This is a genomic window from Geopseudomonas aromaticivorans (genome assembly GCF_019097855.1).
Classification (GTDB): Bacteria; Pseudomonadota; Gammaproteobacteria; order Pseudomonadales; family Pseudomonadaceae; genus Geopseudomonas; species Geopseudomonas aromaticivorans.
On sequence record NZ_JAHRGL010000001.1, the window covers coordinates 341,125 to 444,968 of the forward strand.

Consider the following 103,844-nt stretch of genomic DNA (forward strand, 5'->3'; position numbering starts at 1 on the left):
GCGCCAGGCGGCGCTGGCGCTGGGTTATCTCAGCAACGAGGACTTCGACGCCTGGGTGCGCCCGGAGCAGATGCTCGCGCCCGGCGCGCAAGGCTGAGTGTCAACGCCCGCGCCGGCGCTGCAGCAGGGTCGGCGCCAGCGCCACCAGCGACGAGCCGGCCGCCACCAGCAGGGCACCGGCATAGGCCAGGACGTTGAGATCCTCGGCCGCGATCAGCGCCGGCCACAGCGCGGCGGCCAGGGCCACCGAGCCCAGGGTCACCAACGGCGTCAGCGCCAGGGCGGCGCTGACCCGCGAGGCCTCCCAGTGCGCCAGCGCCTCGGCGAAGGCACCATAGGCCACCAGAGTGTTCAGACAGCAGGCCAGCAGCAGCCAGGCCTGCAGCGCGCTCAGCTCGAACAGCTGCGCCGGCCGCGCCCAGGGCGTCAGCAACGCAGCACAGGCCAGGTAGATAGCCATCATGATCTGCGCCGAACTCCACAGGGTGAGCAGCTGCTTCTGCGCCAGACCGTAGAACACCCAGGCCAGCGCCGAAGCGAGGATGGTCAGCACGCCGAGGGTATAGCTGCCGAGGCTGCCGAACAGTTCGTCCAGCCGCTGGTTGAAGAACAGGCCAAAGCCCAGCAGCAGCACCAGCAGGCCGACGCACTGACCAAGGCCGAAGGACTCGCGAAACACCAGCAGGCTGGCGAGCAGCAGCAGGATGGGCGCGACCTGGATGATCAACTGGGTAGTGGCGGCGCTGAGCCGTTCGAGGCCGAACATGTAGAGCACGTAGTTGGCCGCCAGCCCACCGATCGCCAGCAGCAGCAACCCGCGCCCGCCGCGCCCCAGCGGGCGCAAGGCCGGCAGGCGCCGACTGGCTGCCAGCCAGGCGAACAGCAGCAGTCCCGAACTGAACAGGCGGTACCAGGTGACCGTCACCGGATCCATGCTCTGCAGCACCAGTTTCAGCTGGATCGGCAACACGCCCCAGAGCAGCGTGGTCACCAGGGAAAGCGACAGGCCATACAGCCAGCGGCCGGAAGAGATGTGCATGGAAAGTCCATCGATTGAATGGGGAAGCCCGCGGAGCAGGCGCCATGGAACAGCAGACCCAGGGGACATGTTGCCGCGGAGCGAGCTGCTCACTTCGGCCATGGCGCAGCGCTGGTTGCCGCTGGTCGCGCGCCCCGTCCCTGTCGACAGGGCGGACTAGACTTCGGATGTCTATCCTTTTCTCGGGGGAGAACGGTCCATGTACGGAAAACGTCAGTACGATCCGGCACCCGCTACCTACTACCGTACCGATCGCATCAGCACGGTCAATGGCCAGTACTTCTTCGCCACCCGCGAAGGCACGCTGGAAGGGCCGTTCTTCACCCGCTTCGATGCCCAGCAGGGGGCCAGTCGCTATAGCCGGCTGCACTCCAGCAAGGTAGCGCCGTCGCCGCGACGCTTCTGAATAAGCAGCTTCATCACTTGCGTGCGAAGGCCGCCTCCAACGCCTCGTTGAGGGTGCGCAGCACCTTGACCCGGGCGAAACGCTTGTCGTTGGCCTCGATCAGCGTCCAGGGCGCGATCTCGGTACTGGTACGGTCGACCATGTCGTTCACCGCATCGACGTATTGCGTCCACTTGTCGCGGTTGCGCCAGTCGTCCTCGGTGATCTTGAAGCGCTTGAACGCGGTCTTCTCGCGCTCCTGGAAGCGCTCCAGCTGGGTCTGCTGGTCGATGGCCATCCAGAACTTCACCAGCACCACGCCGGCGTCGGTGAGCTGCTCCTCGAAGTCGTTGATCTCGCTGTAGGCACGCAGCCAGTCGGCCTGCGAGCAGTAGCCCTCGACCCGCTCCACCAGCACCCGGCCGTACCAGGAGCGGTCGAACATGGTGAAGCGCCCGCGTGCCGGGATGTGCCGCCAGAAGCGCCACAGGTAGGGCTGGGCCTGTTCCTCCTCGGTCGGCGCCGCTACCGGCACGATATGGTACTGGCGCGGGTCCAGCGCCCCGGTCACCCGGCGGATCGCCCCGCCCTTGCCCGCCGCGTCGTTGCCCTCGAATACGGCCAGTAACGCATGGCGGCGCATGCGCTTGTCGCGCAGCAGCCGGGCCAGACGCGCCTGCTCGGCCACCAGCTGCTGCTGGTAGCTGTCCTTGTCCAGGGTCTGGGTCATGTCCAGGCTGTCGACCAGCCCGCGATTGTCGATGCTGGCCGCCACCGGCGCGGCATGGGGCTGGCGCCTGGGGCGCTCCTCGAGGCGCAGCGCCGCCTGCAGGCCCTCGAGCAGGATGCGCCCGACGGTGAGGCAGCGATAGCGCTCGTCGCCGCCCTCGACCACGTACCAGGGCGCGTAGTCGCGGCTGGTCCGCCGCAGCACCCGCTCGCCGTAGCGCACGAAGTCGTCGTAGGTCTTCGACTGTTGCCAGTCCAGCGGGCTGATCCGCCAACTGTGCAGCGGGTCGTCCTGCAGGGTCTTGAGTCGGGCCTTCATCTGCCGCTTCGACAGGTGCAGCCAGAACTTGAAGATCAGCGCGCCCTCGTCGCAGAGCATGCGCTCGAAGCGCACGGTAGTGCCGATGGCCTGGTCGAGCTGGGCATCGTCGATGCGCTGGTGCACCCGCCCCTGCAGCATCTGGCTGTACCAGTTGCCGAAGAACACGCCGGTACGCCCCTTGGGCGGCAGGCGCCGCCAGTAGCGCCAGAACGGCGGCCGCGCCAGCTCCTCGTCGGTCTGCTGGTCGAAGGTCTCGACCTGGATCAGGCGCGGGTCCATCCACTCGTTGAGCAGCTTGACCGTCTCGCCCTTGCCGGCCCCCTCGATGCCGTTGAGCAGGATGATGACCGGAAAGCGCGCCTGCTGGCGCAGCTCGAACTGCGCCTCGAGCAGCGCCTCGCGCAACGCGGGCACGGCGGCGTCGTAGGTTTCCTTGTCGATCTGGTGGCCGATTTCGGCGGATTCGAACATGCGGGCTCTCCCTGGCGATAGCTGCAGCCTAGCCGATCGCCGGGGGTGGCACGCAAGGGTTTTGCCTGCCGGCAGCGGTCGATCGGCTAGAATGGCCGCCCCTTTACCCTTTGCCGCCCCCGTACCGATGACCGAACAAGCGCACGCCCAGATCGACTGGGACGAACAGGGCCAGCCGCTGTCCCGCACCTTTGGCGACGTGTACTTCTCGCGCACCTCGGGCGTCGAGGAATGCCGCTACGTGTTCCTCGCCCACAACCACCTGGCCGAGCGCTTCGCCGCCCTGCCCGCCGACGGGCGCCTGGTGATCGGCGAGACCGGCTTCGGCACCGGGCTCAACTTCCTCTGCGCCTGGCAGCTGTTCGAGCAAACGGCGCCGGACACCGCCCACCTGCACTTCGTCAGCGCGGAGAAGTATCCGCTGACCCGCCGCGACCTCGAGCGCGCCCTGGCCCTGTGGCCGGAACTCGCGCCGCAGGCCGGGCAGCTGCTGGCGCACTACGTGGCGGTGCACGAGGGCTTCCAGCGCTTCGTCTTCGCCGGCGGGCGAGTGGTCCTCACCCTGCTGGTGGGGGACGTGCTCGACACCCTGCCGCAGCTGGATGCCCGCATCGAGGCCTGGTTCCTCGACGGCTTTTCGCCGGCGAAGAACCCGCAGATGTGGACGCCCGAACTGTTCGCCCAGCTCGCCCGCCTGTCGGCGCCCGGCGCGACCCTCGCCACCTTCGCCAGTACCGGCTTTGTCCGCCGCGGACTGATCGAGGCGGGCTTCGCCATGGCCCGGGTCAAAGGCTTCGAGCACAAGTGGGAGATGCTGGCCGGCGCCTTTCTCGGCGCGCCGCCGGCCGGCGGCAAACCCTGGTACGCCCGCCCGCCGCGGCCCAGCGGCCCGCGCGCAGCGCTGGTGATCGGCGGCGGCCTGGCCGGCTGCGCCACGGCCAGCAGCCTGGCCGAGCGCGGCTGGCAGGTCACCCTGATCGAGCGCCACGCCGAGCTGGCCATGGAAGCCTCGGGCAATCCGCAGGGCGTGCTCTACCTCAAGCTGTCGGCCCACCGCACCGCCTTGTCGAAGCTGGTGGTGAGCGGTTTCGGCCACACCCGGCGCCAGCTCGAACGCCTGCAGGCCGGTAGCGACTGGAGCGCCTGTGGCGTGCTGCAACTGGCCTTCGATGCCAAGGAAGCCGAGCGCCAGGCGCGCCTGGCCGGTGCCTTCCCCGCCGACCTGCTGCGTGCTGTGGACGCCAGCGAAGCCTCGCAACTGGCCGGTCTGCCACTCGAGCACGGAGGCCTGTGGTACGCCGAAGCCGGCTGGGTGCACCCGCCGGCGCTGTGCCGACAACTGGCCAGCCACCCGAACATCCGCGTGCTGCGCAGCGCCGAAGCGCTCGACCTGCAACGCGTCGACGGCCAGTGGCAGGCCTGCCAGGGCAACCGCCTGCTGGCCGCCGCCCCGGTCGCCGTGCTGTGCACCGCCAGCGAGGTGCGCCAGTTCGCCGTCACCGCGCACCTCAAGCTCAAGCGCATCCGCGGCCAGATCACCCGCCTGCCCGCCACCGCCGCCAGCCGCCGCGTGCAGACCGTGCTGTGCGCCGAGGGCTACGTCGCCCCGCCACGCGGCAATGAGCACACCCTGGGCGCCAGCTTCAACTTCCAGCGTGAAGACCTCGACCTGTGCCCGGACGAGCATGCCGACAACCTCGGCATGCTCCGGCAGATCTCGCCCGCGCTGGGCGAAGCCTTGGACATCGAGCACCTCGACCCGACGCAGCTGCAAGGCCGCGCCGCCTTTCGCAGCACCAGCCCGGACTACCTGCCGCTGATCGGCCCCGTGGTGGATGCGCAAGCGTTCAACGCCGCCTACGCCGGCCTGGCCAAGGACGCCAGTCGGCGCATCGACACCCCGGCGCCGTGGCTCGAGGGGCTGTACGTCAACTGCGGGCACGGCTCGCGCGGCCTGATCACCGCGCCGCTGTCCGGCGAACTGCTGGCGGCCTGGCTGGACGACGAAGCGCTGCCGCTGCCGCGCGCCGTCGCCGAGGCCTGCCATCCCAGCCGCTTCCTGCTGCGCGAGTTGATCCGCGGGCGCTGACGGCCGCTCCGCGGCGCCCTCTGCGTAACAGCGGGCGGGATGTCGACATGACCTTGGCGTCCTTCGGGGGATTGCTTTGCCTGCAACGCCTGCAGATACTCCCACAGGTATCCAAGGAAACTTCGCCAGGAGCTCTGTCATGCGCATCGCCACTCTCGTCCTGCTCGCCACGCTCGGCAGTCAGGCTGTCGCCGCCGACACCCAACAGCTCGCCGCCGAAGGCGCTGCGCTGATTCCGCCGTTCCAGCAGCAGCTGCTGGAGACTGTCAAGGCCGCCATGCAGAGCGGCGGCCCGGTCAAGGCGGTCGAGGCCTGCCAACTGCTCGCCCCGCAGATCACCAGCCAGCACAGCAAGGCGCCCTGGACCGTCGGCCGCACCGCGCTGAAACTGCGCAATCCGGCCAATGCCCCGGATGCCTGGGAGCGCCAGGTGCTGGAGCAATTTGCCGCCCGCGCCGCCGCCGGCGAGCCGATCGCCGAACTCAAGCACGCCGAGATTGTTGATGGCGAATTCCGCCTGATGAAAGCCATTCCCACCGGCGAACCCTGCCTGGCCTGCCATGGCCAGCAGATCAAGCCGGAGCTGGCTGCGGTGATCGACCAGCGCTATCCGCAGGATCAGGCCCGCGGCTTCGCCCTCGGCGAGTTGCGCGGTGCCTTCACGTTGCGGCGCGCATTGGCCGACCAGCCATGACCGGTGCGCCCCAAGCCCCCCAGCAGGACGCCATGCTCAAGCGCCTGGCGCGCATCGAAGGCCAGGTCCGCGGCCTGCAGGCGATGATCCGCCGCGGCGAGGACTGCGAGGCGATCGCCCAGCAGTTCGCCGCGGCACGCAAGGCGCTGGATCGCGCCTACCAGGAACTGCTCGCCTGCCTGCTGGAAGAAGCCGTGCTCGATCCGCAGCAGGACAGCCGCGCCACCCTGGCGCGGGTGCGCACCATCTTCACCAAGTACACCTGAGTCGACGACGCGGCCAGGGATAGCCAGCCAGCGGCACGGATGCCAGGATCGCCACCCGTTTTGCCGAGACCCCTCATGCTGATTCCCCACGCGCTGCTCGAAGCCGAGACCCTGACCCGCCTGATCGAGGACTTCGTCACCCGCGAAGGCACCGACAATGGCGACGACACGCCGCTGACCACCCGCGTCGCGCGGGTCCGCCACGCCCTCGAGCGCGGCGAGGCGGTGATCGTCTTCGAACCGGACAGCCAGCAGTGCCAGCTGATGTTGCGCCGCGACGTGCCGGCCGAATGGCTGACTGACTGACCGCCTCCGATCTGCTCAGCCGCGCAGGCTACCCTCGTGCTCCCAGGCGCAACGCATGCGCAGCACGCCTTCGCCCGGCTGATGGAAACCCTGCTCGCTTTCCCAGCGAAACGTGTGAAAGCCGCGCAGTTCGGTATCCAGATGCACCACCGCACTCGACCAGTACAGGCGCCCGAGCAGCGTCTCGAACTGCTGCAGCCAGGTCGCCCACTCGTACTCCACCGCGCGGTAGCTGGCGCCGAAATGAATCACCTGGGTCTGGTACAGCCCTTCTCCCTCGAAACGGCAGAACGAGAACATCTGCCGGCTGAGCAGCGGCAACCCACCCAGCCCCGGCAGCTGGTCGAGCATCTGGCGGTTGTGCGCGCGGCGCTGGCGCCGGGCTGACGGCTCACCGTCCGGACAGTCGCGGATGCAGCCATAAACGATGGATTCGGGGTCCACGCGGACACTCCTGAAAGGACAGGCCCGCCTTCTATCACAGCAGGCAGCGCCGGGAAAGGAACTGCCGCAAGACTCGCACCCTCGGCAGTCGGCACCCATAAAAAAAGGGGCAGCCCGAAGGCTGCCCCTTTTTCGACGGTCGATTGACCCTATTGCTTAGTGCGCTACGGCACCGGTAGCACCCAGGCCAGTCTGCGAACGCACGAACTGCGGGAAGAAACGCTCGCGCTCTTCGCTGGCCATCTTGGACTTGTCGGTGATCGAGAAGAACCAGATACCAATGAAGGCAACGGTGACCGAGAACAGCGCCGGGTAGGAGTACGGGAAGATCGCCTGGGCGTTGCCCAGAACCTGAACCCATACGGTCGGGCTGAGGATGGTCAGCACCAGCGCGGTGAACAGACCCAGAGCACCACCGAACAGCGCGCCACGGGTGGTCAGGTTCTTCCAGTACATGGAGAGGAACAGGACCGGGAAGTTGCAGCTGGCGGCGATGGAGAAGGCCAGACCCACCATGAAGGCGATGTTCTGCTTCTCGAAGGCGATACCGAGCAGGATCGCAACCACACCCAGAGTCAGGGTAGTGATCTTGGTCACGCGCATCTCGTCCTCTTCCTTGGCCTTGCCCTTCTTGATCACGCAGGCGTACAGGTCGTGGGACACGGCCGAGGCGCCAGCCAGGGTCAGACCGGCAACCACCGCCAGGATGGTGGCGAAGGCCACGGCGGAGATGAAGCCGAGGAACAGGTTGCCGCCAACGGCGTTGGCCAGGTGGATGGCCACCATGTTGGTGCCGCCGATGATGGCGCCAGTAGCGTCCTTGTACTCAGGGTTGGTGCTGACCAGCAGGATCGCGCCGAAGCCGATGATGAAGGTCAGGATGTAGAAGTAACCGATGAAGCCAGTAGCGTAGAACACGCTCTTGCGGGCTTCCTTGGCGTCAGACACGGTGAAGAAGCGCATCAGGATGTGCGGCAGACCAGCAGTACCGAACATCAGGGCCAGACCCAGGGAGATCGCGGAGACCGGATCGGTCACCAGGCCGCCCGGGCTCATGATTGCAGCGCCCTTGGTGTGGATCTTCACAGCTTCGGAGAACAGGGTACCGAAGTCGAAGCCAACACCCTTCATCACCATCAGCGCCATGAAGCTGGCACCGGACAGCAGCAGGACTGCCTTGATGATCTGCACCCAGGTGGTAGCCAGCATGCCGCCGAACAGCACGTAGCAGACCATCAGCACGCCGACCAGGATCACCGCGACATAGTAGTCGAGACCGAACAGCAGCTGGATCAGCTTGCCGGCACCCACCATCTGGGCGATCAGGTAGAAGGCCACTACGGTCAGCGAGCCGAGAGCCGACAGGATGCGGATCTGGGTCTGGCCAAGACGGTAGGAGGCTACGTCGGAGAAGGTGAACTTGCCCAGGTTGCGCAGGCGCTCAGCCATCAGGAACAGGATCAGCGGCCAGCCGACCAGGAAGCCGATGGAGTAGATCAGACCGTCGTAACCGCTGGTGAACACCAGGGCGGAAATACCCAGGAAGGACGCCGCGGACATGTAGTCACCGGCGATCGCCAGGCCGTTCTGGAAGCCGGTGATGCTGCCGCCGGCGGTGTAGTAGTCGGCGGTGGAGGTGTTGCGCTTGGCCGCCCACTTGGTGATACCCATCGTCAGCGCGATGAAGATCACGAACATGGTGATGGCGGTCCAGTTGGTCGCCTGCTTTTGGACTTCGCCGGTCAGGGCTTCGCCTGCCAGCAACATCGGGGAGGCTGCCAGCAAGGCGGCAGCGGTCAGGAAACGAGCAATCATTATTTTTGGGCCTCGTTCAGGATTTCCTGGTTGATGCGGTCGAACTCGCCGTTGGCGCGTTGCACGTAGACACCGGTCAGCGCGATGGCCAAGAAGATCAGGCCCAGGCCAGCCGGGATACCCCAGGTGGTGACGGTATCCGGACCGAGCGGAATGCCCAGTACCTTGGGATCGAAGGCGATCAGCAGAATGAAGGCGAAGTAGGCTGCCAGCATGATGATCGAGAGCATCCAGGCAAAGCGGCCGCGCTTGGCGACCAGCTCCTGGAAGCGTGGGTTGGCATAGATCTGCCGGTACACGTTTTCATTGTTGTTCATTATTAGTCTCCACGTCTGTCGAGCCTCCCAATGGGCGGCATGTACGTTACTTTAGGGGGCGGCATGGCGAATACCAGACGACTTTAGTCGCCCCCGCATGCCCGTCCTTGACAGCCCGCGCCACTGCCGGAGTTCTGGCGAGCCAGCAGCAGCATGCCAATAGACCGACGCTATCCCCGCTATCGACGCCCGCAATTTCACTGCGGAGCATGAGCCGGCCAGAATTCCCACAAGAGAAAACCATTCTCAGCTGCGAGTACACGGAGGCGTGCCATGCTCAAGACCCTGACCTTCACTCTGATGCACTTCTGCATTGCCTTCGCCGTGACCTACGCGCTGACCGACAGCGTGACTGTCGGCGGACTGGTCGCGACCGTCGAACCGCTGTGCAATGCCGTGGGCTTCTTCTTCCACGACAAGCTGTGGAAACGCCTGGAACAGCACCCAACAGTCGGGCGCGAGCCCGCCCGGCAGCGCTGGCAACACCGGCACGCCTGAGTGCTGCCGGTGGCTATCTTCGGCCAGTCCCGTGACAGAATGAGCGCGCCTCTGGCGCGCACGGGGTCGGCTCTTTAATATCCGCGGCCTCGACCTTCAACCTGCGCCGCCATGACCTCCCAGCCCCGCTCCATTCTGACCTACTGCTGCACCCTGCTCGCCACCCTGCTCGCCCTGCTCGGGCTCTGGTATGGCCTGGGCCGCGAACAGCCCCTGCCCGACCCGCAACTGGCCAACGGCAAGCTGCAATGCGCCTCCTACAGCCCGTTCGACCATGACCAGTCGCCGTTCAACAAGCCGCTGAACATCCGCCGGGAACGCGTGGAGGCCGACGTGGCCCTGCTCGCCCAGCGCTTCAACTGCCTGCGCACCTATTCGGTGACCGGCCTCGAATACCTGCCCGACATCGCCCGCCGCCACGGCATCAAGCTGATGATCGGTGCCTGGGTCAGCCGCGCCCCCAAGGCCACGCGCAAGGAAATCGAACTGCTGGTGAAGACCGCCAACGCCCATCCGGACGTGGTGACTGCGGTGATCGTCGGCAACGAGGCGCTGCTGCGCCGGGAAATCACCGCCAAGCGCCTGAGCGCGCTGATCCGCGAAGTGAAGTCGCGGGTCAGCCAGCCGGTAACCTACGCCGACGTCTGGGAGTTCTGGCTGCGCCACCCCGAGATGGCCCCGGCGGTCGACTTCATCACCATCCACCTGCTGCCCTACTGGGAAGACGATCCGACCGGCATCGATGGCGCCCTCACCGAGGTCAAGCAGGTGCACGAGAAGTTCGAGCGCCTGTACGCCCCCAAACCGATCTTCGTCGGTGAAACCGGCTGGCCGAGCGAAGGCCGCCAGCGCGAGGACGCCCTGCCCAGCCGCGTCAACGAGGCACGCTTCATCCGCGGCGTCATCGACATGGCCGAACAGAACGGCTGGCAGTACAACCTGATCGAGGCCTTCGACCAGCCCTGGAAGCGCATCAGCGAGGGCACGGTCGGCGGCTACTGGGGCCTGTTCGACGCCTACCGCGCCGACAAGGGCGTGCTCGCCGGCCCGGTGTCCAATCTGCCGCTGTGGCGCAACTGGCTGGGGGTGAGCGCCCTGCTGCTGGCTGCCGGCCTGCTGCTCGGCGGTCTCCCGCGCGCGCGCCGCAACGCCTGGGCATTGCCGCTGCTCGCCGGCATCGCCGCCGGCAGCAGCGCCTTGTGGGCACAGCAGATGACCCTCGACAGCCGCCATGCCGGCGAATGGCTGTGGAACGGCGCCTTGCTGACGCTCAACCTGCTGGTGGCCGCCCGTGCCCTGCTGCAGCTCAATCCGCCGGCGGCGGGCTGGCGTGCACAGCTTGCTGCCTGGCTGGAGACCCGTGCCAACTGGTGGCTGCTGGCTGCCGGCCTGGCTGGCGCCTGGCTGATGCTGGCCCTGGTGTTCGACCCGCGCTATCGCAGCTTCCCCACCTTCGCCCTGCTGCTGCCGGCACTGACCTTCCTGCGCTGGCCGGCGCACGGCCCGCGCGACGAGCTCGGCCTGCTGGCGGTACTGATCGCGCTCGGCCTGCCGGTGATGCTCTGGCAGGAAACCCTATCCAACGCCCAGGCACTGGGCTGGGGCGCCGTCAGTCTGCTGCTGCTGATCGCCTTGTGGCGTTGCCGGCGCCCGGCGCTGCAACAGCGCGCGTGAACCACCAGGCCCGGCCGCCTCCGCGACCGGGCCTTAGCCCACGACTTCCCCTGCGGCTATTGCCCGTCGGCAGGCCGCCCCGATAAGCTGCCGTGGGCGCCCTCTTGCCCGCGCGGCACGCGGCAACAGCCCTCAACGACCCACCGCCAAGGACTGCCCATGACTGCCTCCCCCCAGCCAGCCCTGCTGCCAGTCCTGCTTGCCGGCGCACTGATCCTCCTGGTCGTGCACACCCTCGGGCGCTTCATCTACACGCCACTGCTGCCCTGGCTGGTGGAGGACGGCCTGCTGACCCTCAGACAGGGCTCGGAGATCGCCAGCTGGAACTATCTCGGCTATCTGCTCGGTGCGCTGCTGGCCATTCGCTGGCACCGCCTGTCGCAGATCCGCCGCTGCCTGCCCTGGGGCCTGTTGCTGCACGCAGTGACCACCCTGCTGCAGACCCAGGCCAGCGATCCCGATGCCCTAGCCGCGCTGCGCCTGCTCAACGGCCTCAGCAACGGCCTGGTGTTCGTCCAGACCCCGGCGCTGATTCTCGAGTGGCTGGCCCGGCACAATCGCGCCGGCGCCAGCGGTCTGGTCTACCTCGGCGTCGGCGCCGGTTTGCTACTCTCCAGCGCCATGGTCAGCGCCAGCGCCGGCTGGCTGCACGGCGCCGCGCGCTGGTGGCCGGCCGCCCTGCTCAGCCTGCCGCTGGCCTGGTGGGGTTGGCGGCAGCTGGCGCAACTGGACACCCCGGAGCATCCCCCCCAGGCCGGGCATATCGCGCCCTCCGGACGCCTGCTGGATCGGCGCAGCATAACGCTGTTCCTGTCCTATGCCGGCGCCGGCATGGGCTACATCCTGCCGATGACCTTCCTGCCGATGCTCGCCCGGCTGCAGCTCCCTCCCGGCAGCTTTCTGGTCGGCGGCAGCTGGTTGCTGGTGGCGCTGGCCACTCTGGGTGCGCCCTGGCTGTGGAATCGCCTGGGCGGGCGCCTCGGTGACAAGCGCGCCCTGCAGATCAACTACCTGGTGCAGTTGGCCGGCGTGCTGGCCGCCCTGCTGCTACCAGGAGCCAGCGGCATCCTGCTCTGCGCCCTGCTGGTCGGCAGCACCTTCCTCGGCACCGTGTTGCTCACCCAGCGCCTCGGCCGCAGCCTGCAACCCCATCAGGGGCCACGCATCTCCGCGGCGCTGATCGCCCTCTACAGCGTTGCCCAGCTGGCCGCGCCCTGGCTCACCAGCCAGTGGCTGGGCCACGGCGGCAGCCTGCACAGCGCCTTCTGGCTGGGAGCCGGCGCACTGTTGTGGGGATTCGCATGGATGTTCGCGGTAGCGGAGCGCCCGGCAGAAACTCCGCCGCCGCGTTAAGCCACCCCGGCAGCCCTCCCTGCCGGAGCAGGACTGCCAGTCGCCGAACCACCCCCGCCCGCCCTGAGGCGGCCTCCCGCTATCGACGCGCCGCCGGCTGCCCCGCCTGCACCGCCGGCCAGGCCGCATCGATCAGCTTGGCTACCCCGTCCCTCGGCGCCTGATAGCCGAACATGCCGGCGGACAGCTCGGCGGCCTGGAAATTGTCGTCGCTGGCTTCGAGCTCTGCGCGCGCCTTGAGGTTGGGAGTCTGGTAATGGGTGAATCGGGCGATCTGCGCAGCCACTTCCGGGCGCAGCATGTAGCGGATGAAGGCTTGCGCGCCCTGCGGATTCTGCGCCGCCTTGGGAATCGTCAGGATATCGACGAATACCAGCGCGCCTTCCTCCGGCTGCAGGAACTTCACCGGCAGCCCCTGCGCCGCGGCCGCCAGCGCGTCGCCGGCCCAGGCCATGCTCACGCAGGCCTTGCCGGCGCTAAGATCGTCGACGTAGCGCGTGCTGTCCACGTAACGGTAATGCGGGCGCAGTTCGCGCAGATAGGCCAGCGCGCGCGCGGCGTAGTTCTCGCCGACGCTGCCCAACGCACGCCCCTGATAGTTCACCAGCAGGCTGAGAACATCGTTCGGTGAGTCCAGCAGGGTGACGCCACAGGAGGACAGCTTCTGCAGCAATGCCTTGTCGAACACCAGCCCCCAGGTATTGGGCACCGGCCCACCCAGTGCGGCCTCGGCCTGGGGCACGTTGACGGCCAGACCGATACTGCCCCACAGGTAGGGCACGCCGTACACCCTGGCCGGGTCGGCCGCCGACAGGCGCCGAAGGATCAGCGGCTCCAGGGCCTCGAAGCCGGGCAGCGTCGCGGCCGCATAAGGCTGCAGCATGCCTTCACCGATCAGCTTGCCGAAATTGTCGGTCGAGGGAACGATGACATCCAGCTGCTCGCCCTTGTGTAGCAGCTCGTAGACTTCATGGTCTTCATCGTAGGTTTGGTAGTTGACCTTGATGCCGGTTTCCTTGGTGAAGGACTCCAGCACCTGCGGATCGATGTAATCGTTCCAGTTGGCAACGTTGATCGACTCGGCATGGACGGAGAAAACCGAAAGCGCCAGCAGGGGCGCGGTAATCCACTTGTTCACGATGCGTGCTTCCATTCGTTGGTGTTGACTGGCTGAAGACGGGAGCCCCCCAAGTCACCACGACACTACGCCGGACACCCCGCAACATCCAGCGCACCGGGGCGGATCAGCAAACGCCAGAAACGCGAAAGCCCCGATAAACGGGGCTTTCGCGTTTTAATATGGCGGGGAGATAGGGATTCGAACCCTAGGTGCCCTCGCGGACACAACGGATTTCGAATCCGTCCCGTTCGACCACTCCGGCATCTCCCCAAGTCGGCGCGCATCATACCAGCTAAGATCCGTTTGGCAAAACCCCTTGTGAGGATTTTTTCGCGCAGGATCAGTTGCTTGCGCGCCGCGACCCTGTTCAGCAGGTCAGCCGGGTCAGCGCCTCGCGGTATTTGTCCGCGGTCTTCTGCGCCACTTCGGCCGGCACGGCCGGGGCCGGCGGCTCCTTGTTCCAGCCGGTGGATTCCAGCCAGTCGCGCACGAACTGCTTGTCGAAGCTCGGCGGATTCTTGCCTTCCACGTAGCTGTCGGCCGGCCAGAAGCGGCTGGAGTCCGGGGTCAGCACCTCGTCCATCAGGGTCAGGGTACCGTCCTCGTCCAGGCCGAACTCGAACTTGGTATCGGCAATGATGATGCCGCGGGTGGCTGCGTATTCGACCGCCGCGCTGTACAGGGCGATGGCGGTGTCGCGCACCTTGGCCGCCAATTCGGCGCCGATGATCGCTTCGCACTGCTCGAAGGAGATGTTCTCGTCATGGTCGCCGACGGCGGCCTTGGTCGAGGGGGTGAAGATCGGCTGCGGCAGCTTGGCTGCTTCCTTCAGGCCGGCCGGCAGCGCGATGCCGCAGACGGTGCCGCTCTTCTGATACTCCTTCCAGCCGGAGCCAACGATGTAGCCACGCACGATGGCTTCCACGGCGACCGGCTTGAGGCGCTTGGCCACCACCGCACGCCCCTCCACCAGCGGCAACTCGGCAGCCGGCACCACGTCCTCGACCTTGTCGCCGGTGAAGTGGTTGGGCACCAGGTCCTTGAGCTTGTCGAACCAGAAATTGGAGATGGCGGTGAGGATCTTGCCCTTCTCCGGGATCGGCTCGGCGAGAATGACGTCGAAGGCCGACAGACGATCGGTGGCCACCATCAGCATGCGCTTGTCGTCGATTTCGTAGAGGTCGCGAACCTTGCCCGAGTAGATTTTCTTCAGGCTCAGGGTGGTGGGTGTGGTCATATCGGCATTTCCGTTTCTGGCAAACAAAACAGGCGAAACCCGAGGGTTTCGCCTATCGCTGGTAGCGGCTGGGGCTGCAGGCCCGACTCAGCCGAGGTGTTCCTGGATCATCTCCAGTACGCGGCGCGCCACGTCGGCCGGCGCGACGGTCTCGAGGTCTTTCTCGACCGACACCTGCACGCTGTCACCGACGGTGGTCAGGCGGACCTGGTAACGCTCGGCGCGGGACTCGACGTCCTCGGCATCCGCCTTGCCGCCCAGCAGACCGGCGAAGAAGCCCGGCTCTTCGCCCGGCTTGTCCGCGCCTTCGGCGAGGTTGATGTAGTAGATGCCGAGACTGCGGTTCATGTCGTCGACGCGCACATCGCCATCCTGCAGCGCACGGCCCACCGCCGACCAGGCGCGGTCGAAATCGGTGGCCAGGCTGAGCAGAGGGTTGCCACTGCCGTCGGAGCCCAGGGAGACGCGCTTGGGCGCGTCGAAGCTGCGATCCGCCAGCAGGGAAACGCTGCCACCCTGACCAACGGAGCTGCTCAGGCTGCTCTGCAGGCGTTCGATCAGCGCACCATCCAGCGCCGGCTGGACCGAGCGCGCCGGCCACGCCGGCTCGGCCGAGCTGCCGGCAGGACGGACATTGCTGAGCAGGAATATTTCACTGGTATTGCGCTGCACGCCGGGCTCGACGCGCAGGCGCACGCTGACTTCGGCATCCGACTTGTCGACGTGACGCGCCAGCGCGGCCGGCACGGTCTGCCAGGTACTGACCAGTTCGCCGGTCTCCGGACGTTCCGCACTGATGCCCAGGCCGTTCTCCTCGAAGAACTGGCGCGCCAGCGGCCAGACCTCGGCGGGGCTACGCTGGGCTACCACCCAGCGACGCTCGCCGCTGCGCTGCAGGCTGAAGTCGCTGCGCTGGGCAGTCGCCTGCAGACCCTGCGGTCGCGGCACCTCGAATTCACCCTCGGCACTGCGGGTCGCCACGCTGGCCGGCACCGGCAGCAGGGGCTCGATACGACGCGCCTGAACATCCGGCGGCAGCTGCATCGGGGCGGTTTCACGGGCAGCGAGATAGTCGCTGCCGCGGTCGCGGAAGTAGCCGTTGTCGCCCCAGATCCAGCCGCATCCGCTGCTGGTTCCAATGATCAGGGCAAGCGCGGAAAGTCCGGCCAGTTGCTTCATGCATGTTCTCCGTCGATCAGGCCAGCACACCGGCCTGGCGCATGGCCTGACGCAGCGGCTCCTGGCAGTCCTGGCTGAGCCAGGTCAGGGGCAGGCGGATGCCTTGGGGAATCAGTCCCATCTCGTGCAGGGCGAACTTCACCGGGATCGGGTTGGCCTCGCAGAACAGTTGCTTGTGCAGCGGCATCAGGCGGTCGTTGATGGCGCGCGCGGGCGCGGCCTCGCCACGCATGGCCAGGGCACACAGCTCGCTCATGTCACGCGGAGCGACGTTGGCGGTCACCGAGATGTTGCCCTGGGCGCCCATCAGCATCAGCTCGACGGCAGTGGCGTCGTCGCCGGAGTAGACCAGGAAGCCCGGGGCGACCTTGTCCAGCACTTCCTGGCCGCGCGCCAGATCGCCGGTGGCTTCCTTGACGCCGATGATGTTCGGCACCGTGGACAGACGGGCGATGGTGTCGGGCAGCATGTCGCAGGCGGTACGCCCCGGCACGTTGTAGAGGATCTGCGGAATGGCCACCGCCTCGGCGATGGCCTTGTGGTGCAGGTACAGGCCTTCCTGGGTCGGCTTGTTGTAGTACGGGGTGACCAGCAGGCAGGCGTCGGCGCCGGCCTGCTTGGCGGCGGCGGTCAGCTCGATGGCCTCGCGGGTGGAGTTGGCACCGGTGCCGGCGATCACCGGGATGCGCCCGGCGACCTGTTTGACCACATGACGGATTACCGCGACGTGTTCGTCGACGTCCAGCGTGGCGGACTCACCAGTGGTGCCCACCGCAACGATCGCGTTGGTACCTTCCTGGAGGTGAAAATCGACCAGCTGGGTCAGGCTGTCCCAATCCAGACGGCCTTCTGCATCCATGGGCGTGACCAGTGCCACCATGCTGCCCGTAATCATGCAACCACTCCTGCCGCTATATAAATAAAGGGGTAATGGTACTGGTGCCACCAGCCTTGCACAAGCTGGTGGCGGGTCGCCGGGCATTCCCCTTGTCGGCGCTTTTCGCTACCCTTCCCGGCTCTGCCGGCACGTGCTCTGCCGCCATCTCTTTGCACCAGGAATTCTGCATGTCGACCCCCCAACCCCGTGAACAGTTTCTCGTGATCAGCGCCCTGGGAGCCTCGCCCATGGAGCTCACCAGCGTGCTCTGTCGCGCCAGCCAGGAAAGCCGCTGCAACGTGGTCAGCAGCCGCCTGACCCGGCATGGCGAGTACAGCGCCCTGGTGCTGCAGGTCGCTGGCAGCTGGGACGCGCTGGCCCGCCTGGAAGCCAGCCTGGCGCCACTGGCCAAGCGCCACAAGTTCAGCATCAACGTCACCCGCAGTGCCGCTGCCGTCGAGCGCGCCAACGCCCTGCCCTACGTGGTGTATATCAGCGCCGCCTATCGGCCGGACATCATCGGCGAACTGTGCCAGTTCTTCACCGACCACCACGTCGAGCTGGAGAACCTCACCTGCGACACCTACCAGGCGCCGCAGACCGGCACCCTGCTGCTCAACGCCACCATCACCGTGACCCTGCCGCCGGGCACCCAGATCAGCTGGCTGCGCGACCAGTTCCTCGACTTTGCCGATGCCCTCAACCTCGACGCCCTGATCGAGCCGTGGCGCCCGCAGAACCCGTAAGCCCAGCCCGAACAAGGAATTCACCATGCCGGTAGCCATCGATTCGCCCGTCGCCGATTTCCAGGTCCAGGCCACCAGCGGCCAGCAGGTCGTGCTCAGCGCGCTGCGCGGCAGGCAGCTGGTGCTGTACTTCTACCCCAAGGACAGCACCCCGGGCTGCACCACCGAGGGCCAGAACTTCCGTGACCTGCACAACGAGTTCACCGCAGCCAACACCCTGGTGTTCGGCGTCTCGCGCGACAGCCTGAAGTCCCACGAGAACTTCAAGTGCAAGCAGGAATTCCCTTTCGAACTGATTGCCGACGCCGACGAGCAGCTGTGCCAGCTGTTCGAGGTGATCAAGCTGAAGAAGCTGTACGGCAAGGAATACCTGGGCATCGAGCGCAGCACTTTCCTCATCGACAAGGACGGCGTGCTGCGCCAGGAATGGCGCGGCGTCAAGGTGCCGGGTCATGTGGATGCGGTACTGGCAGCCGCTCGCGCGCTCAACGCTGACTGAACGCGCCCCGAGCGGCCGCAGCCGTCGACCGCTCCTCAGGCCTTGCGCAGCCAGTAACGGAAGCAGCCGGCCTCAACCTCTTCGCGCAGCAACTCGTGCCCGGCCAGCCGGGCGAAGGCGCGGAAGTCACGTTGCGAACCGGCATCGGTGGCGATCACCTTGAGCACCGCGCCGCTGGGCAGGCGGTTGAGCTCCAGCTTGGCCTTGAGCAGCGGCAGCGGGCAGTTCAGCCCGCTAGCATCCAACTCAGCATCGTGGGCCGGTGCCGGCCCGGCAGTATCGGTCATGTCGACTCTCCGCAAATGCCGCGCAGCATACCCAAGCCGGCGCACGACTGGCCAGCCAGCCGCCGCTGCAGCTAGAGTAGGGCTTTGCATCCGCGAGCTCGAGCGATGAAGATTCTGCGCCCCACCCTGCTGACGCTGGCCTGCCTGCTGGCGACCCCGGCTCTCGCCAGCGACCTGCCGTCGCTCGGCGATGCCAGCTCCTCGATCGTCTCCCCCGACCAGGAGCACCAGCTCGGCCGCGCCTGGCTCAACGTGCTGCGCGGCCAGGTGAAGAGCCTGTCCGACCCACTACTCGAGGACTTCATCGAGAACAGCGTGTATCGCCTGGCGGAAACCAGCCAGCTGCAGGACCGGCGCCTGGTTTTCGTCCTGCTCGACAGCCCGCAGCTCAACGCCTTCGCCGCGCCCGGCGGGGTCATCGGCGTCAATGGAGGCCTGTTCCTGCACGCCCAGACCGAGGGCGAGTACGCCTCGGTGCTGGCCCACGAACTGGCGCACCTGTCGCAGCGCCACTTCGCCCGCGGCCTCGAGGAGCAGAAACGCATGCAGGTGCCGCTGATGGCCGCCATGCTCGCCGGCGTGGTCGCCGCCGCCGCCGGTGCCGGCGATGCCGGGATCGCCGCCATCGCCTCGACTCAGGCCGCGGCCATCCAGTCGCAACGGAGCTTCTCGCGGCAGAACGAACAGGAGGCCGACCGCATCGGCATCCTCAACCTGCAGCAGGCCGGTTACGACCCGAACGCCATGCCCAGCATGTTCGAGCGCCTGATGCGGCAGTACCGCTACACCCGGATGCCGCCGGAATTCCTCCTGACCCACCCGATCAGCGAATCGCGGGTTGCCGATACACGCAACCGCGCCGAGCAACTGGCCGCCGGCGGCAATACCGACACCCTGAACTATCAATTGATGCGCGCCCGCGTGCAGTTGCTCTACGAAAGCTCGCCAGGCCTGGCGGCCAAACGCTTCCGCGCCCTGCTCGACGAAAACCCGAATCTGGATGCTGCGCGCTACGGCCTGGCCCTGGCACAGATCAAGAACGGCCAGCTCAAGGAGGCCGGCAGCAGCCTGCAGCCGCTGCTCGCCAAGGCGCCCAACGACATCGTCTACAACCTCGCCCAGGCCCAGCTGGACGTCGCCGCCAGCCGCCCCGATGCCGCCAGCCAGCGCCTGCAGCGCCTGCTCGGCCTGTACCCGGACAACTACCCGCTGCGCCAGTACCAGGCCGAAGTACTGCTCAAGCAGAATCGGCCGGCCGAGGCCGAGAAGCGCCTGGACGCCCTGCTCAAGGAGCGCCCCGGCGATGCCGAGCTGTGGTACCAGCAGGCGGAAACCCGCGGCCTGTCCGGCAACATCATCGGCGTGCACCAGGCCCGCGCCGAATACTTCGCCCTCACCGGCGACTACGACCAGGCCCTGGAGCAACTCGACTTCGCCCGCCGCCGCGCCAGCAACAACTTCCAGCTGGCCGCGCGCATCGACGCTCGCCACAGCGCCCTGGAAGAAGAACAGCGGATGATCGACAAGCTGCTGCGCTGAGCCAGGCCACAACGCAAAAGGCCCGGCAATCAGCCGGGCCTTGGTGTTTCAGGCTACCTCTCAGGCGTTGCCGCTCAGCTTGAGCCGCGCTGCCTGAGTGAAGTCGAGCATGCGCTTGAGCGGCTTGACCGCCCTGGGGATCAGCGCCGGATCGACGTGGATCTCGTTGCTGCCGGTGCGCAGGCACTGCAGGGTGCGCTCCAGGGTGTTCATCGCCATCCACGGGCAGTGCGCGCAGCTACGGCAGGCCGCACCCTGGCCGGCGGTCGGCGCCTCGATGAACGACTTGCCGGGGCACAGCTGCTGCATCTTGTAGAGGATGCCGCGGTCGGTGGCGACGATGAAGATCTGGTTCGGCAGGGTCTGCGCCGCCTTGATCAACTGGCTGGTGGAGCCCACCGCATCGGCCAGCGCGACCACCGCCTCCGGCGACTCGGGATGCACCAGCACCGCCGCGTCCGGATACAGCGCCTTGAGGTCGTGCAGCTGCCGGGCCTTGAACTCCTCGTGAACGATGCAGGCCCCTTCCCAGAGCAGCATGTCGGCACCGGTCTCGCGCTGGATGTAGCGTCCCAGGTGCTGATCCGGCGCCCAGAGGATCTTCTCGCCGTTGTCCATCAGGCTCTCGACGATCTCCAGCGCGCAGCTCGAGGTCACCACCCAGTCGGCCCGCGCCTTCACGGCCGCCGAGGTGTTGGCGTAGACCACCACGGTGCGCTCGGGGTGCTGGTCGCAGTAGGCGGAGAACTCCTCGACCGGGCAACCCAGATCCAGCGAGCAGGTCGCCTCCAGGGTCGGCATCAGGATGCGCTTTTCCGGATTGAGGATCTTCGCGGTCTCACCCATGAAGCGCACGCCGGCCACCACGATGGTCGAGGCCGGGTGCTGGCTGCCGAAGCGGGCCATCTCCAGCGAGTCGGCCACGCAACCGCCGGTTTCCTCGGCCAGCGCCTGGAGGATCGGATCGGTGTAGTAGTGGGCAACCAGCACGGCATCGCGCGCCTTGAGTTCGGCGGCGATGGCCTGGCGGTAGTCGGCAACTTCCTCAGCAGTCAGCGGGCGCGGCTGCTTGGCATCCAGATGGGCTTGAACCAGAAGACGTTCGGAAACTTGGGACATATTCGCAGGACCTGCTGACACAGCGGTGCGGAATGCAAGTATAGACTCGCGCCTCTGCCGCAGGCAGAGTCGACGAAGGCATACTGCGCATACGAAAAAAGCCGGAAACCAACCCTTGCGAGTCAACTTCCAGCTTTTCGTTCTTCCGAAGAAGAAATAGATGGTGGGGCGTGTGGGATTCGAACCTACGACCAATTGGTTAAAAGCCAACTGCTCTACCACTGAGCTAACGCCCCGACGTGAGATGTATATTACTGATTTCTAACGGAAATACAACACCCAAGGGAAATAATTTCAAAAATAGCGGGTCGGATCGACTATCCCGGCCGCACGGAAACCTTCCGCACGCAGGCGGCAGCTGTCGCAGCGTCCACAGGCGCGACCATCGGCATCGGCCTGATAGCAGGACACGGTCAAGCCATAATCCACGCCGCGCGCCAACCCAGCCTGGATGATCTGCGCCTTGGACAGGTACTGCAGCGGCGCACGAATACGGAAGCCCTCGCCCTCAACGCCGGCCTTGGTCGCCAGATTGGCCAGACGCTCGAAGGCGTCGATGAACTCCGACCGACAGTCGGGATAGCCCGAATAGTCCACGGCATTCACGCCGATGAAGATGTCGCGCGCCTCCAGTACCTCGGCCCAGCCCAGCGCCAGGGACAGGAACAGCGTATTGCGCGCCGGCACGTAGGTCACCGGAATGCCCTCGGCCGGCTCTTCCGGCACGGCGATGGTGCTGTCGGTCAGCGCCGAGCCGCCAATGCCGTTGAGATTGATGCCGACCACCTTGTGCTCGAGCGCTCCGAGCTGACGCGCCACCCGCTCGGCCGCCTGCAGCTCGGCGCGGTGGCGCTGGCCGTAGTCGAAGCTCATGGTGTAACAGGCATAGCCTTCGGCGCGCGCCATGGCCAGCACGGTGGCGGAGTCGAGGCCGCCGGAAAGCAGGATTACCGCCCTCTTCTCGCTCATCTCAGTGCCCCGGCTCGTCGTTCCACAGATACTTGTGCAGCTGCAGCTGCAGGCGCACCGGCAGGTTGTCGGCGATGATCCAGCCGGCCAGGCTGCGCGCCTCCAGCTGATGATGGCTGGGCGACATCAGCACCTCGCCAGCGCGCTGCTCCAGGCGGTATTCGATGATTTTCGACACTGCCCAGTCGTAGTCCTCGCGCGAGCAGATGACGAACTTGACCTGGTCGTTGCGGGTCAGTTGCGCCATGTTCTCGTAGCGGTTGCGACCGACCTCGGCCGAGCCCGGCGTCTTCAGGTCGACCACCCGACTGACGCGGGTGTCCACCGGAGCGATATCCAGGGCGCCGCTGGTTTCCAGCGACACCTCGTAGCCGGCATCGCACAGCGCCATGAGCAGCGGGATGCAGTTCGGCTGCGCCAGCGGCTCGCCGCCGGTCACGCAGACGTAGCGCGGCTGGTAGCTGGCGACCCGCGCGAGGATCTGCTCCAGGGTCATGATCTCGCCGCCGCTGAAGGCGTAGGCGGTATCGCAGTACTGACAACGCAGGGGACAGCCGGTCAGGCGCACGAATACGGTCGGCAGGCCGACGGTACGTGCTTCCCCCTGCAGCGAATAGAAGATTTCGGTGATGCGCAGAGTCTGGTTCATAAGCCCCGGGCGTGATGGCGAAACAGGCCAACCGCCTCCGTTGCAGGATGTGGAAAAAGTGCGGCGATTTTAACGAAAAAACCCGCGCCGGGCGCGGGTTTCCTCAGAAGCGCTCGCTGTTCAGGGCAGACGGGCGAGATCCCGCTGGGCCAACTGGGCAGCGGAGGTGCCCGGATACTGGGCGATCACCTGCTGCAGGATGCCCTTGGCCTTGGCGACATTGCCCAGACGCTGCTCGACATCGGCCAGCTTGTACAGCGAGTCGGCCACCTTCTGGTGGTCCGGGTAGCCCTGGCTGACGCGGGCGAACGACTGGCCGGCCCCCTGCAGATCGCCCTGGGCGAGCTTCACTTCACCCAGCCAGTACTGCGCGTTGCCGGCGTACTGACTGGTCGGATACTTGCGCAGAAATGCACTGAAGGCCTGGTCGGCCTTGGCAAAATCCTTCGCCTTGATCAGGTCGAAGGCGGCATCGTAGAACAGCTTTTCCTTGGCCGGATCACCCGGCGCGGCATTCGCCGCCGGAGCCTGACCGGCAGATGCCGGGTCAGCCGCCGCGGGAGCCAGAGGCGCCTGGGCCGCAGGAGTCGGAGCCTGGGCGGCACCGGACAGACGACTGTCCAGATCCTGGTAACGCTGCAGACTTTCCTGCTTGAGCTGCTTGATCTCGTACTGCTGCTCTTCCAACGTACCGCGCATGCGGGAGACCTCTTCCTGCAACTGCTGCAGCTGCAGGAAGAGTTCACCCTGTGCCGAGGCGGGCGCGGTAGCCGCGCCGCCGGCATAAGCAGCTCCCGTCGCCCCGTAGCCGGACGGCGGATAACCGTTGCTACCATCCATGACGGGCACTTGGGCCCAGGTCGTGAGCGGTACGGCCAGAGCCAGCAGGGTCAGGAGACGGGAGTGCTTGTGCATGGCGTATTACTTCTTCAGTTCGACGCGACGGTTCTGCGCCCAGCTTTCTTCGCTGCTGCCGGCAACCAGTGCACGCTCTTCACCGTAGGACACCAGCTCCAGCTGAGCCGGGGACACGCCCTGCAGCACCAGGTAGCGCTGAACGGCCTTGGCACGACGCTCGCCCAGAGCCATGTTGTACTCGCGGGTACCGCGCTCGTCAGCGTGGCCTTCCAGGACTACGCGCTGGCCGCTGGCCTGCAGGTCCTTGGCGTGAACGTCCAGAGCGCGCATGGCTTCCGGCTTCAGGTCGGAGCTGTCGTACTCGAAGAAGAAGGTGGTGATGGCGCGCAGAGCGGCTTCTTCGCCACCCAGGCTGCCGTCGACGGCACCTGAGTTGGCACCGTAGCCAGCGTTCGGGTCAACTGCGCCTTCGCCAGCGGCATCGCCACCCTTGGAGGAGCAACCTACGGCAACGGCCATAGCCAGAGTCAGCGCAGCAAACTTGCCGAATTTCAGCATTTCCATCTTTAAAAACCCCAGTGTGTATTCAAAACAACGTGTTCAAAACAAGGTATTGAAACGAGCAGTTGGCAGCCGCCGTCAGTTCAAATAGGGAGACCAGGAAGGCTCACGGATTTCGCCTTGAGCCGCAGGTATCGGGAGGCGTACACGTCCATTGACGGAGACGAGCATCAGCACTCCACGGCCCTGCTGACGGGTGGCGTAGATTAGCATGGTGCCGTTGGGCGCGACAGTGGGCGACTCGTCCAGACTGGTCTCTCCGGAGAGGATCCGCGGAGCGCCACCGCGCTGCAGATCCAGCGCCGCCACCTTGAACACGGTGAAGCCATCCTGGCGATGCACCATGACCAGGGTCCGCTCATCCGCCGACAACTTCGGGTTGGCATTGTAGTTGCCGACGAAGGTCACGCGCTCTGCACCGCCGCCGCCGACGCGGGTCTTGTAGATCTGCGGCTTGCCACCCCGATCCGAGGTGAAGTAGATGGTCTGGCCGTCCTTGCCCCAGAAGGGCTCGGTGTCGATGGACTGGTCGCTGGTCACGCGACGCACCTGGCGGCTGCCCATGTCCATCACGTAGATCTCCGGGTTGCCGTCGCGCGACAGCACGAAGGCCAGGCGGCTGCCGTCCGGCGACCAGGCCGGAGCGCCGTTGAGGCCTTCGAAGTTGGTGATCTGCTCGCGGCGCCCGGTATCGATGTTCTGCACGAAAATGCGCGGACGCTGCTGCTCGAAGGACACGTAGGCGATACGCCGACCGTCCGGCGCGAAGCTCGGCGACAGGATCGGCTCGCGCGACTGCAGCAGGGTCACCGCACGGGCACCGTCATAGTCGGAGCGCTGCAGGGTGTAGCGGGTATTGTTGGCGGCAAAGCGCTCGGCGGTGACAAACAGCAGCTTGGTGGAGAAGGCGCCCTTGATGCCGGTGAGCTTCTCGAACGACTGGTCGGCAATGAAGTGCGCCATGTCGCGCAGCTGGGCGGTGGTGCCGCCGACGCTGCCGGTCAGCATCTGCTGCTCGGTGGTGACGTTGAACAGCGCGTACTGGATCTGCACGCCGCCGCCGCTGGGCACCATGCTGCCCGTCAGCACGTACTGGGCGCCGAGGGCCTTCCAGTCGCGGTAGATGACCTCGCCGGCCTGACTGGGCAGGCTGATCATGTTCTGGCGCGGAATCGGCTCGAAGTAGCCGGAGTTGCGCAGGTCCTTGCCGATGATATCGGCCATGTCCTCGGGCAGCACGGCACCGCCCTGCGAGCCGAACGGCACCACGGCGATCGGGATGGCGCGATCGGTACCGCTGGAAATCACCAGCGGGTCGGCTGCCTTCGCCATGCCGGCGAGCAGCACCAGGCCCAGCAGGGCCATGCGCATCAGGGTGTTCACAGGCTCAAATCCTCCGGTTTGAATATCACGCGACGCTGACGATACATCTTGTCGAAGGTCGCTCGGTCCAACTGCTGCATTTCCGGGATGCGGCCGACATTGCGTACCGCCGCCACGGCCGAATTGTCGAAGGCCGGGTCGCCGCTGGCGCGGGAGACGCTGGCGTTGGTGATGGTGCCGTCGGGCAGCATCTGGATCAGCACTTCCACGCTCATGCCATTGCGCGCCGATGGCGGACGGCGCCACTGCTGACTGACCAGGTTGATGATCAGGTCATCCAGACTGCCGGCCACCTGGTCGCCGACACTGTCGGCCAGCGCCTGCTGGTGCTGCACGTCATCGGACAGCAATTCGGCCAGCGCCGCGGCCTTCTTGTCTTCCTGGGCCTTGCGTGCAGCCTGCTCGGCCGCTTTCTTCTTGGCAGCCTCCGCAGCGGCCTTTTTCTTGGCCTCCTCGGCGGCTTTCCTCTTCGCGTCTTCGGCAGCCTTTTTCTTGGCTTCCTCGGCCGACTTCTTCTTCGCCGCCTCTTCGGCCGCCTTCTGCTTGGCCGCCTCTTCAGCCTTTTTCTTGGCGTCCTCGGCTGCTTTCTTCTTGGCGATATCGGCCTGCTGCTTCTGCTCGGCAGCCTTCTTCTCGGCTTCCGCCTTGGACTTGGCCGCCTCGGCTTCCTTCTGCTTCTGCGCCTCGGCCTTGGCCGCAGCTGCTGCCTTCTGCGCTTCGGCGGCCTGCTCGGCCTTCTTCTCCTCAGCCTTCTTCTGCTCCGCCGCCTTGGCCGCCGCGACCCGCTGCTGTTCGACCTTCTTCTGCTCCATCTGTTCAGTTTCGTACTGCGGCGCAGCCGTTTTCTTCGCCTCGCCTGCGATACGCTGGTTGGTCTGCACCGTGGCCTGACTCTGCGACTTGAGCTGGTACAGGGTAGCCTGGATGATTGGCCGCGATGGTGGCAGCTCCGGCGTCATGGCAAAGCTGACGAACAGCATGGCGAAGATCAGGGCGTGCAGAGCCACCGCCCAGATGGTGGGCCAGAAATAGCTTTCCGAGGAGGAGCGCTCGTGCTGCTGCATCAGGGCGCCTCGGTAATCAGCCCGACGTTGCCGACACCGGCCTGCTGCAGGCCGCCCATGGCCGCCATGACCGCACCGTAGTCCACCGCCTTGTCGCCGCGCACGAACACCTGCACCTGCTTACCCTGGCTACGGGTCTGGTTCATGATCGCAGTGACCGCACGGACCATTTCATCGAGGGTCAGCGCCTTGTCCTGGACGGTATCGACATCGACCTCGCTACCCATGTTCCAGTAGTAGGTCTTGTCGGCCTTGATCGAGATGGTCAGCACCTGGGCGTTGTTATCCTGCGGCAATGCCTCGCTGCTCACCTTGGGCAGGTCGACCTTGACCCCCTGATTGAGCATCGGCGCCGTCACCATGAAAATCACCAGCAGCACCAGCATCACGTCGATGTAGGGCACGACGTTCATCTCGGCGACCGGCTTGCGTCTGTTGCGAATTCTGGCCATGACTTAATAGAACCTATCCAAGAGACCCTTGCCCGGCAGCTGCCCCCCTCGCCCTGCCGCGCACCGCGCAGGCAGCACGGCGACTACCGCGCAGACGGGGAGCACGGGAACGGATACGCCGGGGAGCGCATCACTCATCGCTGGTGTGGACCTTGCGATGCAGGATGGCCTGGAATTCATCGGCGAAGGTGTAGTAGCGGTTGATCAGCATCTCGCCACGGGAGGAGAAGCGGTTGTAGGCAATCACCGCCGGAATCGCGGCAAACAGGCCGATCGCGGTGGCGATCAGTGCCTCGGCGATGCCCGGGGCCACGGTGGCGAGGGTCGCCTGCTGCACCTGAGCCAGGCCACGGAAGGAGTTCATGATGCCCCACACGGTACCGAACAGGCCGACGTAGGGGCTGGTGGAACCGACCGTGGCGAGGAACGGCAGGCTCTGCTCGAGCTTCTCTTCCTCGCGGGAGATGGCCACGCGCATGGCACGGTTGACGCCGTCCATCACCGCACCCGGATCGACGCCCGGCTGCTGGCGCAGGCGGGAGAACTCCTTGAAACCGGCGCGGAAGATCTGCTCGACGCCGGAGTCGGGGTCGGGGTTGCTGCCGGCCTGGCGGTACAGCTTCGACAGGTCGATACCCGACCAGAACCGCTCCTCGAAACCGTCCAGCCCCTTCTTGGCCGCACGCAGCAGGCTGCTGCGCTGGAAGATCATGATCCAGGAAGTGACCGAGGCGGCGACCAGCAGCAGCATCACCAGTTGCACCACAAAACTGGCATTGCTGATCAGGCTCCACATCGACATATGGTCAACGGCGTTGGCTTCCACGCTTACTCTCCTGCAGGGATTGGACCCGCGCCGCTGAAGGCTGCTCGCAGCGCTTCGGGAATGGCCCGGGGTTTGAAACTGTCGGCGCGCACACAGGCCACCGTGACATGTCCTTCACAGAGCAGCGCATCATCGCCTGCCCGCCGTACCTGCTGGTGAAAACGCAGGCTGGCACGATTGAGCTCCACTACCTCGGCACTGACCAGCATTTCATCATCCAGCCGGGCCGGCGCCCGGTAGCGCGCCTCGACCGAATGCACGACGAACAGCAGGTTCTCCCCCGCCAGTTGCGACTGGACGAACCCCAGCGCACGCAACCGCTCGGTGCGAGCCCGCTCCATGAACTTGAGATAGTTGACGTAATAGACGACGCCACCGGCATCGGTGTCCTCATAGTAGACCCGACAGCGATGGGTGAACGACTGACCCGTGTTTTGCGCGCGCATACTCTAGTACCGGCTCCCCAGCTTGCCAACCATTTTTCCGTCAATCGTCGGCAGCGGATAGCCCGTTACCGACCGTCTCGCCCAGCCGCCCCGGCACGTTGAGGCCGAAGTGCAGGTAGGCATGCCGGGTCACCACCCGGCCGCGCGGCGTGCGCATGATATAGCCCTGCTGGATCAGGTAGGGCTCGAGCACGTCCTCGATGGTGTGACGCTCCTCGCTGATCGCCGCCGCCAGGCTGTCGATGCCGACCGGCCCGCCGTCGAACTTGTCGATCATGGTCAGCAGCAGCCGGCGGTCCTGGTGATCGAAGCCATGGGCGTCGATGTCCAGCATGTCCAGTGCCCGGTCGGCGATGCCGAGGCTGATCTCGCCGCGCCCGCGCACCTCGGCGAAGTCACGCACCCGGCGCAGCAGGCGGTTGGCGATGCGCGGCGTGCCGCGGGCGCGGCGGGCGATCTCGAAGGCGCCCTCGGCATCGATGGGCAGGCCGAGGATGCCGGCCGAGCGGCTGACGATGGTGGCCAGATCCGCGACGCTGTAGAACTCCAGGCGCTGGACGATGCCGAAGCGGTCGCGCAGCGGGTTGGTCAGCATGCCGGCACGGGTGGTGGCGCCGATCAGGGTGAAGGGCGGCAGGTCGAGCTTGATCGAACGCGCCGCCGGTCCCTCGCCGATCATGATGTCGAGCTGGTAGTCCTCCATCGCCGGGTACAGCACTTCCTCGACGATCGGCGACAGGCGATGGATCTCGTCGACGAACAGTACGTCGCCCGGTTCGAGATTGGTCAGCAACGCCGCCAGGTCGCCGGGGCGCTCCAGCACCGGGCCGGAGGTACTCTTGATCGACACGCCCATCTCCTGGGCGATGATGTTGGCCAAGGTGGTCTTGCCCAACCCCGGCGGGCCGAAGATCAGCGTGTGGTCGAGCGCCTCGCTGCGCCCGCGCGCGGCCTGGATGAACAGCTCCATCTGCTCGCGCACCACCGGCTGACCGATGTACTCGGCCAGCTTCAGCGGGCGGATGGCCCGGTCCTGCTGCTCCTCGCGCTCGCGCGGGCTGGCGGTGACCAGGCGGTCGGCTTCAATCATCGGGACTTATCCACGGGTTCAGGCCATGCCCTTGAGGGCACGACGGATCAATTCTTCGCTGGACAGACTGTCATCGTCCACCAGGGCGACGGCGCGACTGGCTTCCGCCGGCTTGAAGCCGAGCGCCACCAGGGCGCTGACCGCATCGGCCTCGGCGCTGGAAACACTGGCCGCGCGTACCGGCTCCACCACCAGCGGCGCACCCGGCATGGATTCCCAGACCTGAAAGCGGTCCTTGAGTTCCACCAGCAGGCGCTCGGCGGTTTTCTTGCCGACGCCCGGCACCCGGGTCAGGGCCTTGGTGTCGCCGGTCTGCACGCAGCGTACCAGCTCGTCCACCTCCAGTCCGGACATCAGCGCCAGGGCGAGCTTGGGGCCGACGCCGTTGAGGCGGATCAGCTCGCGGAACAGCTCGCGCTCGCGCTTCTCGGCAAAGCCGTAGAGCAGATGGGCATCCTCGCGCACCACCAGATGGGTGTGCAGGGTCACCGGCTCGCCCACGCCGGGCAGGCGGTACAGGGTGGTCATCGGCACCTCCAGCTCGTAGCCGACCCCGCCGACCTCGACCAGCAGGTGCGGCGGCTGCTTTTCCGCCAGGGTTCCGCGCAAACGTCCGATCACGATCCGATTTCCTTGTTACAAGCGCAGCCGTCCGCTGCGCCGACGCGCGCTGGACAGGCCATGGGGGAGCAGACTCTGCCGGTGATGGGCATGGCAGAGGGCGATGGCCAGGGCGTCGGAAGCATCGATCTGCGGCTTCTGCACCAGCTTGAGCAGATGCATGACCATCAGCTGCACCTGCTGCTTGTCCGCCGCACCGGTGCCGACGATGGCCTGTTTGACCTGGGTGGCGGTGTACTCGGCCACGCTCAGCCCCTCCTCCACCGCCGCGACTATCGCCGCGCCGCGCGCCTGACCGAGCTTGAGCGCCGAGTCGGCATTGCGCGACATGAACACCTGCTCGATGCCCAGCATCACCGGCCCGTGCAGGCGAATCACCTCGCGCACGCCGCGATAGACCTTCTGCAGCCGTTCGGGCAGCGCTCCGTCGCCGGTGCGGATGCAGCCGGAGGCGACATACTCGCAGCCGCGCCCGGTGTCGCGCACCACGCCGTAGCCGGTGATGCGCGAGCCGGGGTCGATACCGAGGATCAGAGTCATGCAGGGTCATCCAGCCGAGTCGAGCAGTGGCCAACTTCAACCGATAGCCACTGTCTATTTATCCAGCCGCGAGTATAGGCCGACCACCCCACGCCGTCATCTCCGGCAAGCCGGCCCATGACGTCCCTCCCAAAAACAAAGCCGGAAGGCACAGGCGACGGCGCTCCGTCATCCATCCCTTCCGGCTCAGGCATCCCGACCCGCCGGATATCAGCCGAGCTGTTCCATGATCTCGTCGGGAATCTCGGCGTTGTGGTAGACGTTCTGCACGTCGTCGAGGTCTTCCAGCATGTCGATCAGCTTGAGCACCTTCTGCGCGGTTTCCAGATCGGCGACCGGCGCACTGATCGACGGGATCATGGCGATCTCCGCCTCGTCGCCCTTGAAGCCGGCGGCGTTGAGCGCCTCGTTGACCGCGTGGAAGTCGGCGAAGCTGGTGAACACATCCACCGAGCCGTCGTCGTTGCTAACGATGTCGTCGGCGCCGGCTTCCAGAGCGGCCTCCATCAAGGCCTCCTCGTTGACGCCCGGAGCGAAGCTGATCTGGCCCTTGCGATCGAACATGTAGGCCACCGAACCGTCGGTACCCAGGTTGCCGCCGCATTTGCTGAAGGCATGGCGCACTTCGGCCGCGGTGCGGTTGCGGTTGTCGGTCATCGCCTCGATGATGATCGCCACGCCACTCGGCGCGTAGCCTTCGTAGCTCAGCTCGGCCATGTTGTCGGCTTCGTTGGTGCCGGCACCGCGGGCGATGGCGCGGTCGATCACGTCGCGCGACATGTTGGCGGTCAGCGCCTTGTCCACCGCCAGGCGCAGGCGCGGATTGTCAGCCGGACTCGCCCCGCCCTTGGCGGCGACGGTCAGCTCGCGAATCAGCTTGGTGAAGATCTTGCCGCGCTTGGCGTCCTGGCGTCCCTTGCGGTGCTTGATGTTGGCCCATTTGGAATGACCAGCCATGACTCTCTCCGTCGTATTTCTGGTGGATCTTGTACTTTTACCGCCCCCGAACTGAAGGAGCCTGGCGTAACCAGGCTCCTGTCGGTCGGCTTATTCGGCCTTGGGCTGTTCGCGCAGGCGAATGTGCAATTCGCGCAGCGCCTTGTTGTCGACGATGCCCGGCGCCTGGGTCATGACGCAGGCGGCGCTCTGGGTTTTCGGGAAGGCGATGACTTCGCGGATCGAGCTGGCGCCGGTCATCAGCATGACCAGACGATCCAGACCGAAGGCCAGTCCACCGTGCGGCGGCGCGCCGAACTTCAGGGCGTCGAGCAGGAAGCCGAACTTCTCCTGCTGCTCTTCTTCGCTGATGCCCAGCACGCGGAATACTGCCTGCTGCATGTCCTTGCTGTGGATACGGATGGAACCACCGCCCAGCTCGGTACCGTTGAGCACCATGTCGTAGGCACGCGACAGCGCGGCCGCCGGGTTGGCTTCCAGCTCGGCCGGGCTGCACTTGGGCGCGGTGAACGGGTGGTGCATGGCGGTCAGGCTGCCGTCGTCGTTTTCCTCGAACATCGGGAAGTCGACCACCCACAGGGGCGCCCACTGGCAGGTCAGCAGGTTCAGGTCGTGGCCGAGCTTGATGCGCAGGGCACCCAGGGCTTCGGAAACGATCTTGGCCTTGTCGGCACCGAAGAACACGATGTCGCCGTCGACGGCGCCAACGCGGTCGAGGATCACGTTCAGGTTGTCCAGCGGGATGTTCTTGACGATCGGCGACTGCAGACCTTCGACACCCTTGGCGCGCTCGTTGACCTTGATGTAGGCCAGGCCCTTGGCGCCGTAGATGCTGACGAACTTGGTGTAGTCGTCGATCTGCTTGCGCGGCATGCTCGCCGCGCCCGGCACGCGCAGGGCGGTCACACGGCACTTCGGATCGTTGGCCGGGCCGGCAAACACCTTGAAGTCGACATCCTTGAGCTGATCTTCGACATCGACCAGTTCCAGCGGGATGCGCAGGTCCGGTTTGTCGGAGCCGAAGCGGCGCATGGCTTCGGCCAGGGTCATGTGCGGCAGTTCGCCGAACTCGACGTCCAGCACTTCCTTGAACAGCTGGCGGATCATGGTCTCGGTGAGCCCCATGATGTCCGCTTCGTCGAGGAAGCTGGTCTCGATGTCGATCTGGGTGAATTCCGGCTGACGGTCGGCACGCAGGTCCTCGTCGCGGAAGCACTTGGCGATCTGGTAGTAGCGGTCGAAGCCGGCGACCATCAGCAGCTGCTTGAACAGCTGCGGCGACTGCGGCAGGGCAAAGAAGCTGCCGGCGTGTGTGCGGCTCGGCACCAGGTAGTCGCGCGCGCCTTCCGGAGTGGCGCGGGTCAGGATCGGCGTCTCGACGTCGAGGAAGCCGTTGTCGTCCAGGTAGCGACGGATGCTGCTGGTGATGCTCGAACGCAGCTTGAGCTTCTCGGCCATTTCCGGGCGACGCAGGTCGATGAAGCGGTAGCGCAGGCGGGTTTCCTCGCCGACGTCGGTGTACTCGTTGAGCGGGAACGGCGGGGTTTCCGCCTCGTTGAGCACTTCCAGCTCGTAGCCGAGCACCTCGATGGCACCGCTGGCCATGTTCGCATTGACCGCACCGGCCGGACGCAGGCGCACCTTGCCGGTGATTTTCACGACGTATTCGCTGCGCACGCGGTCGGCGGTGGCGAAGGTTTCCGCACGATCCGGATCGAATACCACCTGGGCCAGACCTTCGCGGTCGCGGATGTCGAGGAAGATCACCCCGCCGTGGTCGCGACGGCGATGGACCCAGCCGCACAGGGTGACTTCCTGGCCGTCCAGGCTTTCGTTGAGTTGGCCGCAATAGTGGCTGCGCATCATGGTCGGTTCGCTTCTCAAAGTCAGTCGTAAATTCCGCACGGCGGTCGATCCGCGGCTGCCAGGCAACCGCTGCCGCCACAGCCGCCAGCCTGCCGCGAACACGCGGGCAGCAGCAGGCCTTGCCGAGATAAAGGGCCGGGATTATAGCCTGAAATAATCCCCCCGCGCCTGCCCCGCCAGCAGCCGATTCTGCGTCTCGCCGCGCACGGGCAATTGAGAGTACGAGGCCTTTACGGTTAAATAGCCGCCGCGCCTAATCCGCTCGAGCCCATTGCCGCCGAGCCCGGCCAGGCGCTGTCCGGCCGACCGGTACGCCATCATCTGGCGTCCTTTCCCTTCCGCATTGCCGCCGTCTGCCGGAAATCCTCTGTTCAGTATTTGTTGGTTACCAAGGTGAATTCGTTGAGCATATTGAAAACCGTCCATCTGTTGTCGGGCGTGGCTGCCCTGCTGCTGTCTTTCGTTCCCAGCCTGCGCGGCGAAGCCCTGCCCTGGCTGCAACAACCCGATGCCCTGTACCTGGCCTTCATCGGCCTGGCCAACCTGCTGATCTCCCCGCTGCTCGGCACCTCACGCCCGCGCGTGCAACCGCTGAGCAGCGCCCTGCTGGTCCTCGCCACAGCACTGCAGGGCCTCGCCCTGCTGCTGCCGCTGGACAGCCTGGCCGGTCAGCCGGTGGTGCTGTACGCCCTGCTCGCCGTCGCGATTGCCGCCTTCCTGCAGCTGCTGCCGGGCCAGCCGGCCATGCCGGCGCAAGCCTCGGCACCGACCGAGCGGCCGGCACAGCCGGCAGCGCGGGTCAGCCCCGCCGCGGATGCCAAGTCCGCGCCCAGCGTCCGCCGCAGCGCGCCGAGCGCAGGCCGTGAAGCCGGCACGGTGAAGTGGTTCAACACCTCCAAGGGCTTCGGCTTCATCTCCCGCGACAGCGGCGACGACATCTTCGTGCACTTTCGCGCCATTCGCGGCGATGGCCATCGGGTGCTGACCGAGGGCCAGCGCGTGGAGTTCACCGTGGCCCAGCGCGACAAGGGCCTGCAGGCCGAGGATGTCCTGATCATCGACTGACCCGCATCTGCTTGAGCGCAAACGACAGAGCCCGCCATTTGGCGGGCTCTGTCGTTTCTGGGCCGGGACTCAATAGTGCGGCGGCGGCGCTTCGTCCTCCACCGGGCCGATCTGCCCGGCCAGATCGGCCTGACGCGAGGCCAGCGCCTCGATCTGCCGCTGCAGGCGCTCGATCAGCCGGTTCTGCGTCAGCAGCTCGTCACTCAGCTGTTGCAGGGCATCGTCCTGAAAGGCCAGACGGGTTTCCAGTTCGGTAACGCGCAGCTCCAGGCTCATGCCGCCTCCACCGCGAAACGGAAATCGGCACTGTCCAGAACCAGCTTCAGCCGGTCACGCACGTCCTTCACTTCGTCCTCGCGGTAAGGCACCGCCGGCTGGCGGCCCCACACCGGCGCCGGCCAGGCCGCGTCACCGCGACGGCGAACGATGACGTGCATGTGCAACTGGCTGACCACGTTGCCGAGGGTGGCGACGTTCATCTTGTCGGCCTTGAAGACGTCCTTGAGCAGCTCGGCCAGCAGGGTGGTCTCGCGCCACAGCGAACGCTGATCGGCCTCGTCGAGCTGGAACAGCTCGCTGACCTCCGCGCGTCGCGGCACCAGGATGAACCAGGGATAGCTGGCATCGTTCATCAGCAGCAGGCGACACAGCGGGAAGTCACCCAGATGCAGGGTGTCCTGCTGCAGGCGGGGATCGAGGGCGAACATGGCGGCATCTCCTTGTTGAACAGCTGAGGGTTGCCCGGCGCGGGCGTGACCGGCGACGAGCCACAGCACTGGACGGCGTTATTTCAGTGTGCCACAGCTTGCCGCGCAACGGCCGCCGGCTGCTTGCGCGGCAACCATACCGTCACCTCGAGGCCACCCAGCGCCGCCTTGTCGAGCAGGATCTCGCCGCCATGCAGCTCGACGATGCGCTGGACGATGGACAGCCCCAGCCCCGCACCCTGCCCTGCGCCCTGTCGGTAGAAGCGGCGGAACAGCTGTTCGCGTTGCTCGGCCGGCACCCCTGGCCCGCTGTCGGCGATGCGCAGGCCTACACGCGGCGTCTCGGCGAGCAGGCGGACGGCGATCTGCCCGCCCAGCGGGGTGTACTGCACGGCATTGCCAACCAGGTTCTGCAGCAGAGTGCCCAGGCTCGGCGCGTCGGCCACCAGCCGGTAATCCGCCGTCTCGTCGTAGTCGAGGACCAGTTCCTGCTCGCGCTCCAGCGCCAGGGGGATCAGCTCGGCCAGCTCCTCGCGCACGTAGCGCGCCAGATCCAGCTCGGCCATGGCCACCTGCAGCGCATCCGGGGCAAGACGCGCCAGGGTGAGCATCTGGGTCACCACGCGGGTCGCACGGTCGACACCGCCTTTCAGTTGCTGCAGTGCCGCGGCGCGGTCGGCGGCCTCCGGCGCCTCCAGGGCGTTCTGCGCGTGGATGCGCAGCACCGCCAGCGGCGTGCGCAACTCGTGGGCGGCATCGGCAAGGAAGCGCTTCTCCCGTTCCAGCACGCTGGTGACCTGCTGCAGCAGGCGATTGAGTGCGGCGACCATCGGCTCCAGCTCCTGCGGCAGCGGCGCCAGGGTCAGCGGCGCGAGATTTTCCGCATCGCGCGCCTTGATCAGGCGCACCACCTGCTCCAGCGGGCGCAGGCCCAGGCCAATCGCCGACCACACCAGCAGCGCCAGCAGCGGCAGGCCGATCAGGTCCGGCAGCAGGCTGCGCAGGGTGATGCTGCCGACCAGCTCGCCGCGCACATCCTCCCGCTCGGCGACCAGGATCCAGTGCCGGTCGACCACGTCCTGACGCAGGAACACCCGCCAGTAGTTTTCACCCACGTGCAGCGTGTGATAGCCGATCAGCTGCGGCGCCAGCACCGACAGCGGCTCCCGCTCGCCGGAAGCCGGCCCGGCGCCATAGTCCGGCAACTGCTCGAGCAGCCGTTCGAGCAGGGCTGGCGGCGCGCTGGCCGAGCGCAGCAAGGGCTGCCCGCGGTTATCGAGCACCAGAAAAGCCAGCTTGGTCTCGTAGCGATGGCCATCGAGCGGCGCAGCCGACTCGCCCACACCGTGCCCGCCCTGCAGCGCCGCATCCAGCGCCTCTTGCAGGGCAAGACGGGTCGCCGGCGACAGATCGCCGCCGACCATGCCCTCCAGCAGCCGCGCCGCATGCGCCAGATAGGCATCGAACAGCTCCTCGATCTCGTGCCGGGCATCGCTGTAGCTGCGCCAGGAAATCAGTGTCAGGGCAATGCACAGCACGCCCAGCACCAGCACCAGGGTACGCGAGCGGATCGAACGCAACCTCATGCCTTGTCCACCAGGTAGCCCACCCCGCGCACGGTACGGATCAGCTCGGGAAAGAACTTCTTGCGCAGGTGATGCACATGCACCTCGAGGGCATTGCTTTCCACCTCCTCGTTCCAGCCGTACAGCACCTGCTGCAGCTTGTCGCGGGTCAGCACGCGCCCCGGCTGGGCCAGCAGTTCGTGGAGCAGGAGGAACTCCTTGCGCGGCAGGTTGACCGGCGTGCCCTGGTAGGTCACCTGCTGGCTGTCCGGCTCCAGACGGATGCCGCGGTATTCCAGCGCCGACTGGGCTCGACCGAAGCTGCGGCGCAGCAGGGCACGCAGGCGCGCCTTGAGCTCGGCGACATCGAAGGGCTTGATCAGGTAGTCATCGGCGCCGGCATCCAGCCCGGCGATGCGGTCGCTGGTCGCATCGCGCGCGGTCAGCACCAGCACCGGCAGGGCATTGCCGGTCGTGCGCAAGCGACGCAGTACTTCCAGACCGTCCATGCGCGGCAGGCCGAGATCCAGCACGCACAGTTCGAAACTCTCGTGACTCAGGGCATGCAGGGCGCTGACGCCATCCTGCACCCAGTCCACGGTGTAGCCCTCGGGCTTGAGCGCGGTGCGGATCCCCTCGCCCAGCGCCCTGTCGTCTTCCACCAGCAATATCCGCATTCACCACTCCTCGGTCAGCCCACCCCGGCACCCTGGTCTGCATGCTGCGGACATGACTGCGCCGGACTGACGGGAGTATCGCACTCTCGCCAGCCCGGCGCGCAGACGACGGGCTCAGCCCGTCACATCAGGGCTTACCATCGCCTCATTCCTTTGCGGCCTGCACCTTCTGCAGCAGCGCCTGCGCCTCCTTGCGCCGACCGGCATCGGCCACCTCGCGGCCCGGGCGCGCCGGCGCCGCCAGCGCCTTCTCCAGCGCCACTTGGGCCTCGGCATAGCGCTTCTGGCGCAGCAGGAAGTCGCCGTAGAAATAGTTGGCGTCGATGCCGGTCGGATTCAGGCTGAGCGCCTGCTTGAGCAGCTGCTCGGCGCGCTTGTCATCGCCGAAGCTGATCGGCCAGCCCGGCACCTGGTAGTACAGCGAGCCGAGGCTAGTGTAGGCCGAGCCGTCGAGGGCCTTGGCGTCGAGCTTGATCGCCGCCTCGAACTCGCCGCGTGCCTGCTTGACTAGATCCAGCGCGCCCAGGCCGCCCTTGGCACCGGCCCAGGTGCTGAGGATGATGCCGCGCCAGACCAGCAGCTCGGCGGCCTGAGGTTCGGCCTTGAGCGCGCTCTCGGCCTCGTCGGCCAGCTTGGCGAACGCCGCCTCGCGCTGCGTCTCCGGCAGCTGGTAGTTGATCTCGGCCCAGCGCCCCTGCAGACGCTTGAGGCTCTGCTCGCCGACCTCGCTCAAGGCGAAGCTCGGCAGACTGAACAGCAGGGCACCACCCAGGATCAGGTTACGCACGATGGATTTCGGCATGGGGTTCTCCACTCCGGGGAAAGGTCAGGACTTGCTGCGGGCAAAGCGCTGGATGATCGGCAACTGCTTGCGCAGGGCTTGATCGACCACCCGCGGCAGCAGGCTGTTGAGGCGCACGAAGAGCTTTTCCGGCCAGCCGAGGTACAGCTCCTCGCTTTCGCGGCCAATCGCGGCGACCACCGCGTCGGCCACCAGCGCCGGCGCATCCATCGCCACCTTGAGTTCGGTGTTCATCGCCACCACGCTCTGCTCGTTCATCTCGGTGCGGGTGGCGCGTGGCGCAATGTACATGACCTTGACCCGCGTGTCGGCCAGCTCGCGGCGCAGCGCCTCGGAGAAGCCGCGCAGGGCGAACTTGCTCGCGCAGTAGGCGGTGAAACCCGGATAGCCGATGGAGCCGAAGGTCGAGCCGATGTTCACCAGCAGCGCCCGTTCCTGTTGGCGCAGCAGCGGCAGCAGGCGATGGGTGAGCTGCAGCGTGGCGGTGACGTTGAGCTGGATCAGCGCGGCCAGCGCCTCCTCGTCGTGCTGCTCGAGCATGCTGAAATGATTGACCCCGGCCGCGTTGATCAGCACGTTGATGCCGCCGAAGCGCCGGGCCGCCTGCAGCACCGCGTCACGCCCCGCGCTGGAGGTGATGTCGGCACACACGCTCTCGGCGCGGCCATGGCTCTGCGCCACCAACTGCTCGAGACGCGTCGCCTGGCGGCCGACCAGCAGCAGGTGGGCCCCGCCGGCGCACAGGCGCTCGGCCAGCTGCTGGCCGATGCCGCCGGTGGCGCCGGTCAGCAGGATGCGGCACTCAGGCAGTTGCATTGGCGCTCTCCCCGACCGCGGCCAGCGGCAGGCTGCGGAACATGTCGCCGTACAGACGGTAGACCACCTTGGAGGTGTGGATCACCGCGGCCTGATCGGCCGGATCGTCGAGACGGTTCATCAGCTTCTTGAAGAACTCGACATGGCCGATGTCCAGGCTGCCGTGGGAGGTCAGGTAGCTGAAGGCCTGCGGCGGCAGCTGCAGGTGTTCCTGGATGATGCCGGCCGCCTGGGTGGCCAGGGCGATGCTGGTGCCTTCCAGCACGTTGACCATGCCGAAGAAGCTCACCGGGTTGTCCCGGGCGATGCGGTCGTAGACGTAGCTGACCATCAGCTCGGTCGGCAGGTTCGGCGTCTCCCGGCGCACCGCCTCGGCATCGGCGCCGCAGGCACGGATGTCGTTGAGGACCCACTCCTGGTGGCCGTACTCCTCCTCGATGTATTCGGCAATCGCCTCGCGCAGCCACTCCAGCCGCTCCGGCAGGCGCGCACCGCAGGCCATCAGCAGCGGCACGGTGTGCTTGACGTGGTGGTAGGCCTGACCGAGGAAGGCCACGTAGCTGTCCAGGCCGATCCCGCCGGCCATCACCTGGCGGAGGATCGGCGCGGCCAGCAGGTACTCGCGCTCGGCAACGGTCTGCTCTTGCAGGGTCTCGTAGAAACTCATCAGTGCGCTTCCTTTAAACGTTCGATCCGGCCATCAGGGTGTCGATGGCACTGCGGTAATGCTGAAACAGGGCGGCGCGGCGCAACCGGCCGTTGGCGGTGGCCAGGCCATCGGCCTCGCTGAAGGGCTGTTCGGCGCGCAACCAGTGGTGCACGCGAGCATAGTCCGGCAAACCGGCATTGACCTGGTCGACGGCTGCCTGCAGCTGCGCATCGCTGATCGCGCCAGCACGCGGCACCAGTACCGCGACGTTGGCCGGCAGCGCCTCGCCATGCAACCAGGCCTGGGCGATCGGCAGTTGCTGGACCAGCTCGGCCTCGACCCACTCGGGGTTGACGTTGCGCCCGAAGGCGGTGACGAACTGGTGCTTCTTGCGCCCGTGCAGGACCAGGAAACCGTCGTCCCAGTGGCCCAGGTCGCCGGTCGGCAGCCAGTCGTCCGCCGCTGCCGGCTCGCCGAGATAGCCCAGCAGGCGGGCGCCGCGCACCAGCACTTCGCCATCGTCCGCCAACCTGACCTCGGCATGCGCCAGCGGCCGGCCGACAGTGCCGATGCGCCGCTGCTCGGGGGTATTCAGGCACACCACCGAGGAACACTCGGACAGGCCGTAGCCTTCGAACACCGGCAGCCCCAGCGCCTCGGCACGCTCGAGCAGCTGCGGCGCCACCCGGCCGCCGCCAACGGCGATGAAACGCAGCGAGTCGGGCAACGCCAGGCCCTGCTCGGCGGCGGTGACCAGCGCCAGCAACAGCTGTGGCAGCAGGATCAGGCTGTTCGGCCGCACCCGCGCCAGGCTGGCCAGGAAGGCCGGCAGCTCGAACTGGCTGGCGCCGCGCATGCCGACCTCGGCCAGCGGCGGAATTTCCAGGCGGGCACCGAGCAGCAGCGGCGTGTAGTTGCCGGCCAGGTTTTCCAGCAGCACTGCCAGCGGCAGCACGCACAGGTGCCGCTCGATGGCGCTGCTGGCGGTGGCCTGGGCGATGCTCCGCGCCACGCTCAGCATGGCCTCGGCCGACAGACATACGCCCTTGGGCTGGCCGGTGGTGCCGGAGGTGTAGGTGATCTTCGCCGTAGCGGCGGGCAGCGCCGCCGGCGCGGCGACCGTGCGCCGGCACAGGCCGTCGCTGTCGAGTGCGAAGCCGAGGGCGGCGAACGCCTGCGCATCGCTGGCGACCAGGGTGTCGACCCCGGAGGTGTCGAGCACGTGGCGCTGCTGCGCCGGCGAGAAGAAGCCCGGCAGCGGCACGCAGGGCACGCCGCCGAACAGCGCGGCCAGATCCCAGAATAGCCACTCGGGGCCGTTGTCCAGGGCGATCGCCAAGCGCTGTACGGCGCCGCGCTGCAGGATCGCCTGCCGCGCCGCCACCTCGTCCAGCAACTGGGCATAACTCCAGCTGCGCTCACCACAAGTGACCGCCACACGCATGGCAAAACGGCTCAGTTGCTGGCGAAACTGCTCAACCGCAGGCGACATGGGCGAACTCCCCCTGCAGCGGACGATGCGACTGGTAACCCAGCCGCCGATAGATGCCCATGCTCTGCAGGCGCTGATGGCAGGCCCGCACGTCACCGACCATCACCTGCGGATTGGTGGCGTAATAGCTGCCCCAGTCGCCCAGTTCGTCGCCCATGCGGGCACCATCGGCCGGCCCCAGGTGCAACAGGTTCAGGCCCAGGCGCTGGAAGCTGTTGAGCAGCAGCAGCGTGCCGGTGAAGGCCACCCAGCGGAACCCCGCGGCCGCCAGCTGGTCGGTCAGCGCCACGATCATCAGCCGTGCATGACCGGCGCCCAGCGAGGCCAGGTTGCCGACCTCGGCGATCTGGCCTCGCGAGGGCTGACTGCCGCCACTGAGCTCAGCGATGCGCTGCTCGACCGGCACATCCAGATAGCGCTCGAGAAACAGCGGCCCTTGCTGCCCGCAGCGTACGCCGAGAGCGGCCTGCAACTGCTGTTCGGCATCGTAGAGCCCCAGCAGGCAGGGCATGAAGTGGCGCACCCGCGCCCCGTAATGCTCGGCGAAACGCTCGCCGATGAAGTGTTCCAGTTGCTGGCGGCGGTCGTTGTCCGACTCCTGCATCGCCATGTGCAAAGCCAGCTCGGCATCTTTGCCGATCACAGCCAGGCAATCGTTTTGGCCATCCCTAAGTAGCGGCATAAAAGGCCTCCTGTACAGGGTATGGTCGCCACTCTGGACCGCTAGACTTAACTCAATATTAAGCACGGACAAGCGTCGGCGCAGGCCAGCTCCCCGGCACCGGCCGCCGCCCGATGCCGGGGGCTTTAACACCCATCCGACATGTTATAAAGTTACACATCAACGACAATAACGATGCGCTCGACTAGATTGCCTCACAGGACAGCGCAACCTTACTTACTGGAGTCCCCATGCCCATGAAATGGAACCTCATCGCCCTCGCCGTGGCCGCCGGCAGCACCCAGCTGGCCCTTGCCAGCCAGCAATCCGAAGCCCAGGGCCTGGTCGAGGACAGCAGCCTGTCGGTATTGAGCCGCGCGATGTACATGAACATCGACTCCCGCAACGGCGCCAGCAATGGCAGCAGCGAATCCGCCAACCCGGCGGGCTATGCCGAAGAAAGCGGCCTCGGCCTGCATGCCATCTACGAATCCGGCTTCACCCAGGGCACCGTCGGCTTCGGCGTCGACGCCTTCGGCCTGGCCGGCGTCAAACTGGACAGCGGCAAGGGCCGTGCCGGTGCTCTCGACATGCAGCCCGGCAGCGACGGTCGCGCCGAGGACACCTTCTCCCGCGCCGGCGCCGCGGTGAAGGCGCGCATCTCCAGCACCACTCTGAAATACGGCGAGCAATTCGTCGACCTGCCGGTGCTGTCCACCGACGACAGCCGCCTGCTGCCGGAAAGCGTCGAGGGCTTCCTGGCGACCAGCAGCGAGATCGAAGGTCTCGAGCTGAATGCCGGCCACTTCACCGCGCTGACCGCGCAGAATCAAATGCACCACGACAGCTACGAAGACGATTTCGGCAAGCTGCAATCGCTCGACCTGGTCGGCGCCAGCTACGCCGTCAGCGACGAGCTGATCTTGGCCTACTACTACTCCGACGTCGAAGTCAGCGGCAGCGACATCCGCGGCTTCAAGAAGCACTACGCCAACGCCAACTACACCCTGCCGCTGGCCGAGGCACAGTCGCTGAATTTCGACTTCAACCTCTACAAGACCGGCTTCGACAACCGCGACGCCCGCGACGACGACAACACCATCTGGAGCCTGGCCGCCGCCTACACCCTCGGCGCGCACACCTTCACCCTCGGCCACCAGCGCTCCAGCGGCGACACCGGCTACTACTACGGTGCCGACGGCAACGGCACCGTGTACCTGGGCAACTCGGTGCAGTTCTCCGACTTCGTCGGCGAGGACGAGCGCTCCTGGCAGGCGCGCTACGACCTGGACATGGCCAGCTATGGCGTGCCGGGCCTGAGCTTCCTGACCCGCTATGTCAGCGGCGACCAGATCACCACCGCAGCCGGCGAGGAAGGCAAGGAGCACGAGTGGAACTTCGAAACCGCCTACGTGATCCAGGACGGCGTCGCCAAGGACCTGAGCTTCACCGTGCGGCATGCCGTCTGGCGCGCCAACAGCGCCTACAACGCCGACTATGACGTCGACCAGAACGAGACCCGGCTGATCGTCGAGTACCCGCTGAGCATCCTGTAACCCTCGCGCCCACCGGCAACCAGCAGCAGCCCGGCCCTGTGCCGGGCTGCTGCTTTGCGGCATCCGTCTGCCGCCCCAGGCGCTGCCGACCACCCTGTACGCCACCAGACCCGCGCCGTACAATGTGGGCATTTTTCCGCCTCGCGAATCCGGATTGCCCCACCCATGCGCACCAGCCAGTATCTGATCTCGACCCTCAAAGAAACCCCCACCGACGCCGTGGTGATCAGCCACCAGCTGCTGCTGCGTGCCGGCATGATCCGCAAGCTCGCCTCCGGCCTGTACACCTGGCTGCCGATGGGCCTGCGCGTGCTGCGCAAGGTGGAGAACATCGTGCGCGAGGAAATGAACGCCGCCGGCGCCCTCGAGGTGCTGATGCCTGCGATCCAGCCGGCCGAGCTGTGGCAGGAATCCGGACGCTGGGAGCAGTACGGTCCCGAGCTGCTGCGCATCAAGGACCGCCACCAGCGCGAGTTCTGCGTCGGCCCGACTCACGAGGAAGTGATCACCGACCTGGCGCGCAACGAGCTGAACAGCTACAAGCAGCTGCCGATCAACTTCTTCCAGATCCAGACCAAGTTCCGCGACGAGATCCGCCCGCGCTTCGGCCTGATGCGCGGCCGCGAATTCCTGATGAAGGATGCCTACTCCTTCCACCTCAACCAGGAATCGCTGCAGGAAACCTACGACCGCATGCACCAGGCGTACTGCAACGTGTTCACCCGCCTGGGCCTGAACTTCCGCCCGGTGCAGGCCGACACCGGCTCCATCGGCGGTACCGGCTCCCACGAGTTCCACGTGCTGGCCGAGTCCGGCGAAGACGACATCGCCTTCAGCGACAGCTCCGACTACGCGGCCAACATCGAGAAAGCCGAGGCCATCCCGCGCGAGACCGCCCGTGGCGCGGCCAGCGAGGAACTGCGCCTGGTCGACACTCCGGACGCCAAGACCATCGACGAGCTGGTCGCCCAGTTCGGCGTGGCCATCGTCAAGACCGTGAAGACCCTGGTGGTGCACGGCGCCGAGGAAGGCCAGCTGGTCGCCCTGCTGGTGCGCGGCGACCACGAACTCAACGAGATCAAGGCCGCCAACCTGGCCCAGGTCGCCAGCCCGCTGGTGTTCGCCTCCGAGGCCGAGATCCGCGCCGCCGTCGGTGCCGGCCCCGGCTCGCTCGGCCCGCTGAACCTGAACATTCCGTGCGTGATCGATCGCTCGGTCGCCCTGATCAGCGACTTCGCCGCCGGCGCCAACCAGGACGGCAAGCACTACTTCGGCCTCAACTGGGAGCGCGACCTGCCGCTGCCGGAAATCGCCGACCTGCGCAACGTGGTCGCCGGCGACCCGAGCCCGGACGGCCAGGGCACTCTGGAGATCAAACGCGGCATCGAGGTCGGCCACATCTTCCAGCTCGGCACCAAGTACAGCGAGGCGCTCAAGCTGACCGTGCTCAACGAGATCGGCAAGCCGGTCACCCTGACCATGGGCTGCTACGGCATCGGCGTTTCCCGCGTGGTCGCCGCCGCCATCGAGCAGAACTGGGACGAGCGCGGCATCCTCTGGCCGCAGGCGCTGGCACCGTTCCAGGTCGCCATCGTGCCGATGAAGTACGAGAATGCCGCCGTCAAGGAAGCCGCCGACCGCCTGTACGCCGAGCTGAGCGCCGCCGGCTACGAAGTTCTGTTCGACGACCGTGACAAGAAGACCAGTCCGGGCGTCAAATTTGCCGACATGGAGCTGATCGGCATTCCGCACCGCATCGTGGTCAGCGAGCGCGGTCTGGCCGAGTCGGTTCTGGAATACAAGGGCCGCCGCGACAGCGAGGCGCAGAGCGTGCCGCTTGCCGAGATCCAGGCCTTCCTCGCCGCCCGCCTCAACCGTTAAAAGAGATCATGCCCAGACGCTGCCATCGCTTTGCCGGCGCCACCTTGTGCGGCGCCGTGTTCCTCACCGGCTGTGCCAACCAGCTGCCGCAACGCAGCGAACTCGAGGAGCGGGTCGAGCGCAAGCTGCTCGAACACAGCCTGCAGATCGACGCCGGCACGCCGCCGGTGCTCGAACTGCCGCAACGCCATGTGCGCGTCCTGGAGCAGAAGACCTTCGAGGCCATCCCCTACGAGGTGACCCGCCGCTACCAGCGCTATACGCCCTACCAACCCTGGCGAGAACTCTACGAGATCCCGCTGGGTGCCGTGGCGGTGCTCGCCGGGGTCGGCGCCAACGTGCTCAACGTGCCGCTGCTCGGCAGCCTGCCGGAAACCGCGACCCGCGAGTGGATCAGCTACGGCTTTGCCGGCCTCAACCCGTTCATGAACGCCGAGTCCAACGGCCGCGCCCAGCAGAGCCTGGCCGCACTGGACGAGCAACAGGGCGAACCCCGCCTGGAAACCTCCAGCCTGCCCTGGGCGGAGCGCCCGGTGCTGGTCACCGCCGGCAAGCAGACCTACGAGCTGACCACCAACCGCAACGGCGTACTGCGCCTGAACCTGCTGGACAGCCCGCTGGCCGAACAGGACGTGAGCCGTCTCGGCAAGCTGCAGCTGCGCGTGGAAGACCCGCAGGACCAGACCCGCGCCGAGGTCACCCTGCAGGTCAGCCGCGACCTGCGCAGCCGCCTGCGCGAAGCCCACCCGCTGATCTACGAGGACCTGGAAGAAGGCGACGTGGCGCACTGGGTGCACCGGGTCAAGCGCCTGGCCGAACTGGGCCTGGAAGAGGAAGCCGGCGAACTGGAGCAGAGCCTGATCGAGCTCACGCGCAACGATCCGGAACTGCAGCAGGAATTGATCCAGGCCCTGCTCAAGGATGCCGGGCGCGTCGCGGCCGACCGCCCCCTGGATGACTGAAGGCCTGCCCGGCCGAAGGACAGTCAGCGGGCCGCGGCCGTTCGCCTGGCGCTAGGGCTGCGCCCGCAGCGCCGCCAACTTCCCTTGCAGCCCGGCCGCCGTCTGCTCGCCGGCCAGCTGCTCGCGTACCCGCCCCTGCGGGTCGACCAGCCAGGTCACCGGCAACACCTGGCTGCTGGTCAGGCCCAGACGCGCGGCCGGATCGCTGGCCAGGTTGGTGTAGGCGATGCCCAGGGCCGCAGTCGCCTTGCGCAACTCCTCGCCCTGCAAACCATCGAAATTCACCCCCAGCACCCTGACCGGCTGCGCTGCCAGCTCGCTGGCCAGACGGTTCAGCTCGGGAACCTCCTTGCGGCAGGGTCCGCACCACTCGGCCCAGTAGTTGATCACCAGCCAGCGGCCGTCCAGTTGCGCCGCCGCGACCGGACGGCCGTGCTGATCGGTCCCCCAGTCCGCCTCGGTGCAGCCGGCGAGCAGCAGAGCCGCACACAGCAGCTGCATGGCGCTGTTCCATCGAGTTCGCATCGCCTGTCCACCCCATCTGATCCGTTGCCGAATGCAACTTAACCGAAACCGCCGTCACCGGCAAAGCCGCACGGCAGAGCGGCTGGCCATGCAAACTGAGCAACAGGTCACCCGCCGGCCTGCCCTGCACCACAGTTCCGCGCCGAAGGGTTTCGTACAATTTCTGGCGCCAAATTACCGCTTCCGGAGATCTGCATGCTGCCCAATCAAGATCGCCTGCTCCACGCCCTGACCGCCCCGCAACTGGCCGCCGCACGGCCGCGCAGCACCGCCCTCGACGGCCGCCTGGTCGAGCTGGAAGTCGCTGCCTGGCTGCACCTGCCCGGCCTCAGCGACCTGCCGGTGTCGCTGCTGGTCAGCTATCTCGACGGCGACCAGGAGCGTGAAGTATCGGTCGACCACGGCCGCATCGATCCGCAGCAGCGCATCCTGCTCTCCGGCGTGGCCCGCCTGCCGCTGAAGCAGAGCCTCTCCCGCGTCGAACTGCGCCTGCGCAGTGCGTTCGCCCCGCAGAGCTTGAAGATCGAGGAGATCTTCGTGCAGCCGGTCATCAGCAACGTGGCCTGAACCGACCTCAACGGCGTCCGCGGGCTTCGCCCAGCCACTCGGCCAGGCTGCCGCCCAGCGCCTCGCCGCGCGCCTGCTCCAGCGCCTGCACGGCGCTGCGCAGGCGCGGATACCACGGTGCCTCCAGCCCCGCGGGCAGGCGCTCCGGCAGACCGTCCAGCGCCGGCAGCCGCCACGGCGTGCGCTCCACCAGCCAGGCCAACGACAGCTGCGACAGATCGCGACACAGCACCCAGTCGCCATTGCGGGTGGCGCTCACCAGCCGCTCGCGCTCGAGCAAGCCGATCAGCTCCAGCCACTCCTCCTCGCTCAACGCCCAGCCATGTCGGGCCAACGCCGCGCGCGACAGCGAACGACCGTTCTGCTGACGGGCGAACAGCTGCCCCAGCAGTCCCAGCAGATTCAGCAACGGCGGACGCGCCGCACCGTTCCAGCTGCCCGGATCGCCGAGATGGCAGACCAGCTCGGCGCCGAACAGCACGATCAGCCAGCCCAGGTAGATCCACAGCAGGAACAGCGGTACCGCGGCAAAGGCGCCATAGATCAGCTGGTAGGAGGGGAACAGGCTGACATACAGGGCGAACAGCGCCTTGGCAGCCTCGAACAGCAGGGCGCTGAAGCACCCGCCGAGCAGCGCGTGGCGTACCGGCACCCGGGTATTGGGCACGGCGGCATATAGCAGGGTGAAGGCGGCGATCCCGGTCAGCAGCGGCATCAGCCCGAGCAGGGTCGCCGCCCCCGGCAGCGCGTGCGGGCCGGACAGCAGCTCGAGCGAGATGACATAGGTGCTGGCGGCAAAACCGGCGCCCAGCAGCAGCGGGCCGAGGCTGAGGATCGCCCAGTACAGCAGGAAGCTCGACACCCCGCGCCGTGCCCGACGGACCCGCCAGATATGGTTGAAGGCGCCCTCGATGGTGCTCAGGGTCAGCAGTGCGCTGGCCACCAGCACGGCGACCCCGATCCAGGTCAGTTCGCGCGCCTGGCCGATGAAGCCGCTCAGGTACTGCTGCACCTGCTCGCCTGCCGAGGGCACGAAATTGCGGAAGATGAAGGCCTGGATCGGCCCGCCCAGATCGCGGAAGGCCGGCACGGCCGCGAGCATGACGAAGGTCACGGTCAGCATCGGCACCACCGCGAACAGCGTGGTGTAGGTCAGCGCCGCCGCGCTCTGCAACCCGCGATCGGCGAAGAAACGACGGACCAGCCGCTCGACGAAACACCATGCGCTGTACAGATGACGACTCATCGACTCTCCTTGTGACCGACTGTGCTGCACTGCGCCGCCCCAGGAAGGTTCTGGGGCACGTGCCGACGCGGTTAGAATAGCGCCCTCAATCACGGCCAGGCGAATCCCACATGACCGACATGATCCTGTACCACAACCCGCGCTGCTCGAAATCCCGCGGCGCCCTGGAGCTGCTCGAAGCGCGCGGCCTGCAGCCCCGGGTGGTGCACTACCTGGAAACGCCGCCCTCCGCCGCCGAGCTGCGCGAACTGCTCGGCAAGCTCGGCTACGGCGCGCGCCAGCTGCTGCGCAGCGGCGAGGAACTGTACAAGGAACTCGACCTGGCCGACCCAGCACTCGACGACGAGGCGCTGATCGCCGCCATGGTCCTGCACCCGCGCCTGATCGAGCGGCCGATCCTGGTGGTCGGCGCCAAGGCGGTGGTCGGCCGGCCGCCGGAGCGCGTGCTGGAGCTGCTGGCGTGAGCGCCCGCTATATCCTGGTGCTCTACTACAGCCGCCACGGCGCCACCGCCGAAATGGCCCGGCAGATCGCCCGCGGCGTCGAACAGGGCGGCATGGAGGCGCGCCTGCGCACGGTGCCGGCGGTGTCCGCCGAATCCGCCGCCGTGGCCGCGGAAATTCCCGAGCAAGGCGCGCTCTACGCCAGCCTCGACGACCTGCGCCACTGCGCCGGCCTGGCCCTCGGCAGCCCGACCCGCTTCGGCAACATGGCCGCGCCGCTCAAGCACTTCCTCGATGGCACCAGCAGCCTGTGGCTGACCGGCGAACTGGTCGGCAAGCCGGCCGGGGTGTTCACCTCCACGGCCAGCCTGCACGGCGGACAGGAAAGCACCCAGCTGTCCATGCTGCTGCCGCTGCTGCACCACGGCATGCTGGTCTGCGGCCTGCCCTACAGCGAGCAGGCCTTGCTGGATACCCGTGGCGGCGGCACGCCCTACGGCGCCAGCCACCATGCCGGCCACGACGGCAAGCGCCCGCTCGACGAACACGAAACCGCCCTGTGCCGCGCACTGGGGCAGCGCCTGGCGCATACCGCGCAGAAACTGGGGAACTGAGATGGCCAAGAAGAACAAACCACTGCCGGCGCTGGACTGGCTGGAACCGCGCGTGCGCCTGGCGCGCTGGCTCAGCCTGGCCCTGTTCCTGGCCCTGGTGGTGCTGCTCGGCGTCTGGTACCTGCTGCTGGAGGACCTGCACGGCGCCCGCCCCTGGGTGATCCTCGGCGTGCACCTGGTGCCACTGGCGATCCTGGCGCCGGGCATGCTGACAGGCAACGCCCGGGTGCATGCCTGGACCTGCTACGTGCTCAACCTGTACTTCATCCAGGGCGTGGTCGCCGCCTTCCAGCCCGGCCGCGCGCTGTTTGGCTGGCTGGAGGCCGGCCTGAGTCTGACCCTGTTCTGCAGCGCCCTGCTCTACACCCGCTGGCGCTTCCAGTACGACCGCAAGCTGGCGGGGGAGTAATGCGCGGGGTGGATTAGGCCGCAGGCCGTAACCCACCGACTGGCCATCAGGCCGGCCATGACGATGCCTGTCGGCATCGTTGGCGGGTTACGCCGCGCAGCGGCTAACCCACCCTACGCCAGCTTCACCAGCCGAGGGTTTCTTTCAGGAAGGGAATGGTCAGCTTGCGCTGCGCCTGCAGCGAGGCGTTGTCGAGCTGCTCCAGCAGGTCGAACAGCGAGTTCATGCTGCGCGAGCCGCGGGTGAGGATGAAGCGGCCGACCTCGTCGGTCAGGTGCAGACCGCGGCGCGAGGCGCGCAATTGCAGGGCGCGCAGCTTGTCCTCGTCGGACAGGCCGTGCAGCTGGAACACCAGTGCCAAGGTCAGGCGCGACTTGAGGTCGGGCAGCTTGATCGGCACCTCCCGCGGCGGCGCCGAAGCCGACAGCAGCAGGCGCCGCCCGGCATCACGCAGGCGGTTGAACAGGTGGAACAGCGCTTCCTCCCAGGTCGGGTGGCCGGCGACCAGATCCACCTCGTCGATGCACACCAGATCGCACTGCTCGAGGTTGTCCAGCAGCTGCGGGCCGTACATCGCCACCGTGTCCAGCGGCAGGTACACCGCGCGTCCGCCGAACTGCTCCATGCGCAGGCAGGCCGCCTGCAGCAGGTGACTGCGCCCGACGCCTTCGGCGCCCCACAGGTAGATCAGGTTTTCCGCCCAGCCGACGTCGGTTTCGCACATGCGCTCGACATAGCCCAGCGCGGCCGCGTTGGCCCCGGGATAGTAGTTGGCGAAGGTGGCGTCATCACGCAGACGCACGCCCAGAGGCAGCTGGATGGGTTTCATGGGGACTCCGACGACTCCTGCGAGTCGCCACCCGACTCTCCGTAAAGTGTCGACAGTTTATAGAACTCGTGCACATGGCGCAGCAGCACCATGATCACCGCCGCCACCGGCAGCGCCAGCAGCACGCCGGTGAAGCCGAACAGCTGGCCGCCGGCCAGGATGGCGAAGATCACCGCCACCGGGTGCAGGCCGATGCGATCGCCCACCAGCAGTGGCGTCAGCCACATGCCCTCGAGCAGCTGACCGATGCCAAACACCACCACCACGCCGAGCAGCGGATACCAGTCGAGACCGAACTGGAACAGTACCGCGACCAGCGCCGCGACGATACCGACCACGAAGCCCATGTACGGGACGATGCTGGCCAGTCCGGCGAGCAGGCCGATCAGCAGGCCCAGCTCCAGGCCCACCAGCATCAGTCCGCCGGCATACACCAGCGCCAGCGCCAGCATCACCAGCAGCTGACCGCGCAGGAACGCGCCCAGCACCTCGTGGCACTCGCCGGCCAGGCGCACCACCCACTCCTCGCGCTTGCGCGGCAGCAGGTTGCGCAGATGGCCTATCATCACATCCCAGTCACGCAGCAGGTAGAAGCTGACCACCGGGATCAGCAGCAGATTGCCCAGCCACGCCAGCAGCGCCAGACTCGACGAGGTGACCTGGGCCAGCAGGATACCGGCGATATCGGTAGCCTGGCCCAGATGCTCGGTGAGCAGCGTCTTGATCCGGTCGAAACGCCAGAAACCGTAGCGCAGGCCCAGTTTCTTCTGCACCCAGGGCAGCGCGGTGCCCTGCAGCCAGTCGAGCATCTCCGGCGCCAGCTCGTACAGCCGCAGCAGCTGCTTGCCGAGCAACGGCACCAGCACCAGCAGCAGGGCCAGCAGGATCAGGCTGAACAGGATGAACACCGCCACCACGCCCGAGGTCCGCGACAGACCGCGCGCCTCGAGGCGATCGACCAGCGGATCGCCGAGATAGGCCAACAGCAGGGCCACCAGAAACGGCATCAGTACCGGCTGCAGCTGGTGGACCAGCCAGCCGAGCAGCACCAAGGCCGCCAGCCCCAGCCAGCTGCGGGAATCGTTCAGCATTTGCGCCCTCCACTCAATCCATGATGCGGCCGCAGGGCCGCGGGCTTACCAGGCGAAACGCATGCGCGTGGCCGCTGCCGCCGGCACCTGCAGCGGCGGGTTCTGGGCCGGGACAGCCCCCTGGGCATCGACGGCCTCGGCCGGCAGCTCGTGCAGACGGCCCAGTTGCAGCTGGGAGCGCAGCTGATCGGGGCTGGCATCGACCTGATAAAGCAGGTTGCCACCGACCACCGCCTGCAGGCGCGGGTTAAAGGGCTCGAGCAGGCGCTCAAGCGCCGCATAGCGGGCCAGATCGCTGCCCTGCACTTCCAGCGTCAGGCTCTGCGCCGCGCCGGCCTTGCCGAAGCGCGAAGCCAGCTTTTCACCCACCTCGAGGAGTACGCCATCGGCCAGCGCCGCCTGACTGGCTGCCGTGCTCGAACCCGTGACCCGCTCGCTGCCGACCCACAGCTGCCAGTCGGCCTGCCAGCTGTCGCCGGCGCCACGCGCCACCACGGCCAGCAGGGCGTCCGCCGCGTAGCGCGCGGAAGCCTCCTGCAGGGCCTGGGCATCGCTGCCCGCCAGAGTGTCGGCCGTGGCCAGCAGCTGTTCGTCGAGGTCGCCCAACGGCAGGCTCAGCGGCACGCCGCGGTTCTGCGCCGCGGCGCGCAGGGTCGCCGCCGCCGGCTGATCCTCGGCCACCAGACTGCTGGCGCCATCCACCTCGTTCAGCCACCAGGCCAGCACGCTGGCGCGCTCGGCAGTCTGCAGGCTCAGGCCGGCCTCGCGCAGGGCGCGCTGGCTGAGCACCGGATCGAACACCACGGACAGGGTCACCGGCGTACCGGACTCGTAGACATACTGCTGCACCAGCTGCTGCGGATCGGCCAGCAGCGGCTGCAGGCGCGGGTTCTGCGCGGCCTGGCGATCGCCGGTCAGACGCACCACCAGGGTCTGCAGGGCACGGCTCATGGCCGCCGCCCGCTCCGCCGGATCCTGCGACGCCACCGGCTCGTGCACCTCGTACAGCCCCTCAACCTGGGCAGCCGTGGCCGACAGGGTGGTGAACAACAGGCAGAAGGCAAACCATCGGGCGATCAGGCGCATGCGAGCATCTCGGCAAGGGGACAGGCGCGCGCCAGACGCGCGCAGCAAACGAAGCCTATACCTTAAACAGCCGCCCGGATGGCGGCAACCGCCCATGATGGCCGCTATCTTGCAAGAATGCTAAAATCGCGGGCTTTCACGCACTTCCTTCAAAGGCCCGGATTTATGAGCAAGCAACCCTCCCTGAGCTACAAGGACGCCGGTGTAGACATCGACGCTGGTGAAGCACTGGTCGAACGCATCAAGGGCGTGGCCAAGCGCACCGCGCGCCCTGAAGTGATGGGCGGCCTGGGCGGCTTCGGCGCCCTGTGCGAAATCCCGGCCGGCTACAAGCAGCCGGTGCTGGTCTCCGGCACCGACGGCGTCGGCACCAAGCTGCGCCTGGCGCTCAACCTCAACAAGCACGACAGCATCGGCCAGGATCTGGTCGCCATGTGCGTCAACGACCTGGTGGTGTGCGGCGCCGAGCCGCTGTTCTTCCTCGACTACTACGCCACCGGCAAGCTCAACGTCGACGTGGCCGCCACCGTGGTCACCGGCATCGGCGCCGGCTGCGAACTGGCCGGCTGCTCGCTGGTCGGTGGCGAAACCGCCGAGATGCCGGGCATGTACGAGGGCGAGGACTACGACCTGGCCGGCTTCTGCGTCGGCGTGGTGGAGAAGAGCGAGATCATCGACGGCTCGAAAGTGGCCGCCGGCGACGCGCTGATCGCCCTGCCCTCCTCCGGCCCGCACTCCAACGGCTACTCGCTGATCCGCAAGATCATCGAAGTCGCCGGCGCCGACATCGAGCAGATCCAGCTCGACGGCAAGGCCCTGACCGAGCTGCTGATGGCGCCGACGCGCATCTACGTCAAGCCGCTGCTCAAGCTGATCAAGGACACCGGTGCGGTCAAGGCCATGGCCCACATCACCGGCGGCGGCCTGCTCGACAACATCCCGCGCGTACTGCCCGAAGGCGCCCAGGCGATCATCGATGTGGCCAGCTGGAACCGTCCGGCAGTGTTCGACTGGCTGCAGCAGCAGGGCAACGTCGACGAGCACGAGATGCATCGCGTGCTCAACTGCGGCGTCGGCATGGTTATCTGCGTGGCCCAGGAGCAGGTCGAAGCCGTCCTCGCCAACCTGCGCGCCAGCGGCGAGCAGCCGTGGGTGATCGGCAGCATCGCCAGCGGCGCCGAGGGTGCCGAGCGCGTCGTGCTGAACAACCTGAAGGCGCACTGATGGCCCAGCCCTGCAATGTGGTGGTGCTGATCTCCGGCTCCGGGAGCAACCTGCAGGCGCTGATCGACAGCCTGGGCGAAGGCAATCCGGCACGCATCTGCGCGGTGATCTCCAACCGCGCCGATGCCTACGGACTGACCCGCGCGCAAAACGCCGGGATCGCCACCGCCGTGCTGGACCACAAGGCCTTTGCCAGTCGCGAGGCCTTCGATGCCGCGCTGATCGAGAGCATCGACGCCTTCCAGCCCGACCTGGTCGTGCTGGCCGGCTTCATGCGCATCCTCAGCGCCGACTTCGTCCACCACTACCACGGCCGCCTGCTCAACATCCATCCGTCGCTGCTGCCTCGACACAAGGGCCTGCACACCCACCAGCGTGCGCTGGAGGCCGGGGAAGCCGAGCATGGCTGCAGCGTGCACTTCGTCACCGAGGAACTCGACGGCGGCCCACTGGTCGTACAGGGCGTGGTGCCGGTACAGCCCGGCGACAGCCCCGAGGCGCTGGCCAAGCGGGTGCAGATCGGCGAGCATTACATCTATCCGCTGGCGGTACGCTGGTTCGCCGAAGGCCGCCTGCGCCTGACCAACCACGGTGCGGAACTGGACGGCGCGCCCCTGCCGGCCAGCGGCCAGCAAATTCGCGACCTGCCCCTGCCTCGCTGAGGCCGCCGGCAACGGTCTGTCACCACAGGAGATTTGCCATGCGACGTGCGTTAACGCTTGCCCTGGCCCTGTTCGGCCTGCCAGCCAGCGCCCTGGCCCTGGAGCCCTTTACCGCGCAGTACACCGCCGACTGGCAGCAGGTGCCGGTCAGCGGCACGGCCGAGCGCCAGCTGGACAAGGGCGCCGACGGCAGCTGGACGCTGCAGTTCAAGGCCTCGATGCTGGTATCCGGGCTGAGCGAAGTGAGTCGTTTCCGTTACGACAACCAGCGCTTCGTGCCGCTCAGCTACCGCTTCGAGCGCAACGGCCTGGGCAAGAGCAAGAAGGTCGCCCACGACTTCGACTGGAAGGCCAAACTGGTGACCGGCAACGACCGCGACACGCCGGTGAAACTGGTGCTGAAAAGCGGCCTGCTGGACAAGTCGACCTACCAGCTGGCCCTGCAGGAAGATGTCGCCGCCGGCAAGAAGAGCATGACCTACCAGGTGCTCGACGGCGACGAAATCGAAACCTACGACTTCCGCGTGCTCGGCGAGGAAAAGGTGCAAACCGAGGCCGGCCAGATCGACGCGCTCAAGGTGGAACGCGTCCGCGATCCCACCAAGTCCAATCGCCAGACCGTGCTGTGGTTCGCCAAGGACTGGGGCCATCTGCTGGTGCGTCTGCACCAGGTGGAAAAGGACGGCAAGGAATACCAGATCATGCTCAAACAGGGCGCGGTCAACGGCCGCAACGTGCAAGGCAAGTAAGCCTGCCCGCAGAATAGAAAACGCCCGGCGAATGCCGGGCGTTTTCTATTCTGTCGAAGCCACCATTAAAGCCTGCTCACGATCCCGCGAGCTAGAGCCAGGCAAGGCGAAATCGGTTGAGGAAGCGGAGTTTGCTGATTGCAAATGAGCATGACTCGCTCCGCTCGCCCCTTCAGGGCCGCCCTAACGGGCGTTCATTGGCAAGCCACTGTCCGAAACCGATTTCAACGCAGCATGGCCGACGCGCAGCCGATCGTGAACAGGCTTTCACCACATGAGGTCGTCGGGCACCACGTAGTCCTTGTACGGATCATCCTCGTCGTCCGGCACTTCGCTGGCGATGTTGAGCAGGATGATGCGCTGCGGCTCGCGCTCCTGGACCTTCAGCGCCGCCTCGCGCGGGATCAGCTCGTACTTGCCCTCCAGGCGCACGATGGCCAGGGTGCCGCGGCTGAGCTTGTCGCGCAGCATCGGGTTGACCGCAATGCGCTTGACCTTCTTCTCGTCGACGAAGTTGTAGTAGTCCTCGGTCGCCAGGCGCGGCAGGCGGCTGCCTTCGATCAGCTGCTTGACCTGCGCGGCCATGGCCTTCTTCTGCGCCTTTTCCTGCTGCTGGCGGTTCAGCTCCTGGTCGCGGGCGACTTTCTCGGCCTGCGCCTTGAGCGCCGCCTCGCGCTGCGAGTCGTCCTTTTCCAGCTGGCCCTTGTGCTCCAGGCGCTGCTGCTTCTGCTTCTGCTTGCCGACCTGCTTGGCCTGCTTCTCGTTGACCAGCCCGGCTTTGAGCAGCTGGTCGCGTAGGGAAAGACTCATGACGTACCTTGTACCCGAGGAATCTGACAGGGGTGACGCGCCGGCTGGGCACGCCACCGGGAATGGTTGGCAGGGACGCTCTATCGGCTAGCCGCAGGCGGGGCCTTCCCGCTCCTGACGCTTGGCCTCGCCCCACAGGGCGTCCAGCTGTTCGAGGGTGCAATCTTCCATGCGCAGGCTGTCCGCGCGCAAGGCCTGCTCGATGAACTGGAAGCGCCGCTCGAACTTGCGGTTGGCCGCGCGCAGCGCCGCCTCCGGCTCGACCTTGAGATGGCGGGCCAGGTTCACCGCGACGAACAGCAGGTCGCCGACCTCCTCGGCGATGTGCGCCTGGTCGCCCTCGGCCATCGCCTCGAGCACCTCGTCGAGCTCCTCCTGCAGCTTGTCCAGCACCGGCAGCGGTGCCGGCCAGTCGAAGCCGACCTGGGCCGCGCGCTTCTGCAGCTTGGCCGCCCGCGACAGCGCCGGCAGCGCCTGCGGAATGTCGTCGAGCAGCGACAGCTGCTCGGGGGCCGCGGCCTTCTCGGCGCGCTCCTCGGCCTTGATCTCCTCCCAGCGCCGCTTGATCGCCGCCTCGTCGAGCTGCGGCTGATCCAGCGCACCGTACAGGTCGCCGTCGGGGAACACATGGGGATGGCGGCGCACCAGCTTGCGGGTGATGCCGTCGACCACCGCGGCGAAGTCGAAGCGTCCCTCCTCGCGGCCCAGCTGGCTGTAGTAGACCACCTGGAACAGCAGGTCGCCGAGCTCGCCCGGCAGATGGGCGAAGTCGCCGCGCTCGATGGCGTCGGCTACCTCGTAGGCCTCCTCGAGGGTGTGCGGCACGATGCTCGCGTAGTCCTGCGCAAGATCCCACGGGCAGCCGTACTGCGGGTCGCGCAGGCGCGCCATCAGGTGCAGCAGGTCGTCCAGTCGGTACATGTCCACCTCAGGTTGCCGAGCGGCTGCGCCGCGCTTCGATGATGTTGGGCAGCTGCGAGATGCGCGCCAGCAGGCGACCGAGGGCCGCCATGCTGGGGATCTCGATGGTCAGGCTCATGTTGGCGGTGTTGTCGCTCTTGTTCGACTGGGTGTTGACCGCCAGCACGTTGATCTTCTCGTTGAGCAGCATCTGCGACACGTCGCGCAGCAGGCCGGAGCGGTCGTAGGCGCGGATCTGGATATCCACCGGGTAGGTCTTCGCCGGCGCCTGGCCCCAGCTGACCTGGATCATCCGCTCGGGCTCGCGCTCGGTCTGCTGCAGCGCCATCGGGCAGTCCTGGCGGTGGATGCTCACCCCGCGACCCTGGGTGATGTAGCCGACGATCGGCTCGCCCGGCACCGGCTGGCAGCAGCCGGCCATCTGGGTGAGCAGGTTGCCGACACCGAGGATCTGGATCTCGTCGCGCCCGCCGCTGCGCCCGCTGGGGCCGCGCCGCGACACCAGATCGAGCATCTCGTTGCCGCGCTCGGGTTCGACCAGCTGCTGGGCGGCGTTGACCACCTGGGCCAGGCGCAGGTCGCCGGCGCCGAGGGCCGCGTACATGTCCTCGGCACTCTTCAGGTTGCACTTCTCGGCCAGCCGCTCGGCGTCGACCGCCGTCAGCGCCAGGCGCACCAGCTCGCGCTCGAGGTAGCTCTTGCCGGCGATCACGTTCTGGTCGCGTGCCTGCAGCTTGAACCAGTGGACGATCTTCGCCCGCGCCCGCGAGGTGGTCACGTAACCGAGGTTGGGGTTCAGCCAGTCGCGGCTTGGCGCGCCGTGCTTGCCGGTGATGATCTCCACCTGCTCGCCGGTCTGCAGGCTGTAGCTGAGCGGCACGATCCGGCCGTTGACCTTGGCGCCACGGCAGTTGTGGCCGATCTCGGTGTGCACCCGATAGGCGAAGTCCAGCGGCGTGGCGCCGCTGGGTAGGTCGATGGCATGGCCGTCGGGGGTGAACACGTAGACCCGGTCGGGCTCGATGTCGACGCGCAGCTGCTCGGCCAGGCCGCCGATGTCACCCAGTTCCTCGTGCCACTCGAGCACCTGGCGCAGCCAGGCGATCTTCTCCTCGTAGTGGCTGGAGCCGGAATTGACGTCGGTGCCCTTGTACAGCCAGTGCGCGCAGACGCCCAGCTCGGCCTCCTCGTGCATCGCCTGGGTGCGGATCTGCACCTCGAGCACCTTGCCTTCCGGGCCGATCACCGCGGTGTGCAGCGAGCGGTAGCCGTTCTCCTTGGGGTTGGCGATGTAGTCGTCGAACTCCTTGGGAATGTGCCGCCACAGGGTGTGCACGATGCCCAGCGCGGTATAGCAGTCGCGCACTTCCGGCACCAGGATGCGCACCGCGCGCACATCGTAGATCTGGCTGAACTCCAGACCCTTGCGCTGCATCTTGCGCCAGATCGAATAGATGTGTTTGACCCGGCCACTGATGTCGGCCTCGATGCCGGTGGCGTCGAGCTCCTCGCGCAGCTGCCCCATCACACTGTTGATGTATTGCTCGCGGTCCAGGCGCCGCTCGTGCAGCAGCTTGGCGATCTGCTTGTACTGCTCGGGCTGCAGGTAGCGGAACGACAGATCCTCCAGCTCCCACTTGATGTGGCCGATGCCTAAGCGATGGGCCAGCGGCGCATAGATGTCGAACACCTCGCGGGCGACGCGGTAGCGCTTGTCGTCATCGGCATTCTTCACCGCACGGATGGCACAGGTACGCTCGGCCAGCTTGATCAGCGCCACGCGCACGTCGTCGATCATCGCCACCAGCATCTTGCGCAGGTTCTCGACCTGCGCCTGGGTGCCGAGCACCAGCGACTGGCGCGGGCTCAGGCTGGCGCTGATCGCCGCCATGCGCAGCACGCCCTCGATCAGCTTGGCCACCGGCACGCCGAAGTCCTTCTCCACCGTCTCCAGCGGCACCTTGCCCTCGCGCACGCCGCGATAGAGCACCGCGGCAATCAGCGACTCCTGGTCGAGCTTGAGGTCGGCGAGAATTTCGGCGATTTCCAGCCCGGTACGGAAACTGGACATGCCTTCGGCCCAGATGTGCTGGGCGGCGATCGCCTGCTGCTCGGCCTCGCGGGCGACCTCGCAGGCCTTGCGCAGGCTGTCGCGGTCAAGGGCCGGATCGACATCGAGGATGTGCTCCAGCCAGGCCTCGAGATTGATGCTGCCGTCGGTGTTGATCGGCTGTTCCGCTCTTACCTGTACCATCGTCTTCTACCTTTCCTGCCACGACGCGGCACTCGCCACGTCTGGTCCAGGGCCTGCTGCAGACCCTGATTGAGCCGGCCTTCTGCGGGTCGGTTATGGACAGGTCGTGAAACAGCGACGGCTGACGCCGGCTCTTCTGCGACCCGCTACGGACGCTCCGCGCCCGCTTCGAACAAAGCCATCGCCTCCACATGTGCCGTCTGCGGGAACATGTCGAGGATGCCGGCGCGCTTCAGGCGATAGCCCTGCTGCGCCAGTATCGCCGCATCGCGCGCCAGCGTGGCCGGGTTGCACGACACGTAAAGCACGCGCTGCGCGCCGAGGCTGCGCAGCTGGCCGACTACCGCCGCCGCGCCATCGCGCGGCGGATCCAGCAGCACGGCGGCAAAACCGCCCTTGGCCCACGGCGCCTGCGCCAGTGGCTCGGACAGGTCGGCGCGGAAAAAGTGCGCATTGCCCAGGCCGTTGGCCGTCGCATTCGCGGCCGCCCGCTCGACCATTCCCTGCACGCCCTCCACGCCGACCACCGCCGCGGCACGCTGCGCCAGCGGCAGGGCGAAGTTGCCCAGGCCGCAGAACAGATCGAGCACCCGCTCGTCGGCTTGCGGCGCCAGCCACTCCAGCGCCTGCGCCAGCATCAGCTCGTTGACCGGCGCGTTGACCTGGACGAAGTCGCCTGGCCGCCAGGCCAGGGTCAAACCGCAGGCCTCCAGACGGTAGCCCAGCTCCTGCGCCGGATCGTCCGCCTGCGGCTCGCCGGCGCCCTGCCACCACAGCTGGGCGCCCGTCTCGCGGCAGAAGGCGCGCAACAGCTGACGATCCTCCTCCGCCAGCGGCTGGGTATGGCGCACCAGCAGTGCGCTGGCAGTGCCGTCGAACAGCTCGACATGGCCGATGGCCTGCGGCTTGCGCAGGCGGCGCAGCACCCCGGGCAGCGCGGCGAACAGCGGTTGCAAAGCCTGTACCAGTACCGCGCACTGGTCCAGCTCGACTATCGCCTGACTTGCCGCCGCCCGAAAGCCGACCTCCAGCTGCCCACTTTTGGGGCTGTAGCGCACGGCGATGCGCGCCCGCCGACGGTAGCCAAACTCCGGCCCCACCAGCGGCGGCGCCCATTCCTGCGGCGCCAGCGCTGCAAGACGGTGCAGCTGGTCGGCCAGCGCGCGCTGTTTCAGGGCAACCTGCTCGCCATGCGACAGGTGCTGCAGGGTACAGCCCCCGCAGCGGCCGGCCAGCGCACAGGGCGCCTCGCGGCGCAGGGCACTGGACACCAGCACCCGCTCGACCCGCGCCTCCACCACCTGGCTGCGCGCCGCCAGCACCCGCGCCTCGACTTGCTCGCCAGCCAGCGCACCGGCGACGAACCAGGTGCGGCCATCGGCGTGGGCGATGCCGCGACCGTCGTGGGCCAGGCGCTCGATGGAGAGGAGCTGCTTCTTGCCGACCGGCAGTTGCGCGGCGCGTATGCCGCCGCTCGGCTGGAAGCGCAGCCCTGTGTTGCGTTTGGCCATCAGGCGACCTGCAGATTCAGTGTAGGGTGCGCCAGGCGCACCGGAAGGAAGTCGTTGCGCAGCGCTGCGGCTGCGCCGTCAAGCTCAGGCTTGCGGGGAATCGTAGACCCCGGTGGACAGGTAGCGGTCGCCGCGGTCGCAGATGATCGCCACCATCACCGCATTCTCCACCTCGCGCGACAGGCGCAGCATGGCGGCCACCGCCCCGCCGGAGGAGACGCCGCAGAAGATGCCCTCCTCGCGCGCCAGGCGGCGCATGACTTCTTCGGCCTCGCCCTGCGCCATGTCGATGATCCGGTCGACGCGACTGGCATCGAAGATCTTCGGCAGGTACTCCTGCGGCCAGCGCCGGATGCCGGGAATCGCCGAGCCTTCCTGCGGCTGCAGGCCGACGATCTGCACCGCCGGGTTCTGCTCCTTGAGGTAGCGCGACACGCCCATGATGGTGCCGGTGGTGCCCATCGAGCTGATGAAGTGGGTGATGGTCCCGCCGGTCTGGCGCCAGATTTCCGGACCGGTGCTCTCGTAGTGGGCCCGCGGGTTGTCCTGGTTGGCGAACTGGTCGAGCACCTTGCCGCGGCCCTCGGCCTGCAGCTTGAGCGCCAGATCGCGGGCGCCTTCCATGCCTTCGGCCTTGCCCACCAGGACCAACTCGGCACCGTAGGCGCTCATCGCCGCCTTGCGCTCGGCGCTCATGTTGTCCGGCATGATCAGGATAATCCGGTAGCCCTTGATCGCCGCGGCCATGGCTAGGGCGATGCCGGTGTTGCCAGAGGTGGCCTCGATCAGGGTGTCGCCGGGCTGGATGTCGCCGCGCAGCTCGGCATGGCTGATCATCGACAGCGCCGGGCGGTCCTTCACCGAGCCGGCCGGGTTATTGCCTTCCAGCTTGACCAGAAGGGTGTTCGAGGTATTGCCCGGCAGGCGCTGCAGGCGCACCAGCGGGGTGTTGCCGACGCAGTCGGCGATGGTGGGGAACTGCACGGTCATGGGAGCCAGGTCTTCGCAGCGCGGACAGGGGCGCCCATGATAACGGCAAACGCGCCGGGCCGATAACACGGCAAGGCTGGTCTATATTCTTTGCAGCTATATATAGGAGCGCGGCGCGGCGGACACCTCGTCGACTCGACCGCCTCTGGTGAACGGCACCCTTGTTCGCCCCCGGCAAGTCGCTACACTGCCGCCATCCCTTTGCCGCGGAGGCGCTGCGTGTTCGACAAACTCGGGATCAAGGGACGCGTCCTGCTGCTGTCCCTGCTGCCCACCAGCCTGTTGGCGCTGGTACTTGGCAGCTACTCCACCTGGACCCACCTGTCGCAGATGCACAGCCAGCTCGTCGAGCGCGGTCAGCTGGTGATCGAGCAGCTGGCGCCGCTGAGTGCGCGCCTGCTGGTGGCGCGCGATATCCCGCTGCTCGAACGCCTGGCCAGCCAGACCCTCGAGCAGCCCGACCTGCGCGCCATCACCCTGCTCTCCCCGCAAGGCGAGCGCCTGGTGCACGCCGGCCCACGCATGCGCACCAGCGCGCCGCCGCGCGATCCGCAGCAACTCAGCCTGGTCAGCAGTGCCGAGGCTACGCGCTTCCTGCTGCCGGTCTACGGCCTGCACCGCCAGCTCGGCGGCCATGCGCCCGTCGAGGAGGATGACCGCCTGCTCGGCTGGATCGAGCTGGAGCTGTCCCACCAGGGCACCTTGTTGCAGGGCTACCGCAGCCTGCTGACCAGCCTGCTGCTGACCGTCGCCGGGCTGATCGTTACCGCCCTGCTCGCCTTGCGCATGAGCCGGACGATCAGCCGGCCACTGCAACAGATCAGCCACGGCGTCGCGCAGATCCGGGACGGCCAGCTGCAGACCCGCCTGCCGGCGCTCGGCAGCCACGAGCTGGACGAGGTCGCCAGCGGCATCAACCGCATGGCCGAGACGCTGCAAAGTGCCCAGGAGGAGCTGCAGCACAACGTCGAGCAGGCCACCGAAGACCTGCGCAACACCATGGAAACCATCGAGGTGCAGAACATCGAGCTGACCATGGCGCGCAAGGAGGCCCTGGAGGCCAGCCGGATCAAGTCCGAGTTCCTCGCCAACATGAGCCACGAGATCCGCACCCCGCTCAACGGCATCCTCGGCTTCACCAACCTGCTGCAGAAGACTGGCCTCGACAGCCGCCAGCAGGACTACCTGCTGACCATCCAGAAGTCGGCCGACAACCTGCTGGCGATCATCAACGAGGTCCTCGACTTCTCGAAGATCGAGGCCGGCAAGCTGGTGCTCGAGCAGGCGCCGTTCAACCTGCGCGACCTGATCCAGGACACCCTGACCATCCTCGCGCCCGCCGCCCACGAGAAGAACCTCGAGCTGGTCTGCCTGATCTACCGCGACACCCCACAGGCGCTGGTCGGTGACGCGCTGCGCCTCAAGCAGGTGCTGACCAACCTGGTGAGCAATGCGATCAAGTTCACCCGCAGCGGCAGCATCGTGGTGCGCGCCATGCTCGAGGAAGACCTGGTCAGCCACGCCCAGCTGCGCATCAGCGTGCAGGACAGCGGCGTCGGCCTCTCCGAGAGCGAGCAGCGCTCGCTGTTCCAGGCCTTCAACCAGGTCGACAACTCCAGCTCGCGCCAGGCCGGCGGCACCGGCCTCGGCCTGGTGATCTCCAAGCGCCTGATCGAGCAGATGGGCGGCGAGATCGGCGTGACCAGCGAGAAGGACGAAGGCGCCGAGTTCTGGCTGCAGCTCAGCCTGCCGAAGGCCCCCGAGGAAGGCGACGAACTGCCGCGCGCCCTGCTCGGCGGCCGCTGCGCCGCCCTGCTGGAAAGCCACGAGCTGGCCCGCCAGTCGCTGCGCCACCAGTTGGTGGACTACGGCCTGCAGGTGATCGAGTTCGCCAATCTCGACGCACTGATCGAGGAAGCCGCCCTGCGCCAGCACGGCAGCGCGCCGCTGGCCATCGCCCTGATCGGCATCAATGCCCGCGAACACCCGCCGGAACGCCTGAGCCGCCAGCTGTGGGAACTCAACCAGCAGGGCTGCCAGGCGCTGCTGCTGTGCCCGACCACCGAACAGGCGCTGTACCATGCCAGCCTGCCGGAGAGCCACGGCCAGCTGCAGGCCAAGCCGGTCTGCACGCGCAAGCTGCAGCGCACCCTGATCGACCTGCTCAGCCCGCGCGTGCAGCGGGTCGAGCCCAGCGGCGCCACCCCTGCCGCCAGCCGCGCGCCGCGCCTGCTGTGCGTCGACGACAACCCGGCCAACCTGATGCTGGTGCAGACCCTGCTCGGCGACCTGGGTGCCCAGGTCAAGGCCGTCGACAATGGCTACGACGCCCTGCGCGCCGTGCAGCAGGAGGCCTTCGACCTGGTGTTCATGGATGTGCAGATGCCCGGCATGAACGGCCGCGAAACCACCGAGGCGATCCGCCAGTGGGAAAGCGAGCACGGCCAGCCGCCGCTGCCGATCGTCGCCCTGACCGCCCATGCCATGGCCAACGAGAAGCGCGCCCTGCTGCAGTGTGGCATGGACGATTACCTGACCAAGCCGATCAGCGAACACCAGCTGAGCCAGGTGGTGCTGAAATGGACCGGCCTGTCGCTGCGCAACGGCGATGTGCGCGAGCCGCTGCTGCCCGAGCGCGGCAGCGCAGCCACTGCGCTGCAGGTCCTCGACGCCGCCGAAGGCCTGCGCCTGTCCGCCGGCAAGGCCGACCTCGCCGCCGACATGCTGAGCATGCTGCTCGACTCGCTGCCCAGCGACCAGGCCGTGATCCGCCAGGCCCGCGCCAGCAACGACGGCACCGCACTGCTCGAACGCATCCATCGCCTGCATGGCGCCACCCGCTACTGCGGCGTGCCGCAGCTGCGCGCCGCCTGCCAGCGCAGCGAAAGCCTGCTCAAGCAGAATGCCCCGGCCAACGTCGCCCTCGACGAGCTGGATGCCGCCATCACTCGTCTGATGGAACAGGCCGTCCGGCCCGTCCCCCAACCGGCGTCATGAGCGAGGATGTCCATGCGCATCACCCTGTTCAGCAGCAAGCCCTACGACCGCGACAGCTTCGCCACGGCCAACCGGCCCCACGCCCATGACCTGCACTTTCTCGACGCGCGCCTGGATGCCGACACGGCCGCCCTCGCCGCGGGCAGCGCAGTGGTCTGCGCCTTCGTCAACGACGACCTGTCCGCGCCGGTGCTCGAGCGCCTGCACGCCGGCGGCACCCGGCTGCTCGCCCTGCGCTCGGCCGGCTACAACCACGTCGACCTGGCTGCCGCGGCGGCCCTCGGCCTGCCGGTGGTGCGCGTGCCGGCCTACTCGCCGCACGCGGTGGCCGAGCATGCCGTGGCCCTGGTGCTGGCGCTGAACCGCCGCCTGCACCGCGCCTTCAACCGCACCCGCGAGGGCGACTTCTCCCTGCACGGGCTGACCGGCTTCGACCTGCACGGCAAGCGTGTCGGCGTGGTCGGCACCGGGCAGATCGGCGCGGTGTTCGCCCGCATCATGCTCGGCTTCGGCTGCCGCGTACTGCTCCACGATCCCCACCCCGACAGCGCCCTCGAAGCCCTCGGCGCGCGCTACGTGGCGCTCGACGAATTGCTGGCGCAGAGCGACATCCTCAGCCTGCACTGCCCGCTGACCGCCACCACCCGCCACCTGATCGACGCTGCCAGCCTGGTGCGGATGAAGCCCGGCGCCATGCTGATCAACACCGGCCGTGGCGCGCTGGTCGACACCCCGGCGCTGATCGACGCGCTGAAGAGCGGCCAGCTCGGCTACCTCGGCCTGGATGTCTACGAGGAGGAAGCCAACCTGTTCTTCGAGGATCGCTCCGACCTGCCGCTGCAGGACGACGTGCTGGCGCGCCTGCTCACCTTCCCCAACGTGATCGTCACCGCGCACCAGGCCTTCCTCACCCGCGAGGCGCTGGCCGCGATCGCCACCACCACCCTGGACAACATCGCCGCCTGGCAGGCCGGGGGCGCTGCCAACCGCGTCCATCCCTGAAGCGTCACGGGCAGCGTGCTAGCATGGGCACCCTGCCCGGAGGCTCCATGACTGAACACGATTTCCGCTACAACCTGCTCAACCCGCAGCACACCCTCACCGAATGCCGTGCGCTGGCGCCCGGCCGCTACCAGGTCACCGGCAACGGCGGCTCGATCCAGGCCGGCGACGGCCTGCTGGTCACCCTCAAGGGCAGCCGCGACCTGTCCATGCGCCTGGTCGTGGAGAAGGTCCGCCACCTGATCAACCCGCCCGGCCAGTGGCTGGCGGTCGCCAAGGGGCCGGTGTTCAACGAGCTGAGCATTCTGCAGTGGGGGGTCGACTGCAACGCCTGCGGCGCGCACCTGGACTTCGAGTTTGCCGTCGACGCCAAGCTCGGCGCCGCCGCCCGCACGCCGGCCGCCGAAGCGCGCATCAGCGAACTGGGCTGGCGCCACCAGGCCGGCCACCATCTCTGCCCGCGTTGCATCGCCAAGGAGGCCTGATGTTGCACCGTACCGCCCGGGTCACCCGCCCGGCCATCCTCGCCCTGGCGCTGGCCGGCTGTGCCGCCACGCCGCCGGCCCTGGAGCAGGAGCGCACCTACCGCGTCGAGTGGATCGACGAGCGCCCGCTGCTCGAGGGCAGCCACCTGACCATCACCTTCGGCGCCGACGACCGCGCCTACGGTACCGGCGGCTGCAACCACTGGTTCGCCGGCTACGGCGTGGAAGGCGAGATCCTGCGTTTCAGCCAGATCGGCAGCACGCGCAAGGCCTGCGCGCCGGCGCTGATGGAACAGGAAGCGCGCTTCTTCCAGGCGCTCGAGCATGTGCGCCGCTGGGATCTGTCGCCGCTGGAGCAACTGCGCCTGTGGCCGGAACAGGGCAAGCCGATCCGCCTGCAGCCGGAACAGGGCTGAGCTAGAACAGCTCGAGCTGTTCGCCGCCCTCGCGCAGGTCGAGCAGGCGCACGCCGACGCCGATCAGGCGCACCGGCTTGCCACCGCGGGCGAAGGCGGCCGCCAGCAGGCGCCGGTAGCTGTCCGCATCGCGGCTGACCCCTGCCTGTTCGAGGGTGGTCTGGGTGAAGTCGTGGAACTTCAGCTTGACCAGCGGCTTGCCCACCCGGTAGCCGCTGTCCAGCCGCGCCAGGCGGCGTTCCAGCTGTTCCAGCAACGCCGGCAGTTCGGCCGTGCAGGCGGCCAGGTCCGGCAGGTCGCGATCGAAGGTGTGTTCGACGCTGACCGACTGGCGGCGCCGGTCGACCTGCACCGGCCGCTCGTCGATGCCGCGCGCCAGCTGCCACAGCCGCTCGCCAAAACTGCCGAACTCGCGCACCAGCGCCAGCCGCTCCCACTCGCGCAGGTCGCCACAGCGCTGGATGCCGAGGCGCGCCAGGCGCTCGGCGGTGACCTTGCCCACCCCGTGCAGGCGCGCCACCGGCAACACGGCGACGAACTCGTCCACCTCGGCCGGAGTGATCACGCACAGGCCATCCGGCTTGTGCCAGTCACTGGCCACCTTGGCAAGGAACTTGTTCGGCGCCACCCCGGCCGACACCGTGATCTCCAGCTGCTCGCGCACCCGCCGGCGGATGTCCTGGGCGATGCGCGTGGCGCTGCCGGCAAAGTGCGCCGAGTCGGACACGTCCAGATAGGCTTCGTCCAGCGACAGCGGCTCGATCAGCTCGCTGTAGTCCTGCAGGATGCTGCGGATCTGCAGCGAAGCCTCGCGATACGCCTCGAAACGCGGGCGCACGATCAGCAGCTGCGGGCACAGCGCCAGCGCCTGGCGCGAGGACAAGGCCGAGCGCACCCCGAAGGCGCGCGCCTCGTAGTTGCAGGTGGCGATCACGCCGCGCCGATCCGGCGCACCGCCCACGGCCATGGGCCGTCCGGCCAGCCGCGGGTCGTCGCGCATCTCGATGGCGGCGAAGAAGCAGTCGCAGTCGATATGGATGATCTTGCGCACGACACACCGCCAGGCGGCAGGCTCCGGAAAATAAACGACAGAGGCGCAGTGTACTCCTACCCGGCGCTGCCGATGGCGGAGCGGCCCCGCTCGCCGGCCCGACCAGGGGCCGCCATTGCGCTGCAGCCCACGCTTGCCGTGCCCTGCAGGACTCCAGCCCCCGCGGATGCGACACTAACCTCCTGATCCACTTGAGGTTTTTTTCGACTCCGCGCTTGACAGCCCGGCGCTTTCGCATAGAATGGCGCCCACAGACGCGGGGTGGAGCAGTCTGGTAGCTCGTCGGGCTCATAACCCGAAGGTCGTAGGTTCAAATCCTGCCCCCGCAACCAAATTTGAAAAGGCCATTCTTCGGAATGGCCTTTTTCGTTTGGTCGGCATTAACTCGGCAACAACGGCCTGCCCCAGCTCCAACGCCATCCGCGAGGTCTGGGACAGCGTCGGCGGCGGCAATCCTCCAAGACTTCCGTGTTTAGAGGTGCAAGATGCGCGCGAACCCTACGCTCGCCAGCAACGCGTCTCCCGCCCCAGAAAGCGCCCTGCCGCCGGACACCCCGGCAACCCTGCGCTGGCCAGAGCGTCTCGGCGCCTACCGGCACACCCTCGGTCTGTTGTTCACCCTGCTGCTGTTCGTCCTCGGCTTGATCGCCTGCTGGCATCTGCTGCAGCAGCTCGATCGCGACGCCTTGCTCGCAGCCATCCACGACATCCCCAGCAGCCACCTGCTGACCGGGGTCATCGCCACCCTGGTGGGCTTCGCCGGTCTCGCCGGCTACGAGTGGTCTGCGTGCCGCTTCGCCGGCGTGAGCTTGCCCCTACCGCGCATGGTGCTCGGCAACTTCTGCGCCTTCGGAATCGCCAACGCCATCGGCCTGTCCCTGCTGACCGGCGGCTCGGTTCGCTACCGCCTGTACAGCAGAGACAACGTCAGCACCGCCGACATCGCCCGCATCACCCTGTTCACCAGCCTCGCGCTGGGCTGCGCCCTGCCCGTGCTGGCGGCCCTCGCGGCCCTCAGCGACCCACCCGCTGCCGCACTGGCCCTGCGCCTGCCCGCGTCGATGATTCAGATGCTGGCCATCGCGGTCCTGCTGCTCACCGCAGGCGCACTGGCCTGGCTGGCCAGCCGCCGCCTGCCGGGGGCACCGACGCCGGGCAGCGTGGAGATCCGCCTGTTCAAAGGCAGCGTGCGCCTGCCGACCCTGCGCCTTTCCGCGCTGCAGTTGCTGTTCACCCTGGTCGATGTCTGCGCGGCGGCCAGCGTGCTCTACCTGATGCTGCCCGCCGCCCCGCCACTGGGCGCCTTCCTGCTGGTCTACCTGCTGGCGCTGGCCGCCGGCGTGCTGAGCCATGTGCCGGGCGGCGTCGGCGTCTTCGAGGCGGTGATGCTGGCGGCCTTCGCCGGCCAGCTCGATGCCGCCCCACTGGCCGCCGCCCTGCTGCTCTACCGGCTGATCTACATCGGCCTGCCCCTGGTGGCGGCCTGCCTGACCCTACTGGTCATGGAGGCCCGCCAGTTTCTTCCCGCCGGCCGCCAGGCGCTGAACAGTGCCTCCGGGCTCGCGGCACCGATCCTGGCCCTGCTGGTGTTCCTCTCCGGGATGGTCCTGCTGTTTTCCGGCGCCACACCGGCGATCGACGAGCGCCTGGCGCTGTTGCACTTCCTGGCGCCGCCGCCGCTGATCGAGGCCTCGCACTTCGCCGCCAGCCTGGTCGGCGTGCTGTGCCTGATTCTGGCCCAGGGCCTGCGCCGGCGACTGTCGGCGGCCTGGGCACTGACGATGGTGCTGCTGGTCGGCGGTGCCACGCTCTCGCTGCTCAAGGGCGTCGACTGGGAAGAGGCCAGCCTGCTCGGCGTCACCGCGCTGTTTCTCGGCCTGTTCCGTCCTTCCTTCTATCGCCCCAGCCGCCTGCTGGACATGCCCTTCTCGCCGGTCACCCTGGGGGTCAGCACCTGCGTGCTGGTCGCCTCGGTCTGGCTGATGCTGTTCGCCTATCAGGACGTGCCCTACCAGCACGAGCTGTGGTGGCAGTTCGCCCTCGACGCCAATGCCCCACGCGCCCTGCGTGCCACCCTGGGCAGCAGCTTGCTGCTGGCCGGATTGGCCCTGACCTGGTTGCTGCACCCGGCGCGGCCGATCGTCGACCAGCCGAGCGAAGAGGAATTGCTGCGCGCCGCGGAGATCGTCCGCGCCTCCCACCAGCCGGACGGCGGCCTGGTGCTGACCGGCGACAAGGGCGTGCTGTTCCATCCCGAGGGCGATGCCTTCCTGATGTTCGCCCGCTACGGCCGCAGCCTGGTGGCGCTGTTCGACCCGATCGGCCCGGCCCAGCGCCGCGCCGAGCTGATCTGGCAGTTCCGCGACCTCTGCGACCTGCACCGGGCCCGCCCGGTGTTCTATCAGGTGCGCGCCGAAAACCTGGCCAACTACATGGACATCGGCCTGAGCGCCCTGAAGCTGGGGGAAGAGGCGCGCGTCGATCTCGCCCGCTTCAACCTGGAAGACAAGAACAAGGCCATGAAGGATCTGCGTTACACCCTGAGCCGCGGCCAGCGCGATGGCCTCAGCCTGCAGGTCTACGAGCGCGGCGCGGCCCCCCTCGAGCAATTGCGGGCGATCTCCGATGCCTGGCTGCAGGGCAAGCAGGGCCGCGAGAAGGGATTCTCCCTGGGCCGCTTCGACCCTGACTACCTCAAGCATTTCCGCATCGCGGTGATCCACGCCCAGGGCCGGCCGGTGGCCTTCGCCAACCTGCTGGAAACCGACGAGCGCCGGGTCGGCAGCCTCGACCTGATGCGCGCACATCCCCACGCGCCCAAGCTGACCATGGAATTCCTGTTCCTCAATCTGCTGCTGCACTTCAAGCAGCTCGGCTACGAGTGCTTCAGCCTGGGCATGGTACCGCTGTCCGGCCTGCAGCCGCGCCGCGGCGCGCCGCTGATGCAGCGCATCGGCGCCCTGGTGTTCAACAGCGGCGAACAGTTCTACAACTTCCAGGGGCTGCGCCGCTTCAAGGAGAAGTTCCAGCCGGAGTGGGAGCCACGCTACATGGCAGTACCCTCCGGGCTTGACCCGGTGGTGGCGCTGGCCGATACCGCAGCCCTGATCGCCGGTGGCTTCGCCGGCCTGATCAAGCGTTGAGAGGAGTCCCGATGCCGATGCCCAACCGCCGCCTCATCCTGCTGGGCAGCCTACTCCTGCTGCTCGGTGCTGCCCTGCTGCTGTGGAGCCGCCCGGCCAGCCATCCGCAGCTGGAGCAGCGCAGCCAGGCCGACGGCCGCCCTCTGACCCTGGCCATCCCGCCCGGCACGTCCAGCGCGCGGGTTCTGCTGCTGGTGCCGAGCGACCAGCAGCTGGCACCGGCCGACCTGCTTTCCCTGGCACAGAACGGCAACGCGCGGCTGGTGCAGCTCGAACTGCCGGCCGAGGACTGCACCGCCCAGCAGGCGCGCATCACCGCGGCCAGCGCCGCCCTGGGCGGCGCACCAACCGTGGTCGCCGGCATCGGCCCGGGGGCAGCCCGCGCCTGGCGCTGGCTGGCCAGCCAGGACAACGACCAGGCGCGCGCGCTGTCGGTCGACTTCAGCCTCGAGCATCCTGACTGCACCGCGCCACTACCGGAACAGGCCGTGCACGGCCGCTGGCGCAGCGCCTGGAGCGACTATCCGGACAATGCCAGCGCAGCGTTCGTGCGCGGCCAGAGCAACGCCGACACCCTGATCGGTGACTACACCACCAGCCTGCCGCAGCTGCTGCGCGAGCAGCTGCAGGATCTGCTGCTCGGCGCCGGCGAGAACATGCCGGTCATCGAGGTGCCAGCCAGGCAACCGGCCGACACGGTCACCCTGTTCTACTCCGGCGACGGCGGCTGGCGCGACCTCGATCGCGCCGTCGCCGACGAGATGGCCAGCCAGGGTCAGCCGGTGGTCGGCATCGACGCCCTGCGCTACTTCTGGCAGCACAAGAGCCCGGAGCAGTGCGCCGCAGACCTCAGCCGGCTGATGCAGACCTACCGCACCAGGTGGGGTGCCAAACGCTTCGTGCTGGCAGGCTACTCGTTCGGCGCCGATATCCTCCCCGCCACCTACAACCGCCTGCCGGCAGCCGACCGCGAGGCGGTGGACGCCCTGCTGCTGATCGCCCTGGCACGCAGCGGCAGCTTCGAGATCGAGGTGCAGGGCTGGCTCGGCAAGGCCGGCCAGGAGCAGGCCACCGGCCCCGAACTGGTCAAGGTGCCGGCGGCCAAGGTGCTGTGCGTCTACGGCCGCGACGAGGCCGCGGAAAGCGGCTGCACCCAGCCTGAGGCTGTCGGCGAGCATCTCGAACTGCCGGGCGGCCACCATTTCGACCAGGACTACCCGGCCCTGGCCCGCCGCCTCGTCGAAGCGATCCACCAGCGCCAGCAGGCAGCCAGCACGCCCTGAGCGGCTTTCAGGTTCCCTTAAGCTTGTCCGTCTAGTTTAGAGTGCTGAAAACCGTCGCATGCAACATTAAGGAGCAGTCATGACCGGAACCCCCTCCCTCCGCTACAGCAGCCTGTCCATCGCCCTGCACTGGCTGATGCTGCTGCTGATCGCCGCGGTCTACGCCTGCATCGAACTCAAGGGCAACTTCGTCCGCGGCAGCGACATCCGTGAAGGACTCAAACACTGGCACTTCATGCTCGGCCTGGCCATTTTCGCCCTGGTCTGGCTGCGCCTGCTCGGCCGCCTGGTCGGCAAGGCCCCGGCGATCCAGCCGGCACCGCCGTCCTGGCAGACCGGTCTGTCCCACCTGATGCACCTGGCCCTGTACGTACTGATGATCGGCATGCCGCTGCTCGGCTGGCTGATCCTCAATGCCGAAGGCAAGCCGGCACCGTTCTTCGGTCTCGAGCTGCCGATGCTGGTGCAGAAAGATCATGGCCTGGCGGAAAGCCTCGAAGGCCTGCACGAGTTCGGTGGTGTGGCGGGGTACTGGCTGATCGGCCTGCATGCGGCCGCCGGCCTGCTGCACCATTACGTGATCCGCGACAACACCCTCTCGCGCATGCTGCCGGGCCAAGACTGAACCTCGCCTGCCGCTCGCCAGCCCCGCCCGCTCCGCGCGCGGGGCTTTTGTTTGCCGGCGCGGCACTGGTCAAGCACGGCCGGCATCGCTAGAATTGCGCACTTTTTGATCAAGGCGCCAACCCGGCGCCCTTCGAGGTTAGCCTGCATGTCCACCGCCACGCCCAAAGTCGGTTTCGTTTCCCTCGGTTGTCCGAAGGCGACCGTCGACTCCGAACGCATCCTCACCCAGCTGCGCATGGAGGGCTACCAGATCGTCCCCTCCTATGAGGATGCCGACGTGGTGGTGGTCAACACCTGCGGCTTCATCGACAGCGCCAAGGCCGAGTCGCTGGACGCCATCGGCGAGGCGCTGGCCGAGAACGGCAAGGTGATCGTCACCGGCTGCATGGGCGTGTCCGAGGACAGCATCCGCAACGTGCACCCTAGCGTGCTGGCGGTCACCGGCCCGCAGCAGTACGAGCAGGTGGTCAACGCGGTGCACGAGGTGGTGCCGCCGAAGGTCGACCACGACCCGTTCGTCGACCTGGTGCCGCCGCAGGGCATCAAGCTGACCCCGCGCCACTACGCCTACCTGAAGATTTCCGAGGGCTGCAACCACAGCTGCAGCTTCTGCATCATCCCGTCGATGCGCGGCAAGCTGGTCAGTCGCCCGGTCGGCGAGGTGCTCAGCGAGGCCGAGCGCCTGGTCAAGGCCGGGGTCAAGGAGCTGCTGGTGATCAGCCAGGACACCAGCGCCTACGGCGTCGACCTCAAGTACAAGCTGGACTTCTGGAACGGCCAGCCGGTGAAGACGCGCATGCTCGAGCTGTGCGAGGAGCTGAGCAAGCTGGGCGCCTGGGTGCGCCTGCACTACGTCTACCCCTACCCCAACGTCGACGACGTGATCCCGCTGATGGCCGCCGGCAAGATCCTGCCGTACCTGGACATCCCCTTCCAGCACGCCAGCCCGAAGGTGCTCAAGGCGATGAAGCGCCCGGCCTTCGAGGACCAGACCCTGGCGCGGATCAAGAAGTGGCGCGAGATCTGCCCGGAACTGACCATCCGTTCGACCTTCATCGTCGGCTTCCCCGGCGAGACCGAGGAGGACTTCCAGTACCTGCTCGACTGGCTGACCGAAGCGCAGCTCGATCGCGTCGGCTGCTTCCAGTACTCGCCGGTCGAAGGCGCACCGGCTGAAGAACTCGGCCTGGAAGCGGTGCCGGACGAGGTCAAGCAGGAGCGCTGGGAGCGCTTCATGGCCCACCAGCAGGCAATCAGCGCCGCGCGCCTGCAGCTGAAGATCGGCAAGGAGCTCGAGGTACTGATCGACGAGGTCGACGAAGAGGGTGCCATCGGCCGCTCCGCCGCCGACGCCCCGGAGATCGACGGCAACGTCTATGTCGACAGCGAGCAGCCGCTGAAGCCCGGCGACAAGGTGCGCGTGCGCGTCACCGACGCCGACGAGTACGACCTGTGGGCCGAAGTCATCTGACGCGACCCGCTGCGCTGTCCAGACGAACCCGGCCCCGTGCCGGGTTCGTCGTCTCTGGGCCAGTCCCGGCAAATGCGCTGTAATGGAGCCTCGTCCTATGGATCGAGGCGCCCATGAATCCCTGGCTGCAAATTCTTGCCCTCACCTTGCTGCCGGGCCTAGCCATGCCGGCCGGCGCGCTGCTCGCCATCCGCGAGCATATCCACCCTCACTGGCTGGAAACCGAACTGCGCCATAGCGTGCTGGCCTTCGGCGCCGGCGCCCTGCTCGCCGCCGTGGCTCTGGTGCTGGTGCCCGAAGGCATGCGCGAACTACCTACCTGGCTCATCGCCCTGAGCTTCGGCGGCGGCGGCACAGCCTTCATGCTGGTCGACCGCTTCCTCGCGGCACATCGCACCGCCGCCAGCCAGGCGGTAGACATGCTGCTTGATTACATTCCGGAAACCCTCGCCCTCGGCGCGGCAGTGGCCCTCGGCAGCTCCGGCGGGCTGCTGCTGGCCAGCCTGATGGCGTTGCAGAATCTGCCGGAAGGCTTCAACGCCTACCGTGAGATGCGCCGCGGCCGACGCTTCGGCAGCGGCCGCATCGTCGGCCTGTTCACCCTGATCGCCCTGCTCGGTCCGCTGGCCGGCTTCTGCGGCTACCTGTGGTTGGCGCCCTATCCGCAAGTGGTCGGCGTGATCATGTTGTTCGCCTCCGGCGGCATCCTCTACTCGGTGTTTCAGGACATTGCCCCGCAGATCCCGCTGCAACGCCACTGGGCACCATCGCTGGGCGCGGTGGCCGGCTTTCTGCTCGGCATGCTCGGCCAGATGCTCACCGGTGCCTGAGCGCCAGGCCGCGCTCCCGGCAGCGCGGCAGGCGACTGCTATGCTGGGAGCAACTGGAGGGTCCACCATGCAACAGCTCAAGCTGCTTTCGACGCGCAACGAGGCCGGCAACATCAAGAGCTTCATCTTCGAAACCGGCGGCCTCAACTGGGTCGCCGGGCAGAACCAGGCCTTCATCCTGGAGCAGGCCGGCACCGGCGAGGCGGACAATCTGCGCTGGTTCACCCTCGCCTCGGCACCCAGCGAAGGGGTGGTCCAGGTTTCCACCCGCATCACGCCCAGCGCCTTCAAGCAGGCCCTCGACCGCCTGCACCCGGGCGACAGCATCACGGTGCGCGACCTGGGCGGCGACTTCACCTGGGAGGAGGAATCCGCCACCCCGGTGGTGCTGGTCGCCGGCGGCATCGGCATCACGCCGTTTCGCAGCATGCTGCTGGAGCGCCATGCCCGCGGCAAACCGCTCAACGCCATCCTGCTGTACTTCAGCCGCGACACGCAGATCGCCTTTCGCGACGAGCTGCAGCAACTGGCGAACCAGCATCCGGAGCTGGACGTGCGCTACCTGGTCGGCGAGCTGGTGAGTGCCGAGCGCATCCTCGACGAGGAGCCGCTGGCCGCTACGGTGCCGGTCTACCTGTCCGGCCCCGAGCCGATGGTGGAAAGCGTCGGCAACGCCCTCAAGCAGCGCGGCGTCAGCCTCAGGCAGGACTGGTTCCCGGGTTACGACGAACGCAACTATTGACCCCTGTCACCGGCTGCGCAGACTACCGCGCCGGACTGCGCCCGGCGTGGTTCCCGCCGATAGCGCCACTTCGCTAATATCGTCAGGACTTTCCAGCCACTCGCCTGCGCGAGCGGCCTTCGCCCTGTCGCGCCCCCTGGGGTGCGCCCCATCCGCACGAGAACCAATCGCATGAGCGCCTCCTCCCGTTTTGCCCCCATGCCCGATGCCCGCGGCTACTTCGGCCCCTACGGCGGCCAACTGGTGCCGCCGGAGCTCAAGCAGGTGATGGACGAGATCGACGCCGCCTACGAGGAAATCCGCCAGCGCGAGGACTTCCAGCAGGAACTGGCCGCCCTGTTCGCCGACTACGTCGGCCGCCCGAGCCCGATCTTCCATGCCCGTCGCCTGAGCGAAAAGCTCGGCGGTGCGCAGATCCATCTCAAGCGCGAGGATCTCAACCATACCGGCGCGCACAAGATCAACCACTGCCTGGGCGAGGCGCTGCTGGCCAAGTTCATGGGCAAGACCAAGGTGATCGCCGAGACCGGCGCCGGCCAGCATGGCGTGGCGCTGGCCACTGCCTGCGCACTGGTGGGCATCCCCTGCGAGATCCACATGGGCCAGGTGGACATCGAGAAGGAACACCCCAACGTCACCAAGATGAAGATCCTCGGCTGCAAACTGGTGCCGGTGACCCGCGGCGCGGCGACCCTCAAGGAGGCGGTGGACAGCGCCTTCGAGGAATATCTCAAGGATCCGCACAACTTCATCTACGCCATCGGCTCGGTAGTCGGCCCGCACCCGTTCCCGAAGATGGTCCGCGATTTCCAGTCGATCATCGGCAACGAGGCGCGCGCGCAGTTCCTCAGCAAGCACGGCCGCCTGCCCGACCACGTCACCGCCTGCGTCGGCGGCGGCTCCAACGCCATGGGCATGTTCACCGCCTTCCTCGACGACGCGGCGGTCAACCTGGTTGGCGTCGAGCCGGCCGGCGAGGGCCTCGACAAGCCCGGCCGCCACTCGGCCACCCTGTCCAAGGGCAAGCCGGGCGAGCTGCACGGCATGGCCTGCTACGTGCTGGAGGACGCCGAGGGTCACCCGGCAGCGGTGCACTCGATCGCCTCGGGCCTCGACTATCCCGGCGTCGGCCCGCAGCACAGCTACCTGAAGGACATCGGCCGGGTGAACTATGAAACGGCCAGCGACCAGGAGTGCCTGGATGCCTTCATGACCCTATCGCGCGTCGAGGGCATCATCCCCGCCCTGGAAAGCGCCCACGCAGTGGCCTGGGCCATGCGCGTGGCGCCGACGCTGCCGAAGGATCAGCACATCCTGGTCAACCTGTCCGGCCGTGGCGACAAGGACGCCGACTACGTGGCCAAGCTGCTCGGCCTGTAACCGCTCGTACCCCCGTGTCTCCCGAGACGCGGGGTGCTCTCCTGCTGCCCGGCGCGTATCATCCCCTCCCCCGCCCTCTCACCGGTCGCCCGCCATGTCCTACAGCGTCAGCCCCGTCGGCATCCTGCGCTCCTGCTTCAAGGAGAAGTTCGCCATCCCGCGCCAGCCACAGCTGGCACCGGCGGCGCGCGGCGTGCTGGAGCTGCTGCCGCCGTTCGACGAGGGCTCCGCGGTCGCCGGGCTGGAGCAGGTCAGCCATGTCTGGCTGCTGTTCCTGTTCCACCAGGCACTGGAGGACAAGCCGCGCCTCAAGGTGCGCCCACCGCGCCTGGGCGGCAACCGTGCGCTGGGGGTGTTCGCCACCCGCGCCACCCACCGACCCAACGGCATCGGCCAGTCGGTGGTGAAGCTGGAGCGGGTCGAGCCCGGCCGTTTGCACCTGTCCGGCATCGACCTGCTGGATGGCACGCCGGTGCTGGACATCAAGCCCTACGTACCGTATGCAGACATCGTGGCCGAGGCGCGCAACGCCATCGCCGACGCGCCGCCGCCGGCCATCCCGGTCGAATGGAGCGACACGGCGCTGCAGCAGGCCCGCGCGCACGCGCTGCGCCTGGCCGAACCGGTGGTCGAGCTGATCGAACAGTGCCTGGCCCAGGACCCGCGTCCGGCCTATCAGGTGCCGACGCCGGAACGGCGCTACGGGGTATTGTTCTGGGACGTGCAGGTACGCTGGCACTACCCTGAACCGGGGCAGATCCGCGTGCTGGAGGTAGTGGCGGCCTGATCCGACCTGGCGCCCGCTCGAGGTCGCAGAAACGCGAACGCCCCGCACAGGCAGGGCGTTCGTGGTCAGGCGCAGACGCTTACTTCTCGACGAAGGCGCGCTCGATCAGGTAGTCGCCCGGCTCGCCCATACGCGGGGAGACATTGAGGCCGAAACTGTCCAGCACTTCGCTGGTTTCCTTGAGCATGCTTGGGCTGCCGCAGAGCATCGCGCGGTCGTCCAGCGGGTTGAACGGCGGCAGGCCGATGTCGCTGAACAGCTTGCCGCTGCGCATCAGGTCGGTCTGACGCCCCTGGTTGCGGAACGGCTCGCGGGTCACCAACGGATAGTAGATCAGCTTCTCGCGGACCGCCTCGCCGAAGAACTCGTTGTTCGGCAGCTCGTTGGTGATGAAGTCGGCATAGGCCAGCTCGCTGACCCAGCGCACGCCGTGGACCAGGATCACCTTGTCGAAGCGCTCGTAGGTCTCGGGGTCCTGGATCACGCTCATGAACGGCGCCAGGCCGGTGCCGGTGCTCAGCAGATACAGGTGCTTGCCCGGCAACAGATCGCCGAGAATCAGCGTGCCGGTGGGCTTGCGGCTGACCATCAGCTCGTCGCCCGGCTGCAGGTGCTGCAGGCGCGAGGTCAGCGGACCATCCGGTACCTTGATGCTGAAGAACTCGAGATGCTCTTCGTAGTTGGGGCTGGCGATGCTGTAGGCTCGCATGAGCGGACGACCGTTCACTTCCAGACCGATCATCACGAACTGGCCGTTTTCGAAGCGCAGTCCCTGATTGCGGGTGGTCTTGAAGCTGAACAGGGTATCGTTCCAGTGATGCACGCTGATCACGCGCTCGCTCACCAGGTTGCTCATGGTCTGACTCCTTGCTGAAGCATAAATAGCCGGCTGGCTCTGTTGCGCTACATTATATGGCAGCGCAAGATATTTGCTAAATGGATAATCAATATATAGTTAATCGGTTATATAGATATGCGATTCACCCTTAGACAGCTGCAGGTTTTCGTCGCCGTGGCCCGCCTGGAAAGCGTGTCGCGCGCGGCCGAATCGCTGGCCCTGTCGCAGTCGGCCGCCAGCACCTCGCTGGCCGAACTGGAGCGCCACTACGACAGCCCGCTGTTCGACCGCATCGGCAAGCGCCTGGCCCTCAGCGCCCTGGGCAGCCAGCTGCTGCCCAAGGCAGTCGCCCTGCTCGACCGCGCCGAGGAGATCGAGCAACTGCTGCAGGGCAAGAGTGGCTTCGGCTCGCTGCAGCTGGGCGCCACCCTGACCATCGGCAACTACCTGGCCACCCTGCTGATCGGCCGCTTCATGCAGGCCCATCCGGAGTGCCGGGTGCGCCTGCACGTGCAGAACACCAGTCACGTGGTGCAGGGCGTCGCCCAGCACGGCCTCGACCTCGGCCTGATCGAGGGCGACTGCCAGCACCCGGATATCGAGGTGCAACCGTGGCTGGAGGACGAGCTGGTGGTGTTCTGCGCACCGCAGCACCCGCTGGCCAAACGCGGCTCGGCCAGTCTCGACGAGTTGGTGCAGGAAGCCTGGATCCTCCGCGAGCAGGGCTCGGGCACGCGCCTGACCTTCGATCAGGGCATGCGCCATCATCCCACCCCGCTGAACATCCGCCTTGAGCTGGAGCATACCGAAGCGATAAAGCGCGCCGTGGAGTCGGGTCTGGGCATCGGCTGCATCTCGCGCCTGGCCCTGCGCGATGCCTTCCGCCGCGGCAGCCTGGTCGCGGTGGAAACCCCGGAGCTGGACCTGCGGCGCCAGTTCAGCTTCATCTGGCACAAGCAGAAGTATCAGAGCAGCGCCATGCGCGAATTCGTCGAGCTGTGCCGCAGCTTCACCGCCGGGGCGCTGCGCAGCGACCAGATTCACCTGCAGGAAATTCCCTGAGCGCCGACCGCCTCAGCCGAGCAGCACGATCCCCCACACCAGGCCGATCATCGACAGCGCCACCAGCTGGGCGGCGCTGCCCATGTCCTTGGCGTTCTTCGACAACGGATGGCGCTCGAGGGAGATGCGGTCGATGGCGGCTTCCACCGCCGAGTTGAGCAGTTCGACTATCAGCGCCAGCAGGCACACCGCCACCAGAATGGCGCGCTCGCCGCGGCTGACGTCGAGGAAGAAGGCCAGCGGTACCAGTAGCGCATTGATCAACACCAACTGACGGAACGCCGCTTCCCCGCCGAAGGCGGCACGCAGGCCGTCCCAGGAATAGCCGGCGGCGTTGAGGATGCGTTTGAGGCCGGTCTGGCCCTTGAATGGCGACAGCATGTGCAAGCGTCCGGAAGCTGAAAGCGGGCCAGTCTGGCAGAGACGGCCTGAAAAAAACGTCAAACCAGGCCGACAGACGCTGCCGGCAGCGCCGGCACCCCCGGGACCCTGTCCGCTCAGGCGGCCGGCATGGACTCCATCTGCTGCAGCAGCAGGGCGGCCTGGGTGCGGGTGCGCACCCCGAGCTTGCGGAAGATGGCCGTGACGTGGGCCTTGACCGTGGCCTCGGAAACGCTCAGCTCGTAGGCGATCTGCTTGTTCAGCAGGCCTTCGCAGACCATGGTCAGCACACGGAACTGCTGCGGCGTCAGGCTGGCCAGCCCCTCACTGGCGGCACGCGCCTCCTCGGACAGGGCTGCGGCTTCTTCCAGCTGCGGCGGCCACCAGGCATCGCCATCGAGCACCGCGCGCACGGCCTGCTGAATGGTTTCCAGCGGGCTGGACTTGGGGATGAAGCCACTGGCACCGAATTCGCGCGAACGCTGCACCACGGCGGCCTCTTCCTGGGCGGAGACCATCACCACTGGGATCTGCGGATATTGGCCACGTAGCAGCACCAGGCCGGAGAAGCCGTAGGCCCCCGGCATGTTCAGGTCGAGCAGGACCAGATCCCAGTCGCGCTTGTCATTCAGCCGCGCTTCCAGCTCGGCGATGCTGGCCACTTCCACCAGATGCGCCTCGTCCCCCAGCCCCATGCTCAACGCCTGCTGCAGGGCGCTGCGGAACAACGGGTGGTCGTCGGCAATCAGTATTTCGTAGGCGGCCATGATAAATCCTGTTGTTGTTCTGAACGGGCGGGGCTCGAGCGGCGCACAGGATGCCGAGCAGCTCCCCCCCGGTCAAGAAAAGTACCCGGAAAAGCCGTAGGGCTTTGGCTGGGCGACAAGTCCCTGCCGTGCAAGTTCCCGAATTCTACCTTTTGTGAATGGTTTTCGCCTTTCTTTCCGAGCAGCCCGGCAGGCACTGGCAGTGCCCGCGAGCCAGACGTTCGGTCAGCGTCTGGAGGATGCCGACGCCGCCCCGCCTCAGGCCACGAAGGGACGCAGGCGCTGGTGCGCCGCACTCTGCTCGTCCAGCGGCAGGCTGCGCTTGAAGCCGAGGTAGCGCTCGCTGAACACGTCGAGGTAGGCATCCAGCGCCTCGGCCGCGCGACTGTCGCCGGCCAGCTCCAGGCACAGCGCCGCCACCTCGGCGGTGCACAGGTGCTCGCCGCGCGTCGAGCGGCGCAGGCGGTAGCGCGAGTGCTGCTCGGGCGTCAGGCTGAGCACCGGAAAGCGGTCCAGGTAGGGGCTCTTGCGGAACATCTTGCGCGCCTCGGTCCAGGTGGCATCCAGCAGGATGAACAGCGGACGCTTGCCGGGCGCCGGCGCGACCGTCTGCACCACGCGCTCGGGCGCGGCGTATTCGGCAGGAAAGATGATGTAGGGCTGCCACTGCGGATCGTCGAGCAGCGCCAGCAGGCGCTCGTCCACCTCGACGCGCGACCAGCCGAAGGCACTGTTGTCGGCGACCACATCGGCGATCAACCAGCCAGTATTGCTCGGCTTGAGCGCCTCAATGTCGTGCATCAGCAGGCACACCCCAGCGCGCGCCGGCACCTGCGGCCGCCAGGCACACATGCAGTAGCTCTGCTCTAGGCGGCACTGCGGGCAACGCGGCATGCGCGAGCCTCGGGTGACAAAGGGCTTGGTGCTGCGGGCGAGACGCTCCCCACGCAGGCGGGCGACACTGTTGCTCATCGACCGCCCCCCGGTTCGGAGGGAAGCAGCAGCGAGCGGGGCGCGACAGAGGATCGAAGCATGCGAACTCCACGGGATTGGCCGGTCGGCCTGGTCGAAGGCGCGGCAGTCTAGCAGAGCCCTGCTCGCGAACCAGTGCAGGCGCGTATGATGGCGGCCATGCGAACCTGCCGCGCTGGCTGGGGTCGAACAGGCAGGTTTTTCAGGAGACTTTCCATGCGCCGTATCTATGTCCTGCTCGCCGGCCTGATGGCGGCGAGTGCCACCCAGGCCGCTTCACTGCAAGACTTCGAACTGAACAAACTGCTCGAGGACGTCGCCCGGCAAAGCAGCGTCGGCACCCCGCGGGCAATCAACGCAGACATCCTCGATCAGGGCTACACCGTCGAAGGCAACCAGCTGATCAATCACCTCAGCGTGCGCGCCAGTCATGCCGCCGAGATGCGCGGCAACCCGGACGCGGTACGCCAGCAGTTGCGCGCCAGTGTCTGTCGCAATCCGGGCTACCGCCAATTGCTCAGCAAGGGCGCCGTGCTGAGCTACACCTTCAGCGAGCACAAGAGCAATCGCCCGGTAGCCACGGAGCGCTTCCAGTCCAGCGACTGCGGCCTCAAGTAGACATCCCCATAGGCGACAACGCCCCGCCCCTGCCCTGCAGCGGCGGGTCGTTGCGTTCGGCACCTCAACGCAGGATCGCCGAATCGCCCTTTCCGGCCAGCGCCGCCGCCTCCTCGGCGGTCAGCAAGGCGGTGCGCGGCACGTCCAGCAGCCGTGCACAGGCGGCCACCACATTGCCCCAGCAGGCGCGGTTGGCGAACAGCATGCCGGCCTCGTCAAGGGTGCCCCCGCGATTGCGGTAGCCCAGCGCGACACACTGGCCGGCATCCGGCAGGATTGGCCACAGGTGGCCGCGCGCCACTTCCGGGCGCATGTGGGTGAGCAGCACGCGACGGCGCAGGGCGGCCGGGAACAGCCGCTCGCGCAGGGCCTCGTCGGCGCTGGCCTGCTGCTCCAGTAGGTCGCGCGGGGCGCGGAAGCGTCCCGGTTCCTGCAGGTAGATCAGCCGGTAGGCACAGGCGGCCGCCTCCAGACGCCTGGCCGCCCGCAGCATTTCCGTCAGTTGGTAGCTGCCGTTGGCAATCAGCAGCAGCGGCTCCTTGCCGTCCCGCTCCGCCACCAGGATGGCGCCATCGTCAGCCAGCTGGCGGGCCTGCTCGGCGTCGAACACGGCAGGTCGCTCACGCTTGGGCACCACCAGGCAGGCCAGCCGGCCACGACTCTGGTAGATCTGCGGCAGCAGCGCCAGGGTGCTGTTGTGATCGGCGGGGAACAGGACGCGGATGCCGTCGCTCATCTCGCCGAGCAGCGCCTCGCAGAAGCTGGGGTCCTGATGCGAGTGCTGGTTCTTGCCGTTTTCCCAGGTGTGCGAGGTGGCCACCAGCGGCCAGCCGAGCCAGCCGGCGGGACGCCCGACCTCCTGCTGCTGGCGGGAGAAGATCAGCGTCTGGCGCACGGCGCCGAGCATCTTCACGCAGAATGCCTCGTAGCTGGCCAGCAGGTTGAGTCCGCCCTGGTTGGCCAGGCAGGCGGACACCACCGCTTCCTCGTTGAGCGCGGTAATGATCGCGCCATCCAGCGCCTCGCTATCATTCTCCGGGGTACACACCCGGTGCTTGAGCGCCTGCAATACGCCGCCCAGACGGTTGCTGGCCAGCTCGTCGGGGTTGCCGACGCGCGGACGCAGCTGCGGGTTGGCCGCCACCAGGTCGACAAAGAAGCGGTCGATGGCACTCATCGGCGAGCAAGCCTGGCCGTGGAAGTGCAACTCGGGCATTCGCGGCAGCGCGGGGTGACGCACGGCCAGCGCATGATCCCGCTCGAGGGGGCGCCCACCGCGCAGGGCGGCGAAGCGATCCAGTGCCTGCTGCAACTGGTCCGGCGCCACCCAAAGCGCGGCGGCGCTTGCGTTGAACAAGCGGCGCGCCTCGGCATCGAGGTGCGGATTGCCCGGCAGCGGCAGGTTGTGCGCCGCGTTCTCTCCGGCGCCGTAGAAACCGAAGCCCTTCACGGTTTCGGCGATGGCATAGGGAATGGGCAGCGGGTACTGCAGGATGCCACGCGCCAGCTCGGCGAGCCGGTGCGCCAGGTGCTGCTCCATCTCGTGCAGGGTACAGACGAAGGCCGCCGGGTCGCGGCCGTCGAAGTGCAGCGGATCGAAGCCGCAGCGACGCAGATGCTCGGCAAAACCGGCCAGCCCCTCGGCGGTGCCCAGCTCGGTGCGCTGCTCGATGCGCCGGCCGTTGGCGATCATCACCGGCAGGGCCACGCCGCAATCCTCCGCTCGCCACCAGCGCGGCATCCAGTCGCTGCCGCGCTGCTCCTCCGCGGCGCCGTCGGAGAGGAATGCCACCAGGGTTTCGCCCGGCAGCGGCTGGTGGGCGTACTGCAGTTCGGCAAAGCCGAGATAGCCACCCTCGGCGATGCCGCCCGCGGTATGCGGGTTGACGTGGCTGCCCAGCGGCACGCCGGGCAGGCCGTCGGGGGCCTGCGCATAGCTGTAGAAATCGGCCACCAGCCGGCTCAGCCCGGCCTCGTCGCCGCCGTAGCGGGCGGCCTGCTCCGGGTGCAGATTGCCGAGCAGCACGTTGAGCGCCTCGATGGCGGCCACGCAATGGCCTTGGCCCATGGTCCAGCCGCGGGTCTGCCCACTCAGGGCGTTCAGTGCCAGATAGCCGGCATAGGCCGGCACCATGTTCAGCGCGCCACCGGTATGGCCCTCGGGACGCGCCTTGAAGTCCTCGGCCAGTAACGGAGTCCCATCGAGACGCACGCGGCGGGCGTAGGTCATGTGCGCCACCAGCCACAGGCCGGCACAGGTCAGGCGATCGAGCGCCTGCAGCAGGCGATAGACGCTACCCAGATCGGGCTGCTGGCCTGCCTGCACCAAACGATGCGCCAGACGGAACACCGCAGCCTGGGTGGCTGGTCGGTGCTCCAGCGGTCCGCAGCCCGCAGCCCACTCGGCAAAGGCCGGCTCGGCGAGGGCATGGGCTTGCAGTTCTTCGGCACTGGGCAAAAGCTGGGGCATGAACATGACTCCAAGGCAGGCTTGGGGGTAGTCTAGAACGACATGGAGCATCACCGCTGATTTGTATCAAGGCCCTGCCGTAGCCCGGCAGGTGGTCGCGACATTCGCAACAAGGAGTTTTTCATGGCTCTGCTTACCTTTTTCGGCGCCATTCAGCAGGTCACCGGTTCCTGCTACCTGATCGAGACCCGTGACGGCACACGCGTCCTGCTTGAGTGCGGCATGCGTCAGGGCGGGCGCGAAGACGAAGCCCACAACAGCGCGGCCTTCCCCTTCGATCCCCTGAAACTGGATGCCGTGGTGATCTCCCATGCCCACATCGACCATAGCGGCCTGTTGCCCCGCCTGGCCGCGCAGGGCTACCGCGGCCCGATCTATGCGACGGATGCCACCTGCGAGCTGCTGCAGCTGATGCTGTTGGATTCCGCGCACATTCAGGAAAATGACGCCGAGTGGGAAAACAAGTGGCGCGCGCGCCTCGGCCGCGAGCCGGTGGTGCCGCTGTACACCGAAGCCGATGCCGAACTGGCGCTCAAGCTGCGTCGCCCGGTGCGGTACGGTAACAAGGTAGAAGTGGCGCGCGGCATCAGCGTGACCTTCCATGATGCCGGGCACATTCTCGGCTCGGCCATCGTCGAACTGGAAGTGCACGACCACGGCCTGACCCGGCGCATGGTGTTCTCCGGCGACCTCGGCAACGCCTGCACCCCGCTGATGCGCGATCCGACCCCGCTGAGCGAGGCCGACGTGGTGTTGATGGAGTCGACCTACGGCGACCGCGACCACCGCTGCGATGCGGACACCCTCGAGGAGCTGGCCGACATCCTGCAACAGGCTCATCGCGACGGCGGCAACGTGCTGATCCCCGCTTTCGCCGTCGGCCGCACCCAGGACCTGATCTTCCATCTCGGCCGCTTCTACCAGCAGGGCCGGGTTCCGCAGCAGGCGGTGTTCCTCGACAGCCCGATGGCGATTCAGGCCAACGCCATCTACCATCGCTTCCACGAACAGCTCGACCCCAAGGACCGCGACGAGATGCGCAGCAACGGCGGCGGTCCTCGCGTCGAAGACTGGCTGCCGATCCTGCGCTGCACGCCCAAGGCGGAGGACTCGATGGCGATCAACCGCATCCAGAGCGGCGCGATCATCATCGCCGGCAGCGGCATGTGCAACGGCGGGCGTATCGTCCACCACTTCAAGCACAACCTGTGGCGCAAGGAGTGCCACATCGTGTTCCCCGGCTTCCAGGCGCAAGGCACCCTCGGCCGTGCCATCGTCGATGGCGCGCCGACCGTACGCGTGCTGCGCCAGCGGATTGCCGTCAAGGCCCGGGTTCACACATTGGGAGGCTTCTCTGCCCATGCCGGCCAGTCGCAACTAATCGACTGGGTGAAGCACTTCGATCACCGACCGGAGCTATATTTGGTGCATGGGGAGCTGGAAAAAATGAAGGTGCTGCAACAGGCACTGCATGATCGCCTGCAGTGGACTGCCAACATTCCGGAACCGGGTGAGCAGATCGCACTCTGAGCGACAGATAACAACAAGGAGTACTCACATGTCTTACGAGTCGGATGACTACCTGTCGAGACACTTCCAGACCAGCGGCATCGATGTCGGCCTCAAGGTCGACGAACTCGTCAGCATCAGCGTGCCACCCGGAAGCCCCAATCAAGCCCTGTACCGCGAAATGCTGATGACCGTGGTACGGATGGCCGAGGCCGACCGCAACCGCTGGGATGCCAAGATCATGATGCAGACGCTGCGCGAGATGGAGAACGCGTTCAGCATGCTCGAGCAGTTCAAGCGTCGGCGCAAGGTCACCGTGTTCGGCTCCGCGCGCACCCAGGCGGACCACCCCCTTTACCTACTGGCCCGTGATCTGGGCCGCCTGCTGACCCATCACGAGCTGATGACGGTGACCGGTGCCGGCGGCGGGATCATGGCCGCCGCTCACGAAGGCGCGGGCCTCGAGCATAGCCTGGGACTGAACATTTCCCTGCCATTCGAACAGCGTGCCAACGACGTGGTGCACGGCACGGGCAACCTGCTGCCCTTCCACTTCTTCTTCCTGCGCAAGCTGTTCTTCGTCAAGGAGGCCGACGCCCTAGTGCTCTGCCCCGGCGGCTTCGGCACCCTGGACGAGGCGCTGGAAGTGCTGACCCTGATCCAGACCGGCAAGAGTCCGATCGTACCGGTGGTGCTGCTCGACGCGCCGGAGGGCCGCTACTGGAAGGATGCGCTGCACTTCATCCGCGAGCAGCTGGAGGAAAACGGCTACATCCTGCCCAGCGACATGAACCTGCTGAAACTGGTCACCTCGGCCGAAGAGGCGGTGGTGGAAATCACACACTTCTACCGCAACTACCACTCCAGCCGCTGGCTCAAGGGGCTGTTCGCCATCCGCATGAACCGGCCGCTCAACGCCCATGCCCTCGCCTACCTGCACGAGGAGTTCACCGACCTGTGCCTGGAGGGCAGCTTTGCCCAGCAACCGTACAGCGAGCTGGAGCAGGACGAGCCGGAGTTCAGCCACCTGGTCCGCCTGGCCTTCCACTTCAACGGTCGCGACCACGGCCGCCTGCGCGAGCTGATCAACTTCATCAACATGCCGGAGAACTGGCAGCGCGAGCTGCCACACGTCTGAGCGGGTATCCGCTCCACAGCAAAACGCCCCGTACTCACGATGAGCCGGGGCGTTTTTCATGCGGAGACAGGATTATTCCTCGTCGCCACCGCGCAGCAGGCGGCTCACCGCCTCATGGGCAAACCCGCGATACAGCAGAAAGCGGCCCTGCTTCGCCCTCTCCCGAGCATCGACCGGCAGAGCGGCAAAACGGCGCCGCCACAGCTCGCGCAGGTTGGCCGCCCACTCGATCGGGCTATCCGCCAGCGCCCGCTCGACGATCGCACGCGGCAGACCGCGCTGGCTCAGTTCGTCGCGGATGCGCAGCGGGCCATAGCCGGCCTGAGCCCGACTGCGAATGAAGCTTTCCAGAAAGCGCTCGTCGCTGAGCAGCCCCTCTTCGCTCAGTCGCTCGAGAGCACTGTCGATCAGCTCGACCGCAGCCCCGCGCTGGCGCAGTTTGCGCGTCAGCTCTGCACGGCTGTGCTCGCGCCTGGCGAGCAGATCCATGGCTGCCCGGCGCACGGCAACAGGGCTGTCGAGCATGACCGGCATGCTGGTTTAGATGTCCATTTCCGCGTCGACATCTTCCTCGCTGGCGGCCAGCGCCTTGAGGTTGGCGGGCGAGCCCAGCAGCTGGGCGCGGATAGCCTCCTCGATGGTCTGACGCACCTCCGCATTGTCCTCGAGGTAGCGCGCGGCATTGGCCTTGCCCTGGCCGATCTTGCTGCCCTGGTAGCTGTACCAGGCGCCGGACTTCTCGATCAGACCCTGCTGGACTCCGAGATCGATGATCTCGCCGTTGCGATAGATGCCCTTGCCATAGAGGATCTGGAACTCTGCCTGGCGGAACGGCGGGGCCACCTTGTTCTTCACTACCTTGACGCGGGTTTCGCTGCCGACCACCTCGTCGCCTTCCTTGACCGCGCCGATGCGGCGGATGTCCAGGCGCACCGAGGCATAGAACTTCAGGGCATTACCGCCGGTAGTGGTCTCCGGGTTGCCGAACATCACGCCGATCTTCATGCGGATCTGGTTGATGAAAATCACCAGGCAGTTGGCATTCTTGATGTTGCCGGTGATTTTGCGCAGGGCCTGGGACATCAGGCGTGCCGCAAGGGGAAGCAGTACGGGTATGGGTTCAGATAGATTGGAGCCTACCATCCCGAAACGCTGCACACCCATGCTAATCATAGCCTTCACCCTTGCGGAGGCCCCTGCACCATCTACACTGACTATCTGAACCGATTTCAGGTAGGGATCGATGAGCAGGACGCCGAAAAATTTCTTGGATGATATCAGAGGCTGCTGCCCTGACCACATCCTTGCCTACATGACCAAGCATCCTCCCAGGCGGAGAGCCAGTCATGTCAGTGATTTCATCCAACTGGCACACCAGCTCGATCCGGAGTGGCATAAGAGGCCAGGAATCATTACAGCGGCGTGCCGAAAATTCCTCTACAGGCGGCGAACTGAGATCGCAGAAGGCAAAGAGCAGCCAGTCAAGGAGGTCACCGTCATCTCCGACTACCAAGCAGTTCGGAGTTACTTAAGCAAGTTGCAAAAGGCAAAAAAACTTCCCAGTGACACGCTGCTCCCGCCTGTTCCTAGATCGTCGGACGTGTTTAGCGAAAAGGAGTGCAATATCCTAGGCTACTTGAGTTTAGCAGACGCTGTTCAAGCCCCCTCCCTAGAGGCCGCGCTTAACGACATTGCACAACAAATTGAACAGCACAGACAAATAATTCTGGCCAAATGCAAAAAAATCGTAATAGATGGATATCACGAATTCTCCAAAACGCAGGAAATGATTAAACGAAGCGATATCGAGGAAATCCGGAAAACAACCGACAACTTAGACCCCACCATGCAATCTCGGTACGGACAAAATCTAAGCTATTTCTCGCATTCACATCCAAACGGCTTCATCAACCTCGTCGCCTACATCGCTGAAGAGCAAGGCGGACTTTATACCAGAAAATCATTCCCTGGCGCCCACCATGCTCACTCCTGGTCGACTAGCAAGATCAAAAAACACCTTGGAATTACAGATGATTTTGCAGTCGCCGCAATGTGTATTATCGTGGACGAACTAGGAATAAACGTTACAGACCTATGCAATGCCAAAGTCCAAAAAACCAGAGATGGTGAATTCATTGCAATTCGTGAAGATGGCAGCGTCACGATAACAACACTAAAACCCAGAGCCAACGCATTAAAACAACGTCACGCGCCCAGAACCATCGATCCCGACGACGTCACAGCAGACAACATAGATGCAAACATCGTTCTATGCATGCTACTCGAAATGAGATCTCTCCATGCCAAAACATTGACCTCAAATTATCTATTTGCAATGGACAGCTCGAGCAAAACTCGCGCCAGCGAAACCGAAGCATATCGCATGCTTGGCGCAAGAAGAAAAGCAGCCTTTAAAGAGATTATCAAATCGTTACCTTCTTGGGTGATCGAAGCCCAACCAACGATGCCAAAAATCAGGGTATCCAGGGGGTTATTGAAGTGGCTTGAAAGCGGTGGAGATGCACTTTCGGCGAGCATTTATTTGGGAAATTCGCTTCTTACAGCATTGAGGAACTACATCCCACCTGAAATCCAAGAATTCGTACACAGAAAAAAACTTCGCGACCACCAGAACATAATGCTCTTCGTATCCGATGGCCTGTCCGCTGCTGATAGTGACAAAACCAACAACACTAACAACACTCAGAACATCGCCAAAGAGCAACTCATTGCCCTGGTAAAAAACCTCCAGCGGAATAACCGCATGACGGGTACCAACGAAGCTCACCGCCTAATCTACTTTCTGTGCTCAGCCAAAACCATCGAACTTATTGTTTCTTATGCAAAATATGGGAACGATAGAGACCTCATAAAAACGTGCAAATCCATCATCATCAAGATCGAGGATGAGGGCAGCAGAAAGATGATCAAGATGCTGGCTGATGCAATTCCACGAGACATGAGTTTCGAATTCATCGAGGAAATCATGAATGAAAAAGCCTAAGATCAGAAACTGCGAGGCCACATCTACATCGCCCACTGACTTTCCTGACTGGGTACATCCTCACTCCACCGCTTTCGAGTGGTTCGTTCCCAGGACAGGATTTAAGGTCGCCCCTGCCCAGGCGCCGACAAGCTCGAAGTACGCAAAAATAAACTTCAATTATAAATTCTGTAACAACAGCCACGCAACAGATTCAATCTGGAATTTGTTGTCAAAGGATCTAAAATCGTCTGCTATCGCCCTGATCGAAAGCTCAAGCTCGAAAAGGCCCAACGCTCTGGTTGGCTTTATACGAACTGCTTTCGAAGTCATCGATCACGTACTAGAGCTCCGAATAGCCTCAAGCCGCCCCCCGAAAATCCTTACTCTGTCCGACATCACCAAGGGCCACATCAAAAGCTTTTTGGAAGCACATGATTTAGTAGCCATGGGCATTCATGTATCGGCGTTGAATGCAGAACTTGGCTCAACTGTCAGAAACCGCAACAACATTAGCGATAAAATTGCAAGGATGGACATTCCGTCCATTACCAGAAAAGCCTTGATTCAAAAGCTGAAAGACCGTGACGCAACTACATCCGAGCGAGAGTTCGATTCCGCATACGAACCTGATGATAACGATCAGGCGCTAAGCATTTCGACAATCCAGAATAAATGCACCGACCTTTCGTATCTACACATAACCAAAGAGCACCAAGCATACCAGTTTGAAATCGGCAAACATGAAATCACCGACATACTCAATGCCATATCGAAGGGATTCCCCAATAAAAATCAAACCCCTCTGATGCCGACAAACATTGCATTTCACTACATCAGCCACGCCATCAAGTTTCACAGAGACTACGCACCAAGCCTCCGAAAGTACATACAAGACCTGGACACCTATTACACCGCAAACATCCTTTCTAAATACGCCGAATCCACAGTAAAAGCCAACTCCCATATTTTCAAGCGGCAGACACTGGAAGCAGTTCCCATGCCTGAAGAGCTAAAACCTCTAAACATTAAAACCTACGGCAAGTGTTCTTTTTCAAGAGGAAAATATGAGTCACACGCCGATTTACGAGACCATATCTCCACAAGGGAACTGATCGACTTCTACGCCATAACAACTCGAATACTGATACACACTTTCACCGCTTGTCGACTACTGAGCACCTCGTTAATAGACAAGGATTGTCTCACCCTCTCAAAGATGGACGGCCTATGGGATATAAAGTTAAAAATCCCAAAGTCTAGCAGCAGCAATGAACTGGAGATCATCAAACGCCCGATACCTAAAGTCATTTGGGACTTCATCTACGACTACATTAGCTTCATGGAAGGTCGCCACCCAGGCATGGCCTCAATATGGCCCTCGGATACGCATAAAGATGCGGATCGAGATGAGCGTGTCAACCGTAAGCTGCTGGATCAGTATTCGGACTGGATTGCAGTCCCCCTGATTGACCAAAAGCGCTGGTATGCGCGCCCCCATCAGTTCAGGCGCTTTTTCGCGGCCTTCTTTTTCTACCTTAGTGAAGGGACAGACATTGAGCCCCTACGCTGGATGATGGGCCACATCGAACCCAGCATAACTCTTTACTACGCTGATATTTCGACACAAGCAGACTGGGAGCGTGAAACGCTTGAGTTCCTCACGGAATTCTTGGAGGGCAATGTGGGCAAAGATATCTTGGTGGATGATGACCTAGAGGAAGACTTGTCCGAATGCTCTCTCCAGGTAAAGTTGGGTGATCGCGCGCTGCTAGCTGAGCATCTCCGAGAGCTATCCAGCCACCGCCACATCAAATTGAAGATTTTGAACGACCAGAAAATCTATATCTACGCGAGCAAATAAAATGAGCCGATACTCCAAAGGTGAGACATCCCAAGCAAAGTTGCAAGAAAAGCAGGCGAAGACCCAAAGCTTGTTGACCAAAACCATCCTGATAAAGGATGCAGTCAAAGACAACCGGAGCATTCCTTCGCTGGACATACATCGAAGCAAACGTGGAGTTTCTTTTAAATCTGTGCTTGCCTGGGTTGATCCCGAACTGGACATTACATCTTGTTCATACAACACTTCACGAGAACCCTACAATATTGAATACTCCGATCAACTATCAGCCGCATTAAACTCCTACAATAAACAATCCAAATCACATGCTGACCCACCGCCAAAGCCGCGCCTAACAAAGCGCTCCCAGAGCGAAGAAATTGCGAACCTCAAAGGCCAGATCGAGAGCCTACAAAACGCATTAGGCGAGATCTACCGGGCATACATGCAATTAACAACCCGAGTAGATGAGCAAACGCGACAGGATCTCAGATATCAGCAGGTGCTTAAAAGCCACACCAGAGCACTCAACAGAGCTCATCTAACACTGGTGAAGCCATGATCCATATTGCAAAATCTCCGAATCTTGATTTCCTTTTTAACCATGGCCATTCCGAACCCCCGCCATTACCACTATTATTTGACTCTGCGGGGAATTTTTGCTGGGAGTTAAACAGTTACCTGACAAAGTTTGGCGGCGGCGCCAACAGCTACGGCGCGCGACCGTCCTGTAAAACAGTATTCAGTCACGCTGAAACCATAAATGTATTTCAGAAGTTTCTTGAGCACAAGAAAAAAACCCTTTTAGAAGTAGACGACGAATCTCTGTATGACTTTGTCACGTACCTACAGTCCGCCAACCGCGCCAACTCCACCACGATCAAAAGAACTGTAAGACGTGTATTGTCCCTCCTAGAACACACACAATCTGAAAACTCGTTCCACCCGCTGATGACATGTGACCCGTCGGCTAATAGCTATCAGATAAACGCCATCGAACATCATTACAGGCGAAACAGACAAAGGTCTCTGCGGCTTTTATCTCACCTCTGCATAGAGGATTTTCAGGATACTCCTGTTGAACCCATCAGCTTCATTCGAAACGTGGAACTGAATGCTTGGCATGAAGCAATTTTCGAATATAGCCATAATCAGTTCATTATCGACAGATGGTATGTATTCAGCACCCTTTTGGAGTTTACAGGCTCTCGGCTCGAAGAGGTTATTAACATACCTGCAAGCTCAATCATCAAAGCCTATGAAGACAATGACTTAGTTAAAGGCATACCCGTACTAAAAGGAAAGTACAAAGGTTTCTTCCGTGAGGTTTTGATACCTCGCACGGAGCTACAAGAAATCTACAAATTCATAATAACAACCAGAGAAGCTCACCCCATATGCAAAATTCACGATAAAATACTTATCAACGAACGCACAGGCCGACCACTAGCACGAAAAACATTTAATTCTTACTACCGGAAAGTTATTGAATCATCCAAACATGCAGACTTACTCAAAGGGACATCACATCACAACTTCCGCCACCGCTACTTCACAATTTTGGTAGCAAGAAACATCAGCAAATTGAGCAAAATATCTAGGACAAACATCCTTGACGTAGCGTTATCTGCAGCTCAGAAAGACTCTTTCCATGCCTCTAGAGATACTCTGTCGACTTACGTCCACCTCACACAAGACCCTGAGATTCAGAGCATTCTCAAATCGCATGAGATCGAAGCAAGGAATGCGTCTTCCAAGCTGACCTCAATAGCAGAGATTGCGGGGGCTCTCGGAAAAGATATGCCCCCAGAAGCGGCGCTGGCCGCGATAATCAAGATAATAGAGGACTGACAAAGGGTATGTCACTGATAGTATGCCAAGTCGCTGATCGCCTTCAGCCTGTAACGATTCTAGCCTGCCGCAACAGATAGATCAGTCAAGTCGCTTCACGCTTCAGGATGGTTCGATATTGTTTCTGCATAAATCAACAGCCTGACTACTCCCAGATAATCGCTCCGAATGGGAGAAAAACCGAGAGTGCGAATTCATTGAATCCGCAAATAAGCTGAAGTATATTTCTGTCTGCGGCTGGCCGGGGTCGGAGTACAGGAATATGAGGAGAACAGTATGACGATGCCAAATGAGCGCACCCGCGCGATCATTCAGACCCGAGATTTTCTGGTCGACTTGTCCCGTGACAAGTCGCTGCCTGAGGCCGTGCGCACTGAGGCGCGTCGTCTGTTGCGTCACTACCCGACCGCCGATGAGGTGCTGCTTGCCGGGAAGATAGAGGAACAGCGCGAAGATGGGCTGCCATGGGCTTTCCTGAGCTCCAGTATCGACTAGCCCTGTAAATCCGACACTGGAGGCAGGAGGGAAGCTGGATCGCAGCTCAGCATGCTAGCGATTCGGTACAGCTTCTCGACGGTGATGTTGACCTCACCACGCTCGATACGCCCCTTGTCGCTGCGGTCGATGCTGCAAGCCAGCGCGAGTGCATCCTGAGATGGCCGCAGAGCTGGCCCGCTATATGCTGGAGCAAGGCAGGATCCATCTCGCGGTGTTGAGCCAAGTGCAGATGCCCGCCGCCCTTGCGGGCTCGATGACGGATGGGATGGGGGCTGCCAGCGATGGCGAGGCTGTGTTGGTGAGACTCGGCAGGCTCTTGGGGCTGCTTCGGCGGGCGCCTACTCGCTGGGTGATTTTGCCGCTGAGCCAAGCGATCAGGTCAGCTTTTCGTAGCACTACCTGCAACTGTTGCTGGCTTGCTTTTGAAGGTCGAGCGGCCCCACTACCTTGGCGGTGTGTGACTGCCCGAAGTCAAGCATGGCCATTCAGGCTTGCCGCCACCCCTCAACTACTTCAGCGCCGAACTCGACCTTCCAAGCCTTCAATTGGGCATGGTTCGCGCTCTTGGTCTCGATGCGTTTGCCGGTAACCGGCTGCACATATACCTTCAGCTGGCGGGGGCGGCGCTGCTTCACGGTAGCCGGTGCGGCTTCCTCAAGCTCGACCGGCTGCGGATTGAGGATGTCGACTACTTTCGCCAGATCCATGTCGTAGTCCGCCATCAGCGCCTTCAGCTTGTCTTCAAACTCCATTTCGCGCTGTAGACTGGCGTCAGCCTGAAGTTGCTCCAGGAGGGCCATTTGCTTCTGCAGCTCACGCTCGGCGCGCCGAAATTCGGCCAGTTTGGACATGTCATCTCCTCAGGTTTTGTTACGAAATCAAATCGAATGCTGTCGGCCACTCACCATCACGCGGGCACACGCCCTGCTGATGCCGAACTCGTGGGTCAGGGCGGTCTTCGGCTCCAGAGCCTCGGCGCGTCGGCGCAGCTCGACAATCCTGCCGTCGCTCAGGGCCTTCTTCCGGCTCCGGTAAGCGTCACGTTGATTGCCCATGGCGATCCTCTCGCGCGGCCGACCACGGATCAGCACGCGCTCGAACTCGGCGAAGGCTCTCATCACCGACAGCAACAGGTTGGTAACGATAGAGGTATCTGCGGTAGCAGGGTTCATGTTTAATCTTGATGAATGCCACTCTGGACGAAGCTCCTCATCCAAAGGGGCATTTTGCAACTATAAAGCATGGCGAGATCGTCGTCGCTTGTAGTGGTCAAGAAAGCCTTGAGGTGGGATAACACCCGATCGTCAGCGCCTCTCCTGCCTATGTAGTGCAGTGCGACCAGTGCTATGCCGGCAGGGCTGCCGGCGCATTGCAGTTTGTCAGGTGCGACATGCCGCAGATGTGCGACAGCGGCGCCTACACGCACTGTGCGGCTATGTCCGCTGGTGTAGAACATCGGGACCATCGGCATCTGGGTACTGAGTCCGAGTTGTCGTACCGCTTCAGCGCCATGCATCTGCACGGTTTCGTTGTTACGCCGGGCGATCAGGCGGACGACCTGCTGCACGCTCGGCCTGACCTGACCGATGTAGCGGTTGAGCTTGGGGCGCATGTAGACGCCGCGCACGATGCGCTCCAGATCACCGCGGGCGCACAGACGCGACAGCGCCCTGCTAATGGCTGCGGGGGAACCCAGATCCGCTAGCAGGGCGCGGCTGAACAATCGCCCCCTGGGCAAGCGCTGGATTCGCCGGAAGGCCAAGTCCGTTGCGGACGCACCTTCAGCGGGAGGTGCAAAGCGTTCTGTTTTAACCTCAACCATCCCCTCCCTCCCTTTCTTGAGATCCGAGGTCGGGAGTCGTCGCCATCCGCCCTCGGTGAACAGAACTCTGCCCTACACGAGGGCACCTCGCGGGTAGTTCACAGATTCCATGGTACACACAGTGTAATTGCACTGACTTGCCCATCCAAATGCACAGTCATCGGCAGTGATTTTCATCCCCACTGTAAGCGTCCGGGCATCACACCCCGCCGGGTTTCCAGCAATGCGGCAGCAGTTCGGCCAGTGCGCTGGCAGGCTGCGTCGGCAGGCACGTGAGCACGTCCTTCAGGTAGGCAGACGAATCATGTCCATTCAGCCGCGCGGACTGGATCAGCGTCATCAGCGCGCTGCGTAACGAGCCGGCAAACAACCAGTTCGAGCGGCCCAGCGCCCACGGGCGGATCTGGTTCTCGCACCAGTTGTTGTCGATGGCGACCCTGCCGTCATCGAGATAGCGCGCACCAGGGCCGTCCAGCGTTTGAGGCTGTAGTCGAGCGCCTTGGCGATGGCCGTGCCTTCGTGGACGCGGGCGCACTGGGCAAGCATCCAAGTGTGCAGGGTATCGGCGAGCGGTCTGGCCTGTGCCTGGCGTATTCGCCGTCGCTCGTCGGGCGGCAGGTCACGCACCTCGCGCTCGATGGTGTACAGCTGACCGATGTGGTGCAGGGCCTGTTCGGCCAGCAGACTCCGGTTGGCCACATGCAGGTCGTAGAACTTGCGCCGGGCATGGGCCATGCAGCCGATTTCGGTCACGCCCTGCTCGAAGCAGGCCTTGTAGCCGGCGAAGTCATCGCAGACCAGCTGGCCTTTCCAGTCACCGAGGAAGGCACGGACATGCTCGCCGGCTCGGCTGGGGCTGAAGTCGTAGACCACGGCGCGCAGATCGGCGAACGGGCTGGCGGCATAGGCCCACACATAGGCCCGCTGGGTCTTCTTCATGCCGGGGGCGAGCATCTGCACCGGGGTTTCGTCGGCATGGACGATGCGCTGTTTCAGCACGATGTCCCGCAGCGCATCGACCAGCGGTTGCAACTGCACACCACAGGCACCGACCCATTCGGCCAGGGTCGAGCGCGGAATGGCCAGGCCGGCGCGGCCGAAGATCTTTTCCTGGCGGTACAGCGGCATATGGTCGGCGTACTTGGCGACCATGACCTGGGCCAGCAGGCCGGCAGTCGGGATGCCCTTGTCGATCACCTGGGGTGGCACCGGCGCCTGGATCAGCGTCTCGCACTGCTCGCAGACCCACTTGCCGCGAATGTGCTGCTCCACCGTGAAGGTGCCCGGCGTGTAGTCGAGCTTTTCGCTGACGTCCTCGCAGATGCGCTTGAGCTTGCAGCCGCAGGCACACTGGGTGCTGTCCGGCTCGTGATGAATCCGGGTGCGTGGAAACTGCGCCGGGAGTGCGGTGCGCTTGGGCGGCTGACGGGATTCACGGGTGGCCGGCGCAGGATTCAGCGCCTGGAGCTCGGCCTCGATGGCCGCGATATCGGTATCGAGCAGCTCGTCGAGCAGACTGATCTGGTCGGGACTGAGCTGCTCGCTGCGCCGGGCGAACTTGTGGCGCTTGAGGATGGCGATCTCGTGGGCCAGCTGCTCGTTGCGGGTCTTGTGATACTGGACTTGCTGATCGAGGCTGGAGACCTGCTGATCAAGGCTTGCGACACGCTCCGTCAGCTGCGCGGCCAGGGCGCGCAGTTGTTCGGGCGTCAGGTGCTCGAAGGTCGGTTGCATGCCGCCGATTGTGATCGCCTCACCCATGCCTGGCGATAGGGCGTTCGGTGAATTGTCGAGCGGTGATGTCGGTCCGCGGGCTTACAGCAGGCTGATGCTCGCGTCGTCTCCCAGTCGTCGCCAGGGCAGTCCGATCACCAGCGCTTGCAGCTGCGCGGGTGCCAACTCGCGTTGTGCGCCCTGTTCGTTGCCAGGCCAGACGAAGCGTCCCTGATTCAGGCGACGTGCCGCCAGCCAGATGCCGAAGCCGTCATGCACCAGCACCTTCATGCGGGTTGGCCCGCTTGTTGGCGAGCAGGTAGGCACAGTGCGGCTGCGCCGCACCGAATACCTGAACGACCCGTGCCAGCGCTGTTTCAGTGCCGGCGCGCATGTCCAGTGGCTCGGTGGCCAGCCAGATGCGGTCGATACGGATCATGCCAGCAGCTCGCGCAGGAAACGGGCGCAGCCCTCGACGTCCTGTGCCGGCCAGCGTACCGACAGGCTGCCGGGGTGATGGGGAATATCGATCTGCACCGTCAGCACCTCGGCGCGGGCTCGCCCGGGAGGGATCAGGTCGAGCGGCACCGAGACAAAGGCCGGCAGGCTCGACAGCGACTCACGCTGCTGGCGAATCCATTTATGCACCAGGTTGGCATTGAGCCCGTGGCTCGGGGCCACGCCGGCGATGGAAGCACCCGGCTGGGCACACTCCTCGATGACCTGGGCCTTGAAGACCTTGGGGAATGTGCGGCGCTGTCGTGGCATGAAACCCTCCAGAAAGTGGCTTGAAATGGTGTCCGCCAAAAACAGGTGGACACCATGCCGCGATCTGGAAATGGCGGGGAGATGTGTTCGGCAGACGCTTACTCCCCACTGACCATTCAGTTGCGTTCAGCTCGACCACTACAACCTGCCCTTCTGCTCGAGTCCTATAGGTGCATCTTGGGGGCGGCGTCAGGCAGGCCGCTCGCTTTGAGCAAGCTCCATGCGAATGCGGGAAAACAGATCGTCGATGGTGAGCGTTTCGTCCTGTAGCAGGTAGCAGTCGGCCAAGATCGTCAGCGGATGAACCCCCATGGCAGATGCAATCTCATGCACCTTTTCGACCGTAGGGCTCTTGAGCCCACGCTCCAGCGTGCTTAGGTAGGTTCGGCTGCTGACGTTCGAGAAAGCCTCTTGTGGGAGCCTTTTATTCAGCCTCTGCCGCTTCAGGGCGATACCGAATGCCTTTTTCAGTTCCATTTGCTGCTCTCGCAAAAGGAACGATAAGGCCCCATTGAACACTATAGAGCTACAATCTATAGTGTTCATTTTGTGGGGCGAAGGCCATGTTTGTGACATACCGCCAGGCAGAAATGCCTCTGGGAAGGCTGTTTGGGGATGAAAACTCTCTCCATTGGCGCTATGTGGAGCTATCTCTCAGGTGCCCCTGGTTCTACACCACCATCGGGTATGTAGCCGGTGACGACAGCTTCACCAGGACGTTGCTGATCCCATCCCCGCCAGAGCTTGAGCGGCTGCTCAGCGAGCAGCACGATCGCATGTGGGTTGAAGAGGTGATGCTAGTCAGCCCCGGCTACATGAATGGCAGTGATGGCTGGAAAATGGAGCGTCTACAAGAGCTGCGTGTGGATGTTGACGATAGAGATGGGTACTCAAATTACGTCCACGTGATCGAGGGTGGCCATTGCTATATAGAAGGGACATGCTCTGATCTGTCTCGGCTGCGAACTGAGCGCGCTATTTTCTCCGCTGCCGAGGACATACGCAGCTGACAAGGAGCTGAGCTCTGTCACGAATGCGCTCGACTAACGGCCTGAGCGGTGGGAACCGCGAACAGCGCTCCGCCGTCGCCCCCCCCCTGCGGAAACCTCTATTACAGAAGGAATGCGGCCATGCCGATCAACCTGCCGATCGAAGACTGGGACGGGGAGCCAGCCCTGCGCCTCCCCGACGAAGTTCTGCAACGGCTCGATCTCCAAGTTGGAGACTCGCTGTACTTGGTCGAGGCCTGGGTCGGCGACGGGCCGCGCCTCGTCCTGTCGAAGACGCCCAAGATTCCGGATCGCGTCGACGCTCTGGTCGCCCAGTGGGAGCGCGAACTCGCCGAGGAACAGGCGGAGTCTGCGCCACCGGAGTCGCCCAGGGATGAATGAGCAGAGCTCAACTGCTAAGTATTTCTTGGTAGTTGCCTCGACGAGACACCAAGGGAGCGCCGCTGAGCCAACTGGAAGACGTAGGCTCAAGGCCAGCCCATGCTGAGCGAAGTCATCCCACTGATTCTGCGCGCCGGAACGCTTATCGTAGCCGAGGCCAATCGCCCCGGAGGCCCGCGCGGGGAAGGAGACAAGGCCGATATTGACCTCGAAGTGGAGATCCAGCTACGCGAGGGGCTGCTAGGACTGCAAGCGGGTGACTTCTGGGGAGAGGAGACGGGGAGCGCACTGACGGGGGCACGCTATTGCTGGGTGGTGGATCCGAACGATGGCACTGCCGATTTTTTGGCAGGCCGGCAGGGCTCAGCCATTTCCGTGGGGTTGCTTAGGAACTCCGAGCCAGTGCTGGGCGTTGTCTATGCGCCGACTTCTCCGCGTGGACCGGACTGCATCAGCTGGGAGTCTGGCATGACTGGCCTTCTGCGTAATGGCATACAAATTTCCTCCGACCTGGCCACACGGCAACTCGACGCCGCTACGGTGGTCTTCGTAAGCACAGCCGCCAACCAAAAACCGGAGCTGAATGCCGAACTTTGTTCACCAGCAGGCTTCAGCCCGATGCCCAGCATCGCCTACCGGCTCGCGCGCGTGGCCGCCGGCGATGGCATCGCGGGGGTTTCGCTCTACCCCGTGGCGCCGCACGACGTTGTCGCCGGCCATGCCCTCCTCAAGGCTGCGGGCGGCGACTTGCTTGACCAAGACGGCCATCCGATTCGTTACGACGATCTGAACAAACCTCTGTGCCGCAGCTGTTTCGGTGGCAATCTGGCAGCCAGTCAACACCTGGCCGCACGCCCTTGGCGGCAGCGACTTTCGATCCCGTCCTGATCGCCCCGTTTTCCCCAAAAATGGAAAAGCGGTCGTGCGTGTACTTTAGCCGGCATCCGCCCGAAGCGAAGGACGGCGTGGCGTTCAAATATCCGCCGCCGGCCTCGGGAAATGGGCTGGCAGCGCCGCTACATTCAGCTTGAGGGGCTGTAATCACTCAGTGCCCCTTAACATCTCAGCCCCCCGCATGAGGTAGGCATGAAACACAAGAAAGTCTCTGACAAAAACGCCATGATCGCGAAATTCACGGAAGAGGCCCTACGGCTGGGCGGCGGTGTTTCAGCCAACCAATGCCACTTCATAAAGGCAGCTCTTGCCCATGGCAAAACTATGGAGCCTGCAGGTCGCCTCGCGGGAGCCAACAGGGAGTGCAGCCATGTCTGACCAGTCCAAGCAAGAAGCCATCACCCTTAGCGCCAAGGCCTACCGGGCACTCCTCGACGAGCTGGAGGATCTCCGCATCGAGCGTGTTGCGTGTGATCGTATAGCCACCGTCCACACTTCCAAGCTGCTACCCATAGAGGCCATGCGGGCCCGCTTTCGTTGATGCTCAGGCGAGCGGTCCAGCCGCGGAGCTGCTCCGTTACTTATCGGGCGCCGCGCCACGCAAGGCCTCCAGCCCGTCCGGAGCTGTTTCTGCCAGCAAAACCAGTCCCCATGAATCGGCGCGCACACCGGCGGCGGCAACGAGTTCACCACGTAGACACGCCGCTCTTCGCCGGCGTCCACCTAGCAGACCCTACACGAGGCCCCCATGCTGAATGAAGCCATTCCCCCTTGGGCTCCTGACCGAATTGTAATGGCCGCCTAAGCCTAGAGTAAGCTGTGCCGATCTAGGCTGGAGGGGTATATCGAACCATCAGCCCCACGTGCCAGGAGTACTCCCATGAAACCAGTCCTAGCTGCCGTCGGCATGGCGCTTTCCATGCTCGCCAGTGCTGCGAGCAGTGCCGCAACCATCTACGCGGCCAACGAAGGCGCCGGCAGTCTAACGATCATCGACGATGAAGCGCGAACCACCCGCACGTTGGCGCTCAATATTCTGCCGCATAACGTGGATTTGACACCCGACCGCAAGACCCTGCTGATTGTTGGCATGCCTGGCGGCAATGCCAAGGCTGGGCATGGGGACCATGATGCTCAAAGCGGGCGACTATTGGTGTTCGACGCCGACAAGTCGATACAGTCGGCGAGGATCATTCAGGTCGGAGGCCATCCGGCGCATGTGGTCCCGGATCGCAGCGGCAAACTCGCCTTCGTAACAGACGCAGCCAGTCATGCGGTGGTCGTCGTCGACCTCGACGCCGAACGCATTCTGGATAGGATCAAGGTCGGCAGCTACCCGCATGGCCTGCGTCTGTCCCCGGATGGACGCACCCTAGCCGTGGCCAACCGGGACAGTAACGATATCAGCCTGATCGACGTAGCCAGCAGCACCCAGACCGCCCGCATCGCAGTCGGCAGCAAGCCAGTGCAAGTAGCCTTTGCTCCTGATGGCCAACGGCTGTTCATCTCCCTCAGCGGGGAGAACGCAGTGGCCGTGGTAGACCTACAGGGCCGCCGTCTCATTGCCACTTATCCCGTCGGCCCCGGCCCCATCCAGCTCTCCGTGACGCCCGACGGTACGCAGCTGGTGGTTGCCAATCAAGGTAGCCGGCAAGCACCGGGGCATACCCTGTCCATCCTGGATGCCGCCAGCGGCCGTCTCATCGCCACCACCAAGGTCGGCAACGGAGCCCACGGCGTCTCCATCGCTAGCGACGGCTCGCGGGCATATGTCAGCAATGCCTTCGAAGACAGCGTTTCGGTCGTCGACCTCAAAAGCCATGCGGAACTTGCCAGGTTCCCGACCTCAGCCGGCCCCAATGGCATTGTCGCGCGCTGACTGTCAGTTGAAGCCACACCGCCTCCCGACGGCGCACCTCCGTTGTGCATGTTTGGTAACCGTCCGGGCATCCCGTCTGGTTTGACCCCGCCAAGCTAAGAGATGGTGTCCACCTATTTATCGTGGACACCATTTCAAGGCTCTCATGCGGGAAATCAAGCAGCGGCGTTCTTATTCCAAGG

109 protein-coding genes, 3 tRNA genes and 3 pseudogenes (1 of these 115 running past the window's edge) are annotated in these 103,844 nt (G+C 65.5%); 51 read left to right on the top strand and 64 right to left on the bottom strand.

The genetic code is table 11. The features are described from left to right. A protein-coding gene (locus KRX52_RS01545; protein ID WP_217679381.1) for a class II fumarate hydratase crosses the window boundary here: on the top strand, positions 1-97 show its 3' end. Its footprint begins 1,298 nt before the window's first position; 97 of the gene's 1,395 nt are visible here — the last part of the coding sequence; the start codon falls outside the window, past its left edge; it ends in the stop codon at positions 95-97. A 3-nt stretch (positions 98-100) separates the two neighbouring features. On the opposite strand, the gene KRX52_RS01550 is transcribed toward KRX52_RS01545, so the two are convergent. Beyond that, positions 101-1,039: a DMT family transporter gene (locus tag KRX52_RS01550; RefSeq protein WP_217679382.1), complete on the bottom strand. Its 939-nt coding sequence runs from the start codon at positions 1,037-1,039 to the stop codon at positions 101-103. A 199-nt stretch (positions 1,040-1,238) separates the two neighbouring features. Between KRX52_RS01550 and KRX52_RS01555 the strand changes: the two genes are divergently transcribed. After that, on the top strand, positions 1,239-1,445 hold the full coding sequence (locus tag KRX52_RS01555; protein ID WP_217679383.1) for a DUF6316 family protein: 207 nt from the start codon (positions 1,239-1,241) through the stop codon (positions 1,443-1,445). 13 nt (positions 1,446-1,458) lie between these two features. On the opposite strand, the gene pap is transcribed toward KRX52_RS01555, so the two are convergent. Then, positions 1,459-2,946: a polyphosphate:AMP phosphotransferase gene (gene pap / locus KRX52_RS01560; protein WP_217679384.1), complete on the bottom strand. Its 1,488-nt coding sequence runs from the start codon at positions 2,944-2,946 to the stop codon at positions 1,459-1,461. A gap of 127 nt (positions 2,947-3,073) precedes the next feature. On the opposite strand from pap, the gene mnmC reads away from it, so the two are divergent. The 4 genes from mnmC (at position 3,074) to KRX52_RS01580 (ending at position 6,301) form a co-directional block, all read left to right on the top strand. Continuing rightward, positions 3,074-5,035, top strand: coding sequence for a bifunctional tRNA (5-methylaminomethyl-2-thiouridine)(34)-methyltransferase MnmC2/FAD-dependent 5-carboxymethylaminomethyl-2-thiouridine(34) oxidoreductase MnmC1 (gene mnmC / locus KRX52_RS01565; protein WP_217679385.1), 1,962 nt, complete (start codon positions 3,074-3,076; stop codon positions 5,033-5,035). Positions 5,036-5,174: 139 nt separating this feature from the next. Beyond that, the gene (locus tag KRX52_RS01570) at positions 5,175-5,729 is read left to right on the top strand and encodes a Tll0287-like domain-containing protein (protein ID WP_217679386.1); all 555 of its coding nucleotides are present in this window, start codon (positions 5,175-5,177) and stop codon (positions 5,727-5,729) included. Further along, positions 5,726-5,995: a metal-sensing transcriptional repressor gene (locus tag KRX52_RS01575; protein ID WP_217679387.1), complete on the top strand. Its 270-nt coding sequence runs from the start codon at positions 5,726-5,728 to the stop codon at positions 5,993-5,995. Before KRX52_RS01570 ends, KRX52_RS01575 begins: the two co-directional genes overlap by 4 nt. Before the next feature lie 75 nt (positions 5,996-6,070). Continuing rightward, positions 6,071-6,301 carry a YheU family protein gene (locus KRX52_RS01580; protein WP_217679388.1) on the top strand — a complete coding sequence of 77 codons (231 nt, stop codon included), beginning with the start codon at positions 6,071-6,073 and terminating at the stop codon, positions 6,299-6,301. 15 nt (positions 6,302-6,316) lie between these two features. On the opposite strand, the gene KRX52_RS01585 is transcribed toward KRX52_RS01580, so the two are convergent. The 3 genes from KRX52_RS01585 to KRX52_RS01595 form a co-directional block, all read right to left on the bottom strand. Continuing rightward, positions 6,317-6,745, bottom strand: coding sequence for a hypothetical protein (locus tag KRX52_RS01585; protein ID WP_217679389.1), 429 nt, complete (start codon positions 6,743-6,745; stop codon positions 6,317-6,319). 156 nt (positions 6,746-6,901) lie between these two features. Further along, positions 6,902-8,560 carry a cation acetate symporter gene (locus tag KRX52_RS01590; protein WP_217679390.1) on the bottom strand — a complete coding sequence of 553 codons (1,659 nt, stop codon included), beginning with the start codon at positions 8,558-8,560 and terminating at the stop codon, positions 6,902-6,904. Continuing rightward, positions 8,560-8,877 (bottom strand): DUF485 domain-containing protein, encoded by a 318-nt coding sequence (locus tag KRX52_RS01595; protein WP_217679391.1) that lies wholly within the window; start codon positions 8,875-8,877, stop codon positions 8,560-8,562. Before KRX52_RS01595 ends, KRX52_RS01590 begins: the two co-directional genes overlap by 1 nt. A gap of 273 nt (positions 8,878-9,150) precedes the next feature. Here KRX52_RS01595 and KRX52_RS01600 point away from each other — a divergent pair, with 273 nt between their 5' ends. From KRX52_RS01600 to KRX52_RS01610, 3 genes are all read left to right on the top strand, one after another. Next, positions 9,151-9,375, top strand: coding sequence for a DUF2061 domain-containing protein (locus tag KRX52_RS01600; protein ID WP_217679392.1), 225 nt, complete (start codon positions 9,151-9,153; stop codon positions 9,373-9,375). A 111-nt stretch (positions 9,376-9,486) separates the two neighbouring features. Then, positions 9,487-11,049, top strand: coding sequence for a glycoside hydrolase family 17 protein (locus KRX52_RS01605; RefSeq protein WP_217679393.1), 1,563 nt, complete (start codon positions 9,487-9,489; stop codon positions 11,047-11,049). Between the two features lie 159 nt (positions 11,050-11,208). After that, a complete protein-coding gene (locus KRX52_RS01610; RefSeq protein ID WP_217679394.1) occupies positions 11,209-12,402 on the top strand; it encodes a YbfB/YjiJ family MFS transporter in 1,194 nt (397 codons plus the stop codon). Positions 12,403-12,481: 79 nt separating this feature from the next. Here the strand turns inward: KRX52_RS01610 and KRX52_RS01615 are convergent, their stop codons facing one another. The 5 genes from KRX52_RS01615 to dapA form a co-directional block, all read right to left on the bottom strand. Then, entirely contained in the window at positions 12,482-13,540 is a 1,059-nt protein-coding gene (locus KRX52_RS01615) for an extracellular solute-binding protein (RefSeq protein WP_217679395.1), read from the bottom strand. Positions 13,541-13,702: 162 nt separating this feature from the next. Then, positions 13,703-13,792, bottom strand: a tRNA-Ser gene (locus KRX52_RS01620). 97 nt (positions 13,793-13,889) lie between these two features. After that, entirely contained in the window at positions 13,890-14,759 is an 870-nt protein-coding gene (locus KRX52_RS01625) for a phosphoribosylaminoimidazolesuccinocarboxamide synthase (protein WP_217679396.1), read from the bottom strand. A gap of 87 nt (positions 14,760-14,846) precedes the next feature. Continuing rightward, positions 14,847-15,938 carry an NlpB/DapX family lipoprotein gene (bamC, locus tag KRX52_RS01630; protein WP_217679397.1) on the bottom strand — a complete coding sequence of 364 codons (1,092 nt, stop codon included), beginning with the start codon at positions 15,936-15,938 and terminating at the stop codon, positions 14,847-14,849. Positions 15,939-15,954: 16 nt separating this feature from the next. Beyond that, complete coding sequence (gene dapA / locus KRX52_RS01635; protein WP_217679398.1) at positions 15,955-16,833, bottom strand: 4-hydroxy-tetrahydrodipicolinate synthase; 879 nt, start codon at positions 16,831-16,833, stop codon at positions 15,955-15,957. A gap of 170 nt (positions 16,834-17,003) precedes the next feature. Between dapA and KRX52_RS01640 the strand changes: the two genes are divergently transcribed. Beyond that, a complete protein-coding gene (locus KRX52_RS01640; protein WP_217679399.1) occupies positions 17,004-17,561 on the top strand; it encodes a glycine cleavage system transcriptional repressor in 558 nt (185 codons plus the stop codon). A 25-nt stretch (positions 17,562-17,586) separates the two neighbouring features. Further along, on the top strand, positions 17,587-18,060 hold the full coding sequence (locus KRX52_RS01645) for a peroxiredoxin (protein WP_217679400.1): 474 nt from the start codon (positions 17,587-17,589) through the stop codon (positions 18,058-18,060). Between the two features lie 35 nt (positions 18,061-18,095). Here the strand turns inward: KRX52_RS01645 and KRX52_RS01650 are convergent, their stop codons facing one another. Continuing rightward, positions 18,096-18,347 (bottom strand): sulfurtransferase TusA family protein, encoded by a 252-nt coding sequence (locus KRX52_RS01650; protein ID WP_217679401.1) that lies wholly within the window; start codon positions 18,345-18,347, stop codon positions 18,096-18,098. A 105-nt stretch (positions 18,348-18,452) separates the two neighbouring features. On the opposite strand from KRX52_RS01650, the gene KRX52_RS01655 reads away from it, so the two are divergent. After that, positions 18,453-19,886 (top strand): M48 family metalloprotease, encoded by a 1,434-nt coding sequence (locus KRX52_RS01655; protein ID WP_217679402.1) that lies wholly within the window; start codon positions 18,453-18,455, stop codon positions 19,884-19,886. Positions 19,887-19,946: 60 nt separating this feature from the next. Here KRX52_RS01655 and nadA read toward each other — a convergent pair whose 3' ends face one another. From nadA to KRX52_RS01740, 17 genes are all read right to left on the bottom strand, one after another. Further along, positions 19,947-21,005 carry a quinolinate synthase NadA gene (nadA, locus tag KRX52_RS01660; protein ID WP_217679403.1) on the bottom strand — a complete coding sequence of 353 codons (1,059 nt, stop codon included), beginning with the start codon at positions 21,003-21,005 and terminating at the stop codon, positions 19,947-19,949. Between the two features lie 161 nt (positions 21,006-21,166). Next, a tRNA-Lys gene (locus KRX52_RS01665) sits at positions 21,167-21,241 on the bottom strand. 58 nt (positions 21,242-21,299) lie between these two features. Then, entirely contained in the window at positions 21,300-21,974 is a 675-nt protein-coding gene (gene queC, locus KRX52_RS01670) for a 7-cyano-7-deazaguanine synthase QueC (protein ID WP_217679404.1), read from the bottom strand. Position 21,975: 1 nt separating this feature from the next. Beyond that, the gene (gene queE / locus KRX52_RS01675; protein WP_217679405.1) at positions 21,976-22,623 is read right to left on the bottom strand and encodes a 7-carboxy-7-deazaguanine synthase QueE; all 648 of its coding nucleotides are present in this window, start codon (positions 22,621-22,623) and stop codon (positions 21,976-21,978) included. A gap of 120 nt (positions 22,624-22,743) precedes the next feature. Next, the gene (ybgF, locus tag KRX52_RS01680; RefSeq protein WP_217679406.1) at positions 22,744-23,538 is read right to left on the bottom strand and encodes a tol-pal system protein YbgF; all 795 of its coding nucleotides are present in this window, start codon (positions 23,536-23,538) and stop codon (positions 22,744-22,746) included. Between the two features lie 6 nt (positions 23,539-23,544). Beyond that, complete coding sequence (pal, locus tag KRX52_RS01685) at positions 23,545-24,045, bottom strand: peptidoglycan-associated lipoprotein Pal (protein ID WP_217679407.1); 501 nt, start codon at positions 24,043-24,045, stop codon at positions 23,545-23,547. Positions 24,046-24,120: 75 nt separating this feature from the next. After that, on the bottom strand, positions 24,121-25,425 hold the full coding sequence (gene tolB / locus KRX52_RS01690; protein ID WP_217679408.1) for a Tol-Pal system beta propeller repeat protein TolB: 1,305 nt from the start codon (positions 25,423-25,425) through the stop codon (positions 24,121-24,123). Then, the gene (tolA, locus tag KRX52_RS01695) at positions 25,422-26,492 is read right to left on the bottom strand and encodes a cell envelope integrity protein TolA (protein ID WP_217679497.1); all 1,071 of its coding nucleotides are present in this window, start codon (positions 26,490-26,492) and stop codon (positions 25,422-25,424) included. The genes tolB and tolA overlap by 4 nt, the downstream gene beginning before the upstream one ends. After that, positions 26,489-26,941 carry a protein TolR gene (gene tolR, locus KRX52_RS01700; RefSeq protein WP_217679409.1) on the bottom strand — a complete coding sequence of 151 codons (453 nt, stop codon included), beginning with the start codon at positions 26,939-26,941 and terminating at the stop codon, positions 26,489-26,491. The genes tolA and tolR overlap by 4 nt, the downstream gene beginning before the upstream one ends. Before the next feature lie 130 nt (positions 26,942-27,071). Next, a complete protein-coding gene (gene tolQ, locus KRX52_RS01705; protein WP_217679410.1) occupies positions 27,072-27,767 on the bottom strand; it encodes a protein TolQ in 696 nt (231 codons plus the stop codon). Positions 27,768-27,769: 2 nt separating this feature from the next. Then, complete coding sequence (ybgC, locus tag KRX52_RS01710; RefSeq protein ID WP_217679411.1) at positions 27,770-28,213, bottom strand: tol-pal system-associated acyl-CoA thioesterase; 444 nt, start codon at positions 28,211-28,213, stop codon at positions 27,770-27,772. 40 nt (positions 28,214-28,253) lie between these two features. Beyond that, positions 28,254-29,303 carry a Holliday junction branch migration DNA helicase RuvB gene (gene ruvB / locus KRX52_RS01715; protein WP_217679412.1) on the bottom strand — a complete coding sequence of 350 codons (1,050 nt, stop codon included), beginning with the start codon at positions 29,301-29,303 and terminating at the stop codon, positions 28,254-28,256. An 18-nt stretch (positions 29,304-29,321) separates the two neighbouring features. After that, positions 29,322-29,924: a Holliday junction branch migration protein RuvA gene (ruvA, locus tag KRX52_RS01720; RefSeq protein WP_217679413.1), complete on the bottom strand. Its 603-nt coding sequence runs from the start codon at positions 29,922-29,924 to the stop codon at positions 29,322-29,324. A gap of 15 nt (positions 29,925-29,939) precedes the next feature. Further along, the gene (gene ruvC, locus KRX52_RS01725) at positions 29,940-30,464 is read right to left on the bottom strand and encodes a crossover junction endodeoxyribonuclease RuvC (RefSeq protein ID WP_217679414.1); all 525 of its coding nucleotides are present in this window, start codon (positions 30,462-30,464) and stop codon (positions 29,940-29,942) included. Positions 30,465-30,674: 210 nt separating this feature from the next. Then, positions 30,675-31,421 (bottom strand): YebC/PmpR family DNA-binding transcriptional regulator, encoded by a 747-nt coding sequence (locus tag KRX52_RS01730; protein WP_217679415.1) that lies wholly within the window; start codon positions 31,419-31,421, stop codon positions 30,675-30,677. 90 nt (positions 31,422-31,511) lie between these two features. Further along, entirely contained in the window at positions 31,512-33,287 is a 1,776-nt protein-coding gene (gene aspS / locus KRX52_RS01735; protein WP_217679416.1) for an aspartate--tRNA ligase, read from the bottom strand. Positions 33,288-33,428: 141 nt separating this feature from the next. After that, the gene (locus KRX52_RS01740) at positions 33,429-33,713 is read right to left on the bottom strand and encodes a hypothetical protein (protein WP_217679417.1); all 285 of its coding nucleotides are present in this window, start codon (positions 33,711-33,713) and stop codon (positions 33,429-33,431) included. Between KRX52_RS01740 and KRX52_RS20895 the strand changes: the two genes are divergently transcribed. Then, positions 33,696-34,352: a cold-shock protein gene (locus tag KRX52_RS20895; RefSeq protein WP_367890515.1), complete on the top strand. Its 657-nt coding sequence runs from the start codon at positions 33,696-33,698 to the stop codon at positions 34,350-34,352. The genes KRX52_RS01740 and KRX52_RS20895 overlap by 18 nt on opposite strands. Before the next feature lie 69 nt (positions 34,353-34,421). Here the strand turns inward: KRX52_RS20895 and KRX52_RS01750 are convergent, their stop codons facing one another. The 9 genes from KRX52_RS01750 to KRX52_RS01790 form a co-directional block, all read right to left on the bottom strand. Next, on the bottom strand, positions 34,422-34,628 hold the full coding sequence (locus KRX52_RS01750) for a SlyX family protein (RefSeq protein ID WP_217679418.1): 207 nt from the start codon (positions 34,626-34,628) through the stop codon (positions 34,422-34,424). Continuing rightward, positions 34,625-35,059 carry an HIT family protein gene (locus tag KRX52_RS01755; RefSeq protein ID WP_217679419.1) on the bottom strand — a complete coding sequence of 145 codons (435 nt, stop codon included), beginning with the start codon at positions 35,057-35,059 and terminating at the stop codon, positions 34,625-34,627. The genes KRX52_RS01750 and KRX52_RS01755 overlap by 4 nt, the downstream gene beginning before the upstream one ends. Positions 35,060-35,142: 83 nt before the next feature. Then, positions 35,143-36,645 (bottom strand): sensor histidine kinase, encoded by a 1,503-nt coding sequence (locus tag KRX52_RS01760; protein WP_217679420.1) that lies wholly within the window; start codon positions 36,643-36,645, stop codon positions 35,143-35,145. Then, complete coding sequence (locus KRX52_RS01765; protein WP_217679421.1) at positions 36,642-37,301, bottom strand: response regulator; 660 nt, start codon at positions 37,299-37,301, stop codon at positions 36,642-36,644. The genes KRX52_RS01760 and KRX52_RS01765 overlap by 4 nt, the downstream gene beginning before the upstream one ends. A gap of 145 nt (positions 37,302-37,446) precedes the next feature. Beyond that, a complete protein-coding gene (locus KRX52_RS01770; protein ID WP_217679422.1) occupies positions 37,447-38,103 on the bottom strand; it encodes a tetratricopeptide repeat protein in 657 nt (218 codons plus the stop codon). A gap of 24 nt (positions 38,104-38,127) precedes the next feature. Beyond that, positions 38,128-38,919, bottom strand: a complete 792-nt coding sequence (locus tag KRX52_RS01775; RefSeq protein WP_217679423.1) for an SDR family oxidoreductase — start codon at positions 38,917-38,919, stop codon at positions 38,128-38,130. Continuing rightward, positions 38,906-39,586, bottom strand: a complete 681-nt coding sequence (locus tag KRX52_RS01780; RefSeq protein WP_217679424.1) for an iron-containing redox enzyme family protein — start codon at positions 39,584-39,586, stop codon at positions 38,906-38,908. Before KRX52_RS01780 ends, KRX52_RS01775 begins: the two co-directional genes overlap by 14 nt. Before the next feature lie 13 nt (positions 39,587-39,599). Further along, entirely contained in the window at positions 39,600-41,060 is a 1,461-nt protein-coding gene (locus tag KRX52_RS01785) for an AMP-binding protein (protein ID WP_217679425.1), read from the bottom strand. Then, entirely contained in the window at positions 41,044-41,742 is a 699-nt protein-coding gene (locus tag KRX52_RS01790) for a thermostable hemolysin (RefSeq protein WP_217679426.1), read from the bottom strand. Before KRX52_RS01790 ends, KRX52_RS01785 begins: the two co-directional genes overlap by 17 nt. Positions 41,743-41,978: 236 nt before the next feature. On the opposite strand from KRX52_RS01790, the gene KRX52_RS01795 reads away from it, so the two are divergent. The 3 genes from KRX52_RS01795 to KRX52_RS01805 all read left to right on the top strand — a co-directional run bounded on the left by KRX52_RS01795 (position 41,979) and on the right by KRX52_RS01805 (position 46,120). Then, positions 41,979-43,277 carry an OprD family porin gene (locus tag KRX52_RS01795; protein ID WP_302850307.1) on the top strand — a complete coding sequence of 433 codons (1,299 nt, stop codon included), beginning with the start codon at positions 41,979-41,981 and terminating at the stop codon, positions 43,275-43,277. 165 nt (positions 43,278-43,442) lie between these two features. Beyond that, positions 43,443-45,158, top strand: coding sequence for a proline--tRNA ligase (locus KRX52_RS01800; RefSeq protein ID WP_217679428.1), 1,716 nt, complete (start codon positions 43,443-43,445; stop codon positions 45,156-45,158). 8 nt (positions 45,159-45,166) lie between these two features. After that, positions 45,167-46,120 (top strand): hypothetical protein, encoded by a 954-nt coding sequence (locus KRX52_RS01805; protein WP_217679429.1) that lies wholly within the window; start codon positions 45,167-45,169, stop codon positions 46,118-46,120. A 51-nt stretch (positions 46,121-46,171) separates the two neighbouring features. Here the strand turns inward: KRX52_RS01805 and KRX52_RS01810 are convergent, their stop codons facing one another. After that, complete coding sequence (locus KRX52_RS01810; RefSeq protein WP_254797306.1) at positions 46,172-46,621, bottom strand: TlpA family protein disulfide reductase; 450 nt, start codon at positions 46,619-46,621, stop codon at positions 46,172-46,174. A gap of 219 nt (positions 46,622-46,840) precedes the next feature. Here KRX52_RS01810 and KRX52_RS01815 point away from each other — a divergent pair, with 219 nt between their 5' ends. After that, positions 46,841-47,212 carry a hypothetical protein gene (locus KRX52_RS01815; RefSeq protein ID WP_217679431.1) on the top strand — a complete coding sequence of 124 codons (372 nt, stop codon included), beginning with the start codon at positions 46,841-46,843 and terminating at the stop codon, positions 47,210-47,212. A gap of 7 nt (positions 47,213-47,219) precedes the next feature. Here KRX52_RS01815 and KRX52_RS01820 read toward each other — a convergent pair whose 3' ends face one another. Next, positions 47,220-48,458 (bottom strand): YihY family inner membrane protein, encoded by a 1,239-nt coding sequence (locus KRX52_RS01820; protein WP_217679432.1) that lies wholly within the window; start codon positions 48,456-48,458, stop codon positions 47,220-47,222. A 110-nt stretch (positions 48,459-48,568) separates the two neighbouring features. Here KRX52_RS01820 and arsC point away from each other — a divergent pair, with 110 nt between their 5' ends. From arsC to KRX52_RS01835, 3 genes are read left to right on the top strand one after another with little or no spacing between them, the layout of a single operon-like run. Continuing rightward, the gene (gene arsC / locus KRX52_RS01825) at positions 48,569-48,922 is read left to right on the top strand and encodes an arsenate reductase (glutaredoxin) (RefSeq protein ID WP_217679433.1); all 354 of its coding nucleotides are present in this window, start codon (positions 48,569-48,571) and stop codon (positions 48,920-48,922) included. Beyond that, a complete protein-coding gene (wrbA, locus tag KRX52_RS01830) occupies positions 48,919-49,515 on the top strand; it encodes an NAD(P)H:quinone oxidoreductase (protein ID WP_217679434.1) in 597 nt (198 codons plus the stop codon). Before arsC ends, wrbA begins: the two co-directional genes overlap by 4 nt. Before the next feature lies 1 nt (position 49,516). After that, entirely contained in the window at positions 49,517-49,924 is a 408-nt protein-coding gene (locus tag KRX52_RS01835) for a DUF2069 domain-containing protein (protein WP_217679435.1), read from the top strand. A 124-nt stretch (positions 49,925-50,048) separates the two neighbouring features. Here KRX52_RS01835 and hda read toward each other — a convergent pair whose 3' ends face one another. The 3 genes from hda to KRX52_RS01850 are packed head-to-tail and all read right to left on the bottom strand — an operon-like array spanning position 50,049 to position 52,930. Beyond that, complete coding sequence (hda, locus tag KRX52_RS01840) at positions 50,049-50,753, bottom strand: DnaA regulatory inactivator Hda (protein WP_217679436.1); 705 nt, start codon at positions 50,751-50,753, stop codon at positions 50,049-50,051. Continuing rightward, positions 50,750-51,841: an AI-2E family transporter gene (locus KRX52_RS01845; protein WP_217679499.1), complete on the bottom strand. Its 1,092-nt coding sequence runs from the start codon at positions 51,839-51,841 to the stop codon at positions 50,750-50,752. Before KRX52_RS01845 ends, hda begins: the two co-directional genes overlap by 4 nt. A gap of 48 nt (positions 51,842-51,889) precedes the next feature. Then, positions 51,890-52,930, bottom strand: a complete 1,041-nt coding sequence (locus tag KRX52_RS01850; RefSeq protein ID WP_217679437.1) for a DUF2066 domain-containing protein — start codon at positions 52,928-52,930, stop codon at positions 51,890-51,892. Between the two features lie 165 nt (positions 52,931-53,095). Here KRX52_RS01850 and purM point away from each other — a divergent pair, with 165 nt between their 5' ends. The 3 genes from purM to KRX52_RS01865 are packed head-to-tail and all read left to right on the top strand — an operon-like array spanning position 53,096 to position 55,565. Continuing rightward, positions 53,096-54,154, top strand: coding sequence for a phosphoribosylformylglycinamidine cyclo-ligase (purM, locus tag KRX52_RS01855; RefSeq protein WP_217679438.1), 1,059 nt, complete (start codon positions 53,096-53,098; stop codon positions 54,152-54,154). Then, a complete protein-coding gene (purN, locus tag KRX52_RS01860) occupies positions 54,154-54,816 on the top strand; it encodes a phosphoribosylglycinamide formyltransferase (RefSeq protein ID WP_217679439.1) in 663 nt (220 codons plus the stop codon). The genes purM and purN overlap by 1 nt, the downstream gene beginning before the upstream one ends. Before the next feature lie 38 nt (positions 54,817-54,854). Further along, entirely contained in the window at positions 54,855-55,565 is a 711-nt protein-coding gene (locus KRX52_RS01865; protein WP_217679440.1) for a DUF3108 domain-containing protein, read from the top strand. 267 nt (positions 55,566-55,832) lie between these two features. On the opposite strand, the gene KRX52_RS01870 is transcribed toward KRX52_RS01865, so the two are convergent. The 5 genes from KRX52_RS01870 to cysM all read right to left on the bottom strand — a co-directional run bounded on the left by KRX52_RS01870 (position 55,833) and on the right by cysM (position 62,051). Then, positions 55,833-56,375 (bottom strand): DUF2058 domain-containing protein, encoded by a 543-nt coding sequence (locus tag KRX52_RS01870; RefSeq protein WP_217679441.1) that lies wholly within the window; start codon positions 56,373-56,375, stop codon positions 55,833-55,835. An 87-nt stretch (positions 56,376-56,462) separates the two neighbouring features. Beyond that, positions 56,463-57,296 (bottom strand): nucleoside triphosphate pyrophosphohydrolase, encoded by an 834-nt coding sequence (gene mazG / locus KRX52_RS01875; protein ID WP_217679442.1) that lies wholly within the window; start codon positions 57,294-57,296, stop codon positions 56,463-56,465. A 7-nt stretch (positions 57,297-57,303) separates the two neighbouring features. Then, positions 57,304-59,550, bottom strand: a complete 2,247-nt coding sequence (gene relA, locus KRX52_RS01880) for a GTP diphosphokinase (protein ID WP_217679443.1) — start codon at positions 59,548-59,550, stop codon at positions 57,304-57,306. Positions 59,551-59,696: 146 nt separating this feature from the next. Beyond that, positions 59,697-61,061 (bottom strand): 23S rRNA (uracil(1939)-C(5))-methyltransferase RlmD, encoded by a 1,365-nt coding sequence (gene rlmD / locus KRX52_RS01885; RefSeq protein WP_217679444.1) that lies wholly within the window; start codon positions 61,059-61,061, stop codon positions 59,697-59,699. An 84-nt stretch (positions 61,062-61,145) separates the two neighbouring features. Then, positions 61,146-62,051 (bottom strand): cysteine synthase CysM, encoded by a 906-nt coding sequence (gene cysM, locus KRX52_RS01890; RefSeq protein WP_217679445.1) that lies wholly within the window; start codon positions 62,049-62,051, stop codon positions 61,146-61,148. A 219-nt stretch (positions 62,052-62,270) separates the two neighbouring features. Between cysM and KRX52_RS01895 the strand changes: the two genes are divergently transcribed. From KRX52_RS01895 to KRX52_RS01910, 4 genes are read left to right on the top strand one after another with little or no spacing between them, the layout of a single operon-like run. Continuing rightward, positions 62,271-65,048: a response regulator gene (locus KRX52_RS01895; RefSeq protein WP_217679446.1), complete on the top strand. Its 2,778-nt coding sequence runs from the start codon at positions 62,271-62,273 to the stop codon at positions 65,046-65,048. 12 nt (positions 65,049-65,060) lie between these two features. Continuing rightward, positions 65,061-66,050, top strand: a complete 990-nt coding sequence (locus KRX52_RS01900) for a 2-hydroxyacid dehydrogenase (protein WP_217679447.1) — start codon at positions 65,061-65,063, stop codon at positions 66,048-66,050. A gap of 47 nt (positions 66,051-66,097) precedes the next feature. Next, on the top strand, positions 66,098-66,535 hold the full coding sequence (locus KRX52_RS01905) for a hypothetical protein (protein ID WP_217679448.1): 438 nt from the start codon (positions 66,098-66,100) through the stop codon (positions 66,533-66,535). Beyond that, a complete protein-coding gene (locus KRX52_RS01910) occupies positions 66,535-66,951 on the top strand; it encodes an META domain-containing protein (protein WP_217679449.1) in 417 nt (138 codons plus the stop codon). The genes KRX52_RS01905 and KRX52_RS01910 overlap by 1 nt, the downstream gene beginning before the upstream one ends. 1 nt (position 66,952) lies before the next feature. Here KRX52_RS01910 and dinB read toward each other — a convergent pair whose 3' ends face one another. Next, positions 66,953-68,002: a DNA polymerase IV gene (gene dinB / locus KRX52_RS01915; RefSeq protein ID WP_217679450.1), complete on the bottom strand. Its 1,050-nt coding sequence runs from the start codon at positions 68,000-68,002 to the stop codon at positions 66,953-66,955. Positions 68,003-68,257: 255 nt separating this feature from the next. Here dinB and KRX52_RS01920 point away from each other — a divergent pair. From KRX52_RS01920 to tsaA, 9 genes are all read left to right on the top strand, one after another. Next, positions 68,258-68,334 (top strand) — tRNA-Met (locus KRX52_RS01920). Positions 68,335-68,487: 153 nt separating this feature from the next. Beyond that, a complete protein-coding gene (gene mprF / locus KRX52_RS01925; protein WP_217679451.1) occupies positions 68,488-71,145 on the top strand; it encodes a bifunctional lysylphosphatidylglycerol flippase/synthetase MprF in 2,658 nt (885 codons plus the stop codon). A gap of 17 nt (positions 71,146-71,162) precedes the next feature. Next, positions 71,163-72,428, top strand: coding sequence for a virulence factor family protein (locus KRX52_RS01930; RefSeq protein WP_217679500.1), 1,266 nt, complete (start codon positions 71,163-71,165; stop codon positions 72,426-72,428). Between the two features lie 79 nt (positions 72,429-72,507). Next, positions 72,508-73,053, top strand: coding sequence for a cytochrome b (locus tag KRX52_RS01935; protein ID WP_217679452.1), 546 nt, complete (start codon positions 72,508-72,510; stop codon positions 73,051-73,053). A 147-nt stretch (positions 73,054-73,200) separates the two neighbouring features. Continuing rightward, the gene (rimO, locus tag KRX52_RS01940) at positions 73,201-74,526 is read left to right on the top strand and encodes a 30S ribosomal protein S12 methylthiotransferase RimO (protein WP_217679453.1); all 1,326 of its coding nucleotides are present in this window, start codon (positions 73,201-73,203) and stop codon (positions 74,524-74,526) included. A gap of 113 nt (positions 74,527-74,639) precedes the next feature. Continuing rightward, complete coding sequence (locus KRX52_RS01945) at positions 74,640-75,356, top strand: ZIP family metal transporter (RefSeq protein ID WP_217679454.1); 717 nt, start codon at positions 74,640-74,642, stop codon at positions 75,354-75,356. A 67-nt stretch (positions 75,357-75,423) separates the two neighbouring features. Beyond that, positions 75,424-76,098 carry a ferredoxin--NADP reductase gene (locus KRX52_RS01950; RefSeq protein WP_217679455.1) on the top strand — a complete coding sequence of 225 codons (675 nt, stop codon included), beginning with the start codon at positions 75,424-75,426 and terminating at the stop codon, positions 76,096-76,098. A 171-nt stretch (positions 76,099-76,269) separates the two neighbouring features. After that, the gene (gene trpB, locus KRX52_RS01955) at positions 76,270-77,478 is read left to right on the top strand and encodes a tryptophan synthase subunit beta (RefSeq protein ID WP_217679456.1); all 1,209 of its coding nucleotides are present in this window, start codon (positions 76,270-76,272) and stop codon (positions 77,476-77,478) included. A gap of 94 nt (positions 77,479-77,572) precedes the next feature. Further along, a complete protein-coding gene (gene tsaA, locus KRX52_RS01960) occupies positions 77,573-78,265 on the top strand; it encodes a tRNA (N6-threonylcarbamoyladenosine(37)-N6)-methyltransferase TrmO (protein ID WP_217679457.1) in 693 nt (230 codons plus the stop codon). 79 nt (positions 78,266-78,344) lie between these two features. On the opposite strand, the gene fpr is transcribed toward tsaA, so the two are convergent. Continuing rightward, positions 78,345-79,121 (bottom strand): ferredoxin-NADP reductase, encoded by a 777-nt coding sequence (gene fpr / locus KRX52_RS01965; RefSeq protein ID WP_217679458.1) that lies wholly within the window; start codon positions 79,119-79,121, stop codon positions 78,345-78,347. Positions 79,122-79,238: 117 nt separating this feature from the next. Here fpr and KRX52_RS01970 point away from each other — a divergent pair, with 117 nt between their 5' ends. After that, positions 79,239-80,165, top strand: a complete 927-nt coding sequence (locus KRX52_RS01970; RefSeq protein WP_217679459.1) for a LysR family transcriptional regulator — start codon at positions 79,239-79,241, stop codon at positions 80,163-80,165. A gap of 12 nt (positions 80,166-80,177) precedes the next feature. Here the strand turns inward: KRX52_RS01970 and KRX52_RS01975 are convergent, their stop codons facing one another. The 3 genes from KRX52_RS01975 to KRX52_RS01985 all read right to left on the bottom strand — a co-directional run bounded on the left by KRX52_RS01975 (position 80,178) and on the right by KRX52_RS01985 (position 82,285). Further along, positions 80,178-80,543, bottom strand: coding sequence for a diacylglycerol kinase (locus tag KRX52_RS01975; RefSeq protein WP_437439680.1), 366 nt, complete (start codon positions 80,541-80,543; stop codon positions 80,178-80,180). A 119-nt stretch (positions 80,544-80,662) separates the two neighbouring features. Continuing rightward, on the bottom strand, positions 80,663-81,313 hold the full coding sequence (gene erdR / locus KRX52_RS01980) for a response regulator transcription factor ErdR (RefSeq protein WP_217679461.1): 651 nt from the start codon (positions 81,311-81,313) through the stop codon (positions 80,663-80,665). Positions 81,314-81,571: 258 nt separating this feature from the next. Next, positions 81,572-82,285, bottom strand: coding sequence for a tRNA-uridine aminocarboxypropyltransferase (locus KRX52_RS01985; protein WP_217679462.1), 714 nt, complete (start codon positions 82,283-82,285; stop codon positions 81,572-81,574). A 216-nt stretch (positions 82,286-82,501) separates the two neighbouring features. Between KRX52_RS01985 and KRX52_RS01990 the strand changes: the two genes are divergently transcribed. After that, positions 82,502-82,903 (top strand): quorum-sensing-regulated virulence factor family protein, encoded by a 402-nt coding sequence (locus KRX52_RS01990; protein ID WP_217679463.1) that lies wholly within the window; start codon positions 82,502-82,504, stop codon positions 82,901-82,903. Between the two features lie 64 nt (positions 82,904-82,967). Here the strand turns inward: KRX52_RS01990 and KRX52_RS01995 are convergent, their stop codons facing one another. Then, positions 82,968-85,373 carry a phosphoketolase family protein gene (locus KRX52_RS01995; protein WP_217679464.1) on the bottom strand — a complete coding sequence of 802 codons (2,406 nt, stop codon included), beginning with the start codon at positions 85,371-85,373 and terminating at the stop codon, positions 82,968-82,970. A 123-nt stretch (positions 85,374-85,496) separates the two neighbouring features. On the opposite strand from KRX52_RS01995, the gene KRX52_RS02000 reads away from it, so the two are divergent. Further along, on the top strand, positions 85,497-86,903 hold the full coding sequence (locus KRX52_RS02000) for an MBL fold metallo-hydrolase RNA specificity domain-containing protein (RefSeq protein WP_217679465.1): 1,407 nt from the start codon (positions 85,497-85,499) through the stop codon (positions 86,901-86,903). 28 nt (positions 86,904-86,931) lie between these two features. Further along, positions 86,932-88,020 (top strand): LOG family protein, encoded by a 1,089-nt coding sequence (locus tag KRX52_RS02005; RefSeq protein ID WP_217679466.1) that lies wholly within the window; start codon positions 86,932-86,934, stop codon positions 88,018-88,020. 72 nt (positions 88,021-88,092) lie between these two features. Here KRX52_RS02005 and recX read toward each other — a convergent pair whose 3' ends face one another. Both recX and KRX52_RS02015 read right to left on the bottom strand, forming a co-directional pair. After that, positions 88,093-88,554: a recombination regulator RecX gene (gene recX / locus KRX52_RS02010; protein WP_217679467.1), complete on the bottom strand. Its 462-nt coding sequence runs from the start codon at positions 88,552-88,554 to the stop codon at positions 88,093-88,095. Between the two features lie 6 nt (positions 88,555-88,560). Further along, positions 88,561-89,118 (bottom strand): annotated as a pseudogene (locus KRX52_RS02015) (recombinase RecA family protein); the annotation flags it as partial. A gap of 145 nt (positions 89,119-89,263) precedes the next feature. Here KRX52_RS02015 and KRX52_RS02020 point away from each other — a divergent pair. The 5 genes from KRX52_RS02020 (at position 89,264) to KRX52_RS02040 (ending at position 95,192) form a co-directional block, all read left to right on the top strand. Further along, positions 89,264-91,024, top strand: a complete 1,761-nt coding sequence (locus KRX52_RS02020; protein ID WP_217679469.1) for a hypothetical protein — start codon at positions 89,264-89,266, stop codon at positions 91,022-91,024. Beyond that, the gene (locus KRX52_RS02025) at positions 91,011-92,867 is read left to right on the top strand and encodes a hypothetical protein (protein WP_217679470.1); all 1,857 of its coding nucleotides are present in this window, start codon (positions 91,011-91,013) and stop codon (positions 92,865-92,867) included. Before KRX52_RS02020 ends, KRX52_RS02025 begins: the two co-directional genes overlap by 14 nt. Position 92,868: 1 nt before the next feature. Further along, a complete protein-coding gene (locus KRX52_RS02030) occupies positions 92,869-93,408 on the top strand; it encodes a hypothetical protein (protein ID WP_217679471.1) in 540 nt (179 codons plus the stop codon). Further along, positions 93,405-94,697 (top strand): site-specific integrase, encoded by a 1,293-nt coding sequence (locus KRX52_RS02035; RefSeq protein ID WP_217679472.1) that lies wholly within the window; start codon positions 93,405-93,407, stop codon positions 94,695-94,697. The genes KRX52_RS02030 and KRX52_RS02035 overlap by 4 nt, the downstream gene beginning before the upstream one ends. Before the next feature lie 276 nt (positions 94,698-94,973). Further along, positions 94,974-95,192, top strand: coding sequence for a BPSL0761 family protein (locus KRX52_RS02040; protein ID WP_217679473.1), 219 nt, complete (start codon positions 94,974-94,976; stop codon positions 95,190-95,192). On the opposite strand, the gene KRX52_RS20590 is transcribed toward KRX52_RS02040, so the two are convergent. From KRX52_RS20590 to KRX52_RS02080, 9 genes and pseudogenes are all read right to left on the bottom strand, one after another. Beyond that, on the bottom strand, positions 95,189-95,362 hold the full coding sequence (locus KRX52_RS20590; protein WP_254797335.1) for a helix-turn-helix domain-containing protein: 174 nt from the start codon (positions 95,360-95,362) through the stop codon (positions 95,189-95,191). The two genes, KRX52_RS02040 and KRX52_RS20590, sit on opposite strands and share 4 nt — an antisense overlap. 318 nt (positions 95,363-95,680) lie before the next feature. Further along, positions 95,681-96,046, bottom strand: a complete 366-nt coding sequence (locus KRX52_RS02045; protein ID WP_217679474.1) for a histone-like nucleoid-structuring protein, MvaT/MvaU family — start codon at positions 96,044-96,046, stop codon at positions 95,681-95,683. A 27-nt stretch (positions 96,047-96,073) separates the two neighbouring features. Next, positions 96,074-96,337: pseudogene (locus KRX52_RS02050) on the bottom strand (hypothetical protein); the annotation flags it as partial. A gap of 32 nt (positions 96,338-96,369) precedes the next feature. Next, positions 96,370-97,017: a DUF6088 family protein gene (locus KRX52_RS02055; RefSeq protein ID WP_254797308.1), complete on the bottom strand. Its 648-nt coding sequence runs from the start codon at positions 97,015-97,017 to the stop codon at positions 96,370-96,372. 199 nt (positions 97,018-97,216) lie between these two features. Then, positions 97,217-98,751 (bottom strand): annotated as a pseudogene (tnpC, locus tag KRX52_RS02060) (IS66 family transposase). An 81-nt stretch (positions 98,752-98,832) separates the two neighbouring features. Beyond that, on the bottom strand, positions 98,833-99,021 hold the full coding sequence (gene tnpB / locus KRX52_RS02065) for an IS66 family insertion sequence element accessory protein TnpB (protein WP_217679476.1): 189 nt from the start codon (positions 99,019-99,021) through the stop codon (positions 98,833-98,835). Next, a complete protein-coding gene (locus tag KRX52_RS02070; protein ID WP_254797309.1) occupies positions 99,002-99,169 on the bottom strand; it encodes a hypothetical protein in 168 nt (55 codons plus the stop codon). Before KRX52_RS02070 ends, tnpB begins: the two co-directional genes overlap by 20 nt. Further along, the gene (gene tnpA, locus KRX52_RS02075; RefSeq protein ID WP_217679477.1) at positions 99,166-99,498 is read right to left on the bottom strand and encodes an IS66-like element accessory protein TnpA; all 333 of its coding nucleotides are present in this window, start codon (positions 99,496-99,498) and stop codon (positions 99,166-99,168) included. The genes KRX52_RS02070 and tnpA overlap by 4 nt, the downstream gene beginning before the upstream one ends. A gap of 189 nt (positions 99,499-99,687) precedes the next feature. Further along, positions 99,688-99,975 carry a helix-turn-helix domain-containing protein gene (locus KRX52_RS02080; protein WP_217679478.1) on the bottom strand — a complete coding sequence of 96 codons (288 nt, stop codon included), beginning with the start codon at positions 99,973-99,975 and terminating at the stop codon, positions 99,688-99,690. A gap of 86 nt (positions 99,976-100,061) precedes the next feature. Between KRX52_RS02080 and KRX52_RS02085 the strand changes: the two genes are divergently transcribed. The 6 genes from KRX52_RS02085 (at position 100,062) to KRX52_RS02110 (ending at position 103,662) form a co-directional block, all read left to right on the top strand. Next, the gene (locus KRX52_RS02085; protein ID WP_217679479.1) at positions 100,062-100,508 is read left to right on the top strand and encodes a hypothetical protein; all 447 of its coding nucleotides are present in this window, start codon (positions 100,062-100,064) and stop codon (positions 100,506-100,508) included. A 120-nt stretch (positions 100,509-100,628) separates the two neighbouring features. Further along, on the top strand, positions 100,629-100,889 hold the full coding sequence (locus tag KRX52_RS02090) for an AbrB/MazE/SpoVT family DNA-binding domain-containing protein (protein WP_217679480.1): 261 nt from the start codon (positions 100,629-100,631) through the stop codon (positions 100,887-100,889). A gap of 99 nt (positions 100,890-100,988) precedes the next feature. Beyond that, positions 100,989-101,777, top strand: coding sequence for an inositol monophosphatase family protein (locus tag KRX52_RS02095; protein ID WP_217679481.1), 789 nt, complete (start codon positions 100,989-100,991; stop codon positions 101,775-101,777). A 198-nt stretch (positions 101,778-101,975) separates the two neighbouring features. Beyond that, complete coding sequence (locus KRX52_RS02100; RefSeq protein ID WP_217679482.1) at positions 101,976-102,161, top strand: hypothetical protein; 186 nt, start codon at positions 101,976-101,978, stop codon at positions 102,159-102,161. Beyond that, the gene (locus tag KRX52_RS02105) at positions 102,154-102,324 is read left to right on the top strand and encodes a hypothetical protein (protein ID WP_217679483.1); all 171 of its coding nucleotides are present in this window, start codon (positions 102,154-102,156) and stop codon (positions 102,322-102,324) included. Before KRX52_RS02100 ends, KRX52_RS02105 begins: the two co-directional genes overlap by 8 nt. Before the next feature lie 339 nt (positions 102,325-102,663). Beyond that, entirely contained in the window at positions 102,664-103,662 is a 999-nt protein-coding gene (locus KRX52_RS02110) for a YncE family protein (RefSeq protein WP_217679484.1), read from the top strand. Positions 103,663-103,844: the final 182 nt, after the last annotated feature.

Coding starts and splice junctions, on each gene's coding strand:
- queC (WP_217679404.1), bottom strand. CDS start 21,974: ATGAGCGAGAAGAGGGCGGTAATCCTGCTTTCCGGCGGCCTCGACTCC.
- KRX52_RS01570 (WP_217679386.1), top strand. CDS start 5,175: ATGCGCATCGCCACTCTCGTCCTGCTCGCCACGCTCGGCAGTCAGGCT.
- KRX52_RS01595 (WP_217679391.1), bottom strand. CDS start 8,877: ATGAACAACAATGAAAACGTGTACCGGCAGATCTATGCCAACCCACGC.
- KRX52_RS01645 (WP_217679400.1), top strand. CDS start 17,587: ATGCCGGTAGCCATCGATTCGCCCGTCGCCGATTTCCAGGTCCAGGCC.
- KRX52_RS01590 (WP_217679390.1), bottom strand. CDS start 8,560: ATGATTGCTCGTTTCCTGACCGCTGCCGCCTTGCTGGCAGCCTCCCCG.
- purM (WP_217679438.1), top strand. CDS start 53,096: ATGAGCAAGCAACCCTCCCTGAGCTACAAGGACGCCGGTGTAGACATC.
- relA (WP_217679443.1), bottom strand. CDS start 59,550: ATGGTACAGGTAAGAGCGGAACAGCCGATCAACACCGACGGCAGCATC.
- tsaA (WP_217679457.1), top strand. CDS start 77,573: ATGTCCTACAGCGTCAGCCCCGTCGGCATCCTGCGCTCCTGCTTCAAG.
- KRX52_RS01575 (WP_217679387.1), top strand. CDS start 5,726: ATGACCGGTGCGCCCCAAGCCCCCCAGCAGGACGCCATGCTCAAGCGC.
- KRX52_RS01805 (WP_217679429.1), top strand. CDS start 45,167: ATGCCCAGACGCTGCCATCGCTTTGCCGGCGCCACCTTGTGCGGCGCC.
- mnmC (WP_217679385.1), top strand. CDS start 3,074: ATGACCGAACAAGCGCACGCCCAGATCGACTGGGACGAACAGGGCCAG.
- KRX52_RS02035 (WP_217679472.1), top strand. CDS start 93,405: ATGATCCATATTGCAAAATCTCCGAATCTTGATTTCCTTTTTAACCAT.
- KRX52_RS01760 (WP_217679420.1), bottom strand. CDS start 36,645: ATGAGGTTGCGTTCGATCCGCTCGCGTACCCTGGTGCTGGTGCTGGGC.
- KRX52_RS01555 (WP_217679383.1), top strand. CDS start 1,239: ATGTACGGAAAACGTCAGTACGATCCGGCACCCGCTACCTACTACCGT.
- KRX52_RS01795 (WP_302850307.1), top strand. CDS start 41,979: ATGAAATGGAACCTCATCGCCCTCGCCGTGGCCGCCGGCAGCACCCAG.
- ybgC (WP_217679411.1), bottom strand. CDS start 28,213: ATGCGCGCGCAAAACACGGGTCAGTCGTTCACCCATCGCTGTCGGGTC.
- KRX52_RS01740 (WP_217679417.1), bottom strand. CDS start 33,713: ATGGACGGTTTTCAATATGCTCAACGAATTCACCTTGGTAACCAACAA.
- KRX52_RS01650 (WP_217679401.1), bottom strand. CDS start 18,347: ATGACCGATACTGCCGGGCCGGCACCGGCCCACGATGCTGAGTTGGAT.
- KRX52_RS01610 (WP_217679394.1), top strand. CDS start 11,209: ATGACTGCCTCCCCCCAGCCAGCCCTGCTGCCAGTCCTGCTTGCCGGC.
- KRX52_RS01790 (WP_217679426.1), bottom strand. CDS start 41,742: ATGCCGCTACTTAGGGATGGCCAAAACGATTGCCTGGCTGTGATCGGC.
- aspS (WP_217679416.1), bottom strand. CDS start 33,287: ATGATGCGCAGCCACTATTGCGGCCAACTCAACGAAAGCCTGGACGGC.
- KRX52_RS01850 (WP_217679437.1), bottom strand. CDS start 52,930: ATGCGCCTGATCGCCCGATGGTTTGCCTTCTGCCTGTTGTTCACCACC.
- KRX52_RS02085 (WP_217679479.1), top strand. CDS start 100,062: ATGTTTGTGACATACCGCCAGGCAGAAATGCCTCTGGGAAGGCTGTTT.
- rimO (WP_217679453.1), top strand. CDS start 73,201: ATGTCCACCGCCACGCCCAAAGTCGGTTTCGTTTCCCTCGGTTGTCCG.
- KRX52_RS01800 (WP_217679428.1), top strand. CDS start 43,443: ATGCGCACCAGCCAGTATCTGATCTCGACCCTCAAAGAAACCCCCACC.
- mprF (WP_217679451.1), top strand. CDS start 68,488: ATGCGCGCGAACCCTACGCTCGCCAGCAACGCGTCTCCCGCCCCAGAA.
- queE (WP_217679405.1), bottom strand. CDS start 22,623: ATGAACCAGACTCTGCGCATCACCGAAATCTTCTATTCGCTGCAGGGG.
- rlmD (WP_217679444.1), bottom strand. CDS start 61,061: ATGGCCAAACGCAACACAGGGCTGCGCTTCCAGCCGAGCGGCGGCATA.
- KRX52_RS01930 (WP_217679500.1), top strand. CDS start 71,163: ATGCCCAACCGCCGCCTCATCCTGCTGGGCAGCCTACTCCTGCTGCTC.
- KRX52_RS02100 (WP_217679482.1), top strand. CDS start 101,976: ATGAAACACAAGAAAGTCTCTGACAAAAACGCCATGATCGCGAAATTC.
- KRX52_RS01815 (WP_217679431.1), top strand. CDS start 46,841: ATGCTGCCCAATCAAGATCGCCTGCTCCACGCCCTGACCGCCCCGCAA.
- KRX52_RS01730 (WP_217679415.1), bottom strand. CDS start 31,421: ATGGCTGGTCATTCCAAATGGGCCAACATCAAGCACCGCAAGGGACGC.
- KRX52_RS01625 (WP_217679396.1), bottom strand. CDS start 14,759: ATGACCACACCCACCACCCTGAGCCTGAAGAAAATCTACTCGGGCAAG.
- KRX52_RS01970 (WP_217679459.1), top strand. CDS start 79,239: ATGCGATTCACCCTTAGACAGCTGCAGGTTTTCGTCGCCGTGGCCCGC.
- cysM (WP_217679445.1), bottom strand. CDS start 62,051: ATGACCGTGCAGTTCCCCACCATCGCCGACTGCGTCGGCAACACCCCG.
- KRX52_RS01985 (WP_217679462.1), bottom strand. CDS start 82,285: ATGAGCAACAGTGTCGCCCGCCTGCGTGGGGAGCGTCTCGCCCGCAGC.
- KRX52_RS01765 (WP_217679421.1), bottom strand. CDS start 37,301: ATGCGGATATTGCTGGTGGAAGACGACAGGGCGCTGGGCGAGGGGATC.
- erdR (WP_217679461.1), bottom strand. CDS start 81,313: ATGGCCGCCTACGAAATACTGATTGCCGACGACCACCCGTTGTTCCGC.
- KRX52_RS02005 (WP_217679466.1), top strand. CDS start 86,932: ATGTCTTACGAGTCGGATGACTACCTGTCGAGACACTTCCAGACCAGC.
- KRX52_RS01810 (WP_254797306.1), bottom strand. CDS start 46,621: ATGCAGCTGCTGTGTGCGGCTCTGCTGCTCGCCGGCTGCACCGAGGCG.
- KRX52_RS02000 (WP_217679465.1), top strand. CDS start 85,497: ATGGCTCTGCTTACCTTTTTCGGCGCCATTCAGCAGGTCACCGGTTCC.
- KRX52_RS02070 (WP_254797309.1), bottom strand. CDS start 99,169: ATGATCCGTATCGACCGCATCTGGCTGGCCACCGAGCCACTGGACATG.
- KRX52_RS01780 (WP_217679424.1), bottom strand. CDS start 39,586: ATGAGTTTCTACGAGACCCTGCAAGAGCAGACCGTTGCCGAGCGCGAG.
- KRX52_RS02080 (WP_217679478.1), bottom strand. CDS start 99,975: ATGGAACTGAAAAAGGCATTCGGTATCGCCCTGAAGCGGCAGAGGCTG.
- tnpA (WP_217679477.1), bottom strand. CDS start 99,498: ATGCCACGACAGCGCCGCACATTCCCCAAGGTCTTCAAGGCCCAGGTC.
- nadA (WP_217679403.1), bottom strand. CDS start 21,005: ATGTCCCAAGTTTCCGAACGTCTTCTGGTTCAAGCCCATCTGGATGCC.
- KRX52_RS01870 (WP_217679441.1), bottom strand. CDS start 56,375: ATGAGTCTTTCCCTACGCGACCAGCTGCTCAAAGCCGGGCTGGTCAAC.
- KRX52_RS01905 (WP_217679448.1), top strand. CDS start 66,098: ATGACTGAACACGATTTCCGCTACAACCTGCTCAACCCGCAGCACACC.
- KRX52_RS01640 (WP_217679399.1), top strand. CDS start 17,004: ATGTCGACCCCCCAACCCCGTGAACAGTTTCTCGTGATCAGCGCCCTG.
- KRX52_RS02055 (WP_254797308.1), bottom strand. CDS start 97,017: ATGGTTGAGGTTAAAACAGAACGCTTTGCACCTCCCGCTGAAGGTGCG.
- KRX52_RS02095 (WP_217679481.1), top strand. CDS start 100,989: ATGCTGAGCGAAGTCATCCCACTGATTCTGCGCGCCGGAACGCTTATC.
- ruvC (WP_217679414.1), bottom strand. CDS start 30,464: ATGACTCTGATCCTCGGTATCGACCCCGGCTCGCGCATCACCGGCTAC.
- bamC (WP_217679397.1), bottom strand. CDS start 15,938: ATGAAGCAACTGGCCGGACTTTCCGCGCTTGCCCTGATCATTGGAACC.
- ruvB (WP_217679412.1), bottom strand. CDS start 29,303: ATGATTGAAGCCGACCGCCTGGTCACCGCCAGCCCGCGCGAGCGCGAG.
- KRX52_RS02040 (WP_217679473.1), top strand. CDS start 94,974: ATGACGATGCCAAATGAGCGCACCCGCGCGATCATTCAGACCCGAGAT.
- KRX52_RS01600 (WP_217679392.1), top strand. CDS start 9,151: ATGCTCAAGACCCTGACCTTCACTCTGATGCACTTCTGCATTGCCTTC.
- KRX52_RS01945 (WP_217679454.1), top strand. CDS start 74,640: ATGAATCCCTGGCTGCAAATTCTTGCCCTCACCTTGCTGCCGGGCCTA.
- KRX52_RS02020 (WP_217679469.1), top strand. CDS start 89,264: ATGAGCAGGACGCCGAAAAATTTCTTGGATGATATCAGAGGCTGCTGC.
- KRX52_RS01990 (WP_217679463.1), top strand. CDS start 82,502: ATGCGCCGTATCTATGTCCTGCTCGCCGGCCTGATGGCGGCGAGTGCC.
- recX (WP_217679467.1), bottom strand. CDS start 88,554: ATGCCGGTCATGCTCGACAGCCCTGTTGCCGTGCGCCGGGCAGCCATG.
- KRX52_RS01935 (WP_217679452.1), top strand. CDS start 72,508: ATGACCGGAACCCCCTCCCTCCGCTACAGCAGCCTGTCCATCGCCCTG.
- KRX52_RS01950 (WP_217679455.1), top strand. CDS start 75,424: ATGCAACAGCTCAAGCTGCTTTCGACGCGCAACGAGGCCGGCAACATC.
- KRX52_RS02105 (WP_217679483.1), top strand. CDS start 102,154: ATGTCTGACCAGTCCAAGCAAGAAGCCATCACCCTTAGCGCCAAGGCC.
- KRX52_RS01785 (WP_217679425.1), bottom strand. CDS start 41,060: ATGTCGCCTGCGGTTGAGCAGTTTCGCCAGCAACTGAGCCGTTTTGCC.
- KRX52_RS01605 (WP_217679393.1), top strand. CDS start 9,487: ATGACCTCCCAGCCCCGCTCCATTCTGACCTACTGCTGCACCCTGCTC.
- pap (WP_217679384.1), bottom strand. CDS start 2,946: ATGTTCGAATCCGCCGAAATCGGCCACCAGATCGACAAGGAAACCTAC.
- KRX52_RS02090 (WP_217679480.1), top strand. CDS start 100,629: ATGCCGATCAACCTGCCGATCGAAGACTGGGACGGGGAGCCAGCCCTG.
- trpB (WP_217679456.1), top strand. CDS start 76,270: ATGAGCGCCTCCTCCCGTTTTGCCCCCATGCCCGATGCCCGCGGCTAC.
- pal (WP_217679407.1), bottom strand. CDS start 24,045: ATGGAAATGCTGAAATTCGGCAAGTTTGCTGCGCTGACTCTGGCTATG.
- KRX52_RS01775 (WP_217679423.1), bottom strand. CDS start 38,919: ATGCAACTGCCTGAGTGCCGCATCCTGCTGACCGGCGCCACCGGCGGC.
- KRX52_RS01995 (WP_217679464.1), bottom strand. CDS start 85,373: ATGCCCCAGCTTTTGCCCAGTGCCGAAGAACTGCAAGCCCATGCCCTC.
- KRX52_RS01910 (WP_217679449.1), top strand. CDS start 66,535: ATGTTGCACCGTACCGCCCGGGTCACCCGCCCGGCCATCCTCGCCCTG.
- KRX52_RS01655 (WP_217679402.1), top strand. CDS start 18,453: ATGAAGATTCTGCGCCCCACCCTGCTGACGCTGGCCTGCCTGCTGGCG.
- dapA (WP_217679398.1), bottom strand. CDS start 16,833: ATGATTACGGGCAGCATGGTGGCACTGGTCACGCCCATGGATGCAGAA.
- fpr (WP_217679458.1), bottom strand. CDS start 79,121: ATGAGCAACCTGGTGAGCGAGCGCGTGATCAGCGTGCATCACTGGAAC.
- KRX52_RS02025 (WP_217679470.1), top strand. CDS start 91,011: ATGAAAAAGCCTAAGATCAGAAACTGCGAGGCCACATCTACATCGCCC.
- arsC (WP_217679433.1), top strand. CDS start 48,569: ATGACCGACATGATCCTGTACCACAACCCGCGCTGCTCGAAATCCCGC.
- hda (WP_217679436.1), bottom strand. CDS start 50,753: ATGAAACCCATCCAGCTGCCTCTGGGCGTGCGTCTGCGTGATGACGCC.
- KRX52_RS01750 (WP_217679418.1), bottom strand. CDS start 34,628: ATGAGCCTGGAGCTGCGCGTTACCGAACTGGAAACCCGTCTGGCCTTT.
- tnpB (WP_217679476.1), bottom strand. CDS start 99,021: ATGAAGGTGCTGGTGCATGACGGCTTCGGCATCTGGCTGGCGGCACGT.
- KRX52_RS01755 (WP_217679419.1), bottom strand. CDS start 35,059: ATGTTCGCCCTCGATCCCCGCCTGCAGCAGGACACCCTGCATCTGGGT.
- KRX52_RS01820 (WP_217679432.1), bottom strand. CDS start 48,458: ATGAGTCGTCATCTGTACAGCGCATGGTGTTTCGTCGAGCGGCTGGTC.
- purN (WP_217679439.1), top strand. CDS start 54,154: ATGGCCCAGCCCTGCAATGTGGTGGTGCTGATCTCCGGCTCCGGGAGC.
- tolR (WP_217679409.1), bottom strand. CDS start 26,941: ATGGCCAGAATTCGCAACAGACGCAAGCCGGTCGCCGAGATGAACGTC.
- KRX52_RS01770 (WP_217679422.1), bottom strand. CDS start 38,103: ATGCCGAAATCCATCGTGCGTAACCTGATCCTGGGTGGTGCCCTGCTG.
- ybgF (WP_217679406.1), bottom strand. CDS start 23,538: ATGCACAAGCACTCCCGTCTCCTGACCCTGCTGGCTCTGGCCGTACCG.
- KRX52_RS01580 (WP_217679388.1), top strand. CDS start 6,071: ATGCTGATTCCCCACGCGCTGCTCGAAGCCGAGACCCTGACCCGCCTG.
- KRX52_RS02045 (WP_217679474.1), bottom strand. CDS start 96,046: ATGTCCAAACTGGCCGAATTTCGGCGCGCCGAGCGTGAGCTGCAGAAG.
- KRX52_RS01900 (WP_217679447.1), top strand. CDS start 65,061: ATGCGCATCACCCTGTTCAGCAGCAAGCCCTACGACCGCGACAGCTTC.
- KRX52_RS01550 (WP_217679382.1), bottom strand. CDS start 1,039: ATGCACATCTCTTCCGGCCGCTGGCTGTATGGCCTGTCGCTTTCCCTG.
- KRX52_RS02030 (WP_217679471.1), top strand. CDS start 92,869: ATGAGCCGATACTCCAAAGGTGAGACATCCCAAGCAAAGTTGCAAGAA.
- KRX52_RS02110 (WP_217679484.1), top strand. CDS start 102,664: ATGAAACCAGTCCTAGCTGCCGTCGGCATGGCGCTTTCCATGCTCGCC.
- KRX52_RS01865 (WP_217679440.1), top strand. CDS start 54,855: ATGCGACGTGCGTTAACGCTTGCCCTGGCCCTGTTCGGCCTGCCAGCC.
- mazG (WP_217679442.1), bottom strand. CDS start 57,296: ATGTACCGACTGGACGACCTGCTGCACCTGATGGCGCGCCTGCGCGAC.
- KRX52_RS01835 (WP_217679435.1), top strand. CDS start 49,517: ATGGCCAAGAAGAACAAACCACTGCCGGCGCTGGACTGGCTGGAACCG.